The sequence below is a fragment of the Actinomycetospora sp. CA-053990 genome (assembly GCF_050948445.1).
GTDB classification, from domain to species: Bacteria; Actinomycetota; Actinomycetes; order Mycobacteriales; family Pseudonocardiaceae; genus Actinomycetospora; species Actinomycetospora callitridis.
The window spans coordinates 4,536,461-4,647,604 of the sequence record NZ_CP192043.1; the positions used below are offsets into that span (position 1 = coordinate 4,536,461).

The window sequence follows — 111,144 nt, forward strand, 5'->3', positions numbered from 1 at the left end:
AGATGACCGGACTCGACCTGCGGAACGACGCGCTGATCGAGATCGCGGCCCTGGTGACCGACGCGGACCTCGTCCCGTTCGGTGAGGGTGTCGACGTCGTCATCCACGCGTCCGACGAGTCCCTGGACAACATGCCGGACGTCGTCCGCGACATGCACGCCAAGTCGGGTCTGACCGACGAGGTGCGGCAGTCGACGGTGACGATGGCCGAGGCCGAGAAGCTCGTCCTCGACTACATCCGCGAGCACGTGCCCGAGGGCCGCTCGGCGCCTCTGTGCGGCAACTCGATCGCCACCGACCGCGGCTTCCTCGCCCGCGACATGCCCGAGCTCGACGGCTACCTGCACTACCGGATGGTCGACGTCAGCTCGATCAAGGAGCTGTGCCGGCGCTGGTACCCGCGCATCTACTACTCGCAGCCGGAGAAGGGGCTCGCCCACCGCGCGCTCGCCGACATCCGCGAGTCGATCCGCGAGCTCGAGTACTACCGCCGCACGGCCTTCGTGCCCCTGCCCGGCCCGACCACCGACGAGGCCCAGGCCGCGGCCGCGTCGGTGGTCGCCGAGGACCGCGCCGGCGTCGTCGCGGCAGAGTCGTCGCAGGCCGGCCCCGCCGGCGGCCAGGCACCCCCGCCGGGCGCCTAGCCACGGTTTCGGCGCCGGCCCCGACCGGACATCCCCGCGCCGTCCGCCTCGAGCCACGGGGGCGACCCACCCGTCGCCACTGCCTCGAGGAGGCTCGATGCCGCACGTCACCGCCGTCGCCGACCAGCGGTGGGAGACCTGGGACGACCCCGTCCGGGGACGCCTCGACTGGTGCCTGCTGGACGACGGCCGCAGCCCGTCCCCCGAGTCCGTGACGACGGGCGTCATGACGTTGGGCGAGGACGGCTGGCTGGGCCGGCACCGTCACGCCGCGCCCGAGGTCTACTACGTCCTCGAGGGCGACGCGGTGGTCGCGGTCGACGACGACGAGGTCCGCGTCGGCACCGGGAGCCTCGTGCGACTGCCCGGCGACGCCGAGCACGGCATCCGCGCCGTCGACGGCTCGGTGCGCGTGCTGTTCGTCTTCCCGACCGCGCCCTTCGACCACGTCGCCTACCGCTTCAGCGCGGACGCCGTCGCGTGAGGGCTCCCGGTCGCAAGCCGCTCGCGCCCGGCTTGTAGGCTCGTACGCGACTCACCGGGGCCTCCCCGGAGAGGCCAATGGTGGGTGTAGCTCAGTTGGCAGAGCACTGGGTTGTGATCCCAGGTGTCGCGGGTTCAAGTCCCGTCACTCACCCGGACGGCAGTGGTCCACCCGCTGTCGGATCGGAACGCTGGCTTTGCTAGGGTTTCGATCACGCGCCGTTAGCTCAATGGGCAGAGCAAGTGACTCTTAATCACTGGGTTCGGGGTTCGAGTCCCTGACGGCGCACCCTTTTCGCAGGTCACAGCTCTACGGAGCGATCTTCCAAGTGACTCCAGATCGTTCCGGGGCACGTTTACTCCGGGCGAGCAAGCTAGTTGAAGATCTTTAGTGTGTAGATTTTCTTGACCAGCCGACGTGACCTGAGCGCTCGAGCATGACCCACGGGATGTGCTCAAAGATCTCGGCGATGTGCGCGTACGCCAGATTCGTCAGCTCTGATCGGTACGCACCCGAGTGGAACGACTCCACAAGCCGGCGCGTCGCGCCTTGAGTTCGTCGACGACCGGTGGCGTGTCCCACGGACCGAGCTCCAGACGCTGCGCGGCGGAGGGTCGGCTCGACTGGGTGATCGTCTTCTCAGGGAGGGCCCGCGCCTCGCTCCGCAACGCCTCGGCTTTCGCGCCCAGTTCGAACTCCACCGCACGTCCTTCCCGCGACACCGGCGATCGGAGGGGCCGAGCCGACGCGTGCCGCGTCGGTACACCGCTGTCCGGGGGACCAGCGCAACCTGATCAGAACTGATTCATGGGTCGATCTTGCTGTCGCTGGGTTGCCCTTCGGCCCTCATCAGCCGCGCCTGCGCCTTCGACCGCGCCCTCGGGTTGGACGCCCTGTTTCGCGCGACCCGCTGGACAACGGCCAGCACCCGACGTCGCCGCCACGAAGACCCCCTTGTCCACTCCGGTTCCACGGCAATCTGGACGTTTCCGCCGACCCAAGGTGCTGGAACGGATGCCCACCTGACTGTCGCATCATCTTCGCGCCAGCACGCGAGCGGAATGACCTGGGGCGATGGGCGCCGCGCCGCCAGCGGTGCGGCAACAGTTGACTTGCATGTCAACTTGTGAGTACAGTCACCTCCAGCTCGAGAGGGAGCGCTTCCGGCGAGGCGGTGGCGCGACGGCCACCGGCGTGGATCCCGTGACGGGCCACCCGAGAACACGGTGGCCTGCAGGAGCAGACAGAGATTCCGATCAGCTGCCCGTCGGCGGGCTGCGTTCACGGCAGAACCAGTCGTAGGGCGAGGGAGACGAGCGCGGTGGCCAGCACTGAGTCGGCGACACAGAAGTCCCACTACCAGTCGATCACCGACAGGATGGCGGCCGATTCGGGAATGGGCCTGGCGGCCTTGCGCTCCATCTTCGAGGAGCTCGCGGACCTCGCGGCGGAGCCGGAGGACGTCACCTACGCCGAGGTCGACACGGCCGGAGCGCGGGGCATCTGGTGCAAGCCGCTGGCCGCCGCGCCCGATGCCGCCGTCCTCTACACCCACGGTGGCGGGTTCGTGGGGAACACCGCCAGCAGCCACCGCAAGATGGCGGGGCACCTCGCGAAGGCGGCCGGCGTGGCGACCTTCGTCCTCGACTACGCCCTCGCTCCCGAGCGACCGTTCCCGTCCCAGGTCGAGGAAACAGTGGCGGCGTACCGCTGGCTGAACGAGCAGGGCTTCCCGACCGACCGCATCGCGGCGGCCGGCGACTCAGCGGGTGGCAACCTCGCCATCGCGGCGACGCTCAAGCTCCGCGAGCTCGGGGAGCAGCTCCCCGCAGCGATCTGCGCGTTCTCGCCGTGGGTGGACATGGAACACCTGGGCAAGACACTCGAGACCAACGCCGACACGGACGCGCTTGTCTCCATGGGCGTGGTCACCCTGATGGGTCAGATGTACCTCGGCGAGTCCGGGTCGCCGACCGACCCCCTGGCCAACCCTCTGCACGCCGACCTCAGCGGGTTGCCTCCGCTGTTCATCGCCGCAGGTGAGCACGAGACGTTGCTCGACGACTCCGAACGCCTCGCCCAGCGCGCTCGCGACTCCGGCGTCTCGGTCGAGTTCACCACCTACCCCGAGCAGCAGCACGTCTTCACCTTCATGGCAGGACGGGCGCCCGAAGCAGATCAAGCAATCTCGGCGGCGGCCACCTGGCTGCGGCCTCACCTCGGGTTGTCCTGAACCCGACCCTGCCGCACCGCCTCGTTGACACTCGAGCGAAGGAGACCCTTCCGTGTCCGACCCAGAATCCACGTCCGTGGACACCGACGCCGTCGTGGTCGGCGCGGGGTTCGCCGGCATCCGCATGCTCATCGAACTCCAGAAGCTCGGCCTCACGGCCGTGGCCCTGGAGGCCGGCTCCGACCTGGGCGGGACCTGGTACTGGAACCGCTACCCGGGCGCCCGCACCGACAGCGAGAGCTGGTCGTACTGCTTCCCGTTCCCGGAGATCGAGCAGGCCTGGAACTGGGTCGAGCGCTACCCCGGTCAGGAAGAGGTCCAGCGCTACATCGGCTTCGTCGCCGACCGCTTCGACGTCCGCCGCAACGTCCGCTTCGGCCAGCGGGTGACCTCGGCGCACTACGACGACGCCAGCGCGCGGTGGGCCATCACCACCGAAGACGGCTCGAGCTTCACCTGCACGTACTTCTTCACCGCGCTCGGGCACCTCTCCGTGCCCCAAGAGCCCACCTTCCCCGGGCGTGGCTCCTTCCGGGGCGAGGTGTACCAGACCTCTCAGTGGCCGAAGGAGAAGGTCGACTTCACCGGCAAGCGCGTGGCCGTCATCGGCACGGGAGCGTCAGGGATCCAGGCGATCCCCCACATCGCCCAGGCGGCCGAACACCTGACGGTCTTCCAGCGCACCCCGAACTACGTCATGCCGGCCCAGAACCACGACCTCGACGACGACTTCCGGCGCACCATCAAGGACTCCTACCCCGAAGTCTGGTCGATGGCACGCAACCACGTGTTCGGCTTCCCGATGGGCCCGGCCGGACGCACGTACGACGACGTGGCCGACGACGCCGAGCGCGACCGCATCTTCGAGGAGGGTTGGCAAGCCGGCGGGTTCCACTTCGTCTTCGAGACCTTCGACGACCTGATCCTCGACCAGCGGTCGAACGACGCGGCCGCCGAATTCATCCGGAAGAAGATCCGCGACACCGTCCACGACCCCGCTACCGCTGAGCTGCTGAGCCCGCGCGGCTACCCCTACGTCTCGAAGCGCCCTCCGTCGGGCACGAACTACTACGAGACCTTCAACCGCGACAACGTCTCGCTGGTCGACATCAGCCAGAACGCGATCGAGACCCTCACCGAGACCGGATTGCGGACCGGCGGCCAGGACTACGAGTTCGACGTCATCGTGTTCGCGACGGGCTTCGACGCCGTCACCGGGGCGATCTCGAAGATCGACATCCGCGGCGAGCACGGCGTCGAGCTCAAGGAGCAGTGGAGCGGCGGTCCGGAGACGTTCCTGGGGATCGGCAGCGCCGGTTTCCCCAACATGTTCATGATCTGTGGGCCGCAGAGCGCCTACGCGAACATCCCGGTCATCATCGAGAAGGTCGTGGAATGGTTGTCGCGGGCCATCGAGCACATGCGTGAGCATGGCTACCAGTCCATGCAGCCGACCCCGCAGGCGGTCGAGGGGTGGACCAAGCTCGTCGCGGACATCTTCGGCATGACCTTGCTGCCCGCGGGCGAGTCGGCGCACTCCTGGTACCTCGGTGCCAACACCCCGGGGAAGCCTCGACGCGTCCTGTTCTACTTCGGTGGCGCCGCCGGCTACTTCCAGGAACTCGACAAGGTCGCCGACGCCGATTTCGAGGGGTTCGACTTCTCCCAGGCCCCCGCCGTCGCGGCCCGCTGACGCTCTCGACAGAAACGAGGTCCGATGTTCGTCGTCGTCAGTGCCTACAACCGGGCGTTCGGTCGCGGCGAGCCCGTGCGCAGTGAGCACCTCGAGTTCGTGAAGAGCTGTCACGACGACGGACTGTTCGTCGCGTCGGGTCCGCGGCGACCCGCCGTCGGCGGCCTCATCATCGCGCGCGGCGACGACGAGCAGGAACTACGGACTCTGATGCTGAAAGACCCCTTCGTCCGCGACGGGATCGCCTCCTACGAGTTCTTCGGGTTCCGTCCGTCGCGGGCTGTCGGACCCGAACTCGCCGAACAGGACACCGTCCTGCACGAGTGACCCTTCCGGACAGGACAACCGAGGGAACGACCACAATGACTGATCCAGCCGCGTCCCGCGGCTCCGCGATCCTCGCGTCGAGCACGCTGCCGGAGTTGCTGTCCCACGCAGCACGCGACGGCGAGGTTCCCTTCCTCCGTTGCCCGGAGCGGACCTTGACCTATGCCGAGTTCGCGCACGCCGTCGACCAGTTCGCGAGCGGCCTGCGCGAGCTCGGGATCACCCAGGGGGATCGCGTCGCCATCGCCGCCCCCAACTCGGCGGAGTGGCTGATCACCTGGTTCGCGACGGCCAAGGTCGGCGCGATCCTGGTGACGCTGAACGTGGCGTACCGGGAGCGCGAGTTCGACTTCATGCTCAACCAGTCCGGCTCGGTGATGCTGCTGACCAGCGCGCAGGACGGGGGCTTCGACTTCGTCTCCTTCCTCGACCGTCTCCGTCCGCAGATACCCTCCGTTCGACACTTCGTGTTCCTCGGCGGTGCGGGCTTCCCAGGCAGTCACCGGTGGGAGGATGTCCGTGTTCCCGACGACGGCCCCGCTGCCGATCCGGACACCGGTCTCGTGGCCCCCGAGGACCCTGCGGTCATCCTCTACACGTCGGGGACCACCGGCGAGCCCAAGGGCGCGACGCTCACCCACGCCGGCATCCTCGCGTCCGCCAGCGCGCAGGCCGAGCACCTCGCCCAGACATCCGGCGACGTCGCGATCGGTCACATGCCGCTCAACCACGTCGGTGGACTGACCTGCACGGTCACTGCCTCGATGGTGGTGCAGGGCAGCGTGGCCCTCCTGCCCCGGTACAGCCCGGCACAAGCGCTGAACAGCATCGGGCGACACGGCGTCACCATCTTCATCGGCGTCCCGACGATGTACACGAAGATGATGGAACTGCCCGAGTTCTCCGGCATGGACGTCTCGTCGGTCCGCACGTGCGTCATCGGTGGGTCGAACGTCGAGCCGGCCATGGGCCGGCGCATCATCGAGGCCTTCGACGGCGCACGCCTGGCCAACCTGTACGGGCTGTCGGAGACAGCGGGTGGCTGCATCATCTCCGCCGCGGACGACGACCTGGACACCCTGGTGGAGACCCTGGGCGTGCCCATCGGGGACTTCGAGGTCCGCATCGCCGACGACGACAACCACGCCCTTCCGCCCGACGCCGACGGCGAGCTCCAGATCCGGGGCGACTGCGTCTCCCCCGGCTACTGGGACCTGGAAGCACCGTCGACCTTCCTGCCGGACGGCTGGCTCGCCACCGGCGACATGGCGCTGCGACGCCCGGACGGACGCGTGACGCTGCGCGGCCGGAAGAAGGAGATGTACATCCGCGGCGGTTACAACGTCTACCCCGCCGAGGTCGAGAACGTCATCGCGGGCGAACCCTCGGTCGCCATGTGCGCGGTCATCGGCGTGCCCGACGAGGTGAACGGCGAGGTCGGGAACGCCTACGTCGTCCCGGCGGCGGGAGCCACCGCCGATCCGGAGGCGCTGCTCGACCTGTGTCGGATCAAGCTGGCCCGGTACAAGGTCCCCGCTCGGATCGTCGTCGTCGACTCGTTGCCGCTCACCCCTTCCGGAAAGATCAAGAAGGTGGCGCTACGGGACGCGATGGTCTCGCCGTAGCGCGATCGAGCGGCCCTCCGCCAGCTCCACAATCGTCGATCGTTCTCTCCCGACAATCACCAGGAGGAATCCGTGTCCACGGACAAGAACAAAGAAATTGTACGAAACGCCTGCCAGTACATCAGTGACCGCGACTTCCCCGCGTTGTTCGACCTCATCGACGAGGACGGCACCTGGACGCTGCCGAATCGACCGGACCGGTTCGCGTACGGAGGTCGCTACGACAAGCCGGGCTGGAGGAATCTCCTCGAGGGCTTCCTCAACCCGTTCGACGAGTTCCGCTTCGACGTGCACACCCTCACGGCGGAGGAGGATCGCGTCGTCGTTGAGGCGACCACTGCGGGAGTCGGACCGGGCGAGGCCAAATACAACAACAACTACCTGCTGATGTTCAAGCTGCGCGACGGGAAAATCTACGAAGTGACGGAGTCGCTCGACCCCTTCCAGGTTCTCGTCTATGTCGAGCAGATTCCGACCTCGTCGTAGTCCTTGGTCCAACTGCTGGCTCACCGGGCGGCACGGAGAGAGACCCGGCGGCGGCCGTGCCCGCGCCCCGGTGCGTGACCGATACCGCCGACGGAGAACGTGAGGATGTGGAGCAGTGATTGCAGGACGCGTCCCGCTCGGCCCGCGAGTCCGGCAGACGCCGCACGGAATCACGCGACCAACGAGGTGGCCGACGTGGCTGTCCTGACCTCGACGCTCGAACCAACCTCCGATCGCTTCCAGATCGACCGCAGCGCGATGCTGGCAGCACTGGCCGAACTCGAGGTACTGGCCGCCCGCGTCCTGACTGCCGGCGGCGAACGAGCGGTGGCGAAGCACTGGGCTCGAGGGAGCCTGCTGGCTCGTGAACGGATCGACCTGCTGCTCGACCAGGACGCCCCGTTTCTCGAGCTGTCGATGTTCGCTGGCGCCCACGAGCCGGACGAGCAACCCGGCGGACGACTGATCACCGGGATCGGGCCGGTGTCCGGCGTCGAGTGCGTGATCATCGCGAACGAGCCCACCGTGAAGGGCGGATCGCTCAACCCGTCCTCGGTGGCGCGCCAGCTGCGCGCGCTCGACATCGCCGGGCACAACCGCCTGCCCGTGATCAGCTTGGTGCAGTCGGGCGGAGCCGATCTCCCCCGCCAAGAGGAGATCTTCGTCAACGGTGGGCGCATCTTCCGCGAGCTCACCCGGCTCTCCGCGGCAGGTATCCCCACGATCGCGCTGGTGTTCGGCAGCTCGACAGCCGGCGGCGCCTACGTGCCGGGCATGAGCGAGTACACGGTCTTCGTCAAGGAGCAGGCGGCGGTCTACCTCGGTGGCCCGCCGCTGGTGAAGATGGCCACCGGCGAGGACGTCGACGACGAGACGCTGGGTGGGGCCGAGATGCACGCCCGCGCATCCGGGCTCGCCGACTACCTGGCCGTCGACGAGCGTGACGCCCTGCGGATCGGCCGGCAGATCATCGCCCACCTCGGATGGCGTAAGCAGGGCCCGGGCCCCTCGCTGCCCGCCGACGAGCCGCTCTTCCCGGCCGAGGAGCTCCTGTCCTGTGCCGCGGCCGAGGCGCGACGGTCGGTCGAGGTGCGCGACGTCCTCGCCCGCGTCCTCGATGGGTCCCGATTCGACGAGTTCAAGCCTCTCTACGGCACCCAGCTCGTCTGCGGGTGGGGCTCGCTGCACGGCTTCCCGGTCGGGGTCCTCGCGAACAACGGGATCCTGTTCTCGGAGGAGTCGCAGAAGGGCGCGCACTTCATCCAGCTCGCCAACGCGCGGGACACCCCGTTGCTCTTCGTCCAGAACATCACCGGGTTCATGGTGGGTTCCGCGGTCGAGCGGGGCGGCATCATCAAGGACGGCGCCAAGCTGATCAACGCTGTCTCCAACTCCGCCGTCCCGCACCTCACGTTGATGATCGGCGCGTCGTACGGCGCCGGCAACTACGGGATGTCGGGGCGCGCCTTCGATCCCCGGTTCGTGTTCACCTGGCCCAACCACCGCATCGCGGTCATGGGTGGGACCCAGCTCGCCGGCGTCATGTCGATCATCCGGAGAGCGGCCGCCGAGCGGTCCGCGAGCTCCTACGACGAGGCCACCGACGCCGCGGTCCGCGCCGAGACCGAGGCGATGATCGAGGCGCAGTCGAGCGCGTTGAACGCCACCGGTCACCTGTGGGACGACGGGGTCATCGACCCGCGCTACACCCGCACGGTCCTCGGGCTCGCGCTCTCCGCCGTGCATTCCGGCCCGGTCGAGGGCACCACCCGATTCGCGCCCTTCCGGATGTGAGGCACTGGTGACCACGATCCGCAGCCTGCTCGTCGCGAACCGGGGCGAGATCGCCCGGCGAGTGTTCCGCACCGCCGGTGCGCTCGGGATCCGGAAGATCGCGGTGTTCTCCGATCCCGACGCCGACGCCCCCCACGTGCGGGACGCCGACGTGGCCGTCCCGCTCGGTGGCTCGACAAGCACCGAGACGTACCTCGATCTGGAGAAGGTGCTCGACGCCGCGCGCCGGTCCGGGGCCGACGCGATCCACCCGGGCTACGGGTTCCTCTCGGAGAATGCCGAGTTCGCCATGGCGTGCTCCGAGGCCGGCGTCCTCTTCGTCGGGCCCGCCCCCGACTCCATGACGGAGATGGGGCTGAAGAACCGGGCCAAGGAGATCGCTCGCAAGGCCGGAGTCCCGGTCCTGCCCGACGCCGTCATCGAGGGCGACGACGAGACCTCGTGGCGCGAGGCCGGCGACCAGGTCGGTTACCCCCTGCTCGTCAAGGCGATCGCGGGTGGCGGGGGCAAGGGCATGCGCCGTGTCGATGGGCCGACCGACCTGGTCGAAGCGATCCGGGGCGCCCGCCGCGAAGCAGGTTCGTCGTTCGGCAACACCACGGTGTTCTGCGAGCGCTACCTGGCTGTCGCGCGACACGTCGAGATCCAGGTGTTCGGCGACGCCCACGGCAACGCGATCCACCTCGGGGAGCGCGAATGCTCCGTGCAGCGACGACACCAGAAGGTCCTGGAGGAGGCCCCGTCCCCCGCCGTCGACGCGGAGCTGCGCGAACGCATGGGAGCGACGGCGGTGTCGCTCGTCCGGGAGCTCGGCTACCTCGGCGCCGGCACCGTGGAGTACCTGCTCGACGACAGCACAGGACAGTTCTACTTCCTGGAGATGAACACCCGACTCCAGGTCGAGCACCCGGTCACCGAGGAGGTCACCGGCCTCGACCTGGTCCGTCTCCAACTCGACGTCGCGCAGGGCAAGCCTCTCGGCTTCACACAGCGGGAGGTGCACCAGCGGGGTCACGCTCTCGAGGTCCGGCTCTACGCCGAGGACACCACCCGCGACTTCCTCCCCACACCGGGGCCGCTGTACCGCTACTCGCACCCCGACCTACCGGGTATCCGCTTCGAGGACGGCGTCGCGGCTCCCGGTGAGGTGTCTGCGTATTACGACCCCATGCTCGCCAAGATCGTCGCGCACGGCGAGAGCCGGGTGGAAGCCGCCGCCCGGCTCGCGGCCGCGCTGGACGCGACGCAGGTCCACGGGACGATCACCAACCGCGAATCCCTGGTCGCGCTGCTGCGCGACCCGGACTTCCTCGCGGGCGAGACGCACACCGATTTCCTCGACCGGCACCCCGACCTGCTGTGTCCGCGGCGGACGACCCCCGATGTCGTGCACCTCGCCGCCGCCGTGGCGGTCGGCGCCGCTCTCCGACGCGCTGCCGCCCCCGTCGCCATCCGCGTCGAGCCCGGCTTCCGGCTGATCCCCGGCCGCCCGCTGACGTCGGCCACGTGGACAGCTGCGGACGACCACGAGATCGAGATCGGCTACTGGCTCGGCGCGGCGAGCGGTGACACCGCCCTCACGCTCGAGGTGGACGGTGAAGGCCACGAGCTCGGGTTGCGTGGCCTCGGTACCGACGAGGTCAGGGTGAGGTTCGCGGGCCTCGAGCACCACTGCACGGTCGTCGAGTACGCCGACGGGTCGGTCTGGGTGAACTCCCCCGGGGCCCAGACGTCGTGGCGGCAGGACCCGCGGCTACCGGACCCGGACGCCGTCGCCGCCGGCGGTGGTCCCGTCGCCCCGATGTCGGGGACCGTCGTGCACGTCGGGGTCGCGCCCGGTGACGTGGTGGAGACCGGCCAGACGCTGGTCGTCCTCGAGGCGATGAAGATGGAGCACCCGGCCCTGGCGGCCGGTCCGGGCGTGGTCGACGCCGTCCTCGTCGAGGTCGGACAGTACGTCGAGGCCAAGGCCGTACTGGTCGCCGTGACCCCGCAGGCGGACTCGTGACCACGCCACCGCTGCGAGTCGCGAACTGCTCTGGATTCTTCGGCGACCGTCTTTCCGCCGCGCGGGAGATGGTCGACGACGGACCGATCGACGTCCTCACCGGCGACTGGCTGGCCGAGCTCACCATGGGTGTCCTGCTCAAGCAGCGCGACCGCGACCCGGAGGCCGGGTACGCGCGGACCTTCCTCACGCAGCTCGAGGACGTGCTGGCGGACTGTCTCGAGCGCGGAATCCGCATCGTGTCCAACGCCGGCGGTCTCAACCCGCGCGCCTGCGCGGCGAAGGTCGAACAGATCGCCTCGAACCTCGGGCGTACCGTGCGGGTCGCGGTCGTGGACGGCGACGACGCCACAGAGGTCGTTCGTCGCGCACGCGACGACGGTTGGACCGCTGCCCACCTGGACACGGCGACACCGTTCGATGAGCTCGGCGTCGAGGTCGACGTCGCGTCGGCCTACCTCGGATGTTGGGGCATCGCCGAGGCGCTCCAGGAGGGGGCCGACATCGTCATCACCGGACGGGTGAGCGACGCGTCGGTCATCGTGGGTCCGGCCGCCTGGCACTTCGGGTGGGTGAGAGATGACTGGGACGCCCTCGCGGGAGCCGTCGCCGCAGGCCACGTCATCGAGTGCGGAGCCCAGGCCACCGGCGGGAACTTCTCCTTCTTCTCCGAGGTCCCGGCGCTCGAACGCCCCGGCTTCCCGCTGGCCGAGATCGCGGCCGACGGGTCTGCCGTGATCACCAAGCACCCGGGGACCGGCGGCGCCGTCACCGTGGAGACGGTCACGGCTCAGCTGCTCTACGAGATCGACGGGCCCCGCTACCTCAACCCCGATGTCGTCGCACGATTCGACACGCTCACCCTCGAGCAGGAGGGACCGGACCGGGTCCGGGTCTCGGGAACGCGGGGCGAGCCGGCCCCGGACGCGGTGAAGGTCGGTCTGATCACGACGCCGGGCCACCGCAACAGCGTCACATTCGTGATCACGGGCGACGAGGTGCCGGCGAAGGCGGACCTCGCCCAGCGTGCCCTCTGGACGGCGATCCCCGGCGGGGAGAAGGCCTTCGACGAGGTCGATGTCCGCCTCCTCCGCACCGACCGCCCCGACCCTGGGGCGCCCGACGAGGCCACGGCGTTGCTGACGGTCAGCGTCTCCAGCCGTGACCGTTCCTCCGTGGCGCAGCTGGCCCGCGCGGCCGTCGAGACTGGGCTGAGCAGCTATCCCGGCTTCTACCTCACCGCGCCACCGTCCGGCGGCTCGGCCTACACCGTGTTCTGGCCGACCCTGCTGCCCACCGCGGACTTCCCCCAGACCGTCTCGTTCGAGGGCCGCGAGTGGACGGCGGCACCCCCTCCCACCCAGCCCGTTCCACCCGCTCCACCCACCGCTGCGCCCTCGCCGGCCCGGTCCCTTGCGGGACCCACCGTCCGCTCACCCCTGGGGACCGTCCTGGGCTCCCGGTCGGGCGACAAGGGCGGCAACGCCACGCTCGGGGTGTGGACGCGCGACGACCGCACCTACGACTGGCTGACGGGCTGGCTCACCGAGGACCGCTGGCGCGAGCTGCTCCCCCAGGCTCGCGGGCTGGCCCTCCGTCCATGGTGGATGCCGAACCTCCGGGCCGCCGGCGTGACCGTCGTGGGCCTCCTCGGACGGGGTGTGGGCGCCAACCTGCACCTCGACTCGCAGGGCAAGGGGCTCGGCGAGTACCTGCGGGCACGGCACGTCGAGCTCCCCGCGGCGCTCCTTGAGGTGCCCGGGGCCGCGGGAGCGTCAGCTCCCAGACCCGACGGCGTCTGAGGACCGGGGCGCACCCCGCACCGCTGGTGTCGACGAACTCTGGACCAGCCGCCCCGACTCGTCGAGCCTCATCCCGATGGCCTGGGCCCAGAGCCTGGTCAGGGTCTCGACAGCCAGCTCCTCGTCATACGGGACGCCGTGGAAGAACCACAACAACGTGAAGTGCTCGATCATCCCGCCCAACATCGACGCCGCCATCGCGGCATCGAGGTTCGGGTCGGCGAGCCCCCGCTCCTGGAGCCGTCGGATGCCGGCCTCGTTGCGGAGGAGGAACGGCTCGCGGATGCGGAGCTTCAGTTCACGGAACTGGGGGTCGCGGTAGGCGAGCTCCTCGATCATCGCGATCAGCTGCGCATTGCGTGCTGCCACGACGAGGTACTGGCGGTTGCTCGCCCGAATCTTGTCGACCACGTCCCCGTCGGACTTCGAGCGCGCCTGGGACGCGTTGTACATGTCCCCGGTGACGGAGGTGAACAGCTCGTCGAGCACCGACTCCTTGGAGTCGAAGTAGTGATAGAAGACCCCGTAGGACGTGCCGGCCCGCTTCGCGATGTCCGAGATGCGCGCGTCGCGGAAACCCAGCTCCTCGAACACCTCGCGGGCAGCGTTGATCAAGGCTGCCCGAGTCCGCCGACCTCGCGTCGTCGTCGGGGTCGACGACGTGCCGGACAGGAACGCCCCGGCCTGACTCGACCCGGACCCACCGCGTGGCCGTCTCGGTGGGCTCGCCTCCGGTCGGGCCATCGGTTCCTCCCTCGCTCGCTGCGGTGATCCTACCGCGGTGTCGTCGGCGCGACCACGAAAGCCCGACACCTTTGTTGACAAGGGTGTCGACGCAGGGCGGGCCGAACGAGCAGGTCAACGCCGACCATACGAGGTCGCTCGCAACAGTAGTGACTATCGAGTCGACTCGTCGCCGCCGACCCGCTGTACGGCATCGACAGCCTGGGAGCTGAACTCTCTCTGCGAGACGCGGAGCTTGACGCGCTCGCACTCCGGCTCGAGGGCGGTCGTGGTGCGAATCGGCCGCATGGGTCGACACTGTGCCCGTCCGATCCACTCTGCTGGACGGTGACGAGCGATGCCGGAGCATCCAAATCGGTTGCTGGTCCTGGTAGCGGCCGTGGCCCTTGCGACTGTCGTGGTGGCGGGTTGCGCAGCCGGACCGCCCGCTGCGGGCTCGCCCGTCGGCGCCGTCGGTTTCCTCGACGCCGTGATCGCGCAGTCTCCCCTCGAGGACGGGCAGGCGCTCGTGACCCTCCCTGCGAGCATGAGCGGATCGAACCTGCTGGTCGCCGTCGCCATGGGTGACGGACCCGGCCCGGGCGAGGTCAATGCCGAGGCGCAGCACACCCACCTGATCGACAGCGCGGGACACCTCTGGAACCAGCGCGAGCACCACATCGTTTTCGGCTCGATCATCGACGTGTACACGGCCCCGGCCAATGGTCGAGAGCAGGGCTCCACCCTGAGCAGTGAGCTGATCATCAAGGGCGGCGACGAGGGCCACTGCCTGACAGTGCTCGCCTACCGCAACGGCCGCTTCCACTCCACCACCAGCCGCAACGGCAACTTCGGCATCCCGCAGCTTATGCAGGACGCTCCGGCCGGAGCGGATGTACTCACCGCGTTCGGAGACGGCCGCGAGAACACACCCGCCACCCCCGTCACCGGCTTCCGCCCACTCAACATCCTGCCCGTCGACGGCGGGCCGCGTGGCGACCGAGACCTCTACCAGCTCAACCGCCTCGACCCACCCGGCTCCTGGCCCGGCGGCGGGATGCTCACCGGCAACCTCGCCCCACAAGCCTCCGGCTACTGGGGCCTGGTCAACATCAACATCACTCCCGCCTCCTGAGCGAGCCAGCCCTACCGGTTGGGGTTCGACGTCACCGGATGTGCCCTGTGCGGAGCTGCTGGAGGTCGCCGCGACCGGGGTGATCCTGCGGGACGGGCCGGCCGGCTGAAGGTCGGCGCCGCCTCCTCCGAGCGCTCCCGGTTGCTGGAGATGTTCGCCGTGACGCACGAGGTCGCGTCGTCACCAGCAGTGATCTGGCGGCCGACCGGTTGCGGTCGGTGGGCTCGGGGTCCTGTCGGCCCAGGCTGGGCAGCACCCGGTGGTGGGCGGGAGCCACGGACCCGGGCCCGGGCAACCGTGGTCGGACCAGCGCGGCCCTCGCGACGGCGCGCTCGCACCGGTGTCGTTCTGGCACCGCCGCGGGAGGTGTAGGTCGGTCGACCGCGGCGATGGTCGACATCCTGGACGAGCGAGTCATCGCGCCTGGCGGCGTTGACAGCGATCGGCTCACGGGCCAATCGTGGGACCCGCTCAGGTGGGGCTGAAGGCTGGAGGGAAGAAGGCGACCTCGTATGCGGGGCAAACGTGGGAGACCGGATCATTCGACACAGTCGGCGAGTCGATCAGGCTGATCGGGTCGGCACGATCGTGGATCACGGTCAGGACGGCCCGTTCCTGGTGCGCTTCGAGAGGCGGGACCCGTGCCTGGTGTTTCCAGGACCGGACGCCGAGGTCGTCGTGGTGGACGATCCCTCATCATGAGCGTCAACGGTCAGGTGTCGTGTCGTTCCCCGGTCCCGAACCTCGGTGGTGGGCAGTCTGTCGCGCGGGCTCCGAGGCTCGGGCTGGGGGCTCTCGGGAGATGGCATGGGTCGGCGGCGTCGGGTTGCTGAGGTTCCTGACCTGAACGGCCTCTCAGTGCCCGATGCCGAGAACGCGGTGCTCGACGCCGGCCTGCTGCCCCGGCAAGTGTCGCAGGGCTCGGACCTTCCGTGCGCTGGCCGTCAGGACGGTGCGCTTGTTTGCGGGCAGGACCCGCGCCCGCACGCGCGCCTGGTCGCCGGTGGGCAGGTGTGCTTCTGGTGTGCGCCCACAGGAGACGACCCGCCCGGCGGCGGACGTGGGGGCTCCCGGCTGCCGCGAGGTCCCCGGCCCTTGTCGCCCACTGGCTCCAAGCCGTTCTGAACCGGCGACCCGGTTCGCGGGCCGCCTTGCGGCCACCGAGCTTCCCGCGTGCCAGCCCGGCGCATCGCCTCGAGGAGCCCGAAGACCGCCCTCCGCACGAGGGAGCGCCGGTGACCGGGTTCTATGTCGGCATCAGGCGCCTTTCGAGGCGCTGTCGACGATGGTCTCGTCGTGGCGCTGCTCGAAGTACTCAAGATCGCACCGGGGCCACGCTTACCCCGGACGATTTGACAGTCGGAGATCGTCTACGCAGTAGGTGCGAGATCTCTGTATGGCGCCCTTAATGGGAGGACGGCCTGCATCCGCTGACCCTGCGATACCTTGCTCTCAGCGGCTCCCAACCAGGTCGGTAGCCGCGCGGTGAGGGATGTGGCGAAATGATCGTTACCCTTGCGCTCTGCGCCGCCGTTCTCCTGGTGGCCGCGGTACTGGTCGGGACGAGCGTGCGGATCGTCCGCCAGTACGAGCGCGGAGTCGTGTTCCGTTTCGGCAGGGTGGAGCCCGGCACGACGAGAGCGCCCGGCATCGTCCTGCTCTGGCCGATCGCGGACCGGATGACGAAGGTCAACATGCAGATCGTGACCCTTCCCGTCCCGGCGCAGGACGGGATCACTCGCGACAATGTCACCGTTCGGGTCGACGCGGTCATCTACTTCCGGGTGGTCGATCCCGTCCGCGTCGCGGTGGACGTGCAGGACTACATGTCCGCAGTCGGGCAGCTCGCCCAGACGTCCCTGCGGTCGATCATCGGGAAGAGCGACCTCGACGACCTGCTCAGCAATCGCGAGAAGCTCAACCAGGGCCTCGAGCTGATGATCGACACTCCGGTGATGGACTGGGGTCTGCACATCGACCGGGTCGAGATCAAGGACGTATCGCTGCCCGAGTCGATGAAGCGTTCCATGTCGCGCCAGGCCGAGGCCGAGCGTGAACGTCGCGCCCGCGTCATCACCGCTGACGGCGAACGCCAGGCGGCGGCGACGCTCTCCGAGGCCGCGGAGACGATGTCGGACCACCCGGCCTCATTGCAGCTCCGTCTCCTGGAAACGGTCGTGGAGGTGGCGGCCGAGAAGAACTCGACACTCGTGCTGCCCTTCCCCGTCGAGCTGCTGCGGTTCCTCGAGCGCGTCACGCCCGAGGAGATCCAGGCCCCGACCGGGATGGACCGGGGCGCACGAGGGTCGGCGCCGTCCCTCCCCCTCCGGGACCTGACCGGGTCCACGGCACGAACCCGGTCGGCACTCCGCTCGACGGCCCGCGTGCGACCCCGGCCACGATCTCAGCCACGACCCCGGAGGAAGACGCCGGCACGCGCGACCTGGCGGTGACTCTGCTCCGGCGAACTCCGTGACGGCGCGGGTGCATGGCGGCCCGGCTGCCGGATGACCGCTGCCTGCACCACGACCGCCGCGGCGGTCCTCCTTGGGTTACCGCTCACGTCGGTTGCGGTGTTCGAAGGCGTCGACCTCGTCTTGGTAGGTGTTCGGCGCGGCCGTCGATGACACCGACCTCGCGACCGCGCGACCTCTCTCGAGTACCTCGACCAGGTCATCTGCCTCGACCCCCGGATCCCGGCCGGCTCTCGGATCGCCCCCGCCAGCCACATCACCGTGGTCAGCGACGACGGCCTCCTCGAGCGGCTCGCCCCGGCCCGACCGAGGTGGGGTCGGCGGGTTTCACCGAGTCGGGCCGGCCGTCAAGCGTCCATGGGTACGGCGACGGCGCCGTCCTGGGCGATGTCGTCCAGGGGCCGGCCACGGGTGTCCACCCCGAACGTCCAGAGCACGACGCCGGCCAGCAGGACGAGCACGGCGGTCGTGAAGAAGACGCCGGTGAAGCCCGCCACGCCCGCCACGGCCGCGATGAGGAACCCGTTGGCGACCCCCGAGCCGATCCCGCGCAACGCGGTGGGGAAGGGTCATCGCGTGGGCCCGGGCCTTGGCAGAGCCGCACTCACGAGCGGTCGAGTCCGCCGCGCCTGACCAGCTGTGAGGCGATCACGTTGCGCTGGATCTCGTTGGTGCCCTCCCCGACGATCATCAGCGGAGCGTCGCGGAAGTAGCGCTCGACGTCGTACTCGGTGGAGTAGCCGTAGCCACCGTGGATTCGCACCGCGTCGAGCGCGACCTCCATGGCGATCTCGGAGGCGAACAGCTTGGCCATGCCGGCCTCCATGTCGCAGCGCTGCCCTGCGTCGTAGCGCTCCGCGGCGTGCAGGATCAGCTGGCGGGCGGCGGTGATCTTGGTGCCCATGTCGGCGAGGTAGTGGCCGATCGCCTGGTGCTGCCAGATCGGTGTGCCGAACGCCTCGCGTTCCTGCGCGTAGCGCAGTGCGTCGTCGAACGCGGCGGTGGCGACGCCGAGGGCACGGGCGGCAACTTGGATGCGTCCCGTCTCCAGGCCCTTCATCATCTGCGCGAAGCCCTTGCCCTCGACGCCGCCGAGAAGCGCCTCGGCGGGCACGCGCATGTCGCTGAAGGCCAGTTCGCAGGTCTCGACACCCTTGTAGCCCAGCTTCGAGAGGTCCTTCGAGACCTCGAGGCCAGGACCGTGCTCGACGAGCAGGATCGACACGCCCCGGTGCTTGGGCTCGGCGGCCGGGTCGGTCTTGCACATCAGAGCGATCAGCCCCGAACGGCGGGCGTTGGAGATCCAGGTCTTGGACCCGTTGATGACGTAGCCCTCGGTGTCCGGGCGAGCGACCGTCGTCATGGCCTGCAGGTCGGAGCCTCCACCGGGCTCGGTGAGCGCCATCGTCGCGCGCAGCTCACCGGTCGCCATCCGCGGCAGGTAGCGGTCCTGCTGCTCGCGCGTGCCGAACTCGACGAGCAGCTTCGCGACGACCGTGTGTCCGCCCATCGCGCCGGCCAGGCTCATCCAGCCCCGCGCGAGCTCGGCGGTGACGAGCGCGTAGCAGGGCATCGACACCGGCGCCTCGCCCCACGGCTCGGGGACCGCCAGCCCGTAGATCCCCATCTCCTTCATCTGCTTGATGAACTTCTCGGGGTACGCGTTCGCGTGCTCCATCTCGCGGACCTGCGGCCGCACCTCGCGGTCGATGTACTCGCGGACGGTGTCGACGACGGCCTGTTCCTCGGTGTTCAGCGTGGCCACGGCAGGCCTCCTCGTTGGTGGTGATGGGTGTCGGGCTGCGAGATCCACCTCGCCGGCGCCGGACACGAGGTCCTTCTCCCTGCTCAACCGGCGATGGCGGGCAGCATCAGGACACGCCCGCCGCGGGCGGCGGTGATGACGAGTCGGTCCTGGTGCTCGCCCGCGAGGCAGACGTTGGTGGGAAAGGTGGGCTCGCCGAAGTCCAGCCGCTCGTGCAGCTCGCCGGTCGGCGCGTAGACGAGGACCGCGTCGGCGGCCGGCGACGCCGCGTAGAGAAGCCCGCGGCTGTCGAGCGCGAGGCCGTCCGGGCCGCCGCCAGGCAGGGTCAGGTCGTCGCCCGCCGGGTGCAGCCGGCCACCATCCCAGTGGTGCCTGCTGATGCGGCGGCGCTCCGTGTGCGCGAGCCACAGCGTGCCGGTGGCCGGTCCGAAGGCCAGACCGTTGGGGAAGTCCTGCTCGTCGAGCAGGACCTCGCACTCCCCGGTGGACGGGTCGAGGGCGAGCAGCCGTCCGCGGGCGGTGTCGCCGGGTGGGCCCGGGTCGGTGAACCAGACGCGCCCGTCGGGTCCGATCAGGAGGTCGTTGGGGGCCCGCGTCCCGGGAACGGGCAGGTCGAGGACGTCCTGCCGATCGTTCCCGGTCAGCCTCTGCAGGCCGGGCCGGGTGGGACGAGGCGAACGGCTGGCGCGCACGGCGCCGGCGTTCTGGGCGACCCAGACCGAGCCGTCGTCGGCCTCGGCCAGCCCGTTCGGTCCGCCACCGGTCTCGACGATGCCGCGGACGCCACCGCGCTCGAGGTCGACGTCCACGACCAGGCCGCGGGACATGGCCACGACGAGGAGCCGGCGATCGGAGGTGAACAGAGGTCCCTCGGTGAAGCCGATGCCCTCGGCAAGGACCTCCAGGGAGCGCAGGGAGGTCATCGGGTCCTCCTCACGAGGCCGTCCCGCAGCAGCTGCTTGCTGACCTTGCCGGTGCCGGTCAGCGGAATCTCCTCGGCCGCGAACAGCTCGATGCGCGCCGGGACCTTGTAGCTGGCGGCGCGCTCGCGGATCCAGGCGACGAGGGAACCGGGGAGATCGGGAGCGGGGCGTGACGCGACCACCGCGGCCACCATGATCTCGTCGCCGGCCTCGCCCGGGAGACCGACGACGTAGGCCTGGGCGACGTCCGGGTGCGAGTGCAACAGGTCCTCGACCTCGGCAGGTGCGATGTTGATCCCCTTGACCTTGAGCATCTCCTTGCGGCGACCGACGACGCTCAGGCGCCCGTGCTCATCGAGCACACCGAGGTCGCCGGTGCGCATCCAGCCACCGGGCCGGAACACGCCCTCGTCGAGGTCGGCGCGGTCGAGGTAGCTGTCGATGACGCACCCGCGGAGCTCGATCTCGCCGGTCCCGCCCGGCGGCAGGGCGGTGCCCTCCTCGTCGCAGACGCGGATCTCCTGCGTCGGGAGCACCGTCCCGCTCGTGTGGAGGCGGACGTCCCGGTCGTCGTCGGCGTCGGTCATGGCCGAGTGCCCGTACGCCTCGGAGAGGCCGTAGACGCTGCAGATTCCGTCCACCCCGAGCTCGTCGATCACCAGTCGCTTCTCCTCGGCGCTGAAACCGGTCGTCCCGGTGCGCAGCGAGGAGAGGTCGTGGGTCCCGAACGACGGCGCGGCCAGCAGCAACCGGGTGGTGGCGCCGAAGCCGTAGTACACGGTGCAGCGCTCGCGGGCGATGAAGGCCAGCGAGCGGTCGCCGTCGATCCGCGACTCGAGGCACAGGGTCGCGCCGACGCCGAGGGCCACGGGCAGGGCGTTGGAGCACCCGTACCCGAAGAACATCGGCGCACCGAGCCAGAGGCGGTCGTCCCGGCGCACGTGCTGGCGCCGGCCGATCTCGCGGGTGTTGGCCATCAGCTTTCCGTGCTCCAGGGGCACCGGCTTGGGCCGGGCGGTGCTGCCGCTCGTGAAGAGGATCAGCGCCACGTCGGTCGGCGCGGGGCGCGGCAGCTCCGCGACCGTGGACGAGTCGTACGCGGTTCCGCCGGGAGGGAGCTCGTCCTCCTCGGCCCAGACCAGCACGCCCTCGGACCGACGTCGGGGGAAGCCTGCGGCATCGAGCTCGGCGACGGTGTCGCGACCGAAGACCGTTCGGTCGGTGACCACGAGCCGCACGTCGGCCTCGTGGAGGACGTGCTCGAGCTCGGAGGCGCGGTACCAGGTGTTGAGCGGGACGACGGTCAGTCCGGCCCGGTGGGCGGCGAGGGCCATGACGACCCAGCGCACCCCGTTCGGGAGCAGGATCGCGACCCGATCGCCGCGGTGCAGTCCGCGACCGACGAGGTCGGCCGCGAGGCGGGTGCTGCGATCCTGCAGCTCGCCGTAGGTGAGTCGACCCTCGTCGCCCACGACCGCCTCCCCGTCGGGGGGTGCGAGATCCAGGGCGTCGACGAAGGTCTCCGGGTGGGCGACGGCCGACGGTGGTCCGTCGTCGTCGGTCACAGTTCTGATCATTGATCATCCTTGGTCGCCGGGCAGGTGCATCGAGCTCCTGCCCGATCAGTCGCTGAGGACCCCGGAGCGTTTGAGTGCCGCGACGACCTGGTCGCCCTCGTGCTGCATGTGCTCCCGGTTGGTCCGGTCGGCCTCGTGCGCGTCGCCGGCGCGCAGGGCGGCGACGATCGCCGCGTGCTCCTCGTTGGCCTGCGCGCTCGCAGCCGCGGGCAGGCTGTACACCTCCCGCGGGAGGTTGCGGGAGAGGTGGCGCAGCACCGAGAGCGTCCTACGACTGGCGCCGGTGCGGTTGATCAGGGAGTGGAACTCCCAGTTGAGGTCGTGCAGGAGCTCCGGGTCGTCGCTGACGCCCATCTGGGCGTGCAGGTCTTCGAGGCGCTCGAGCACGGGCTCGGTGATGCGCCGGGCCGCGCCCGCCGCGGCCAGCCCCTGGGCCATGCCGTAGATGCGGTAGTGGTCCTCGATGTCCTCGGCCCGTATCGGCACGACGTACGTGCCCCGGTGCGGCTCGGAGGCGACCAGGCCGTCGGCCTCGAGGGTGATCAGCGCTTCCCGAACGGGAAGACGGCTGACGCCGAGGTCGGCGGCGATCGTGTCCTGCGGTACGCGCTGTCCGGCGGCGAGGGTGCCGTCGAAGATCATGCTGCGGACGTACTCGGCGACCTCGATGCCGCTGCGCCGCCGCTGGATCGTCGGCCGGCCGGCCCGGCGTCCCGTCACGTCCGTCTCCCGCCCACGACGTTCCGGATAACGTATCAGCGTGGCGGGCTCGGCCCGGGGCGCGCTCACGACGCTGCCGCCGGTACCGCGAGCCCCCAACGCTCGAGCAGCGCCTCCGCGTCATCGGCCGGATCCGTGCGCAGCGGTGTCGCGGAGAGCCGGGGCGCCGGAGCCGGCTGGGGGTGGCCAGCGGTGTCGGCGACGAGCGTGGCGCGGGCGGTGAGGTGGGCGTCGGCGGCGGCCTCCTCCATGCTCAGCACGGGCGTGACGCAGGCGTCGGCGCCGTCGAAGCGCGTGGCCCACTCCGCGCGGCTGCGGGTGGCGAACGCGGCCGCGAGGCGGCCCTTGACCTCGGGCCACCGCTCGCGGTCCCACTGGTCCGCGACCGTGGCCGGGTCGATCCCGAGGACGTCGAGCAGCGCCCGCCAGAACTGTGGCTCGATGCTGCCGACGGCCATGTACTCGCCGTCGGCCGTGGCGTAGACGTCGTAGAACGGTGCGCCCGTGTCGATGTCGTTGGCCCCGGGCTCCCCCGGCCACCGTCCCTGCGCCGCGCGGCTCCAGATCCCCGTCATCAGGAGGCTGACGCCGTCGACCATGGCGGCGTCGACCACCTGACCGCGCCCGGTGCGGCGACGGTCGAGCAGCGCCGCGAGTACCCCGAAGGCGAGCAGCATCCCGCCACCTCCGTAGTCGCCGACGAGGTTGAGCGGTGGGACCGGGGCCTGGCCGCGGCGCGCGATCGAACGCAGGGCGCCGGTGAGGGCCAGGTAGTTGATGTCATGGCCGGGCTGGTGCGCGCGCGGGCCGTCCTGCCCCCAACCCGTCATACGGCCGTAGATCAGGCCCGGATCGGTGGTCCGGCACGGGTCGGGTCCGAGCCCCAGGCGCTCCATCACCCCGGGCCGGAAGCCTTCGAGGAGGACGTCGGCGTGGGCGACGACGTCGCGGGCCGACGTGAGGCCGGCGTCGCTCTTGAGGTCGAGCCCGATCCACGGGCGGCCGCGGAGCAGCGCGCCGCCGTCGGCCGGGCCCTCGGGGCGGTCGATGCGGATCACGTCGGCTCCCGCGTCGGCGAGGAGCATGGCGGCGAACGGTGCCGGGCCGAGGCCGCCGAACTCGACGACCCTGGTTCCTTCGAGTGGTCCAGTCACAGGTGGTCTCCTCATGATCGCGGGCGGGGTCGGGCGGCGTAGGGATCGGCCACGCTGCGCCCGCCGCAGACGGGGAGCACCTGACCGGTGACGTAGGTGGCGCCGGTGAGGAAGACGACGGCGTCGGCGACGTCCTCGGGGCGCCCGGCGCGGCCCACCGGGATCGCGCCGAGCGTGCGGCGTCGGATCTCCGGAGGCAGCCCGTCGGTCATCGCCGTGTCGACGAAGCCCGGGGCGAGCGCGTTCACGGTGATCCCGTGGGGTCCGAGCTCGAGGGCGAGGCTGCGCGTGGCGCCCACCAGCCCGCCCTTGGCCGTGGAGTAGGCCGTCGAGCCGAACGTTCCCAGCCACGCGCGGGAGGCGAGGTTGACGACGGCACCGCGGCCCCGCCGGGTCATCCCGACGGCAGCCAGCCGGGTCAGGGCGAGCGGCCCGAGGAGGTTGACGTCCTGGAGGCGGCGGAACGCCGCCGGGTCGAGCTTCGCGAGGCGTGCGTCGCGCAGCACCCCGGCGCAGTTGACCAGCGTGTCGATCCCGCCGAGGTCGTCGCAGGTGGCGATCACGGCGCGGCGCGAGTCGGCGTCGGCCACGTCGAGGATCACGCCGTGCGCCGGACCGGGCACCGCCGCGGCGGTCTCGCGCACGGCGTCCGCGTCGAGGTCGGCGACGACGACCGTGCGGCCGTCAGCCGCCATCCGGGAAGCGATGGCGCGGCCGATGCCGCCCGCACCACCGGTCACGAGGGCCACGGGTCCGTCGGTCGTCACGGCCGCAGCCTCCCCAGGTCGGTGCCCGCGGTCAGGTAGATCTCCTGGCCCGTGATGTCCTCGCCGGCGTCGCCGAGGAGCACCTCGAGCTCGGCGGCGATCGCCCGCACGGACGGTCCGGCCTCGTCGACGGCGATCACGTTGACGGTCACGCCGTCGCGAGCGAGCTCGATGGCGAGCGTGCGCGCCATCGAGAGCACCCCGTTCGTCACGGCCGAGGCTGCGGCGCCGTCGATGGTTCCCAGGAGCGGGGCGTGGGGCAGCACGAAGACCAGCCGTCCGCCGGCCGTGAAGGACGCCGCCGCCCGCTGGACGTGGTCGAGGACGGCGGCCAGGGCGTTCCCGACGTCGTGGTGGAGACGCTCGTCGTCGAGGGCGGCCAAGGGGGCCGGGCCCGGGACCCGCGGGACGACACAGCACGCCGTGGCGATCCCGGGAGCGACGCCGCCGAGCGCCTCGCGGACGGCCGGGGTGAGCGCGCCGTCGCCGAGCACGGTCGCGACCAGGTCGCGGCGGTCGTCGATCATCCCGGTCATCGGGCCATCACCACCGTGGTCACCGAGCCCCCGTCGGTGCCGTTCACGGTGCCGCCCTTGCAGTAGGCCAGCCCGGTGCGGGCGTCCTCGACCTGCCGGCCGCCGGCGTCCCCGCGCAGCTGCCAGGTCAGCTCGCACACCTGGGCGGCCCCGGTCGCGCCCACGGGATGGCCGCGCGAGAGCAGGCCGCCCGACGGGTTGACCGGGAGCCGGCCGCCGAGGGAGGTGTGTCCGGCGGTGCTCCAGGTGGCGCCCTCGCCGCGCGGGATCAGCCCGAGACCTTCCATCCGCACGATCTCGGCGATGGTGAAGCAGTCGTGCATCTCGACCAGGTCGACGTCGTCGGGGCCGACGCCCGAGAGCGCCCAGGCCTGCTCGCCGGCCCTCCGGGACACGTCCTCGGCGTTGAGGTCGCCGAGACCTGTCTGCACCGAGCCGCTGACCAGGCCGACGCCGAGCACCCGCGGTGTCGGCCCGTCGACCCCCAGTCGCCGAAGGCCCGCCGGGCTGCACAGCAGGACCGCCGCGGCGCCGTCGGAGATCGGGCTGCAGTCGAGGAGCCCCAGCGGCTCGGCGATCGGGCGGGCGTTCAGGACCGTCGGGAGGTCGATCGGCTTCTGGTACTGCGCGTACGGGTTGTGCACCGAGTGGGCGTGGTTCTTCACCGCCACCGCGGCGATCTGGTCGCGGCTGGCGCCGTGATCGGCCATGTACCGCCGGGCGCTCATCGCGTGACCTGCGGCCATCACGTAGCCGACGGCCGCATCGAGGTCACCCGGGTCCGGCCGGACGCCGCCCGCGACCCGGTCGGTCATCTTCTCGACGCCGATCACGAGGGCCACGTCGTGCAGCCCGGCGGCGAGGGCCACCCACGCCTCGCGGATCGCGGTGGCGCCACTCGCGCAGTAGTTCTCGTGGTTCGACACCGGCCGGCCGTCGAGGCCGAGCTGTGCGGCGACGCGCTGGCCGGCGACGGGGCCGCGGAAGACGTGGCCGACGTAGAGGCCGTCCACCGCGGCGAGGTCGGCACCGGCGTCGTCCAGCGCCGCGCGGGCCGCCCGGACCGCCATGTCCTCGAGAGTGACGTCCGCCGGGTAGCGGCCGAAACGGATCATGCCGACCCCGGCGGCGTGGGCGGGTGCGAGCGTCACGCCGCCACCTCCGCCCCGGTGGCGCGGAAGCGGTAGCCGAGCAGCACGGCTCCGTCGTCCGCGGTGCCGAACGGGCAGGTCTCGAGGTTGACCCGCATGTCCAGCACCACGTCCTCGGGCTCGGCACCGACCACCGTCGCCATCAGGCGCACCCCGTCGGCAGGGAGGTCGATCTGGGCCAGGACGTACGGCACGTCGATGGCGTCCGGGGCCTGGCGGACGACGGTGAAGGAACAGATGCGCCCCTCGTCGCTCAGCGCGACCCGCTGGAGCTCGCCACCGGAGCGACACCCGGGGCAGAAGTCGCGAGGCGGGAAGACGGTCGTGGCGCAGTGCGTGCAGTGCGATCCCTGCAGCCGCGGGGGGTCCAGCGTGAGCAGGTCGGCCCGGAACGGGCGGTCGACCGCGACAGGGGTGGACATCAGGTCCCTCCAGGTTCGAGTGCTCGCGGTGCACGGCGAGCTCTTCGCAAACTAAATCCTTGATACAAGTTTGTCACCATGCCATGGTGGCTGACATCACGGAGCCGCGACACTCTCCCAGCTCGACACACCTGCGCCGCGTTCCAGGTCGTTCGATCTGCCGACCGACGCCCTCTAGCTGACTCTCGTTTGTATCAAAGATACAAGCACGATGATCGAGGAGACCCCATGAAGACCCGGGCCGCCGTCCTGACCGGACCCCACACGCCCTTCGAGATCGTCGAGCTGGACCTCGACGAACCGGGCCCGCGCGAGGTGCTGCTGAAGATGTCCGCCTCGGGCCTGTGCCACTCCGACCTGCACATGATCGACGGCGACAACATCGTGCGCTTCCCGATCGTCGGGGGCCACGAGGCCGCCGGGATCGTCGAGCAGGTCGGGTCGGCCGTCACGAAGGTCGCCCCTGGCGACCACGTGGTCTGCAGCTTCACCCCGGCCTGCGGCATCTGCCGCTACTGCTCCACGGGCCGCCAGAACCTGTGCAACATGGGCGCCACGATCCTCGAGGGGAGCATGCCCGACGGCACCTTCCGCATGCGTCACGACGAGCTCGGCGAGGTCGGCGCGTTCTGCATGCTCGGGTCGTTCTCCGAGTACGCCACGGTCTCCGACGCCTCGTGCGTGAAGGTCGACCCGTGGCTGCCGCTCGACACGGCGGTCCTCGTCGGCTGCGGCGTCCCGACCGGCTGGGGCACCGCCGTCAACGCCGGCGAGGTGCGGCCCGGCGACACGACCGTCGTCTACGGACTCGGCGGCGTCGGGATGAACGCCGTCCAGGGCGCCGCCCAAGCCGGCGCGAAGTACGTCGTCGGCATCGACCCCGTCGAGTTCAAGCGCCGGACCGCCCTCGAGTTCGGCGCTACCCACGTCTTCGCCGACCCGGGCGAGGCTGCCGCCGCGGTGAAGCAACTGACCTGGGGCGAGGGCGCCGACCAGGCACTGTGCGTCGTCGGCGTGATGGACGAGCAGGTCGTCACCGACGCCTTCGACGTCGTCGGCAAGGGCGGCACCGTGGTGATCACCGGAGTGGCGAATCCCGAGAAGCTCACGGTGCACCTGTCCGGCTCGGCCATGGTCTACAACCAGAAGACCGTCAAGGGGACGCTGTTCGGTTCCTCGAACCCCCAGTACGACATCGTGCGGCTGCTGCGCCTCTACGACGCCGGTCAGCTCAAGCTCGACGAGCTCATCACCAGCCGCTACACCCTCGACCAGGTCAACGACGGCTACCAGGACCTCCGCGACGGCAAGATCATCCGCGGGATCCTCGACTTCACCAAGTGAGCCACGCGCCGCCGCCCGCTGCCGAGAGGACACCTCCTCGGCGCACGGTCCCGCCGCGCCCTCAGCACCCTCGGAGCAGACCCATGACATCGACGACGTCGGATACGCCATCGACCCTGCCGCGCTCGGTCATCACCGCGACGGTCATCGGCAACTTCACCGAGTGGTTCGACTTCGCCATCTACGGCGCGGTCGCGACCACCCTCGGACGCGTCTTCTTCCCGTCCACCGACCCCACGGCCTCCCTGCTGGCCTCCCTCGCGGTGTTCGGCGCCGCCTTCGTCTTCCGCCCCCTCGGCGGCGCCGTCCTCGGCTCCATCGGCGACCGGTACGGGCGGCGTGTCGCCCTGTCGGCCGCCGTCCTCGGCATCAGCGGGGCAACCACCCTCAGTGCCCTGCTCCCCTCCTACGCGTCGATCGGACTCGCCGCCCCGGTCCTGCTGGTCCTCCTGCGCTGCATCCAGGGCTTGTCGGCAGGCGGCGAGTGGACCAGCGCCTCGGCGTTCCTCGTCGAGTACGCGCCCGCAGCCCGGCGGGGAGCCCGGGCCAGCCTCATCTCGGCCTCCGGTGGCCTGGCCATCGTCGCCGGCACGGTCTCGGTGCTGGCGCTGGAGGCGCTGCTCGAGCCTGCCCAGATGCAGGCCTGGGGCTGGCGTCTGCCGTTCCTGCTCGCGGCGCCGCTCGGCCTGGTCGGGCTCTACCTGCGCCTGCGGCTCGACGAGACCCCGGTCTACCGCGAGCTGCGCCGCAACGACGACGTCCCCGCCACGCCCCTGCGCGAGGCCCTGCGCACCGACCGCCGTGCGATGTGGATCGCGTTCGCCTGCGCCTCGGTCACCGGCGTCGGCTTCTACTACCTCGCCACCTACTTCGCGAACGCGATGTCGGTCGGGGGCTCCCGCACCACCGCCCTCGGGGTCGCCTCGCTCGCCCTGCTCGTCTACGTGGCGCTGTGCCCGCTCGCCGGACGGCTCTCCGACCGGATCGGACGACGTCCCGTCTACGTCGGCGGCGCGCTCGCCCACGCGGTGCTCGCCGTTCCGATCCTCTACCTCGTCGGCTCGGGCTCGCCCTGGCTCGCACTCGCCGGCATGTGCCTGTTCGCCGTCCCGCAGGCCGGGCTGAACGTCATGTCCTCGATCGTCCTCGTCGAGCTGTTCCCGGCCCGGACCCGCTCGAGTGCCGCCGCGCTCGCCTACAGCCTCGGCGTCGGACCGATCGCGGGCACCGCACCCCTCGTCGCGGCGGCCCTCGCGGCGGCCACCGGGAGCCCAGCGGCGCCCGCGATCTACCTGGCTGTGATCGCGCTCGCCGTCGGGCTCGTCCTGATGAAGGTCCTACCCGAGACCGCACACCGCTCGCTGAGCGCAACGAGCGCCGACCTGGAGCCCGCGACGTGAGCGACACCGATGTCGCCGACGTCGGCAGCGGCCCGACCGTCGTCCTCAGCCACGGCACGCTGCTCGACCGCACCATGTTCGCGCCGCAGACCGCGGCGCTCGCGTCCCGCTACCGCACGCTCGCCTACACGAGCCGCCCGGGCACGTCCCGCTTCGCCACCGATCACTCCCTCGACGACCTCGTGGCTGACTGCGTCGACGTCGTCGACCGCGCCGGACCGGACCGCTTCGTGCTCGTCGGGATGTCCGTCGGCGGGTTCATGGCGATCGAGCTCGCCCTCCGGCACCCCGAGCGCGTCGCCGGGCTCGTACTCATGTCGACACAGGCGGCGGCGTACACCTCCGAGGAACGGCGCGCGTTCGGTCGGCTCCTCGAGCCGCTCGACACCGACGGACCGATCCCCGAACACGTCGTCGAAGCGTTCCGTCCAGTGATCTTCGGTGCGGAGGCGCTCGCCGTGCGGACCGACCTCGTGGACCGCTGGACCGCCTCGTGGCGGCGGCGACCGGCCCGATCGCTCCACCGTGAGTACCGATCCTGGATCGACAAGCCGGACCGGCTCGCCGATCTCTCCCGGATCACCGCTCCGGTCCTCGTGATGCACGGGGAGGAGGACGCCGGCATCAGCATCGACCACGCCCGGGCGATGCACGAACGCCTGCCGTATTCGCACTTCGCCCCCATCGCGGGCGCGGGACACCTCGTCACCGAGGAACGTCCCGCAGCCGTGTCCGAGGCACTCGCGGACTTCCTCGACACCCTCACCCCGTGGGGAGGCACGTCATGACCGGCCACCCGTCCACCTCGACGCCGTCGAGCGCGGCGACCCTGAGCGGGCAGACCGCGGTCGTCACCGGCGGGAGCCGCGGGATCGGCGCCGCCGTGGTCGAGACACTCGCCGCCGCAGGCGCTGACGTGGTCATCGCCGGTGGATCGGAGGAACACGGCCGCACCCTCGCCGCCGGGATCGGCGACCGCTGTCGCTACCTGCCCCACGACGTCAGCTCGGAGCAGTCGTGGGACTCCCTGGTCGCCCGCGTCCGCGAGGAGCTCGGCGACATCACCCTCCTGGTCAACAACGCCGGTGTCCTCGACCCGGGTCCGGACATCAGCGGGACCAGCGTCGAGAACTTCGAGCGGCACTACCGGGTCAACCAGCTCGGCGTGTTCCTCGGCATGCGCGCCGTGGCCGGCCCGATGAAGGAGGCCCGCTCCGGATCGATCATCAACCTCTCGTCCATCGGCGGGCACCGCGGCTACGCCAACCAGATCGGTTACTCCACCACGAAGTGGGCGGTCCGGGGAATGACGCAGTGCGCCGCCGTCGAGCTCGGACCGCACGGCGTCCGCGTCAACTCCGTCGCCCCCGGGTTCATCGACACCACCATGATCGACGTCATGCCCGGCGAGCAGATCGACGCGGTCACCGCCGCCACACCGCTCGGTCGGCGCGGTACCGCCGAGGAGATCGCGCGGGCCGTGCTGTTCCTCGCCTCCGCGGACTGCCCGTTCATGACCGGGGCCGAGCTCATCGTCGACGGCGGCCTGGCCCTGTGACCCGCGAGCCCGTGACGATCCGTTGACGCCTGTGGCGTCAGCGCCGGCTGGGCCCGGATCAGGTACCGCTCACGTCACACGATGGCCGCCCACGACCGATCGCGGCTGATGACCGAAGCCCGGCGACACGAAGCGACCACCACGTGACAGCAGATCGTTCCGGGGCACGCTCACTCGTGACGATCGCGCTTCCGAAGATCGCTGGAACCCCTCCTTGAGCGATCTTCGGGCGACTCCTCAGGGTCGCACCGCCGCCATCACGACCGGTGGCCCAAGGTCTCGTCGAGCCAGTCGAACACGCGCTGGTGGTAGAGCGAGCGGGCGCGCATCTCGCAGTGGTCGCCGGCGCCCTCGTCGGCGGTGAACGGGACCAGCTCGACCGGCACGCGCAGCGCGTCGCGCAGGCGGGGCGCGCCGTCGGCGATGCGATCGTCCAGCCCCTGGGTCAGCAGGGTGGGGCAGGCGATGTCGCCGGCGACCGACGAGACCTCGTAGCGCAGCTGGTCGACGAGGTAGTCGAAGAACGTGGCCGTGCCGGCGACCCACGGTCCGCGCTGGAGCATCCGCCACCGCGTCGAGGCGTCGGCCTGCTCGCGCAGCCACGTCTCCATGGGGTCGAGGGCGTGCGGGTCGATGTCGGGGAAGGCCGCCTTCTGCGCGTCGGTGAGGGGGAGCCGGGCGACGATCGCCTCCCGCATGTCCCACTGGCCGGGGTCGGCCACGAGCGCGGCGATCCGGTGTTCGACGCCGGCCGCGCGCGGCGCGAGGAACCCGCCGAAGCTCCAGCCCACGAGGGCGATCCGGTCGGGGTCGACGCCGGACAGGGTCTGCACGTGATCGACGACGGGAGTCACCACGGTCTCCCAGTCGGGCCGCATCGGTAGTCCGTCGCGGATGAGCACGCGCCCCTGGCCGGGACCGTCGAAGCCGATCCAGTTGTAGCCGCGACTCAGTGCCGCCGGCCCATGGCTGAGGAACATCTCGTGGATGGTCGAGTCGAGACCGTTGGTCTGGAGCACGGTCGGGCGCGGGGTGTCGGAGTCGTCAGGCCGCGCGAACCAGCCCGGGAACGTGCCGGCGTCGGTGACGATCTCGAGCGGCTCGATCGGCCAGGGCGCCAGTGGCGCGGCGGCGGTGAAGGCACTGGTCTCGTCGTCGAACGCCTCGGCGAGCCGCGGATCGGTCGGCGCGCCGTAGAGCGGGAAGTACGAGACGCGGTGGTAGGTACTCGCCCGCAGGAACGCTTCGTGGGCGCTGCGCCGGTGGCCCTTGGCCGCGCAGTCCTCGCCGATCCGCCGGACCCGCTCGGCGGTGGCCCGCCACTCGCGGTGCCAATCCTCCGCGGTCCCGTCGTCGCCCACCCGGTCGACCGTCACCTGACACTCCCCGAAGTCCCCGCCGCCGACGGGCGCGAAGAGCAGGGCGCGTTCGCCGAACTCCTCCCAGAGCGGGTTGCTGCTCAGCAGGGGCATGGTCTCCCTCGTTTCGAGCGCTCGTCCCGTGCGCGAGGACCATCGCAGCGGGCAGGGAGGCAGTCGTCAGGGCGTGCCCTGAGATCTTCAAGGACCCGGGGGAGGACGCACGGGCAGGCACGCCCGGACCGTCGTGCCGCCACCGAGCGGGCTGTGGACCTCGAGGCGACCTCCAAGGGCGGCGAGCCGGTCCGCGAGGCCCCGCAGACCGGGGCCCTCTGGTGCAGCTCCCCCGGCGCCGTCGTCGGCGACCTCGATCTCGAGCCGCGCGCCGCTCCCCCACAAGTGCACGGTCGCCCGCGACGCCTCGGCGTGCTTGACGCTGTTGGTCAACGCCTCGGCGACGACGTAGTAGGCCGTGGTCTCGACGGTCGGTGGGAGCCGCTGTCCCACCGCTCCCTCGACGGCCACGGGCAGCGGGAGCCGCTCGGCGAGGGCCTCGAGGGCGGGGCCGAGGCCGTCACCGGCCAGCAACGGCGGGTGCAGCCCCCGGGCCAGTTCGCGCAGCTCGGCGTGCGCGGTGCGCACGGCATCGGAGGCATCGTCGATGAGGGCCGTGAGGTCAGGGGCCGCGTTGCGGGAGCGGACGCGCCCCAGGGTGGCGGAGGCCAGCAGGAGGTGCTGCTGGGCGCCGTCGTGCAGGTTGCGCTCGACGCGCCGGCGCTCCGCGTCGGCGGCCTCGACGATCCGGGCTCGCGAGGCGCGGACCTCCTCCAGCTGGGCCAGGAGGTCGGCGCGCAGCGCCACGTTCTCCAGCGAGAGGCGAGCGGCGGCGGTCACGGCGTCCAGCAGCTCGGGGCGGTAGCGCAGGGCCGGGTCGTGCACGACGGCGCCCACGGTCCGGCCGTCGCGATCGATCAGTGCGGCGTCGGGGCCGGGCTCGGGCGCCGGGCGGCCCCCGTCGTCGACCCACCCCTCGGCGTCGACCCGTGGATAGCGGATCTCCAGCGTCGGGTCCTGCAGGGCCTCGGCCACCGCGTCCCGGACCTGCTGCCCGGTGCGGGCCTCCCGGAGCACCACGACGAGCGCCGCGACCCGGTCGAGCCTGCTGCGCAGCACCGTGGCGCACAGCGCGACCGGGACCACGGCGGCCAGGACGCTGATGACGGCGTCATAGCCGATGGCCGGGTCCAGCGAGCCGGTGAGGTCGCCGAGGACGATCGCGCCTCCACCGAGGACGAGCACGAGGCCGGCCAGCCACACACCGGCGAACGCCCAGCGGGCGGCCGGGGTCGCCCGCACGATCCGTCGCACCAGGACGGCCAGGACGCCCGCCACCAGCACGAGCCCGATCGCGGCGTCGACGATGTGCACCACCGGATCGGCGTTGGCGGCGCCGAGCAGCTCCTCCCGGGTCCCGGCACCGGGCGGGGCGAGCGCGACCAGCACGAGCAGGTTCCACATGGGTCCCGAGGCGTACCCGTACGCGATCACCGCGCGCTCGAGCCCGGGCGCGGTGCGGCCGTCCGGGAACGTGATCGTCGCGTGGACCAGGAACGTCAGCCACAGTCCGGCGAGCGCCGCCGAGAGCATGACGAGGGTGGGCGCCGTCGCCAGAGCGAGGAACTGGTCGAGGAACCACGTGACGCCGGCGCCGACGCACAGCAGGCCGCAGCGACTCCCGAACCGCGATGTGCCGGGCGCCCAGGCGAGCACCCCGCCGAGGAACATCGCGAGCCCGGCCGCGATCGTCACCTGCGTCTCGAGCGACGTGGGACGGGGCCGGAGCACGACCAGCTCGACCGCGGCGAGCAGCCCCACCACGACCACCAGCGTTCGCAGGGCACCGCCCGTCCACCGGGCGGTCACGACGCCCGCAGGCCGGTCAGGACCGCGAGGACCCGGCGCTCCTGGTCCGGGTCCGCGGGGAGGTCGAGCTTGGTGAAGATGTGACGCACGTGCGTCTCGACCGTCTTCGACGTCAGCGCCAGCTTGCGGGCGATGGCCGGGTTGCTGAGGCCCTGGGTCATCAGCTCGAGCACATCGTGCTCCCGCGTCGTGAGCCGGGCGAGCGCGTCGATGGCCCGGGGCGCGCCGAGCGCCGTGCGCACCAGGTCGGGGTCGACGACCGTGCCGCCCGCGCCCACCCGACGGATCGCGGCGGCGAGGTGCTCGGCGTCGCTGACGCGCTCCTTGAGCAGGTAGCCGACACCCGCACCGCTCCCCCGGAGCAACGAGATCGCGTGGCGCGTCTCGGCGTACTGCGACAGCACGAGGACGCCGACACCTGAGCGCGTCCTGCGCAGCTCCCGCCCGGCCTCCAGCCCCTCGGTGGTGAAGGTGGGCGGCATCCGGACGTCGAGCACGGCGACGTCCGCCGCGTACCGGTCGACCGCGTCCCGCAGCGCCGACGCGTCCCCGAGCTGGGCGACCACGGTGATGTCCTGTTCGGCCAGGAGCGCGGCCACCCCGGCGCGGAAGAGCGGCGCGTCGTCCACGAGGACCACGCGGGAGGATCCGTGCGCCTGGGTGGCGGTCACCCGCCGATGCTAGGCGAGATCTCGATCTCAGGGTGCGCCCTGATGACCGGCCCCCCGTCCGGTGGAACGGTCGTCGCAGGAGGCGCAGATGATCGACGGATGCGTCACACGGGTCGGGCGGCGAGGCTTCCTGGTGGGCGCTGGGTCGGTCCTCGCCGCGTGGGGGCTGGCCGGATGCGCGAGGGGCGCGGCCGGAGCGACGGGAGGAACGGTGCGCGGCGACATCGAGGTGGTGACCGACAGCGCAGGCGGCGTCGACCAGCCGACAGGAGTCATCGGCGCGTTCGGCGCGGTCTGGTTCACCAGTATCGCGAACGGGCGGATCGGGAGGGTCGAGGGCGCGACCCGACGGATCGAGACCTTCGCCGACCCCGCGGGCGGGATCGCTCTGCCGGCCAACCTCTTCCCGGGCGCAGACGGCCGGTTGTGGTTCACCTGCCTCGGCTCGAACCGTCTCGGCGCGCTCGACCCCCGGGCACCCGACATCGCGGCGTCCATCCGCACCTACACCGACCCGCGGCTGGACAAGCCGGTCGCCCTGAAGGCCGGACCGGACGGGCGGCTGTGGCTCACCCTGCGCGGATCGGCGTCGGTGGGCGCGCTCGACCCCACCGCCCCCGACCCGCTCGCCACCCTGCAGACGTTCACCGCGCCGAGCATCGCCGAACCCTCGGCCCTGTTCGTGCACCCCGACGGCGGTGTCTGGTGGGTCAACGCCGGCACCGGGACGCTCGGCACGCTCGACTCCCGGGCCTCGGACCCCACGACGACGATTCGCTCTCTCGGGCCGTGGCCGGACCGGGGAACGCCGCGAGCATGGGCGATGGACGCCGAGGAGAGGCTGTGGTTGACCACCCAGGACCGCCCCGGGCTCCTCGCCTTCGACCCGCGGCGACTCGACGAGGAGGAGGCGTTCTCGTGGTGGACCGACGACCGCCTCGGCACACCGGACGGCGTGTGGTTCGGCGGTGACGGGGCGGTCTGGGCGGTCGACACGGCGAAGAACGCGATCGTGCGCTTCGATCCCACGGGCCTCGATCCACAGCGCTGGTCCTTCTACGGAGCCCCACCCCAGGTGCAGGGCCCGTTCGACATCAAGAGCCCCGACCCCGCCGACGGCTGGCTGTGGTTCACCAACAAGGACGGCAACTCCCTCGCGCGCATCCGAACCGCCTGACCTCACCGAGATCGGGGAATCGGCCGTCCGCGGCGGCTGGTAGGTCGGCGGCCCGCCCGAACTCGACGCCGCGCGCACCGTCACCGCGTGCAGTTCTTCCCCGGTCCTTGGGTTTCGGGTCCCGTCGCCTTACTGGACGGGTCACCCCCAACCCGGGCCCCCGGAGGACCACCCATGAGCAGCGTGCATTTCGGCCGCTCCACCGAGGCGGCGCGCGCGTGAGCAGCGACTACGACGCGATCGTCCTGGGCGCGGGCTCCCCGGGCGAGCACTGCGCCGGGGAGCTCGCCGACGGCGGCCTCCGCGTCGCCCTGATCGAGCGGGAGCTGGTCGGGGGCGAGTGCTCCTACTGGGCCTGCATCCCCTCCAAGACCCTCCTGCGCCCCGGGGAGGCCGTGCACGGCGCCCGGGAGGCGGCCGCGTCGGCCGGGATCGACGTGCCGACCGCGCTGGCCTGGCGCGACTACATGGTCTCCGATCACACCGACACCGGCCAGGAGACCTACCTGGCCGGGAAGGGGATCGACCTGCTCCGCGTCACCGGACGGCTGGCGGGGCCGGGCGTGGTCGAGGTCGACGGGGTGCGGCACACGGCCGGGCACGTGGTCCTCGCGACGGGCTCGTCGCCGGTCGTCCCCTCCATCCCGGGCCTGGCGGAGCTCGAAGGGGTGTGGACCAACCGGGAGGTCACCGCCATGACGGCCGTCCCGGAGCGGCTGTTGGTGCTCGGCGGAGGGCCGGTCGGCGTGGAGATGGCTCAGGCCGTGGCGCGGCTCGGTGGCGAGGTGACGCTGGTCGAGGGCGGCGACCACCTGCTCTCCCGCGAGCCCGCGCCCTTGGGCGAGGCGCTTGCGCAGGTCCTCCGTCGCGACGACGTCGAGGTCCTCGTGGGCGCACGGGCCGTGCGCGTGGCACGGGACGGCGCGGACTACGTCCTGTCGCTCGCGGACGGTCGCGCACTGCACGGCGAGAAGCTGCTCCTCGGGACCGGGCGACGCCCCCGGGTGACCGATCTCGGTCTCGACACCGTCGGGGTGACGGCCGACGGGCGCGGGATACCGGTCGACGACCGCCTCCGGGTCGCCGACGGGCTGTGGGCGATCGGCGACTGCACCGGCCTCTACCTGCTCACGCACATGGGCAAGTACCAGGGCGAGGTCGTCGCGTCGAACATCCTCGGCGAGCCGCGCTCCGCCGACTATCGGGCCGTGCCGCGCGCGGTCTACACCGACCCGCAGGCCGCGTCCGTCGGCGCGGTGGACGCCCCGTTCCGCGCCACGGCGACCCTTTCCGGGGTCGCCAAGACGGCGACCTACACCCGGGCCTACGCCGACGACCCGGGGTTCCTCACGCTGCTCAGCGACGGGCGCTGCCTGACCGGGGCCTTCGCGGTCGGTCCGGAGGCCGGCGAGTGGCTCCAGCAAGCCACCCTCGCCATCCGCGCCCAGGTGACGCTGGACGTCCTGCGCGACACCGTCCAGCCCTTCCCCACGTTCTCCGAGATCTACGTGGCCGCCCTGAAGACCCTCCGTACCACCATCCTGAGCGAGGCATCGTGAGCACCACCGCGACCCGGCCGCCCACCCGCCCCGACGAGGCGCTGCTCGGCCAGACCGTCGTCCTGCTCGGAGGCAGCTCCGGGATCGGCCTCGAGACGGCCCGCCAGGTCCGGCGACTGGGCGGGGACGTGGTGCTCACCGGCCGCGACCCGGACCGACTGAAGCGCGCGGCCACCGAGGTGAGCGCCCGGTCCAGCGCGGCGTTCGACGCCACCGACACCGCGCAGCTCGACGGGTTCTTCGCGGAGCTTCCGGGTCCGATCGACCACATCCTGCTCACCGCCGGCAGCCCGTACTACGGGCCGCTCGCCGAGCTGGACCTCGACCGCGCCCGACGCGAGGTCGAGGAGCACCTCTGGCTCCCGATCCACGTCGCCCGCGCGGCCCTCGGGACGGTCAGGCCGGGCGGGAGCCTCCTGCTCGTCAGCGGGACCGCCGCGCGCCGGCCCGCCCTCGGTCTCACCCTGCCCGGCGCGCTGACCGCGGCGCTGTCCGCGCTCACCGCCAACCTCGCCCTCGAGCTGGCGCCGGTGCGCGTCAACCTCGTCGCGGCGGGTTTCGTCGACACCCCGCTCTCGGCGCGGCTGCTCGGCGAGGGCCTGGACGACCGGCGCGACCAGCTGCGTGCCTCCCTTCCCATCCACCGCGTGGTCGAGGCGGGCGACGTCGCAGCCCTGGCCGTCCATCTCATGACGAACACCGCGCTCACCGGGGCGATCTACGACGTCGACGGTGGCCAGCAGCTCCTGTCCGCATCCGGGATCTGACGCCGTGCCGGAAGGCGATCGCGCCGGGGCGCCCCTCGCGGAGTACCTGGTCGAGTTCGAGATCGACATCCCGCCCGGGGCCGCGCGTGCGGACGTCGAGCGTCGAACGGCCGCGGAGGCCGCCGCCACGGCCGACCTGGTGTCCGGCGGCCACCTCGTGCGGCTGTGGACCCGGACGGCCGGAACCACGACCAGGAGGACCCTCGGTCTCTACCGTGCCCACGACCGGATCGAGCTCGACACCCTGCTCGCGGCCCTACCGCTCTACGAGTGGATGCACGTCGAGGTCACTCCGCTGGAGGGCCATCCCCACGACCCGGCGCCACCCGGCGACGAACGGCCGGGCCCCCGGCGCCGGCGGGGCGATCTGCCGGAGCCGCGCCTCGTGCCGGTGTTCCGGCTGGACGCGGACCTCGCCGCTCCGCGAGACGTCGGGCCCCTTCCCGCCGGGAGGCGGCGGATCGTGGCCCTGACGACGGGGAGGTTCAGCGGCCCCGCTGCGACGGGGACGTTGGTGCCCGGCTCGAGCGCCGACCGCCAGACCGTGCTCGACGACGGCACCGCGCTCGGCGACATCAGCTACACCCTCGCGACCGACGACGGCGCCCTCCTCGACGTCCGGTCGCACTCGATCCGGCACGGCAGCCCCGCAGTCCTCGCGCGCCTCGCCGACGGGAAGGCCGTCGACCCGGACGAGTACGTCTTCCGGGCGGCCACGCGGATCGAGACCGGGTCCGAGGACCTCGCCTGGATGAACAAGGGCGTCTTCGTCACGGTCGGCGGCCGGCGCGCGGGCGGCGTCACCTACGAGACCTACCTCGTGGAGTGATCATCGATGCGACCCGACGTCCGGCCCGGCGCCGTGCTCACCGACCACGCCCTCCCGGACCACACCGGGACGTCCGCATGCAGCGGGAGCTGCAGGGACGCGACCAGAGCCGCGAGCGCCCCCCGGCGTGGTCGGGAAGGCCGCCCGACGTCCCCGTCCCGCGCGAACCGCCGACCGACGGACGGGTGCTGATCTGCTGCGCGCAGCCCACCTCGGACGTCGTCCTGGACCTGTGACCGCGCTCTGCGAGCACCGGTGCCAGGGCCGGCCGCGAGGACCTCGTCTTCGCCCGCCAGTTCCCGACCGGCCCCTCGCCTGTCCCGGAGCCCTTCTCGCAGAATTCGACCGCCGTTGTGACTTACTCCTCCGCGGAGTCGTGCACAAGTGCATCGTGCCGCAATTCGGTGGTATCAGACTTCATCGGGCGCCGTTCGTCACGTGATGTCACGCCCCATTACTCTGCGCCCCGCCGTTCGCGATGCCGATCACGCGACCGGTGCGTGCGGAGCCGCCTGCGACAGCGCGGCCCGCAGCTTGTGCAGCGCGCTCGATTCGATCTGCCGGGCGCGTTCCGCGGTCAGGCCGAGACCCTGGCCGATCTGCTGCAGGGTCTGTGCGGGGGTGCCCAGCCCGTAGTGCGCCCGCAGCACGGCCCGCTCGCGCTCGGCGAGCCCGGCGGTCAGGTCCGCCACCTCGCGGAACTCGATCGCGTCGAGCACCTGGTCGAAGGCCTGCTCGGCACCGCCGTCCCGGACGTGGTCGGCGACGGCGTCGTCGCGGTCGTCCCCGATGGGCTCGTCGAAGCTGGCCGGCGCGCGGGCCGCGGTCAGCAACCTCATGATCTGGTCCCGGCCGAACCCGGTGGCCGTGGCCAGCTGGTCCGTCGTCGGCTCGGTTCCGTACCGGCCGAGGTGGTCGCGCCGGGCCCTCCGGATCGTCGCCAGCCCTCGGACGGCCCGGTCGGACAGGGCCAAGGGCATCGTCAGCTCCGCGACGAGGTCCTGCATGGCCTTGCGCACCCAGAAGGTGGCGTAGGCCCAGAACGGCGTACCGAGGTCCGGGTCGTACCGCCGGGTGGCGAACAGCAGTCCCGCGACCCCCTCCTGGATGAGCTCCTGGCGCTCGATTCCGATCCCGGGGGGAAAGCGGAGCGCGAGCGCCGCGATCGGTGGGAGAAATGCCTCGACAAGTCGGTGGCACGCTTCGAGATCACCGGCCTCGGTGGCGATGACCAATTCGCGTTCTTGCCTCGTGGTGAGCCGCACGGCCCTCGTCATGGGTCCGAACGGGCGCGTCGACGGACGGATACTGTCATGGTGCCCCCCTTTGTTGAGGCTCTCCGAGTGTGGCACCCCGCGTCGCGGTGCCGGTAGACCTCGTTGCTGTGCGCAACGAACGCGATACGACTTCTTGGGTTCGAGGCTCCGGCGTCTTAGTGGTCGTATGACCGAGGCTCGACCCGGGGGCCGCCCGACGATTCGGTCAAATCGAAGGCTGCGCGGGAATGCGCGAGCGGACGCGATGGGGCCGCCGCGCGGCCCGGCCCCGGCACGACATCCAGGAGGACGCATGGGTACCACCGCCGGTTCGACTCCCCCGGTGCCACCGGGCGGCCGGGATCGCGCTCGTCGCCGCCGCCGATGACCGACGCGGTCGCTGACCCCCGGCACATGGTCGTGCTGGGCGCCGGGCCGGGGCTCGGCCTGGCCGTCGCCCGCCGCTTCGGGCGGGAGGGCTTCGCGGTGACCCTCGTCGCCCGCCGTGAACCGAACCTGGCCGCCCTCGCCGGCGAGCTGCGTGCTGCTCGAGTGCACGTCGACACGGTCGCGGCCGACGTCGCCGATCCCCACGGGTTCCGCACTGCCCTCGAAGCCCTGGCGCCCCGAGCGCCTGGCGTCGTGGTCTACAACGCCGCCGTCACCGCTCGGGACGACATCCTGACGAGCGACGTCGACCATCTGCTCACCACCCACGCCGTCGACGTCGTCGGGGCCGTCACCGCCGCGCAGGTGCTCACTCCGGCCATGCGCCGCGCGGGCCGAGGAACCTTCCTCGCCACCGGCGGACACCCGTCGGTGGCTCCGGAGCCCCGGTACGCCACGCTCTCGCTCGGCAAGGCCGGCCTGCGGGCGGCGGTGTTGCTGCTGCACGACGAGCTGCGGGCCGACGGCGTGCACGTCACCGGCATCACGATCGGCGGCGCGATCACCCCCGGCGGGGCGCTCGACCCCGACCGCATCGCCGAGACCTACTGGGCCCTGCACACACGGCCCGCCGGCGAGTGGACCGCCGAGGTCCACCTCGACGGCCCGGCGCAGCCCGGTGACGCCGCGCCCTTGGGTCGAGATCGCCGCGCCTTACTGGACGACTCATCCCGAGCGTGAGGACCTCCACCCGATGCCGTGGTTCCCCGACTTCCTCAATGCCGGCGAGCTCGCCCGCCGGCAGACCCGCGCGGACCACCGCGCCGACGCGCCCGGCGCGTACGTGACCGCGCTGCAGCGACGCGACGCCAGCGACCTCGAGACCACCTGGCCCGGCGAGGTGGTCATCCACGACCCGCGGGGGACGGTCCGCGGCCACCGGGAGGTCGAGCAGTTCGTCCGGAGGAACGGCGAGTGGTTGGCCGGGCTGCACGCCCGCACCGAGACCGTCGCCACCACCACGGCCGGTGGCCGGGCGGTCCTGGAGCTGTTGGCGCACCTCACCCAGGACGGACTCGAGGTCGCGTGGCCGGTCGCGGTGGTCGCCGAGGCCGTCGACGACCGCTCGATCGAGTTCCGCACCTACTGCAGCCAGCAGCCGATCACCGGGGCGCATCAGCTGCGTCCCCCGGTACTCGCGCCGGGGAACGGCGGCCCGGCGGGCGTGGTCGGCAGCTACCTCGCGGCCCTGACGGCCGGCGACGCCGACGCGGCCGTGGACGCGTTCGCGCCGTCGGGGTATCTCCGCGAGCCGGACGCGCCCGCGTACACCCATCGCGGCGCCGCCGAACTACGCCGGTACTTCGCCCGATGCTTCAGCCACGGCGGCAGCGTTCTGCTCGAGCACTGCGCGACGACCGACGACGGCCCGCGCTGTGCCCTCGAATACAACTGTGTTCGCTGGGGAGATCACGACCTGCCGCGCGAGGCGGGCCTGATGGTGTGCGAGCGCGACGTCGCCGGGCGGTTGGCCGCCGTTCGGCTCTACGACGACATCGACACCCCGGTCAGGGACGCGTGAGCAGGTGGGCCGCGATCGGTCGCGGCCTGCTCCTGCTCCCTGCCATCCCGCACCGGCCGGCACCAACGACCACACTCGGCTGAGGAGCCACCAGGTCCCACCACGACGGCGCAGCCCACCTGAGGTTGCGTCCCTACCGCCCCCCTGGTCCGGGATCCCCGCGGTCCGACGACGGATCGAGCGTCACCTCGGCCGCGACGAGCTCGAGGTACGGCTGCGTCGCCTCGAGGTCGATCTCCTCGCCGTCGTCGACCACATCCGATCGGTCGCACCGGAGGCTCGCGTCCTCCTCGTCGAGTACCTGACGGTCCTGCCGTCCGGGGACGAAGCGTCGCCGGCGCGCGATTCTCCCGCGACCACCACGCGTGGTCGGCGGAGCCCTGGACGCGGCGCTTCCACTACTCGCTGCGCGGCGGTGCCCCGTACCACCCGAACGTCCTCGGCATGCAGAACGTCGCGCGGCTGGTGGCCGACCGGGTCAGCGGCCCTCGGCGCCCGCCGCCGCCCGGCGACGGGCTCGGGAAGCTCGGAGGTTGACGGCGTTGCCGCAGACCCGCACGTCGTGCCATGCGCCGCTGTTGTTGCGGGACCGGTCGTAGAACGCCGTGCCGCAGCGGTCGTTGCGGCAGATCTTGAGGCGGCGCCAGGTATCGGCACGCTGCGCCTCGAGGATCTCGATGAGGACCAGGCCCACCAGCACCCGCCACCCCTGGCCCCGAGGCTCCAGCACGGCGGTGCCGTCGGCGCGGAGCGCGAGACCGATCGCCGCCGAACGCAGGCCGACGGCCGGGTCGTCGGTGCCGCGCTGCGGACCACCGCCGGCGACGGCGCGGAGATCGGTCCGCAGGGCCCGCAGCTCGTCCAGCCCTCGCTCGTCCAGCTCGACCTGGGGTGCCGGGCGCCCCGTGGTGCCTGCCCAGTCGGTGAGCGCGTGCTGCGACCACGCCTGCGCCGACTCGAGGTCGGCCAGGAGGTCGGGCCGGCGCGGGCGCCCCGCGGAGATCGTGTTGAGGAGGTCCTGCACGAGCGCCAGGCCGCCGTCGGCCACCGAGGTGCCGTAGCGCGTCGTCGCGTCCCAGGACATGGGTTGATGGTACGGCAACCGACTGAACCGTCGTCGTCACGACCATGTCGTGCGCGCCTTCCGCGACGAGGTCATCGCCGCGATCGGGACGGCATCGCTGGTCGACATCCGCTCGCCCGAGGAGTACGCCGGGCGGATGCTCGCGCCTGCGCACTGGACCGAGTACGGCTCGCTGGTCGGTGTGCCGGTCGTCCGGGGCGACGAGCGCGGATCGGTACGGGCGTGAGGACCCTCGTGGTCGGCGCCGGGGCGACCGGCGGGTACCTCGGCGCCCGCCTGCTCGACGCCGGCCGCGATGTCACCTTCCTGGTCCGCCCACGAACCGCGGAGCGACTCGCCCTCGAGGGCCTGCGGGTGCGCGGCAGCGACGGGACCACCACGACCCACGAGGTGTCCGCCCTCACCGCCGATCGGCTGCACACCGCTCGCGACCTCGTGGTCGTGGCGGTGCGCGGCGCCGCACTGGCGTCGGCCGTCGGGGACCTCGCGCCTGCCATGGGTCCGGGCAGCCAGGTCCTGCCCCTGCTCAACGGCGTCTCGCACCTCGGCGCCCTGAGCGGGGCCTTCGGCCCCGACGCGGTGCTCGGCGCCACCGCCCGCCTCGCGGCGACGCTGCTGCCCGACGGCACCATCATCGAGCAGGCTCCCGGGGCCGCCCTGGAGATCGGACGGCCGCGGGGGCCGCACCCGGGGACGACGTCCTCGACGCGGTCCGGCGCGAGCTCGCGGTCGACGGCGTGACGGTGAGCGTGGTCGACGACGTCGAGGCCGCGATGTGGGGCAAGTGGGCCTTCATCGCCGCGTCGACGGTGCTGACGACCCTGGCCGGCGACGTCGTCGGGCGGGTGGCGTCGGTGCCGGGCGGGCCGGAGCTCGCCGGCGCGGTCGTCGAGGAGATCGGCGCGATCGCCGCCACCGAGGGACGCCCGCTCGGAGCGGGTCTCGACGGCCTGCGGCGCACCCTGACCGACACCACCTCGGGCTTCGCGCCGTCGTTGACCCGCGAGCTGTGGGCCGGGCGTCCGGTGGAGATCGAGGTCCTCGACGACCTCGCCACCCGCGCCCGTCGCCACGGCCTCGCGTCGCCGCTGCTCGACGGCGCGCTCGTCCGCCTACACCTCGCGACCTGAGCCGGCGGAGGGATCGAGGAGCGCCCAGGACCCGAGCTCGCGCAGGACCGGGGCGAGGCCGTGGCCGCGCTCGGTGAGCTCGTAGACCCACGAGGCCGCCGGCGCGGGGAGCCGACCGCGCGCCACGACGCCGTCGGCGGCGAGCTCCCGCAGACGGTGGGACAGCACGTTCGGGCTGATCCCCCGGAGCTCGGTGCGCAGGTCGACGAAGCGCAGCGGCCCGCGCCGCAGCAGGGCCTCCACCACGAGCAGCGTCCAGCGACGCTGCACCACCGCCACCGCGGGCACCAGCGCCGGCGACCGGTCGCCGGGCACCGACGGCACGTCGTCGACGGTCGCGCCGCGGTCGACGGTCACGCCGCACCCGGTCGCTCGGCGGCCTCGTCCTGGTCAGCGTCGGTCTCCACTCGCGGGACGCCCTGGGCGTCGTCGGCGGGGTGAGCGGGCGGGGTGAGCACGTTCCGGGCCAGGTCCGGGATCAGCCCGTCACGGGCGAAGCGGTGGCCGAACTCGGCGTAGGCCGACAGCTCGCGGTGGATGAGGTCCCCGACCGGGCCGGGGTAGCGGCGCAGGGCGTACTCGGCCGCGGCGCGGTAGCGGGCGCGTTCGTGCAGCGGCAGGAGCGGCAGGGAGTCCTGCGGGCTCGTCGCCATGACGTCCTCCGTCCTCGTCCGGGGGTCGGGGTCCGGGCCACCACGGGACGTCAGTGCGGAGGGCGCGCCTGCCCCGTCGAGGCCCCTGTGCCGCCGTCGACCGCCAGCACCGTCCCCGTGACGTAGCGGGCGGCGTCGCTGGCGAGGAAGAGCACCGCGGGTGCGATGTCCTCGGGCTCACCGATCCGCCCGAGCGCCACGCGGTCCTCGAAGCGCGCGAGCAGATGGGGGTCCTCGGTCACCGGGGCGACCGCACCGGTACGGGTCAGGGCGGGCGCGACGGCGTTGAGGCGGACGCCCGCGGGACCCCAGTCGAGGGCGAGCGACCGCACGAAGTTCGACACCGCGGCCTTGGTGGCGTTGTAGCCGGCCTGGTCCCAGTCGCCGGCCTGGCCCGACACGCTGGAGACGGCGACGAGGTTGCCGCCGCTGCGCGCCAGCACCGGCAAGGTCTTCTTCGCGAGGTGGAAGAAGCCGTCGACGTTCGTCGCGCGCATCGCCTCCCAGTCCGCGTCGTCGAGGTCGGTGATCTCACCGGGGGCGTAGCCCGCCGCGTTGCTGACCACGACGTCGAGGCGACCGAAGCGGCGCAGCACCTCGTCCACGAGCTCCCCGATCTGCCCCTTGTCGGCGAGGTCGGTCGGGATCGCGACCGCGCGCTCGGACGGCGCGTCCCGCAGCGCCTCGTCCAGGGCCTCCTTGCGCCGTCCCGCGACGACCACGGTCGCGCCGGCCGCGAGGAAGGCCCGCGTGATCGCGAGCCCGATGCCGGTGCCGCCCCCGGTGACGAGGACGACCGAGTCGGTGAAGTCATAGCGGACGGTCCCGGTGCTCATACGAGAACGCTACGCCTGGGAACGAGCAAACAACGTATCTGTTCGGCTTTCGACTACGTCACACGTCGTGCCACGACGCGAGGTCGAGGTCGGGATCGGACACGGGATTCCGGCGTTGTACGACCGACGTGTCGGAGGAAAGGTGACGTCTAGGGGCGAGGCGCGGTGTCGGCCTCCCCCGGTGGCGCGACGCAGCGGTTGCGCTGGCGCCCGAGGCCGGTGATCTCGGCGTCGATGACGTCGCCGGGCGCCAGCCAGCGGTTGCCGTGGTGGCCGGCGTTGCCCGCGGGCGAGCCGGTGAGCAGGAGGTCGCCAGGACCCAGCACCGCGGCGTGGGAGGCGTAGCTGATCAGCTGCTCGATCCCGTAGATGATGTCGTCGACGGTGTCGTCCTGCATCACCTCGCCGTTGACCGACAGCGTCAGCCGGAGCTCCCGCGGGTCGGGGACACACCCGCGCGGGACCAGGTAGGGGCCGGTGGGGAAGAACGTCGGGCGGCTCTTGCTCATGATGAAGTCGGTCATCGGCAGGTCGGGGCGCGTCATGACGTCTCGAGTGGAGATGTCGTTGCCGATGACGTAGCCCGCCACGACGTCCATGGCCTCGTCGGGCCCGATGCAGTGGGCGGTTCGGCCGATCACCACGCCGAGCTCGAGCTCCCAGTCGTGCTGGACGCCCGGCCCCCGCAGGACGACGTCGTCGTACGGGCCGGTGACGGCGCTCGGCAGACCGGGGAAGAGGAACGGCGTGCCGGACGCGGCCCGGGCGTGGGCGATCCGGTCGGCCTCGGCCTGCAGGTCGTCCTCGCTCCGCTCGTCCCCGCCGTTCCGCAGGGTGCTCGCGACGATCTGGCGGACGTGGCGGAAGTAGTTCGCGCCGGCGCACAGCAGCTGCCGTGGTCGCAGCGGGGCGAGGACGCGGAGGTCGTCGAGGGCGACGGACGGCAGGTCACCGGCCTCGTCGGCGAGGTCGTGCAGGTCCGCGAGCGTGGCGTCCCAGTCCTGCAACATCCCCTCGACGGTGGCGCCCTCACCGAAGGACGGGCGCAGGTCGATGACGGCGTCCTGGACGACCAGCCCCGGGAACGCTGTGTCGTCGGCGTCGAAGGTGCCGAGGGCGAACCACATCACCGCACCGCCTCGCGCCCGACGGGGAGCGCCGCAGCGCCGGCGTAGTCGGCGCCCTCGCCGAGCTGGGACTCGAGCTGCAGGAGCCGGTTCCACTTGGCGGTGCGCTCGGAGCGGGTGGTGGACCCGACCTTGATCTGGCCGGTGCGCCACCCGACGGCGAGGTCGGCGAGCCAGTCGTCCTCGGTCTCCCCCGAGCGCGCCGACAGCACGGTGGTGTAGCCGGCCTCGTGCGCGCGGCGCACGACGGCGCGGGCGTCGGTCAGGGTGCCGATCTGGTTGGGCTTCACCAGGACGGCGTTGGCCACGCCCTCCTCGATGCCGCGCTCGAGGCGGGCGGGGTCGGAGACGAACAGGTCGTCACCGAGCAGTTGGCGGCCGCGGAGCACCTGGGTGGCGCGGGTCCAGCCGACCCAGTCGTCCTCGGCGAGCGCGTCCTCGATCGAGACGATGGGGTAGCGCTCGCACCACGACGCGAGCTCGTCGACGAGGCCGGCGGCGTCGAGGACGCGACCACCTTCGGCGGCGAGGGTGTACTGCCCCTCGCCCGTCGCGAACTGGGTGGCGGCGACGTCGACGGCGATCCCGACCTCGGTACCGGGCTGCAGACCGGCACGCTCGATGCCCGCGACGAGGACGTCGAGGGCGCTGCGGTTGTCGGGCAGCACCGGCCCGAGCCCGCCCTCGTCGGCGACCAGCGCCACCGGCAGCCCGCGGTCGGCGAGGACCTCCGCCGTGCCCGCGCGGACCCGGGCGCACCACTCGATCGCCTCGGCGAACGAGCCCGCGGCGAGCGGGACGGCGAGGAAGTCCTGGACGTCGAGGGTCCGGCCGGCGTGGGCGCCGCCGGAGATGATGTTGACCATCGGCAGGGGCAGCAGGGGGCGTGCGCCGGGTTCGGCGACGGCGGCGTGCAGCGCCAGGCCCTGCGCAGCCGCGACCGCGACGGCGCTGCCCACCGAGACGGCCAGGACCGCGTTCGCGCCGAGCCGTCCCAGGTCGTCGGTGCCGTCGGCCTCTCGGAGTCCGCGGTCGACGCCGAGCTGGTCGGTGGCGTCGAGCCCGCGGACGGCGTCGGCGAGCTCGCCGGTCACGTTCGCGACCGCGGCCCGCACCCCGTAGCCGCCGTACCGAGTTCCGCCGTCGCGCAGTTCGCGCGCCTCGTGGCGACCGGTGGACGCCCCGGAGGGCACGGTCGCTCGGCCCCGCGCGCCGCCGGCGAGCACCACCTCGGCGGCGACCGTGGGACGGCCGCGGGAGTCCAGCGCCTCCCACGCGTGCAGCTCGGCGATCGCGGTGCCGATCACGGCAGGTCCTCCCAGGCGTCGGTGACGGTGTCGGGGGCGTCGACGAGCAGTCGACGCCCCAGCTCGCGGGTGCGCGCGGCGGCGTGGTCGTCGAGGTAGCCCGCGGGGCTGGTGCCGTCCACGCGGGCGAGCAGCAGGCAGGCCGTCTGCCGGACCAGCTGCGCGGCGTCGAGGACGACGGCGCCGTCGAGGGCGGCCTGGAGTGCCGTGAGGAACCGCCGGGCGGCTATCGCGTACTCGGGCCCGACCGCCGGGCGATGCATCGTCTTGAGCAGCAGGTGGCCCACGGTCCAGGCCGGGTCGAAGGTCGGATCGCCGACGTGGGCGACCTCCCAGTCGATCACCCACAGCCGGCCGGGGTCCTCCTCTCCCGGTCCGACCATGACGTTCTTAGGCGTGTAGTCGCCGTGCACCAGGCAGACGTCGGCCGAGTCCATGACCTCGATGGTCGTCTCGATCTCCTCGCGGAGCTCGGGGTGTCGGCGGGCGATGGTGCGGTGGAACGGGTCGACGCGCAGCTGTGTGAAGGCGGTGCGGTCGCCGAACTGCAGACGGGTCCAGGCGTCGTGGGCGGTGGCGCGCTGCCAGGTGCCCAGGAGCCGGCCGAGACGCTCGGCGATCTCGACGCGGACCCGGCCGGCGAGCAGCTCCTCCTTCCACGTGTGCCAGGACCGGGGCGCGCGCTCGATGACGAGGTAGCCGTCGTGCAGGTCGTGCACCCGGGGCACCGCGCCGGGCGTGAGCCGGCCCGCGAGCTGCAGCGCGCGTCCCTCGGTGTCGATGCGGCCGGGGTCGGCGAGCCAGAGCTGCTCGACGCGCAGCTGCCCGAGGGCGCGTTTGACCACCGCGTCGACGCCCGGGGCGCTCACGGCGAGCACGTCGTTGGAGACGCCGCCCGGGAGCGCCTCGACCTGCACCTCCACGTCGGGAGCGACGAGGCGGCGCCGGCGCAGGAACGCGGTGATCGCCCTCGCGTCGGCGGGTGCCGGATCGGCGGTCATCGGGTCGCCGCCGGCGACATCCGCAGGGTGGGACTGCGGAGCACCTCGGGATTGACGATGCTCGCGGGCACGCGCCCGGCCAGGACCTCGACGACGTTCTCGGCAGCTCGCCGGGCCAGCTCGGCCAGCGACCCGTCGGAGGCGAACGCGGAGTGCGGGGTGAGGACGACGTCGGGCCGCGTCCGCAGCGGGTGGGCGGCCGGCAGGGGCTCGGGGTCGGTGACGTCCAGCGCCGCCCCGGCCAGCTCGCCGCGCTCGAGGGCGTCGAGGAGGGCGGCGGTGTCGACCAGCCCGCCGCGAGCGGTGTTGATCAACCAGGCGTCGGGGCGCATCGCCCGGAACGCCGCCGCGTCGACGAGCCCGGCGGTGTCGGCGGTGAGGGGGAGGTGCAGGGAAACGACGTCGGCCATCGCCAGCAGGTCCTCGAGGCGGTCGACGACCTCGATCCCCGGTGTCGCCGTGCCGGACCGGCGCAGCGCCACCACCCGCATCCCGATCGCGGCGGCACGCGTCGCGACGGCCCGGCCGATCGCGCCGACGCCGACCAGCCCGAGGGTGCGGCCGCGCAGCCGCCGGGATGTGCCCGGCACGCCCGCGCCCCACCCACCGGCGACGACGTCACGGTTCAGTGGCAGGAGCCGCCGGGCCAGGGCGAGGATCATCATCAGGGTGTGGTCGGCGACCTCGTCGGTGCAGTAGTCGACGACGTTGCTGACGATCATGCCGAGCTCGGTGGCGCGGGCGACGTCGATGTTGTCCAGGCCGACGCCGTACCGGGCGACGGTGCGGCACCGAGGTGCGGCGTCGAGGACCCCGGCGGGCACCTTCGCGAAGCAGGTCAGGATCGCGTCGACGTCCCGGGCGAGCGCGGTGAGCTCGTCGAGGTGGCCGGTCTCGGCCACCACGAGCTCGGCGTCGGCGGCGGCGAGCACCGACGTCTCGACGTCGAGGTGGGGCCAGGCGTGGTCGGTGACCAGGACCCGAACGGACACGACGCCACCTCCTCCCTGTCGTCGGCCACGCTAGGTCGACCACGCGGGGGCGCGGAAATGCCGCTCGTGGACAGCTGCCATCCGCCCCGCAGATGGCGCCCGCCCTTGCCGGGGCGACGCCGGCCCGGTGAGGTGGGCCGTCGACGTCGAGTGGGGACGGTGAGCGGTGAAGCTCGGGCAGATGGACCTCAACCTCCTGGTGGTCCTCGACGCCCTCCTGCGCGAGAAGAACGTGACCCGGGCCGCGGAACGCCTGCACATGTCCCAACCGGCCATCAGCACCGCGCTGGCCCGGCTGCGCAAGACCCTCGACGACCCCCTGCTGGTGAAGAACGGGCGCTACCTGCAGCTCTCACCGCGGGCCGAGACGCTCGTCGATCCGGTGCGCGACATCATCGCCCGCATCGAGCAGACGGTGATGCGGCCGACGGACTTCGACCCGGCCGCCGACACGCGGGCCTTCTCCGTCATCAGCAGCGACTACGTCGGGGTGGTCCTCCTCCGTCCCCTCCTGGGTGCCATCGGCGACCTCGCGCCCCGCCTCCGGCTGGACCTCACCCCGGTCGCCGAGGACTTCCGCACCGCGCTGCGCCGCGACGAGATCGACCTCGCCGTGCTCCCCGACCCGCTGCTGGACGAGCAGACCCGCGCCACCTGCTCGGCGATGCCGGTGATCTCCGACCGGTTCGTCGGTGCCGTGTGGACCGGTCATCCCGCCGCCGCGACCGGCACGTTGACCGCGGACGTGTTCTCGACCTCGCCCTACCTGATGTACAGCGCCAACGGGAACCGCGGCGTGTGGGAGGACGAGCTCGACGATCAGCGCATCGTCCGCAACGTCGAGGCCACGGCCGGCACGTTCACGACGATGCCGTTCATGCTGGCGGGCACCCGGCTCGTCACGGTGTTGCCCGAGCGTCTGGCGCGTCGCGTCGCCGGCGCCGCGGACATCACCGTGCTCGAGCCCGCGGTCGACCTGCCGCCGCTGGAGCAGTCCGCCGTGTGGCACTCCCGCCGTGACGACGACCCCGGCCACCGGTGGTTGCGCGACCAGCTCGCCGAGGTCGCCGCCTCGCTGCGCGGCACACCGGCCTGAGCCTGTGACCCCGCTCATGCACGGGGTGGATCGCAGGGATCGCGACGACGCATTTCCGGGCGGGACCGGGGCTCCCTAGCGTTGGTGCCGTCGCCGCACGAGGCCGGATCGCCGGGCCGGGCGCGCCCCCTTCCCCCGCGGAACAGAGGAGTCCCGCCATGCCTGCTGTCGGCACCGCGCTCGTCGTCGGTGGCGGTGCCGCCGGGGCCGCGACCGCCATCCTGCTGGCCGAGGCCGGAGTCGCGGTCGACCTCGTCGAGGCCCAGCCCGAGGTCTCCGCGCTCGGCTCCGGGATCACGCTGCAGGGCAACGCCCTGCGCGTCCTGCGTCGCCTCGGGGTCCTCGAGCAGTGCGCGGCGCTGGGGTACGAGTGCTCCGGGCTGCTGGTCCGCGCCGCCGACCCGGACGCCACGGTGCTCGCGCAGCTCCCGGATCTCCGCTTCGGCGGCCCGGATCTGCCCGGGGCGATGGGGATGCACCGACCCGACCTGGCGCGTCTGCTCATGGGCCGCGCCGACGAGGTCGGGGTGACCACCCGCTTCGCCACCACGGTGGACGCCCTCGAGCAGGACCTCGACGGGGTGGACGTCCGCTTCTCCGACGGCACGCAGCGCCGCTACGACCTCGTCGTCGGGGCCGACGGCGTGCGCTCGGCGACGCGGCGCCTGCTCGGGGTCCCTCTGGAGACACGCGCCGTCGGGATGGGCGCGTGGCGGGTGGTCGCTCCGCGCCCCGACGATGTCACCACGGCCCAGCTCTTCTTCGGCGGCCCGTGCTACATCGCCGGCATCACCCCGACCGGGCTGGACACCGCGTACTGGTTCCTCGTCGAGGACGCCCAGGACCGCACCTCCCAGACCGCCGCCGAGCAGCTCGACGCCTTCCGCGAGCTGTCCCGCGCCTACCACGGTCCGTGGGACGAGGTGCGCGATCGGTTCGACGACCCGGCCCGGCTGAACTACACCTGGTTCGAGACGCACCTGCTCGACGCGCCCTGGCACCGCGGCCGCGTCGTCCTCGTCGGCGACGCCGTGCACGTCTGCCCGCCCACCATCGCCCAGGGCGCCGCGGCCGCCCTCGAGGACGCCGAGGTCCTCGGCGACCTCGTCACCGCCCACGACTCGCTCGACGACGCCCTGGCGGCCTTCACCGCCCGCCGCTACGACCGCGTCCGGACCGTCGTCGAGGCCTCCCTGCAGATGGCCCAGTGGCACCTCGACCACGTCCAGGGCGACGTCCCCGGCCTCACGCGCCGCATCGCCGAGCTCGTCGCCGTCCCGGCGTGAGCGCTCCGAAGGAGACACCGATGTCCTCTCCCGACCCCGCACGCCGCGGCCGCGTGGCCGTCCTCGGCGGCGGCCCCGCAGGGATGGCCACCGCCCTGTCGGTCCACCAGGCCGGCCACGACGTGGTGATCTTCGAGCGCTACCGCGAGGCCCGCCCGGCGGGCAACGTGCTCAACCTCTGGCCACCCCCGCTCAAGGCCCTGCGCCTGCTCGGGGTCGACACCGACGACCTCGGCGCCCCGTGCCGGTCCCAGTTCCGCAACAGCCGGGGCCGCGTCCGCGCCGACATCAAGAGCGACCCCGAGATCGAGGCGCAGTACGGCATCGGCGGCGGCTTCATCGGGCTGCTGCGCCCCGAGCTCTACGAGCGGATGCTCGCCGCCCTGCCCCCCGGCGTGCTCCGCACCGACCAGGCCGTCGAGCGCATCGAGCAGGACGACCCGGCCAGGAACGACGGGGCGGTCACCCTGCACTTCGCCGACGGCACGACGCACGAGACGGACGTCCTCGTCGGCGCCGACGGCATCGACTCACTGGTCCGTCGCACCCTGTGGGGCGACACCCCCAAGCGCGAGCACCGGCTCCACGTCATCGCCGGCTTCACGTTCGCCGACGATGTGGCGACCGAGTCCAACACCTGCGTCATCGGCCACGGCCGCGAGGTCCAGGGCAGCTGGACCTCGATCCGCTACCGGGGCCGCGCCGGGCACCAGTGGTGGGTGCTCGAGGCCACCGACCCCGACGCACCGGCGCCGGCCGACCTCCTGGCCCGCGCCAGGGAGCTCGGCCGGGAGTTCGTCGACCCGCTGCCGTCGCTCATCGAGCACACCGAGCCCGCCGACGTGCAGCGCTGGGTGCTCCGGGACCGCGGCTACCTCGACCGCTGGTCGCAGGGACGCGCCACGCTGGTCGGGGACGCCGCCCACGCCACCTCGCCCTACGCCGCCTACGGCGCCGGCATGGCCATCGAGGACGGATTCTTCGTCGGCCGCGCCCTGCGCGGTGTCGACCTCACCGACGCGGCCGCGGTCGCGCGGGCCCTCGCGGCGTACGAGGAACCGCGCCGGGACCACACCGCGTTCCAGGTCCGCATGGCGTACATGAACGGCCAGATGTTCCACCACACCCCGCGCGTCCTGCAGCCGCTGCGCGACCTCGTGTTCGACCACACGCCCTTCCTGCAGAAGGTCGTCGGCGACACGAACCCCGCCGAGATCAACAAGCAGCTCGCCCTCATCACCGACTGACCCCTCCGACCCGAGGAGCACCCCCATGACCGAGGTCCTGGTCTCCCAGCTCGCCCACGTGCAGATCTTCAGCCCCCGCCCCGCCGAGACCGTCGAGTGGTTCCGCAACGTTCTCGGCCTCGAGCAGTCCGGGCAGGAGGGCCAGAGCGCCTACCTGCGCGGCTGGGCCGAGTGGTTCCAGCACTCCGTCGAGATCACCGAGGGCCCCGAACCCGGCCTCGGCCACATCGGCTGGCGCGCCCAGGGTCCCGGGGACCCCGACACCGTCGCCCGCAACCTCCCCGAGGGGCAGTGGTCCGACGGCGGGTTCGGCTACGGCAAGACCTACCGGTTCCGCGGACCCGGGGGTCACCTCAACGAGCTGTTCTGGGAGGTCGAGCGCTACCAGGCGCCCCCGGAGCTGGCCACCGACCAGCCCGACCGCCCGCAGGCCCTCAAGCCCCGCGGCATCGCCGCCCGCTACATCGACCACGTCACCATCGGCACCGACGACCTGGCGCGCGACGTGAACTTCTACAAGGACGCCCTCAAGCTGCGCCACACCGCGTCGATCGAGGCCGAGCCCGGCTTCAAGGTCTTCGCCACCCTGACCTCCCACGTCACCCACGAGATGGGCCTCGTCCCCGACTTCTCCGGCATCCGGGGGCGCGTCAACCACCTCGCCTTCGGCCTCGACCAGCGCGCCGACGTCCACACCGCCGCGCAGGTCCTGATGGGTCACGACACCCCGATCGAGTTCGGCCCGGGCATCCACGGCATCGACGAGATCACCTACCTCTACGCCCGCGAGCCCGGCGGCATGCGCATCGAGATCAACGCCGGCGGGTGGCGCAACTACATGCCCGACTGGGAGGCCCCGAACTGGACGCCCGCGCAGGGCGGCACCAACATCTACCGCACCCACGGCATGCCCGACTCGATGATGGAGAGCTTCCCCCGCACCCAGGAGGCCGCCGAGCAGATGCACGCCACGGGCATGTTCACGTGAGCTCCGGTGGGGCCGGCGTGCCCGCGGTCGACGTCCACGCCCACCTCGCGGTCCCCGCGGTGAACGCCCTGATCGCCGACCAGCCCGGCCTGCGCGAGCAGCAGCAGATCGACGCCGCCGCCCTGGGCCCGGCATCGGCCGCGCTGAACCAGGCGCAGATCGCCGAGATCGGACCGCTGCTCACCGACCTCGACCTGCGGCTGGCCGCGATGGACCGCGCCGGGGTGGACATCCAGGCCGTCTCCCCGATGCCGCTGCCCCACGCGTGGGCCGACCGGGCGCTCGCCGCGAAGATCGTGGCGGCGACCAACGAGGGCGTCGTGACCTTCTGCGACCGGGCCCCCTCGCGGCTGGTCCCGGTGGGGGCCGTCTCGCTGCAACACCCGGACCTGGCCATGGCCCAGCTCGTCACCGCGGTCCGCGAGCTGGGCATGCGCGGCGTGCAGATCTCCACCGCGGCGGGGCCGGACGTCGAGCTGGACCACCCGTCCCTGGCCGAGTTCTGGGCCACGGCCGAGGAGCTGGGAGCGGCGATCCTGATCCACCCGTGGGGCTGCTCGCTGGGCTCCCGCCTCGGCGACTACTACCTGTTCAACACCGTCGGAAACCCCACCGAGACCACGCTCGCGCTGTCCCGGCTGGTGTTCTCCGGGCTGCTCGAGCGGCACCCGCGGCTGCGGGTGTGGTCCGCCCACGGCGGGGGCTACCTGCCCAGCTACGTCGTGCGCGCCGACCACGCCTGGCACGCCCGCGGCGACGCCCGGACCACCGAGCTCCCGCCCAGCGCCCTGCTCCGGCGGACCTTCGTCGACTCGCTGGTCTACACCCCTGAGCAGCTCCGACACCTGATCTCGGTGATGGGCGCAGGCCAGGTCACCCTCGGCAGCGACTACCCCTTCGACATGGGCGTCGAGGACCCCGTCGACCGGCTGCTCGCCGCCGACCTCGACCCCGAGACCATCTCCGCCATCCGCGGCGGCAACGCCGGACGCCTGCTCGGCCCCCTGCCCGCCGTGCACACCTGAGGAGGACCCGTGCGACTCGCCACGGTCGAGCACGAGGGCGCTGTCCGCGCCGGCGTGGTCCGGGACGACCCCGCGGGCGCGCCCGCCGTGCACCTGCTGCCGCCCGGCACCACGGTCACCGGGCTGCTCGCCGCGGGACGAGCCGCGCAGGACCAGGCCGAGCGGGCCGCGGCCGCCGCGCGGGGCGTGCCACTCGCGCAGGTGCGGCTGCTGCCGCCGCTGGCCCCGCCGACGGTGCGGGACTTCGTGGCGTTCGAGGAGCACGTCGAAGGAGTGCGGAAGTCCGTCGACGGCGTCGGCGGGGTCCCGGAGGCCTGGTACGACGCGCCGACGTTCTACTTCACCAACCCCTATGCGGTGATCGGCGCCCACGACGACGTCCCGGTCCCGCCCGGCTCGCGCGCGCTCGACTTCGAGCTCGAGGTCGCCGCCGTCATCGGGCGCGAGGGCCGGGACCTGAGCCCCGATCAGGCCCGCGACCACATCGCCGGCTACACGATCTTCAACGACTGGTCCGCGCGCGACCTGCAGTCCCGGGAGATGCAGGTGGGTCTCGGTCCCGCCAAGGGCAAGGACACCGCGACGACGCTGGGGCCGTGGATCGTGACCGCCGACGAGCTCGAGCCCCACCGCGACGCCGAGGGGTTCCTCGCCCTCGCCCTGCGCGCCGAGGTCAACGGCCGCGTCGTCGGCGAGGACCTGCTGTCGAACATGGGCTGGCCCTTCGAGGACCTCGTCGCCTACGCCTCCCGCGGCACCGCGGTGCGCCCCGGCGACGTGCTGGGTTCGGGGACCTGCGGCAACGGCGGCTGCCTCGGCGAGCTGTGGGGCCGCGGCGTCTCCCGCGACGAGCTCCCGCCGCTGGCCGTCGGCGACGTCGTCACCCTGACCGTCGAGGGCATCGGCACGGTCGCCAACCGCGTCGTCGTCGGCGCCGACCCGATCCCGATCCCCCGCGCCCGGCCTCGTCCCCGGACCCGACCCGCCACCGCCGTCCCGTCCGCCCGGAGGAACCCGTGAGCAAGCCGCTGGTCGACCCCCATTCCGGCCGTGCCCCGGTGGAGGCCCACCTGCACGAGGTCGCCGACGGCGTCTTCGCCTACGTCCAGCCCGACGGCAGCTGGATGATCAACAACACCGGCTTCCTCGTCGCCCGCGACGGCGTCAGCGCCATCGACGCCTGCTCCACCGAACGACGCACCCGGGCGTTCCTCGACACCATCGCCGGCGTCACCACCGCCCCGGTCCGCACCCTCGTGAACACCCACCACCACCCCGACCACACCGCCGGCAACGGGCTCTTCTCCGGTGCGGCGATCGTCGCCCACGAGCAGGCGCGCCCCGAGATGCGCGCCCTCGGGCTGCCCCACAACTCCGGCATCTGGACCGACGTCGACTACGGCGACCTCGAGCTCGCCCTGCCCTTCCTCACCTTCGCCGAGCGCATGACGCTGTGGGCCGACGACCTGCGGTGCGAGCTCCTCTACGCCGGCGGGCCGGCCCACACCACCAACGACGTCGTCGTCTGGATCCCCGAACGGTCGGTGCTCTTCGCCGGCGACCTGCTCTTCCACGGCGGCACCCCGTTCCTGCTGTCCGGGTCCGTGCTCGGCGCGATCGACGTCCTCGAGGGGTTCGTCAAGCCGTTGGGCGCTCAGACGATCGTCCCCGGCCACGGACCGGTCGGGGGGCCGCAGATGATCGACGACGTCCTGGGCTACCTGTCCTTCCTCCGCGACCTCGCCCGCGAGGGGCACGCCGCCGGCGTCACGCCCCTCGAGCTCGCCCGCGGCACCGACCTCGGCGCCTACGCCGAGTGGACCGACGCCGAGCGCATCGTCGGGAACCTGCACCGCGCCTACGCCGACCTGACCACGCCGCCGGCCGAGCGCGGCGGGCCGATCGACTTCCCGGGCGCGCTGAGCGACATGGTCACCTACAACGGCGGCCAACCCCTGACCTGCCTGGCCTGAGGCAGGGAGATGCCCGTCCGCGGCCTGCCACGAGGTCGTCGCCCCGAGCCGCGGCCCGACAGCGGCGGGACCGACGATCCCGATCGGTCGTGAGGCACCGCCGATGCCGTCTGGCCTGCGACGATGCGGTCATGACCGTCGTGGACAACGCCCTCTACGTCGACGGCAGACGCATCGCGGGCCCGGACTCCCTCGACCGCACCTTCGGGATGCTGCGCGACTGCCCCGGCGAGGGCCGCAGCTTCGCCTGGATCGGCCTGCTGCGTCCGGATGAGGCCGAGGTCGACCAGGTCGCCGACGAGTTCGACCTGCCCAGGCTCGCGGTCGAGGACACCGTCACCGCCCACCAGCGCCCCAAGCTCGAGCGCTACGGCGACACCCTGTTCGTCGTCCTGCGCCCGGCCTGGTACGTCGACGAGACCGAGGACGTCCAGGTCGGCGAGGTGCACCTGTTCCTCGGCGAGGGCTTCGTGGTCACCGTCCGGCACGCCGAGACCCCTGACCTGTCCCAGGTCCGCCGTCGCCTCGAGGACGACCCCGACCTGCTCCGCCAAGGTCCGCACGCCGTGCTCTACGCCGTCATGGACCGCGTCGTCGACGACTACCGCCCGGTCGTCACCGGGCTTCGCGATGACATCGACCAGGTCGAGAACGAGGTCTTCGGCGGCGACCCGAACGTCTCCCAGCGCATCTATCACCTCTCCCGCGAAGTGATCGAGCTCCAGCGCGCGATCGACCCTCTGCGGGCAGTCCTCGAGGACCTGGTCGACGCGACCGAGGACGACCCCAACGCGGTCGACCTGCACCGGGGTCTGCGGGATGTCGGGGACCACGTCGAGCAGGTCATCGATCAGGCCGACGCGTTCCGCCAGCTGCTGGTCAACATCCTCAACGTCAACTCCGCTCTGGTCGGACAACGCCAGAACGAGGAGATCACCCGACTCACCGAGAGCAGCCTGAGGCAGGGCGAGCAGGTCAAACGCATCTCCTCCTGGGCGGCAATGCTCTTCGCGCCCTCGCTCGTCGGAGCGGTCTACGGCATGAACTTCGAGCACATGCCCGAATTGAGCTGGACCCTCGGCTACCCCTTCGCCCTGGCCCTCATGATTGTCGCGTCCCTGGTGCTCTACGTCGTGTTCAAGCGACGCAACTGGCTCTGACCCGAACCCGCGTCGGTCGCTTCGGCCGTTCTCCGCGAGCTCGACCCGGCGTCCCGCAGGCCGACGACCTCCATGACACCCCGCCGTAGCCACAATTGCTGGCAGGTCCTCGCCAGGAGATCGACGATCGCGAGGTCATCACCCGCCAGTCGGTCCAGGTGGACGACGAGGTGTGACGCCCCGGCGTGCAGGAGCCGACCCAGAGCGACCTCGAGTCGGACGGCCAGGTCCGGATCGGCATCGGCGTCCCCGTACAGGCTGACGCGCACCTTGTGATGACCTGTCCACATCGTGACGATTCGTGTGGCGCGACTCATTGTCCCCCCGGGCGCTCCGCATCGTTGCGAGCAGGCCGTCGGGGTCCGGGACAGCGCTGACATCTCCCGCCGTCGCCACGGTGGGCGGCCGACGTGATCCGCCACGATAATCCGCGAGAGCCACGCGACGGAACCGTCCGGGCACGTGGCATCCATTCACGTCCGGGTTCCGATGATGACCCACTCGAGTTCTCGTGGAATGTTCAAGAGATACGGACATCGGTGGTCGACTCGACGGCTTTCGATGTCGTCCTCGAGCGCCGCTCCCCACCCGCCGATGGCGCCACCGACGGGCGCGGAGCTCGTCTCTGCGCCCGCGCCTGCGAAGACTTACGGTTGCCCTCCCGAGTCGTCCTCGGACGACGCGGGAACACGACAGCCGACGCCGGCGTCACGTCGTCGTCGTGAGTCCCGATGTGGGTCCAGCAGGTGAGAGAGGCGGTTCGTCAGTGTCCGAGATGTCCGAGCGGTCCGGGCTGCAGGTCGACGAGCACCTGCGAGCGTTCGTCGAGGACGAGCTGCTCGCGCAGGTCGAGCTCACCGGCGAGCAGTTCTGGTCGATCCTGGCCCGCCTGCAGGAGCGGTTCACGCCGCGGATCGCGACGGCGCTGGCCGAGCGCGACGACCTCCAGGCCCGGATCGACGCCTGGCACGCCGAGCACGGCGCAGGCTCCCGGGACGACTACGAGAAGCTGCTGACCGACCTCGGCTACCTGGCCCCGGAGCCGTCGAGCGTCCCGACGATCGACGTCGACCGGGTCGACCCGGAGATCGCCGAGGTCCCGGGCCCGCAGCTGGTGGTGCCGTCGACGAACGCCCGCTTCTCGCTCAACGCCGCCAACGCACGGTGGGGCTCGCTGTTCGACGCGTTCTACGGCACCGACGCGCTCCCGCTGGACCACGAGCTCGCCAAGGGCTACGACGAGCGGCGCGGCGCCCAGGTCATCGAGGCCGCCGACGAGCTGCTCGACGAGCTCTTCCCGCTCGAGCGCGGGAGCCACGCCGACGTCACCGCCTACCGCCCGTCGACCGACGGGCTGGCCGCCGACACGGCCGACGGCACGGTGGGCCTCGCCGATGCGGCGGCGTTCGCCGGGTTCACCACGCCGGACGCCGACGGCAAGGGCCACGTGCTGCTCGTCCGCCACGGGCTGCACGTCGACCTGGTGCTCGATCCGTCGACCCAGGTGGGTCGTCAGCACCACGCCGACGTCAGCGACGTCGTGCTCGAGTCCGCGGTGACCACGATCGTCGACCTCGAGGACTCGGTCGCGACGGTCGACGGCGAGGACAAGGCCCTGGCCTACCGCACGTGGCTGGGCCTGATGACCGGCGACCTGACCTCGGAGTTCACGAAGGGCGGCGAGACCGTCACCCGGCGGGTGAACCCGGATCGCGAGTACACCGCCGCCGGGGCGAGCGCAGCGACGGGGGAAGATGTCGACGGCTCGGAGCTGACGCTGCCCGGTCGCTCGCTGATGCTCGTCCGCACCTGCGGACACCACATGACCACGAACGCGGTGCTCACCGCGGACGGTCAGGAGACCAACGAGGGCGTGCTCGACGCGCTCGTGTGCGCCGTCGCCGGCCTGTACGACCTGCGCGGGCTCGGACCGCACACCAACTCCCGCGCCGGGAGCCTCTACGTCGTCAAGCCCAAGCAGCACGGGCCCGACGAGGTCGCGCTGACCGTCGAGCTGTTCGCGGCGATCGAGGAGGCCCTCGGCCTCGAGGCCAACACGCTCAAGATCGGCATCATGGACGAGGAGAAGCGGACGACGGTCAACCTGTCGGCCTGCATCGGCGCGGCCTCGCACCGCGTCATCTTCGTCAACACGGGGTTCCTCGACCGGACCGGCGACGAGATCCACACCTGCTTCGCCGCCGGGCCGGTGCTGCGCAAGGGCGACATGAAGTCGACGGTCTGGCTGCAGACCTACGAGGACCGCAACGTCGACGTCGCCCTGGCGGCCGGCTTCGAGCACCACGCGCAGGTCGGCAAGGGGATGTGGGCCAAGCCCGCCGCGATGGCCGAGATGCTCGAGCAGAAGATCGGGCACCCGAAGGCGGGCGCGAACACGGCCTGGGTGCCCTCGCCGACCGCCGCGACGCTGCACGCGCTGCACTACCTGCGCGTCGATGTGCACGCCGTCCAGGAGGAGCTCTCGAAGCGGGAGACGGCCGACCGACGCCACCTGCTGGAGCTCCCGCTCGCCGACCCGGGCACCCTGTCGGACGACGACGTGCGCCGCGAGCTGGAGACCAACGCCCAGTCGATCCTCGGCTACGTCGTGCGCTGGGTGGGCATGGGCATCGGCTGCTCCACGGTGCCCGACCTCGACGGGGTCGGGCTGATGGAGGACCGCGCCACGCTGCGGATCTCCAGCCAGCTCATCGCCAACTGGCTGGAGCACGGCGTCGTCGACGCCGACACCGTGCGGGAGACGTTCGCGCGCATGGCCGCGCTGGTCGACGAGCAGAACGAGGGCCAGGACGGCTACCCGCCGATGGCGCCCGACCTCGACAACAGTGAGTCGTTCCAGGCCGCCCTCGAGCTGGTCTTCACCGGCGGGACGGAGCCCAACGGCTACACCGAGCGGCCCCTCACGCAGTGGCGGCGCAAGGCCAAGGCCCACGCCTGAGCGGTCGCCGGCCTACGACCTCGCGGTCCCGCCGCCCGAGCGCTCGGCGCGCAGTCGGGCCTCCTCGCGCTGCACCTCGGCGCGGAGGGTGCGCTCGCGCTGCAGCCACTCCGGCTGTTCTTCCTTGAGCGCCGTGATCTGGGCGGTGGTCAGCGGCTCGGTGATCTCGGCGCGGGCCAGACCGGAGATCGACACCCCGAGCCGGTCCGCGACGACGGGGCGCGGGTGCGGGCCGTCGCGACGCAGATCGCGCAGCCAGGCGGGCGGGTCGGTCTGGAGGGCGTCGAGCTCGTCGCGAGAGATCACGCCGTCGCGGAACTCGGCGGGCGTCGCGTCGAGGTGCACGCCCAGCTTCTTCGCCGCCGTCGCGGGCTTCATCGTCTGGGTCGCCCTCTGCCGCGTCATCGGCCCAGATTATCGGCCCCCACCGGCCGCTAGCCTGAGCCCGTGACCGAGCCGGGCGAGACCCCGTCCTTCCGGCTCGGCTACGTCCCGGGTGCGACGCCGGGCAAGTGGGCGCGGATCTGGGCCGAGCGTCGTCCCGACGTCCCCCTCGAGCTCCTGGGCGCGACCACGGACGAGCTGGTGGACCGGATCCGGGACGGCGCGGTCGACGCCGGCGTGGTCCGGCTGCCGATCGATCGAGCGGGGCTGCACGCGATCCCGCTCTACACCGAGACCACCGTGGCCGTGGCGCCGAAGGAGCACGTGCTCACAGCGGTCGACGAGGCAGCGCTCGTCGACCTGGCCGACGAGATCGTTCTCCGTCCTCAGGACGACACCCTCCCCTGGCCCGGCGATCTTCCGGGCCACGCCCCGGCGTTCGAGGTCGCGACGACCGCCGAGGCGATCGAGCTCGTCGCCGCAGGTGTCGGCCTGCTGGTCCTCCCCCTGTCGCTGGCGCGCCTGCACCACCGCCGGGACCTCGCCCACCGACCGGTGATCGACGCGCCGCGGTCCAGCGTCGTCCTCACCTGGCCGGATGCGGAGAACACCGAGCTGATGGAGGAGTTCATCGGGATCGTCCGCGGACGCACCGCGAACAGTTCCCGCACCCCCGGCCGTCGGGACGACCCGCCGTCGGGCGCCCCCACACCCGCGAAGAGGGGACCGACCCGGCGCCGAGCAGCCCGTCGTCGCTGACCACCGGCGGCTCTGGTGACCGATGTCGTCCGCGCACTACGGTCCGGCCATGTTCGACGGTGACGAGATCGTGCTGGGACCCCTGCCCAAGGGCATCGTGCGTGCCGGGGAGGGTCAGCACCAGCGGGTGTGGAACGTGCTCGGCCACACCTACTGGGCGCGGGCCATCAGCGAGTCCAGCTTCGCCTTCGAGACCCTCGACCCGCCCGGCACCGGCGTGCCACCCCACGTCCACCCCACCCAGGACGAGCACATCCACGTGCTCGACGGGGTCTTCACGCTCTACCTCGACGGAGGGTGGGAGAAGGCGGGCCCCGGAGACACGGTGCTCATGCCGCGCGGCCTCCCGCACGCCTACTACAACCGCAGCGAAGCCGACTCCCGAGCCCTGTTCTGGGTGAGCCCGACCGGCAAGCTGGCCCACCTGTTCGACCAGCTGCACGACCTCTCCGACCCCGCCGAGGTCGTCCGGCAGTCCGCGCTCCACGACGTCGAGTTCCTCCCGCCCGGCTCGGTACCCGGCGCCTGACCGGCGCGACCTCCTCGAGCGGTGCCAGCAGGCTCATCCAGGACCGCGCCTCCATCGGGCTGGTTGCGTAGGGTGACCAGGTGGCACTGGGGCCTGCGGAGTTCTTCTCGTTCCGCGAGCGTGACCTCGACGGCGCGAAGGCGGCGGTGGGGCAGGACTTCTTCACGACGTCGATGGACCTCGTGGACCGCACGGCGAGCTACGACTTCCGCTTCGACGGGGTCGTCCTCGGTGCCCTGGCGGTCGGGGTGTCCCAGATCAACTCCGGGCTCGAGATCGGGACAGCGGATCTGGAGGACTGCTACTACGTCAACTACTCCGCCTCCGGCTCCATGCACGCCCGCCACCGCCGGCGAGCGGTGGAGGTCACGCCGGGGTGGGGGGCGGTGTACCACCCGGTCGGTCCGGTGGCGATGACGACGAGCGACGAGTACGGCTCGTACGCCGTGCGCATCGACCGGGGCGCCGTCAACGCGGCGCTGGAGGAGCAGCTCGGTCACCCGGTGCCGCCGGATCCGGTGCTGGAACCCCACGTGGACCTCCGCACCGGCCCCGGGCGGCGCTGGGACCGGCTGGTCCGGCTCCTGTGCGACGAGGCCCGCACGACGCCGAGCGCGCTGTCGCACCCGATGATCGCCGCGCCCCTGCACGACGCCGTCGTCACCGGCTTCGTCCACGCCACCGAGCACCGGTGGCGGGAGACGCTGGGACGTCCGTCGCGGTGCTGGAGCCGGACGCCGGTGCGGCGTGCTGTCGAGGCCATGCGCAGCGATCCGGCGCAGCCGTTCACCCCGAACGGCCTCGCCCGGCTCGCAGGCGCGTCGACCCGCACCCTGCACGACGGCTTCCGCCGCCATCTCGACACGACGCCGATGGCCTACCTGCGGCTCGTCCGGCTCGAGCGCGCCCACGCCGAGCTCCGCGCCGCGGACCCGCGTGGGACGACCGTGGCGGCGGTCGCGCACCGCTGGGGGTTCACCCACGTCAGCAGGTTCGCCCAGGTCTATCGCCGGACCTACGGCCGCCCGCCGGGCGCGACGCTGCGGGGAGGCTGACCAGACCTGCGTCGCCGAACGGACGGGGATTGCCGCGGGCGGATCGACCACGGTCCGTCGCGCTCGGTATCTCTTGAACGTTCACCGAGCTTCCCGGTCGGGAGCCCGATCCCGACGGCGTGAGAGCGAGCCATGACCACCGACCCCGACGCGACCGTCCCCCACCGCGGGCCCTCGGTCTCGGTCGTCGACACCGTCTGGGGGACGGTGGTGCGCACGCGGGACGTGCTGGGCATCGCCGCCGCTGTGATGCTGCGTCGCGTCGTCCTCCGACGCCCCGTCGGGGTCGTGCTCCTCGACCTGAGGGCCACCCGTATCGCAGCGCCGGTGGTGGTGGCGGCGGTCGCCGACCTCGCAGCGGGCCTGGGCGCGCACGACACGGCGGTGCGGATCGTGCGGTCACCGCTCACGCCGCAGGCCCTCGTCGCCGCCGCGGACGCTCCGGAGTACGCCTCGCTGGCGGAAGCCTTCGGTTGCCGCCCGTCGGAGGCGCGTTCGGTGGACCTCCCGACCCGGCCGTCCGGTCGTCGCCCCCCGGCGAACGGCGGTCGTGGCGGGATGGGTCCGGGCCGGTCACCCCTGCCCCCGGATGACCAGGTCCGGACCCATCCCGGCCCCCTCCAGGTGCCCCACGCGCGTCGCCCGGAGAGCGGCTGACCCCTCGGCGGCCGCGGGACCCCCGCAGCCCGACGCGCGCCCGCCACCATCACCTCCGCGCCCCGGTGACGCATCGACATCCGAGCGGCAAGACCATCGGCGCGACTCACCCCGCGGTGACCAAGACGGCCCGGACGATGTGTGCCGTCCGGTCGACAGCGTCAACCCTCCTCCGGGCCACACCAGGAGAGTCCGCCGGTGGGCGGGTGAGGAGGACCGATGACAGACCTCGAACAGCGACAGGAGCCGAGATCGAGGGGCGCCGGACGGCGCACCCAGGTCGTCGGCCTGCTCGCCGACCCCGACACCCCCGCCGAGATCGCCGCGAAGCTGGTCGACACCCTGCCCGGCGTCCTCGCGACGCAGGTGGACGACGAGGTCACCTGGGACGTCCGCACGATGACCCACCCGGTCACCGCGTCGGTGCAGGACCCCGAAGAGGTGCTCGGCGCGGTCGCCGACCAGACCGCCCGCACCGAGTGGGACATCGGCATCTACCTCACCGACCTGCCGATGCAGCACGACGAGCAGCCGATCCTGGCCGACGTCGACCACGACCGGTGCGTCGCCGGCCTCTCCCTGCCCGGGTTCGGACCGTTCCTGCAGCACCACAAGGTGCGCAACGCCATCGTCCGCCTGGTCGCCGACCTCGCCGGCGTCAGCGACGCCGGCCTCGAGCACGGCCGGCACCACCCGATCCGGCTCGGGCGCGCCGCCGCGCGATTCCTGCAACCGGTCCGCGTCCTGCGCGCCGGGCGAGGCCGCCACACGCGGCGCTACGTCACGACCCCGCGGCGCGGTCGGGTCCGGCTGCTGGCCGGCATGGTGCGCACCAACGAGCCCTGGCGCCTCGTGCTGGGCATGCGCACCGCGCTGGCCGCCGTCCTGGGCACCAGCGCCTACCTGACCCTCACCTCCACCACGACCTGGCTGCTCGCCACCCGCCTCGCGGTCGGCAAGCTCATCCTGACCCTGCTGGTCGCGGTCGCGCTGATGGTCGCCTGGATCATCGGCGCCCACCACCTCTGGGAGCGCGCCCGTGATGAGGGTGAGCGCGAGGAGACAACGCTCTACAACGCCTCCACCGTGCTCACCCTGAGCATCGGCGTGGCGACCATGTCCGCGGCGGTGTACCTGCTCACCCTGCTCGGGTCGTTGTTCTTCCTCGAGCCATCGGTACTCGGCTCGACTCTGGGCCACCCGCCCACACTCGCCGACCACCTCGTCCTCGCGTGGCTGGCCACCGGCCTGGCCACCGTCGCCGGTGCGCTCGGCTCCGGGCTCGACAGCGAGGACGCCGTGCGGCGCGCCGCCTACGGCTACCGCGAACGCCAGCGCCGCGACGAGATCGGTCAGGACGACGAGGACGCGGAGGACGCGGAGGACTCCTCGTCCTGACCGACCTGGAGAGCGTGCCCGCGGCGAGCCTCCGCCGCGACCGCCCGAGCACGCTCGTCGTCGCGCTGCTCGTCCTGCAGCTTCACGTATCCGTCGTCGTCGCCGCCGACGGGCTTCGCGGCCCCCTCGAGGGCCTCGCCGAGGAAGCGGACCGGGGCCGGGAGCGATCGATGGGTCAGCATCACGAGGAAGGGGGCCGCGGCGATGAACGTCCCGAGCGGCGGATCGACCAGCCCGAGGACCACCGCCGCGCCGACGCCACCGAAGTAGCCGATCGAGCGTGGGACGTCGACGAGCACCGGCCCCACCTGGATCTCGTAGGTCCCGGGATTCGGCACTTCCGTCTCCCCAGAGCGTCGTGGACAGGGCGTACGGGGCCACGCCGTCACGGTGTGAGCACGACCTTCTCGCATCCGTCGGCCTTCTCCAGGAACGTCCGGTAGCCCCGGGGGGCATCGTCGAGCGACATCCGGTGGGTGATGACGAAGGAGGGGTCGATGTCGCCGTTGAGGATGTGCTGGAGCAGCTTCGGCATGTAGCGGTGGACGTGGCACTGACCGGCGCGCATCGTGAGGTACCGGTTCATGAACGACCCCATGGGGAACTTGTCGGTGAACCCGCCGTAGACACCGATGACCGACACGATGCCGCCGTTGGCGCAGCTCATGACGGCTTCGCGCAGCACGTGCGGCCGCTCGGTCTCCAGACCCACGGCCTGCTTGGTGCGGTCGTACGCGTGGAGCGCCCCGCTGGGGTGGTGGGCCTCCATCCCCACCGCGTCGATGCACTTGTCCGGCCCCCTCCCCCCGGTCATCTCCGTGAGCGCCTCGGGCACCGACACCTGTTCGTAGTCGAGCGCCTCGGCGCCGGCCTCCTGCGCCATCCGCAGGCGGTGGTCGACGCGGTCGATCGCGAAGACCCGATCGGCACCGCGCAGGAAGCAGCTGGCGATCGCGAACTGGCCCACGGGCCCGGCGCCCCACACCGCGACGACGTCCCCGGGACCGACCTCGGCCATGTCGGCGCCCATGTAACCGGTGGGGAAGATGTCGGAGAGGAAGAGGACCTTCTCGTCATCGAGGTCGGAGTCCACCTTGAGCGCCCCGAAGTCGGCGAACGGCACCCGTGCGTACTCGGCCTGACCACCGGGATAGCCGCCGAGCATGTGGGAGTAGCCGAACAGCGCGGCCGGCGAGTGGCCCATGAGCTTCTCGGCGATGCCGGCGTTGGGGTTGGAGTTCTCGCACAGCGACGTCCACCCGCGCTCGCAGGAGCCGCACACGCCGCAGGCGATGGGGAACGGGACCACGACGCGGTCCCCCACCGCCAGGTCGTCCACCCCCGGGCCGACCTCGACCACCTCGCCCATGAACTCGTGGCCGAGGACGTCGCCGTCGCGCATCGTCGGGATGAGCCCGTTGTAGAGGTGCAGGTCGGACCCGCAGATGGCGGTCGAGGTGATCTCCACGATGGCGTCGCGGCGGTTGAGGATCGCCGGGTCGGGAACGTCCCGGACCTCCACCGATCGCTTGCCCGTCCAACAGTTGGCCCGCATGGATCTCTCCCCTCCTCGTCGTCAGGCGACCGGCTCGGCCGGGCGCTGAGCGAGCTGCCGGCGGGTGGACCGGCCTGACGGGCTGCCCTCCGAGCGGACCACCTCGCCGACCTCCACGACCTGCTTGAAGCGCCGCAGGTCGTCGCGCAGCTGCTGGTTCGGCTCCTCGCCGAGCATCGTCGCGACGACGGCGCCGGCACGCCCGCCCGGAGGGCGGTAGCGCAGGTCGACCACGACCTCCGTGCCCCGTCCGCCCGCGGCGTCGCTGAAGACCACCGAGCCGGTGTTCTCGACGTCGGCGCCCTCGAGGGACCTCCAGGAGATCTCCTCTCCCTCGCGGTCCTCCACGATCTCGGCGTCCCAACGGACGGTCGACCCGGCCGGACCCGCGGCCTCCCAGTGCGAGCGCCCCGACTCCTCGATGGTCACCGAGCGGAGGTGCGCCATGAACTCCGGGAGGCGTTCGAGGTCGCGCCACCGGCGGTACGTCTCCGACCGGGACCGGTTGACGGTGACCGCCGCGGAGGCCCGACACTCGCCGGCACCGCTCCGACGGGAGAGCGCGCGGGCGGTCGCGACGTCCGCGACGGTCACCCCCGCGAGCACCGCGAGGGCCGGCCCGAGCCGTGTGGGCACGGCTCCCCTCCGCCGGGCACCGGCGATCACCGTGGCGATGTCGAGCACGTCGCCGGCGACCCGGCTCCACACCCACCGGGCCGTGCTGCGCCCGCTGAGGATGCCCGTGCCGTGCGCCAGCTCCCGGGCGCCGTACAGACACCCGACCGTGCGGACGGCCGGGCCGTCCCCCCGGATCCCCACCAGCCGTGCGACCGCGCCCGGCGCGGCGAGCTCCGCCGACCCCAGCGCCAGACTCAGCACCCCCAGGCCCCTCGCGAGGACCGTGGTCGCGTCCCGGCCCGATCCTCCGTCGCCCGACAGCCGCGCCCTCATCGAACGTCTCCCCTCGTGCTCCGTGCCATGAGGGTGCAACCGGCTCGGCGACGTCGGGACCAGGGACGGACGAATCTCGTGCTCGCAGGTGGACGTCGCACCGACGAGTCCGGTCCGCCGGGCCGAGGTGGTGGCCGGCGCTCGTCCCCGGCCGGCGCTCGTCCCCCCAGGGGAGCCGGGACCCGGAGGTTGTGACCGGCGGGGCCGATGCCCCGGCGGTCGCCCCGAGTGCATGGTGCCGGACGGACGGTGACCGACGGGCGGAGGTGGCACGTGACGAGACACAGGGAGAACCCGGTGGTGGCGGTGTGGTCGTCCGGGGCTGAGGACGAGGAGGAGGACGACGAGCTCCTGACCGGGTTGCTGGCGGCGGCTCGCGACATCGCCGCGGCCGAGAGGGTCGCGGACGCGCTTCCCCGGATCGCGCACGGCGCCGTGGCGACGGTGCCGGATGTGCGCGACGCCGGTGTCGCGGTGCGGGCCCGGGGTGGGGTGCTGGCCTGTGGTGGGCACACCACGGACACGGCGGCACGGGTCGACCAGGCCCAGATCGGGATGGGCGAGGGCCCGTGCATCGACGCGGTCGCCGGCGCCGACACCGTGATCCTCCCCAACGCGGCCACCGAGACGCGGTGGCCCCGGTTCGTCCCGGAGGCGGTCCGTCACGGCGTGCGCGCCAGCCTGTCGGTGCGTCTCACGACCCGATGTCCGGTCGGCGCGGTGAACCTGCACATGACACGACACGCCCTCGACGACCGCTCGGCGCGGGTGCGGACCCAACGGTGCGCCCGGATGTTCGTCGCCTACGCCTCGCTCGCCCTCGCCGGCACCGACCGGGTGGAGAACCTGGAGAAGGCTCTCGTGCGCCGCGACGTGATCGGGCAGGCCAAGGGCATCCTCATGAACCAGTACGACGTGGACGACGGCGAGGCCTTCGCACGCCTGCGTCGCGCCTCCCAGACCACCAACACGAAGCTCCACGACGTCGCCGCCTGGCTCGTCGCCTGCCGGGCCCTCTGACCCGCCGTCGGCCGCATTCGGAGCACGGTGGTCACTATCCGAATCGCGAAAGGCGGTAGCTGCGTACCAGGGCTTGACCAGGCGAGATCACGTGCGGTCCCGTGTGCGGGGTGAGGGGCAGCGATCGCTCTGCGGACAGCCCGGGAGACACGGACGCCCGCCGCGACCGCGAGGCCCGGACCGAGGTCGAGGCCGCCCTGGCCCGTGAGTACCGGTTCCAGGCGCAGCTCAGCCAGGCCCTCGTCACGGACCTCCCGGAGCAGGGGATCGCCGACGTGCTCCACGACCACCTGGGTCTCGGCGTGACCGTGGAGGACCCGTTCGGCCGCGTCCTCGCCCGGGCCGGGGAATACGGCCAGGAGCCGTTCCCTCGCTTGACCCGCGCCCAACGGGACCGTGTGATCGAGGCGGCGCGGAGGGTGTCGGGCCCCCTGCGGGCCCGGGATCAGCTGGCGAGTGTGGCCGCGTCCCACGGCACCGTGCTCGGTCTGCTGGTCGTCGTCGATCCGGACGCCTCGCTCGAACCCTCCGACGACAAGACACCGGAGTCCGACACGCGCCCCGGGAGTCCCCGGGCCGGGGCCCTGCACGCGATCGGTCTGGCGACGAGCGCGCTCACCCTGCACCTGCTGCACCGCCGCCACCTGGCGAGGACCGAACTGCGGCTGCGCCACGATCTCGTGGAGATGGTGCTCCTCGAGCCCGCGGAGGACGACCTCGCGGCCGAGATCGACCGACGGGTGGGCCGCGCGTCGGCGCTGAGCCACGACCTCACCGGTCCCCACCGCGTGATGGCGCTCCAGCCCCGCAACGGGCGCTGGCCCGACGGCGAAGCCGTGGGCGACCTGGTCGAACGGGTCGCGCGCGACCTCGACATGCCCTACCTGGGCACCCTGCGGGGGCAGATCGCGATCCTCGTGTGCGGGACCCCCAGCGCGTGGCTCGACGGTGGCGGCAACGCGATGACCCCGTGGTCGGACCGCGCCGATTCCGGGAGCAGGCGCGGGGACGATCGGGGCGTGCGACGCGACGCGCGCCCTGTAGCGGCGTGGCAGGTCGTCCACGACGCCTTCACCCGGGTGCTGCGCCACGCCCCCGCCCTCGGGGTCGGCGGCTTCGTCGATCGCCCCGAGCACCTCCCCCGTTCGTCCGCGAAGCGATGCAGGCACTCACGGTCCGACTGCGCCAGAACGAGCCACGGGGGCTCGTCACGTTCGAGGACCTCGGGCTCTACCGACTGCTGGCCACTCCCCAGGGCCGCCGCGAGGCGCGTGCCTTCGTGGAGGACTGGCTCGGCGCCCTCCTCGCCTACGACGCGGACCGGCAGGCCGACCTCGTGCACACGCTGGGGACCTATCTCGACCACAGCGGCAACTACGACGACACCGCCGCCGCGCTGCACATCCACCGTTCCACGCTGCGGTACCGCCTCCAGCGCATCCGGGAGCTCTCGGGGCACGACCTCGCGCACGCCGACACCCGACTGAACCTGCACGTCGCCGTGCGCGCCGCCGTCGTGGCCGACCCACCCGGCGCGGGCTCGTAGGAGCACCTGACGCCGCGGTGAGCCGGCCGTCCCGGCGAACGATCACCCGGGCCGGAAGACCGCCCGGACGCAGCCGTCCTCCTTGTTCTTGAACATGTCGTAGCCGCGCGGGCCCTCGTCCAGCGACATGACGTGGGTGGCGAGGTGGCTGGTGCTGATCTCGCCGCGGGCGATGCGGTCGAGCAGCTCGGGGACGTAGCGCTGGCCGTGCTGCTGGGCGCCCCGCAGGGTCAGGCCCTTGTTCATCAGCGCCCCGAGCGGGAACTTGTCGACCAGCCCGGCGAACACCCCGAGGGAGAACACCGACCCGCCCTTGCGGCAGGCCATGATCGCCTCGCGGATCGCGGGGGGCCGGTCGTTCTCCAGGCGCAGCTGCTGCTTGACCTTGTCGTAGAGGTACTCCGGGCCGTAGGTGTGCGCCTCCTGGCCGACGGCCTCGATGCACACGTCGGGCCCGCGGCCGCCGGTGCGCTCGCGCAGCTCCGCACCGACGTCGGTGCTGCTGTAGTCGAGGGTCTCGGCGCCGATGTGGGTCGCGGTCATGGCCAGACGCTCGGGGATGCGGTCGATCACGATCACCTGCTCGGCGCCGAGCAGCATCGCCCCTCGAGCAGCCATCTGACCGACCCCTCCGGCGCCCCACACCGCGACGGTGTCGCCCGGTCCGACCCCGCCGAGGTGCGCGCCCATCCAGCCGGTCGGGACGCCGTCGGAGGCGAACAGGGCCGAGAGGTCGTCGACCGCCTCGGGAACGGCGAAGGCGCCGTGGTCGGCGAACGGGACCCGGACGTACTCGGCGTGGCTGCCCATGAACCCGCCCATGGCGTGGGAGTAGCCGAAGATGCCCCCCGGATCGGAACCCCACAGGGCCTGGGTGATGCCGGGATTGGTGTTGGTGTTGTCGCACAGCGACCACAGGTCGTTGTCGCAGTACCAGCAGCTCCCGCAGCCGATGAACGAGACCACGACCACCCGGTCCCCGACCTGGTGCTTCGTCACCTCGGGTCCGACCTCGACGATCTCGCCCATGAACTCGTGCCCGATGACGTCGCCGGACTCCATGGCCGGGATGTAGCCACCGAGCAGGTGCAGGTCCGACCCGCACGTGACGGTGTAGCGGACCTTGACGATGGCGTCGTGGGCGTTCTGGATGCGTGGGTCCGGGACCTGCTCGATCGCGAGGTCGTTCACGCCCTCCCAGCACAAGGCCTTCACAGTCGCCCCTCCCCCCACGCCCGGCGGGTGACCGCGCGCAGCACCTGCCCGGCCGGACCGGGATGGCTCGATCCCGGGCGGGACGGTTCGACGACCTCCCCGCATTCGAGGATCGACTTGGTCTCGCGCAGCGCCGCACGCAACGACCGGCGCAGGTCGGCCGAGCCCCCGTCGGGCGCGGTCGGACGCACCGCCAGCTCCGTGCCCTTGTCGCCCGGTGCCGGGCGCACGGTCAGCTCGATCTCGCCGCGCATCCTGCTCAGTGGGCCGGACCCGTCCACCTGGGTCTGGACGTCGTCGATCTGCCGGTAGATCGTGACCGCCAGCCACCGGCCCGGAGGGGCAGCCTGCTCCCGGGGAGTCTGGCCGGCGGAACCGACCAGGCCCCGCACGGCGCCGACGGCCCGGTCGGCCCAGTTCGTCGGATCGACCACCACTCTGCTCATCCGTTCTCCCTCCCCGACCCGTTGCTCGTCTGGCCGGGGTGCAGGACGACCTTGGTCCAGCCGTCCTCGCGGGCGTCGAAGTGCTTGTAGGCCTCCGGCGCCTGCTCCAGCGACAGGTCGTGGGAGACGATCCACGAGGGCTTGACCTTGTCCGCGGCGATCAGGCTGCGCAGGTGGCGGTTGTAGCGCTTGACCGGGGCCTGCCCGCAGCCCATCTGCTGGCCCTTGAACCAGAAGTTCCCGAAGTCGAAGCGGGCCTTGCCCTGCTGGGCGAGCTCGTCGGGGGCACCCGGGTCCTGCGGGACGAACACCCCGACGGTGCCGATCCCCCCGGTGAACCGCACCGAGGACACCAGCTTGTTGAGGGTGTCAGCGTTGTCCTCGTTCCCCTGCGGATCGTGCGCCTGGTACCCGACGCACTCACATCCGCGGTCCGCGCCCCGGCCCTGGGTCTGTTCCATGACCTGGTCGACCGGCGAGCCCTGCGAGTCGTCGATCGGGATCGCCCCGATCTGCTCGGCCAGCCGCAGCCGGTCGGGGTGGCGGTCGACGACCATCACCTTCGAGGCGCCCTTCGTGACGGCCGAGAGCGCGGCCATCTGTCCGACGGGGCCGCCGCCGTAGATGACGATGCTCTCCCCCGGCTTCAGCCCGGACATCTCCGTGGCGTGCCAGCCGGTGGGGAAGATGTCCGAGAGCATGACGTAGTCGTCCTGCTTGTCCCGGGCGTCCTCGGGCAGGCGCAGGCACTGGAAGTCGCCCCACGGGACGCGCAGGTACTCGGCCTGCCCGCCGGGCCAGGGGCCCATGTCGGCGAACCCGTAAGCGGCGCCCGCCAGGCCGGGTTCGTTGGCGCGCAGGCAGTAGTTGGTCAGACCGTGCTCGCAGTTCTCGCAATGCCCGCAGCTGACGTTGAACGGCGCGGAGACCATGTCCCCGACCGCGACCTTGTCGACGGCGTCGCCGACCTCCACGACCTCGCCGAGGTTCTCGTGACCGAAGATCCGGCCCTCCTCGAAGTCCGTACGCCCCTCGTACATGTGCAGGTCCGAGCCGCAGATGTTCGTGGACGTGATGCGGACCAGGACATCGGTGGGCTTCTCGATGCGGGCGTCGGGGACGTCGTCGACGCTCACCTGGCGCGGTCCGTGGTAGACGAGTGCTTTCATGATCGTTTCCTTTCGAGGCGCGTAGGCGGGACGGGGTCGTCAGCTCCGGCCGGCGGGGACGGCGGCGAACTGCTCGACGATCGCGGCGCAGAACGCGGGCATGTCCTGCGGGCTGCGGCTGGTCGTGAGCTGGCCGTCCACGCAGACCTCCTCGTCGACGACCTCGGCCCCGGCGTTGCGCAGGTCGGTGCGGATGCTCGGCCACGAGGTCAGCCGCTTCCCGCGGACGCAGTCGGCCTCGGCCAACGTCCACGGGCCGTGGCAGATCGACGCGACCGGCTTCCCGGTCTCCATGAACGAGCGCACGAACGCGACCGCGTCGGGGTCGGTGCGCAGCTGGTCGGGGTTCATCGTGCCCCCGGGCAGGAGCAGGGCGTCGTAGTCGTCCACCGAGGCGTCGCTGACCTGACGGTCGACCGGGAACGTGCCGGCCGGGTCGAGGTCGAACTGCCGGGCGGCGATCTCGCCGTCGTGGATCGACAACAGCTCGGTGCGGGCGCCCGCCCCGTAGAGGGCGCCGCGTGGTGCTTCGAGCTCCACCCGCTCGACGCCGTCGGTGGCCAGGATCGCGACGCGCAGGCCGCGTAGCTCGTCTGCCATGGAGATCTCCTCCGGGAGGACAGCAGGAATGTCGTTCGGGGCGAGGGTGGGTCCCGGCGGCGGCACCGCAGACGGGGTGCGGGCGATCTCCTACGACGGGGTGGACACCGCGGCGGCGATTCCGTCCCGCCGGGTCGAGATGTGGTCCGTCCCGTGTAGGGCGCCCGCCGATCGGGTGTCGAGCCTCGACCCGGAGAGATCGGGGCCGTGCCGCCCCGGCGCCCGGAGGGCGGCTCGACCCGACGGGCGGGGCCGCGCCGCTCGGATGTGACCTGCCGAGGCGATGCCCCCGCCGTCGACGTACCTGCACCGTGTCGGAGCGGTGACCGAGAGCGGTCGAGGCCGGAGGAGGCGTGCGGTGACGGGGTGGGCGGAGACGGCGGCGATGGGCGCGATCGACCCGGCACCCGCACGAACAGGCAACGGGGCCGCACGTCGACCCTCGACCATCGAGCCGGTCGGGACCACCGACGGCGACCTCGGCACACCGCTGCGCGTCGCGGTCGTCGCGCCGCCGTGGCTGGAGCTCCCCCCCGACGCCTACGGCGGCGTGGAGTCGGTGTGCAGCGACCTCGTGGACGCCCTCGTCGCCCGCGGCGTCGACGTCACCCTGCTGGGCCCGGGAGAGCACGGGACCACGGCGGCGTTCCGCCGGACCGGTCCCGTCGCCGACCCTCGTCTGATGGGCCGGGCGCTGCCCGAAGTGGTCCAGGCGGCACGGCTACCCGAACTGCTGGACGACCTCGCCGTCGACGTGGTCCACGACAACACCCTGGCCGGCCCCCTGGTCGGCGCGGCGCACGGGATCCCCACGGTGGTCACCGCGCACGGGCCGGTCCGCGGCGACATGGGCGAGTACTACCGGACGCTCTCTGCTCGCGCCGCGCTCGTCGCGCTGTCGGACGCCCAGCGCGAGCTCCTGTCGACGGCGCGATGGGCCGCGACCGTGCCCAACGGCCTGCGACCCGACCGCTTCCCGTTCCGCGTCGCGAAGGACGAGTACGCCGTCTTCCTCGGACGGATGAGCCCCGACAAGGGTCCGGTGTGGGCCATCGATGCCGCCCGCGCGGCCGGGATCCCGCTGGTGATGGCGGCCAAGTGTCGTGAGGACACCGAGGTGCAGTACTTCGAGCACGCCGTGGCGCCCCGGCTGGGTGGCGACGTGGAGTGGCTGGGCGAGGTCGGCGGTCGGCGCAAGGTCGAGCTGCTGGCCGGAGCGCGCTGCCTGCTGTTCCCCATCGACTGGGAGGAGCCCTTCGGCATGGTGATGATCGAGGCGATGGCCTGCGGCACCCCCGTGGTGGCGCTGCGTCGTGGCGCGGTGCCCGAGGTGGTCGACGACGCCCGGACGGGCTGGGTGTGCGACCGACCCACCGAGCTGGCGGCGGCGCTGCGGCGGGTGCACGAGCTCGATCCGCGGGACTGCCGCGCCGCCGTCGAGGAGCGGTTCTCCGACGGTCGGCTCGCCGCCGGCTACGAGCGCGTGTACCGGCGCGTCGCCGCGCGCGGTCGGCGATCGGTCGCCTCCCGTCCGGCCTCCTGACCTCGGAGGTCAGGAGCGGCCGGGAGGCGTCGGAGTGGGAGCCACGTGCGGTGGCAGACCGTGGACGTCCCAGCCGTCCCGGTCGACCTCGAGCTCGAGCCGTGCTCCCGCCAGCGACAGGTTGCCCACCCGGAACGGCAGCATCGCCGGAGGTAGGGCGGGCTCGAAGCCCAGCCGCCCACACCGCAGGTCGGGGTGGAAGCGCAGCAGGGTCTGGAGCAGCGAGACCGGGGTCGCCGCCGCCCACGCCTGCGGCGAGCACGACGTGGGATAGGGCACCGGGGCCGGGAACTCGTCACGGTCGAATCCGCAGAAGAGCTCGGGCAGGCGTCCGCCGAACGCGCGGGCGGCATCGAGGATCCCCAGCGCCACCTTCTGCGCCTCGGGAACGTGCCCGTAGCGCATGAGTCCGGCCGCGAGCAGCGCGTTGTCGTGCGGCCACACCGACCCTGTGTGGTACCCCATGGGGTTGTAGGCGCCCATGTCCGAGGCGAGCGTCCGGACCCCGAATCCGGTCCACATCGTCTCCCCCACCAGGTGGCCGGCCACGCGGCTCGCCCGCTCCGGAGGCACGATCCCCGACCAGAGGCAGTGCCCGATGTTGCTCGTCAGTGCGTCCACCGGGCGCTTCTCACCGTCGAGCGCCATCGCGTACCACCCGCGATCGGGCAACCAGAAGCGTTCGTCGAAGCGTTCGCGCAGGACCTCGGCACGTCCCCGGTGGTCGGCCGCGGTGCCGGGGTCGTCCATGGCTTCCGCGAGCTCGGCACGGGCGAGGTGCGCCGCGTACACGTAGCCCTGCACCTCCGCCAGAGCGATCGGCGGCTCGGCGATGCGCCCGGAGGCCGTGGTCACCCCGTCGAACGAGTCCTTCCAGCCCTGGTTGACCAGCCCGCGGTCGGAGGCCCGCCGGTACTCCACGAAGCCGTCGCCGTCGCGGTCCCCGTAGCGCTGCACCCACGCCATCGCCCGGTCCGCCGCGGGCAGCAGCTCGCGCAGCTCCGCACCCGCCAGGCCCCAGCGGTGCAGTTCACCCAGCAGCACCACGAACAACGGAGTGGCGTCCACCGTGCCGTAGTAGGCCGAGGACCCGACCCGGCTGACGCTTCCCTCACGGCCGCAGCGCACCTCGTGGACGATCCGCCCGGGCTCCTCCTCGGTGAGCGGTTCGACCCTGTCGCCCTGCAGGTCGGCGAGCATCCGCAACGTCCCCAGGGCGAGCTCCTGGTCCAGGGGCAGCGCCATGAAGCTGGTGATCAGTGAGTCACGGCCGAACAGCGCCATGAACCACGGAGCCCCGGCTGCGACGACCCGGCGGTCGGGGTGGGCGGGATCGCCGATCTGCAGCGCGCCGAGGTCCTCGGAGCTGGTGCGCAGGGTGGTCTCCAGGCCCGGCCTCGGCGTCTCGGCCACCGGCGCCGACAGCCGCCACCGGGCCATCCGTCGGGCCGCCTCACCCTCCGGGAACCCCTCGTCGGCCGCGGGCAACGTGTCCTGCGGGCCCAACGCGACACCCACGGACCACCGGGTCGTCCAGGTCGCCCGCCCGGGAACGAGGACCGTGTGCCGGAACGTCGCGCCCGTGGTGGCCGGTTCCCCGGCGCCGATCACACGCATCCGCGATCGGTGCGGCGAGGACGCCAGCACGAAGGTCACCGCGTGCTCCTCGTCCTCGAGCGCGATCCGCGGACGTGTGTCCACGCGGCTCTCCTTGACCTCGAAGAGGTCGGCGAAGTCGGCCTCCACCTCGAGCTCGACGGTCAACCCGGCCGCCTCGGCGGCGAGGTTGCGGATGCACAGTTCCTCGACCATGCCGTCCCCGACCGTGCGGCTGCGTTGGATGAGCAGGGTGGCGTCGGCCCGGCCTCTCCGCGGCGGCGCACGCCCGACGAACGTGGCGCGGTACCGCTCGGCCTCGAGGACGCCGAGGGGCTCGACCGGGGCTCCGTCGATCCACAGCCTCCAGCCGGACACCACGCGGGTGTCGTCGACGAAGAGCCCCTGCACCCCACCCGGGACGACGTCACCGCCGGCGGCGGAGAGGCAGAACGTCGTTCCCGCGACCAGGCTCGTGGTGCCCCCGTCGCCGCTGACCCGCGGAGGAGCCTCGCCGGAGACCCCTCCGCCCGCCGAGCCCGACGTCACCGACCGGGTGTCGTCCACGGACTCGGACCGGCCGGCCCCCGTCACGTCCGAGCGCGCCGTCGCGCGACGAGACGGTAGATGCCCAGCACGATCAACGAACCGACCAGGGCGAGCACCCACGTCCGGAGGTCGAAGAAATCGCCGAGACCGGTCCCGAACAGCGCACGGCCGACGAATCCGCCGAGGATGGCGCCGACGACCCCCAGCAGACCGGTCACGATGACGCCACCCGGGTCGTCACCGGGCATGATCAGCTTGGCCAGCGCGCCGATCACGAGTCCCAGCACGATCCATCCGAGAATGCCCATGTCCGTTCCCCTCGCCCGCGAACTCGATCCGTCCCGCCGCGCCCGCGTGACGCAGCCGGGTGGGCCCGCGGAGCCGTCCCGCGAGGCGCACCCACGATGCGCCGCCGCACGGTCGGCCGTCGCGGTCACGTCGGGTCGAGGTCGAGGGGCGGTTCTCGACCTCACGTGCGAGGCCGGGTCCGCGCGGGTCCGTCCTGGCGGGTCGAGGGCTGCGCGCGCTCGGCCCGACGGGACGAGACGCCCGGCGACGCTGCATCGGCCAGGGCGATGACCTCCCGCCGCCGGCGCCGCACGGTCGGGCGATGAGCAGCGCCGCACCCGCCCCGATCGTCACCCCACCTCACCCCCCGCGGCGCGCGCGGCCGGGCGCGGGCCTGGTCCGGGCGCTGTCGACGACCGACCCGAAGGACATCGCGATCCTGTACCTGGTCACGTCGTTCGGGTTCTTCCTGGTCGGCGGGCTCATGGCGCTGCTGATGCGCGCCGAGCTGGCCCAGCCCGGTCTGCAGTTCCTCTCGGTGGACCAGTACAACCAGCTGTTCACCATGCACGGCACGATCATGCTGCTGCTCTACGCGACGCCGATCGTCTTCGGGTTCGGGAACTACATCATGCCGCTGCAGATCGGCGCGCCGGACGTCGCGTTCCCGCGGCTGAACGCGTTCTCGTACTGGCTGTTCCTCTTCGGCGGGATCATCGTCGTCTCCGGGTTCTTCACCCCGGACGGCGCCGCGTCCGCAGGGTGGTACGCGTACACCCCGCTCTCGGACATCGCCTACACGCCCCGGCTCGGGCAGGACCTGTGGGCACTCGGACTCGTCGTGGCCGGGCTGGGCACCATCCTCGGTGCCGTCAACTTCGTGACGACGATCGTGTGCATGCGCGGCCCGGGCATGACGATGTTCCGGATGCCGATCTTCACCTGGAACATCCTCGTGACGATGTTCCTCATCCTGACGGCGTTCCCGATCCTCACCGCGGCGCTGCTGGCGCTAGAGGCCGACCGGCATCTCGGCGCGCGCATCTACGACCCCGCGGCCGGCGGCGCGATCCTCTGGCAGCACCTGTTCTGGTTCTTCGGTCACCCCGAGGTCTACATCGTCGCCCTGCCCTTCTTCGGCATCGTCACCGAGATCTTCCCGGTGTTCAGCCGCAAACCGGTGTTCGGCTACAAGACGCTGGTCTTCGCGACGATCTCGATCGGCGCGCTGTCGATCGCGGTGTGGGCACACCACATGTTCGCCACCGGCGCGGTACTGCTGGGTTTCTTCTCGTTCACCACGTTCCTCATCGCCGTGCCGACCGGCATCAAGTTCTTCAACTGGATCGGCACGATGTGGCGTGGCCAGCTGACCTTCGAGTCGCCGATGCTGTTCTCGGTCGGCTTCCTCGTGACGTTCCTCTTCGGCGGTCTCACCGGCGTCCTGCTGGCCAGCCCGCCGCTGGACTTCCACCTCAACGACAGCTATTTCGTGGTGGCGCACTTCCACTACGTGCTCTTCGGCACGATCGTGTTCGCCACCTACGCCGGCATCTACTTCTGGTTCCCGAAGATGACCGGCCGGATGATGGACGAGCGCATCGGCAAGGTGCACTTCTGGCTGACGTTCATCGGGTTCCACATGACGTTCCTGGTGCAGCACTGGCTGGGCAACGAGGGCATGCCGCGCCGCTACGCCGACTACCTGGCCACCGACGACTTCACCATGCTCAACACCGTCTCCACGATCGGGGCGTTCATCCTCGGGGCCTCGACGCTGCCGTTCCTGTGGAACGTCTTCCACAGCTACCGCTACGGGCGTCCGGTGGAGGTCGACGACCCCTGGGGCCACGGCAACTCGCTGGAGTGGGCGACGTCCTGCCCGCCGCCGCGGCACAACTTCACCGAGCTGCCCCGTATCCGCTCCGAGCGCCCGGCGTTCGAGCTGCACTACCCGCACATGGCCGCCCGGCTCCGGCTCGAGGCCCACGCGGGCTCGCCCCGACCGTCGCCCGGCGAGCTCGCCGCCGGCGCCACCGGGCAGGAGCACCTGTCGGGCAGCGACCCGCGCAACCGGTAGTCCCCCGACCTGCCCGCCACGCCGGTGGCGAGCTCAGTCGCTGGTGTCCTTGTTCTGGTCGATGATCGTCTGGCGTTGCGGGGTGATCCAGAGGATGACGCGCTCGGACTTGATGCCCTCGGGTGGGTAGTCGGTGCCGAGGTAGCGGTGGGCCAGCTCGTCGATGTGTTCGCGGGCCTGGTCCCCGGTGGTGGTGCGGGTGACCGTCCCGCGGACCTCGGCGTAGCGGTAAGGGTCGTTCTCGTCGCGGATCAACACCGTGATCCGCGGGTCGGCCTCGATGTTCTCGTAGCGCTTGCGGTGGGTCTCGGTGTTGAGGACCAGAGAGCCGTCCTTGATCCCGACCCAGAGCATCTGGTTCTGCAGCAGGCCGCTGGGCAGCACCGTGGCGACGGCCGCGAAGTTCTTTCCGGTCGCGAGCTCCTCGGTCACCGGGTGCAGCTCCGGTCCGTTCTTCGTGTCCGCCATGGGAGAGCCTTCCTGGGTCGCACGGTGATCTCCATCGACAGCCTCGGTCCACGGTGTGGGGCCGGGGTCTGGTCCGAAGTCTGCTGAGAGCCGAGGAGCACGAACTCAGGGGGTCTCCCACAGCTGGTCGCGGGCGGTGAGCAGGGCGAAGTAGGCGTCGGTGAGGTCGCCGGCGGCGAGATGGGCGCAGGCGACCCGAGCGGCGGCGCGCCCGTGCTCGTCGGGGCGACTCGCGCTCAGCGCGGTGCGCAGGCGATGCTCGACGTCGCCGGCGCCGATGACGCCTTGGACGAGCGCGAGGTTGTGCAGGCACTGCAGTCCGTCATCGACGGCGCCGGGCAGCGGGTCGGTCGCAGCGGGACCTCGTCGGGCACGGGTCGGGGTGCGCGGTGCGGCGGTGGACACCGTCGTCACGTGGGGGTGTTCGGGCATCGGGGTTCCTTCCTGGGCCGGCGTCTCGTGAGCCCGGAGAGGACCGGGCCGGACGCGCCGAGGGGAGACGGGGAGGCAGCTCGCGGGGTGAGGCCGAGCCGTCAGCGGCTACGGAGGCGGTGCGGAATCGGGCCGGCGCGGTCGACCCCCAGGTCGTCGAGCGGCCGCGAGCCGTGCTCCGCGAGAATCCGGTGAGCGCGGCGCTACGAGCTGCGGTGGATGCCCACCTGCTCGTAGATCAGCGCGAATCGCGGCCGAGCAGGCGCTGCAGGAGGCCCGGCTTGCCGTTCTCGCTGCTGCTCTCCTCCGATGTCTGCCGGTCCGGATAGGTCTGCCCGTAGTGCTCGTACAGCTGGCGCTCCTGCTCGCCCGAGAGGTCGTCGTCGTGCTGGGTGCTGGGCGCGTCGCGGACCGTTTCGCCGCTGACGGAAGCCTGCAGGCCCTGGCCGTCCTCGCTGCGGCGGGCGCCACGCATCGGGACGTACGAGCGCCTCGCGGGGGCCGCCTCGTTCACGACGACGGCCCAGATCGGCGGGCCGTCGTCGGTCTCGATGAGGAGTTCCTCGATGTTGCCGATGACGTTCCCGTCCTCGTCGTACAGGGGCGCACCCCGGTAGGCGACCCACTCCGTTGCCTGTGTCATGTCGGCTCTCCACCTGATCGACTTCCGCCGGCCCTGCGCTCGGCGGCCCGGGGGCGAAGCGGCAGCAGCAGCCCTTCGGGCTTCGCCTCGAGCAGGTCGCCGGCGCCACGGTGGCGTCGAGCGGTCCGGGACCGGACGCACCGGCAACTGCGTGTTGCCGATCATCCTTCTTCGCCTCCGACGACCCTCGCAGCCGCCGGGCCCGGCGGCGTCGATCCGGGAGGCCGAAAACGTGGCCCGGCCCTCGTGCCGCAGGGGCGATCCACGATCCCTGGTGATCGCCCCGCCGGGTCGACGACCGCCCGCCGGGGGCGACGCTGCACGGCCGTTGACCGGACCGGCCCGTCGGCGAACGGCCGGGGACTGCCGTGAGCGGATCGACCCACGGCACATCGCGCTGTCAGGCTCGTGCCTCCACCTGAACTTCCAGATCGCGTGCCAGTGACGCCGGCGGCGCCCTCGAGGACGAGGGGACCCTCGCCGGCCCGTCCGGCGGAGGCCAGCTCGATGGACACCGACGATGAGCGGGTGGACCCTCGTCCCGCCGGCGAGGGCGTCGACCCCGGCCCCCACCGACCGCGGTGGTCGATCTCTGACTCGCCGACCGACGCCCGCATGATCAGGGTCGGCACCACCCTGGACGCGACGGGCGCGCCTGAGCTGCGCCGCCGGGCCCGGGCCCTCCTCGCGCGTTCGGCCCACCCGATCGTGATCGACCTGACGGCCGTCCGGGTCGTCGAGCCCACCGCCGCCTCCGCCGTGCTCCGTGACCTCGCCTACGAGGCGGGCGACGCGGACGTCGACCTCCGCGTCGTCACCGACCCCGACGCACCCGGCGTGACGCGGGCGGTCCTCGGCGACGAGACCTTGTTCGAGGTCTACCCCACCCTCGGCGCAGCGCTGCACGGTGCGCCCCGGCCGGGCCTCTCCAGGGTCACGCTCCCGCTTCCGGGCGGAGATGACCTGCCCGAGGACGCGGCACCGTGGTGACCGCAGCCCGGTGCACGGCGTCGAAGATCGTGAAGACCTCGGTCAGGGTGGCCCGATCGAGCTCGTCGGCGAGGAGCGGGGGTGGTCCCCACAGTTCCACGCGGCACCCGTCACGGACGCGATCCCGGCGGAGCTGGTCGAGGACCGTGGTCAGGCCTCGCGCGGAGTCCCGGACCTGGGAGAGATCCAGGACCAGGACGTCGCGTGACAGGCTCGCAAGGTGGGGATCGTCGTGCAACGCCCGGATCCGGTCGAGCATCGGGGGATCGACGGCGCCACCGACCGCGACCGCGAGGCACCTGCCGGCGTAGGTCCGCATCGCGATGATCGACCGGCCGTGGTGTCCCGCGCCGACCACCTCGGCAAGGGTCTTGAGGGTGGCTTCGCACTGCAGTCGCGCCTCGGGCGGGGCACCGGCGCTCACCGGCTCCGGCCCTCCGCCGGCCACGTTCGAGAAGGATCGTTCGATGAGGTTCTCCGACACGGCGCCAACGTGCCGCAGGACCGTGCCGGCCTCTTCGACCCACGGGGACGAAGCTGGTCGGCGACGGCTGACCTTCGCCGGCGGACCTCCCGAACGGTCGTGGGCGGTCAGGGGTCGTCGCGCCCACGGTCAGTGCTGACGAGAGGCGTGTCGACGAGATGCTCGGCGAGGAACCACGCCTGCAGCTCTCCGGTGCGGATCACCCCGGAGACGAGCAGATCGTTGCTGCCCTCGTCGCCCTGGTCGGCGACCCGGCCGGCGGCGTCGCGCGCGTCGATGAGGATGGTCTCGTGCGCGTCCAACAGACGCGAGAGCATGCCCGGCACCGGCTCCACACCGTTCGGTGGGCGCGGGATCTGCGTGATCTCGGCGGTGTGCCTCGGATCGCCCACGGCGACACCACCGAGGGTCTGGACACGTTCGGCCACCGAGTCGATGAGCTGACGCTGTTCGTCGGCGTGCTTGTCGAGCAACAGGTGCAGGGGATAGAACGTGTGGCCGCGCACGAGCCAGTGGTGCTTCTTGTAGAGCGCATGGAGGACCTGGGAATCGGCCAGCACCCGGTTGAGCCGCTGGCACGAGTAGAGCCGCGTGTCGTGCGACAGCCCGAGCGGGAAGTGCCGAACGGTGCCGAAGGCCTGCACCTCCCCCCCGTGCTGGTGCAGCCGGGGTTGTGAACCGGCCTGGCGACTCGAGGTGGCGGTCATGGAGCCTCCCGACATCGTGGAACCGACAGTCTGATCCGCGTTCGTGCCGCGCAGCCGCGTTCCGGGAGGCCGAAATCGGGAGCCGGCGCTCGACCCGCGGGATCAGGTCGCCGTGCGGCTGCTGAGGTGCTCGTGCGCCAGCCGGACCGCCATGGCGCCCTCGCCGACGGCCGAGGCGACCCGCGCGACCGACCCGCTGCGCACGTCCCCGGCGGCGAAGACCCCGGGCGCGCTGGTCTCCAGCGGCAGCGGCGCGCGGCCGATCTCGGAGAACGCCCCGCCACCGCGGTCGGCCGCCGAGGGACCGGTGCGCACGTATCCGCCGGAGTCGAGGTCGACGGCTCCGGTCAGCCACCCGGTGCACGGTTCGGCGCCGATGAACACCATGAGCTCCCGGGCCTCGACCCGCTGCCGTTCGCCGTTGACGGTGTCCTCGACGACGACGGCCTCCAACACACCCCGCTCGCCGACGAGCTCCCGCACCTCGGTGTGCACCAGCACCTCGATGCGCCCGTCCGACAGGATCCGGTCGGCGAGGTAACTGGACATGAACTCGTCGAGGGTGTGCTCCCGAACCACCATCCGGACGGTGCGGGCGTGGTCGGCGAGGAACAGGGCGGCCTGCCCGGCCGAGTTCCCGCCACCGACGACCACGACGGGGTCGTCGGCGCACACCTGCGCCTCGATCGGGGTCGCCGCGTAGAAGACGCTGCTCTCCTCGAACTCCTCGAGACGCGGGACCGGGAGCTTCCGGTACCGGGCGCCGGTGGCCACGATGACGGTGCGGGCGGTGGTGCAGGCACCGCTGTCCAGCCGGACGGTGTACTGGCCGTCGTCGCGCTCCAGTCCGATCGCGCTCGCCGGGATGCGCGTGTGCGCGCCGAACTTGTCGGCCTGGATCACCGCCCGTTCGGCCAGCTCCCCGCCGGAGATGCCGGCGGGGAAGCCGAGGTAGTTCTCGATCCGGGACGAGGTCGCCGCCTGCCCCCCGGCCGCGACCGCGTCCAGCACCACGGTGCGCAGGCCCTCGGAGGCGCCGTAGACGCCCGCCGCGAGACCGGCCGGCCCGGCCCCGACGACGAGCAGGTCGCAGGTGGAGGGCGCGTCGTCGGTCGGTGCGGGGAGCCCGATCATCGCGGCCAGTTCGGCATTGCTCGGATTGCGCAGCAGGTGATGTCGCCAGACGACCAGCGGCGTGTCGCGCGGACCGATGCGCAGCTGTCGCAGCGTGCGCTCGGCCTCGACGTCCGTCTCCAGGTCGATGCACCGGTGCGGGAGCCGGTTGCGGCTGGCGAAGTCGCGCAGTCGCGCCGTGTCCGCCGAGAACCGGGAGCCGATGATCCGGAAGCCGACCCCGAGCCCGATCGCCAGGCTCCGCCGCACCAGGTAGGCCCGCAGGATCTCGTCGCCGAGGCCGGAGTCCTCGTCCACCAACCGGCGCACCTGCTCCACCGGCACGGCCAGCACCTCACCGGCGACCGAGACGACGGTCGTGAAGAACGAGACCTGGCCGGTCAGCAGGCCCAGCTCGCCGAGGAAGCGACCGGGGCCGTGGACCCGCACCAACCTCTCGTCCGGGGTCTGGTAGCCCTGGACCACGGCGACCTTGCCCCGGAGGACGACGAAGAACGCCGGGTCCGGCTCGCCCTCGACGACCAGGACCTCGCCCTGGCGGACGGGGCGGCGCTCGCCGTGCTCCGCGAGCGTGTCGATCTGGGCCTGCTCCAGCCGCGGGAAGGCGGCCGAGAGGTCCTGGGTCCTGGTCGACGAGGTCCCGGTGTCGTGCGACCCGGCCGTGTGTGACGGGCTCATGTCATCCTCTCGTCGACGAAGCACCAGCGCCACGACTCGCCGGGCTCGAAGGACTCGACGATCGGGTGGGCCTGCGCACCAGCGTGCGCGCGGGCGTGCCGGTGCGGCGAGGAGTCGCAGCACCCCACGTGACCGCAGGTGAGGCAGAGCCGCAGGTGCACCCACGCCGAGCCGATCCGGAGGCAGTCCTCGCACCCCGCGCGGGTGTGCGGCGCCACCGGGCGGACGAGGGCCAGGTGCGGGTCGGGTGGCAGGGTCACGTCTGCTCCTCGGGTCGATCGGGCGGCAGCGCTCCCTGCACCCATTCGCGCAGGGCGGCGAGCGGCATCGCGCCGGGTTGGCGGGCCAGCACGTCGCCGCCACGCTGGACGATCAGGGTGGGCACCGCCTGGACGGCGAACCGCGCAGCGATCCTGGGCGACTGATCGACGTCGACCTTGACCAGCTTCATCCGGCCGGCGAGCTCGACGGCGAGCTGCTCGAGGGCCGGGCTGACCATCCGGCACGGCCCGCACCACGGCGCCCAGAGGTCCACCAGGACCGGGAGGGACGTGTGGTCGGCGACCTGGGCGAAGTCGTCGTCCCCGGCGTCGGTGACCCAGGGCAGCGGGCGGTGGCAGTGGCCGCAGCTCGGGGTGCCCTCCGCGGCCGCCGGCACGCGGTTGGCGCGCCCGCAGTGCGGGCAGCGGACCGTCGAGGCGCGCTGCTCGGCCGGGGCGCTCATGCCCGGCTCCCCGCCGGCTGCTCCTCGTGCGTGACCACGAGCTGGCCCTCGCGCGCCTCGACGCGGACCACCGCACCGTCCGGCACGGCGTCGCGCAGGAGCGCCCTGGCGATCCGGGTCTCCACCTCGCGGGCGATGAACCGGCGCAACGGGCGGGCGCCGTAGACCGGGTCGTAGCCCTCGCGGGCGATGAGGTGCCGCGCCTCCTCGTCGATCTCGAGCACGATGTCGCGGTCGGCGAGGCGGCGGCCCAGGTCCCGCACCATCAGCTCCACGATCCGCTCGATCTCGTCGAGGGCGAGCGGGGTGAAGAGCACGGTCTCGTCCACGCGGTTGAGGAACTCGGGTCGGAAGTGCGCGCGCAGCTCACCCATGACCAGCTCGCGGGCCTCGGGTTTGAGCTGGCCGTCCGGGGTGACGCCGTCGAGGAGGTACTGCGACCCGATGTTCGAGGTCATGATGATCACGGTGTTGCGGAAGTTCACCGTGCGGCCCTGCGCGTCGGTGAGCCGGCCGTCGTCGAGGACCTGGAGCAGCGTGTTGAACACATCGGGGTGCGCCTTCTCGATCTCGTCGAAGAGCACCACGGCGTAGGGCCGCCTGCGCACCGCCTCGGTGAGCTGCCCACCCTCGTCGTATCCGACGTAGCCGGGAGGCGCACCGACCAGCCGGGACACCGTGTGCCGCTCCTGGTACTCGCTCATGTCGATGCGGACGACGTTGTCCTCGGAGTCGAACAGCGCCTCGGCGAGGGTCCTCGCCAGCTCCGTCTTCCCGACGCCGGTGGGGCCCAGGAAGATGAACGATCCGGTGGGCCGCCGTGGGTCCTTCACCCCGGACCGTGCGCGGATGATCGCGTCCGCGACCACCTGGACGGCCTCGTCCTGGCCGACGACCCGCTCGTGCAGCACCTCGTCGAGACGCAGGAGCTTGTCCCGCTCGCCCTCGGTCAGCCGCGTCACCGGGATGCCGGTCCAGAGTGAGACGATCTCCGCGATCTCGTCGGCGGTGACCTCCTCGCGCAGCAGACGACTCCCCGACTGCTTGCCGGCCAGATGCTGTTGCTCGGCCTCGAGCTTGCGTTCCAGCTCGGTCAGCCGGCCGTAGCGCAGCTCGGCCGCGCGGTTGAGGTCGTAGCGGCGCTCGGCGTCGGCGATGTCGTGCCGGACCTGCTCCAGCTCGGCGCGGAGGTCCTGGACCCGGCGGATGGCCTGCCGTTCGGCCTCCCACTGGGCGCGCATCGCGTCGGCCTCCGCCCGCAGGTCGACGAGCTCGCGGCGCAGCTGGTCGAGACGGGCCACGCTCGGCGGGTCGTCCTCCTTCGCCAGGGCCGCTTCCTCGATCTCCAGACGCATCACCCTGCGTGTGATCTCGTCCAGCTCGGCGGGCATCGAGTCGATCTCGGTCCGTAGCCGGGCGCACGCCTCGTCGACCAGGTCGATCGCCTTGTCCGGCAGGAACCGCTCGGTGAGGTACCGGTGGCTCAGGGTGGCGGCGGCGATGAGCGCGTTGTCCTGGATGCGGACGCCGTGGAACACCTCGAGCCGCTCGCGGAGCCCGCGCAGGATCGAGATCGTGTCCTCGAGGGTCGGCTCGTCGATGTACACGGGCTGGAAGCGACGCTCGAGCGCGGCGTCCTTCTCCACGTGCTTGCGGTACTCGTCGAGCGTGGTCGCACCGATCATGTGCAACTCACCGCGGGCGAGCATCGGCTTGAGCATGTTGCTGGCGTCCATCGAGCCCTCGGCCGCTCCGGCCCCGACCACGGTGTGCATCTCGTCGACGAACAGCAGGATCCGGCCCTCGGCGGCCTTGATCTCGGACAGCACCGCCTGGAGCCGCTCCTCGAACTCGCCCCGGTACTTCGCGCCCGCCACCAGCAGCCCCATGTCGAGGGCGAAGATGGTGCGGTCGCGCTGGCCCTCGGGCACGTCGCCGTTGACGATGCGCTGCGCCAGCCCCTCCACGATCGCGGTCTTGCCGACCCCGGGATCGCCGATCAGCACCGGGTTGTTCTTGGACTTGCGCGACAGGATCTGCACGACGCGACGGATCTCGGCGTCGCGGCCGATGACCGGGTCCATCCGACCTGCCCGCGCCGCGGCGACCAGGTCCTGGCCGTACTTCGTCAAGGCCTCGTAGGCGCCCTCCGGGCTGGCGGAGGTGACGCGCTGGTTGCCGCGCACGCCGGTGAGCTCGGCCAGCAGCCGGTCCCGGCTCACGCCGAAGCGGTCCAGGACCCGCCCGGCCGGCGTGCTCTGTCCCTCGTCGGTCAGCGCGACGAGGAGGTGCTCCACCGAGACGTACTCGTCGGAGAGACGTTTCGCCTCCCGCTCGGCGGCCTGCAGCAGCCGGGCGAGCCGCTGGGTCACCGACACCTGGCCGGGTTGGGTGGCCGGTCGGGTCGTGCGCGGCTTGTTCTGCAGCTCGACCTCGAGGGCTCCCCGCAGCCCGTCGAGGTCGACCTCGAGGCCGGTCAGCAGGCGGGGCACCAAGCCGTCCGGCTGATCGACGAGCGCGAGCAGCAGGTGCTCACCGTCGACCTCGGTGTGCCCGGACCGGGTCGCCAGGTCCTGGGCGTCCGACAGGGCTTGCTGGGACTTCTGGGTCAGTCGGTTGAGGTCCATTCACGCACTCCGTCCAGCGTCGCTCCGCTCCGGGCCGGTGGAGGGTCGCCTGCGCAGCTCGTCCTCGAGGGCACGGATCTGGTCCAGCAGCTCGATCACCACACCGAGCGCCGCGTAGTTCAGGGACAGGCCGCAGCGGAGCCGCTCGATACGAGCGACGGCGGCGAGCTCGCTGGGCGGGAACCACAGCCGGCCGCCGGTGTCCCGGTCCGCCCGCAGGAGCCCGAGCGCGACGAACCGACGCAACATGTCGGGGTGCACCCCGCTCCCGCGGGCGAGCGCATCGATGCCGAGCCGGCGGTGTGGCCGGTGGACCGGCAGGTAGCGGAGCATCATCTCGTCGCCCTCCGTGTCGCGTCGCCTCCCGTGTCGTCGACGCCGCGGGTGGTCGCCGGGTCGCGGCGCGCGTCGAACGTCGACGTCTCGGCCAGTTCGGCGAACAGCTCCCGCTCCCGCGGGGTCGGCCTCGGCGGCACCGCGATCCTCACTTCGGCGTAGAGATCGCCGGGCACGCCTCGGGGGCTGGGCATGCCCTCGCCGCGCAGCCGCAGGCGACGCCCGGTCGAGGAGCCGGCCGGGACGGTCACCTTCGTCTCGCCCCCCGGGGTGGTCACCGGCACCGTGGCGCCTAGCGCGGCCTCCCACGGCGCCAGGGGCAGGGACACCGTGATGTCGCGACCGTCCACCCGGTACCGCGGGTGCGGCAGGATGCGCACCACCAGATAGAGGTCGCCGGCCGCGCCGGAGCCCCGTCCCTGCCCGCCCTCACCGGCGAGCCGGATGCGCTGCCCGTCGGTCACCCCCGGCGGAATGGTCACGGTGTAGGTGCGGGGCCCCGCGGTCCCGTCGAGGGTGATCGGCCGCCGGCCGCCGCGGTAGGCCTCCTCGACGGTCAGCGGCAGCTCCGCCTCCTGGTCCGCGCCCGAGATCGGTCCGGCCCGACCGCCGAACATGCCGCCGAGCAGGTCCTCGAGGTCGATGCCGCCACCGGCACCACCGAAACCGCCGAAGTCGGCGAAGTCGCCGAAGTCGCCGTCGGTCGAGTAGACCGTGCGGCCGCCGCCGCCCGGTCGACCCGCGCCGGCCCCCGCCCGGGCACCGCCGGCCCGGACACGCTGCTCCCAGTCCTCCGGGACCTGACGGAAGTCCTCGCCGAACCGGTCGTACCGTGCGCGGAGCTGTGGATCGGAGAGCACGTGGTACGCCTCGTTGACCTCCTTGAACCGCTCCTCGGCCGCGGGATCCCGGTTGATGTCGGGATGGTTGTCCCGAGCCAGCTTGCGGTAGGCCTGCTGGAGCTCGTCGGCGTCCGCGTTCCGCGGGACGCCGAGGACCTCGTAGTAGTCGCGGGCCACCGGTCAGCTCTCCGGGTCACGGGCGACGGTCACCGTGGCGGGCCGCAACGCCCGCTCCGATCCCCCGTAGCCGGGGCGCACCACCTCCACGACCACCCCGGGCTCGGAGCCCTCCTCCGTCGGGACGACGGCCACCACCTCGTGGCGAGCCGGGTCGAACGGCCTGCCGACCTCGTCCTGACGGGGAAAGCCGAGCTGGGCGAGCACCGCGAGCGCCTGCTCCCGGATGGCCCGCATGCCCTCGACGATCGCCCCGGGCTCCGCGTCGGTGTGCCGCAGCGCCAGGTCGATGTTGTCGATCACGGGGAGGAAGGCTGCAGCCACCCGTTCCCGTTCGGCGGCCCGCTCCCGGGGCAGCTCGCGGCTGTACCGCTTGCGGAGGTTGTCGAGATCGGCGAGCGCCCGCCGCCACCGGTCCTCGAGCTCGGCGACGTCGGAGCGCTCGCGCTCCGCGTTCCCGTCGGCCGGCGCTGCGTCCCCGCCGTCCTGGCGGCCCTCCTGGCCCGGATCGCTCCGCTGCCCGTCGCCCTCGGCCTCGGCCTCGGCCTCGGCCTCGACATCGCGCTGTGTCATCGTGGGTGCCTCAGCCGCGATGGAACTCGGCGTCGATCACGTCATCGTCGGCGCCGGCATCCGACGACCCGGCGTCGCCCCGCGTCCCTGCGGTGGGACCACCGTCGGTGCCCGACCCCGTGGTGGAGACCGCCTGCAACCCGCTGAGGACCCCCTGCAGCTCGGCGGTGAGCTCACGGGTCCGCTCGAGCGGCGCCTGGTCGGCCACGGCCTGACGCGCGTCGGCCACGAGCATCTCGGCGCGGGCCCTCTCGTGGGAGGGAGCCGCGTCCCCGAGCTCGTCCAGGCGACGCTGGACCCGGTAGGCCGTCGCGTCGAGTTCGTTGCGGGCGTCGATCTCCTCGCGGAGCGCGACGTCGGCCGCCCGGTTGCTCTCGGCCTCCTGGACCATCCGCTCCACCTCGGACTGATCCAGGGTGGACGTCTCGGAGATGGTGATGCTCTGTTCGGCGCCGGTGTCCTTGTCCCGAGCGGTGACGTTGAGGATCCCGTTGGCGTCGATGTCGAAGGTCACCTCGATCTGCGGCTCACCTCGCGGCGCCGGCCGGATGTCGGTGAGCTGGAAGCGGGCCAGGACCCGGTTGTCGGCCGCGCGTTCCCGCTCGCCCTGCAGCACCACGACGTCGACCGCCGGTTGGTTGTCCGCCGCGGTGGAGAAGGTCTCGCTGCGGCGGACCGGGATGGTCGTGTTGCGCTCGACGACGCGCGTCATCACCCCGCCCTGCGTCTCCACGCCGAGGGACAAGGGCGTGACGTCCAGGAGCAGGACGTCCGAGACCTCACCCGTGAGCACGCCCGCCTGGATGCCGGCGCCGACCGCGACGACCTCGTCCGGATTGACGGTCATGTTGGGTTCGGTCCCGCCGGTGAGGCCGCGGACCAGCTGCTGCACCGCGGGGATGCGGGTGGAACCGCCGACCAGGATGACCTCGTCGACGTCGTTCTCTCCGACCTTGGCGTCCGCCATCGCCTGTTCGACCGGACCCCGGGTGCGCTCGACCAGGTCCGCGGTGATCTGCTCGAAGGTCGAGCGCATGATCGTCGTGGTGAGGTGCTTCGGCCCGTTGGCGTCCGCCGTGATGAACGGCAGGTTGACCTGTGTCTGGCTGACCGAGCTGAGCTCGACCTTCGCCTTCTCCGCGGCCTCGAACAGTCGCTGCAGCGCCTGGGCGTCGGCCCGCAGGTCGATCCCGTTCTCCTTCTGGAACGCGTCGGCGAGGTGGTCGACGATGCGACGGTCGAAGTCGTCGCCGCCGAGGTGGGTGTCGCCCGCCGTGGCCCGCACCTCCACGACACCGTCGCCGACGTCCAGGATGCTGACGTCGAAGGTGCCACCGCCGAGGTCGAAGACCAGGACGGTCTCGTGCTCGCGCTTGTCCATCCCGTAGGCGAGAGCGGCCGCCGTCGGCTCGTTGATGATGCGCAGCACCTCCAGTCCGGCGATCTTGCCGGCGTCCCTGGTGGCGGTGCGCTGCGCGTCGTTGAAGTACGCGGGCACGGTGATCACGGCCTGGGTGACCTTCTCGCCGAGGCCACGACCGGCGTCGTCGGCGAGCTTGCGCAGGATCATCGCGCTGATCTCCTCGGGCGCGTGCAACCTGCCGCGGACCTCGATCCGCGCATTGCCGTCCTCGTCGGGCACGACGTCGTAGGTGACCTGGCCGGCCTCCTCCTCGACCTCCTCGAACTTGCGCCCGACGAACCGCTTGACGGAGTAGACGGTCCCCTTGGGATTGAGGATGGCCTGGCGGCGCGCGAGCTGGCCGACGAGCCGCTCGCCGCTGTCGGTGAACGCGACGAACGACGGGGTCGTGCGCCCGCCCTCCGCGTTCGTGAGCACGGACGGCTCACCGGCCTCGTAGACCGCGATCGCCGAGTTCGTGGTGCCGAGGTCGATACCCACTGCCCTGGCCATCAGTGGTCCCACCCCAGGGTCCGGACGGCGTCGGCGGCCACGTCCTCGTCGACCATCAGCTCGTACGTCCGGGGGCGCATGACCGTGGCGGAGGCGAAGTCGCGCCGCCCGCGCTGCAAGGCGTGGACCAGCACCCCGAACAGGGCACCGACGATCGCCCCGAAGATGAGGCCGTACACCATCAGCAGGAGCCAGCCGATCACCGGGATGATCCAGCTGAGCAGCCCGAAGAGCCACCCGATCAGTGCGCCGGTGACGGCGCCGCCGGCCGCGCCGCGCAGCGCGGCCCGGGGGTAGTCCAGGCGACCGGTGACCTGCTCGACGACTTCGAGGTCGCGCCCGACGATGGCGACCCGATGGACGGGGAAACCGCGATCGGAGAGGGCGTCGACGGCCTGCTCGGCGTCGGCGTAGTTCCGGAAGCTGGCGATGGACCGGCGTGACGGTGCGCTCGGCACCGCGGGACGCGTCGGCGGCGCCGTGACACGGGAAGCGTTCTCGCTCATCGTCCTCTGTCCTCGATTCGTCGTGCTGGGCCTGGGATCGGTCTCCCGATGGAGTCGGACGAGGAGCGAGGACCACCCGCGCGGCCCGCCGGGACCGATGTGCGCCAGAAACCGTCACACCTCACGCCGCGGTGACGCATCGACATCCGAGCGGCAAGACGGCCGTCCACGCTCACCCCGTCGGGTCCAACAGCCCGTCGATCCGTTCACCCACGCGGCCTGCCCCGCCGGATTGGCCCCGGCGGCGCGAGACATCCGGCCGGTGCTCCGCCCCGCGGGCCGGTACGCCCGACGGGACGGGGATGCGAAGGTGCGGCTCGCTCACAGACCGCGGCGTCGGGAGAGGTGATCTGAGGTGACGCATCCCACCGGGATCCGGACCTTCCAGCGGATGTTCCGAGCGGCGGCAGGTGTCGACATCGACAAGCAGGACGTCCGGCGTTATCGCGAATTCGTCGACGCCATGATCGATGACATCGCGATCACGGGTCGCAACTCGGCCTCGTGGAACGGGCGGGACGTCATCGCCCCGGCCGACCTCCCGATCACCAAGGGGCTCCACGAGCGGATGCGCGAGTTCGACGAGCTCGACGTGGCTGACGAGGTTCGTGCACTGCTCCGGCAGGACCTGCGGCGACCGCCGGGCGACATCACGTTCTCCGAGGAGACCGAGGACCTGTTGCCCGAGGTGTTCGGCGGACTGAGCGTCGTCCTGGCGCGGTCCTTCAAGGTGATCGACCCGGCCCTGACCAACCCGAGAACGGAGCACTGGGAGCGTGCCTTCACGCTCTTCCGCCTGATCATGTGACGCGGGGGTCAACCGTAGGGCTCGTGCCTGCTCCAGCCGTCCTCACGGGACCAGAGGAACACCACGTGCCCCAGGACCGGGGCCAACCACAGGTGCGACAGCCAGTCGTGCTCCGGTGGAGGGGATGGTGGGACCCCTGCGGCCCGCACCAGCGAGGCGAACGCGTCCGCCGAGAGTCCCGCACAGCCCACCGTCAGGAAGAGATGACGTTCGACCGCCCGACGCCGCTGCAGAGCGCGGAGGGCCCGCGCCGCCGGCCCGCCCGCCAGCGCCTCTCGCAGTGCGGGCACCACACTGCTCATCGCCTGGTCCGCGGCGATTCCCGGGCACAGGGTCACCGTGGCGGGGAGACCCAGCGAGTCGGCGTGACCGAGCAGCTGCGCGGGCCCGGTGTGCACCAGCCAGTGCAGGTCGGGCACCGCCGAGATCAGGGGCGCGGGGAGGTGGCAGGGGCCGGGGACGCCATGGGCCTCGCACATGCGGGCCACCACCGGGAAGACCTCCCGTACCCGGGGCAACCGGCGCACGTCGTGGATCGTCACCTGCCACCACCAGCGAGCCGGCGCGGTCCACTGCAGGTCCGAGTCGCGGCGCAGGTGCGCCAGGAGAAGATCGTCCCGCTCGCCGAGGACGGCCGCCTCGAGTGCGGCCCGTCGGCCGTCCGGGTGGACCAGGCTCATCTCGTGGGCGTCGGTCGAGCGCTCGACGCTCGCACCGAGGACCCGGGCCGCCACCTCGCCCGCCGCCACCTCGCCCGCGGTCGGGGCCATCGACGTCCGGGATCGCAGCTCCCGCTCGTCAGGCACCGGTGTCGATGATCGCGCGGTGCCGGGCCGCCGTGTGGGGCTCGGCCACCTCGTCGAGCCCACCCGGGCAGCGGACGGTGGCCCAGGACAGCTCCGGCGGCCGGGCGCGCTCGAACGCGGCCCGGTACAGCGCGAACACGCGTTCGAGCGGATCGTCGTCCATGTCGTGCAGGACCCTGGGGGTGAGCCCGGTCAGCTCGAGTACGCCGCCCCTCGCCGCCATCCTCGCCTCCACCCTGCGCAGCAGCGCGATGAGGCGGGCGTCCGACCGTCCGACACGGGAGAGGTCGATGACGAGGTGGCGACACCCGGCGTCGAGCTGGCCGCGCAGGTGCGCGCCGACCGCTCCGATCGCCGAGGACTCGACGGGGCCGCCGAGCACCGTGGCGGAGTACTGATCACCACGTTGCGCCGAGGCGATCGTGATCGGGCCGGCGGCCTCGGCGAGCGTGCTGACGATGGCCGCCCGGAGGGTGCGCTCCAGCTCGGCGAGCTCCACCTCACGCCCCGGCCGAGGACGCGCCTCGACCGCGGAGAAGATGCCACTGTCCGCCGCGTTCGGCGTGCTCGTCCTCAGGGTCGACATGGGACATCACGGTGCACCGTGTCCGGGCCGAGGGCTTCGCCCTGCCGTTCGCAACGTGGCCCCTCCACACCGACATGCCGGGACATGGTCGGACCGGCCGACCCGGTCACGTCCGAGCGCGCCGTCGCGCGACGAGACGGTAGATGCCCAGCACGATCAACGAACCGACCAGGGCCAGCACCCACGTCCGCAGATCGAAGTCACCCAGGCCCGCCCCGAACAACGCGCGACCGACGAACCCGCCGAGCAGGGCACCCACCACCCCCAGCAGACCGGTCACGATGACACCACCGGGGTCGTCACCAGGCATGATCAGCTTGGCCAACGCACCCACCACGAGCCCCAGCACGATCCACCCGAGAATCCCCATCGTCCGCTCCCCTCGCCCGCGATCTCCATCCGTCCCGCCGGCGCCCACGTCACCCGGCCGGAAAAGCCCGCGGAGCCCTTCCGCGAGGCGCACCCACGATGCGCCCGCGCACCGGCGGTCGTCCCGGTCACGTCGGGTCGAGGCAGAGGGCCCGGCTCGACCTGACCTGCGAGGCCGAGCGCCGTCAGACCAGATGAACGACCGCGGAGATCACGAGATAGGTGCCGAACACGGCCGCGGCGACGCAGAGCAGGGCGGCGCCGTGCCGGGACAGCCAGTCATTGATCGCACTCACCGTCCGGAGGGTCGCCTCGGGCCGGAGGGCGTGGGCGATGACCGGGATCTCGGCCATCAACATGTAGATCACGGCGACCAGGACGACGCTCAACGCCGTGGCCGCGGCGCCGGCGTGGCCCTCGGCGATCGCGTGCAGCGAGGCGAGGTACAGCGGCGACGGCGAGTACATCACCAGGCCGATCGCGAACAGGCTCACCAGGCCGAGCTCGCGGCGCTCCCGGGGCTTCTTCGGCCCACGTGGTGGCCGGAGAGCGACCACCACGGCGAAGAGGATCAGCAGGACGCCGAGGCCGAGATCGATCCACGGCGAGACCGAGCGATGCCAGGATCTCTCCACCACCAGTCGCCGCAGCAGCACCACGACCACGAAGCCGACCCCCAGGGTGACGGCCATGGCGCCGCTGAGGAACACGAGGGCGCGCTTGCGGGGTTGTGGGCGAGCCAGCAGGAAGGCGACGAACAGCAGGGCCGGCGGATAGATCGCCGCGCCCAGCGCCGACGGGATCGCCTCGTGCCACATCGCTCGCCGTCCCCTCGTCGCTTCGGCGGCCCGACGCCGCCGGCGCTACCGGTGCCTGCCGGGGTCACTCTCGTCGGCCCGTCGGTCGGTGGGTCGTCGCCGCCGCCGCCATCGAGCTCATCGGGACGTTCGTAGGCTGCGGTGCATGCGCATGCTCCATCTCGGACTCCGCGTCACCGATCTGGAACGCTCGCTGATCTTCTACACCGCCGTCGGCTACCGCGAGCTCGGCCGCGTCCCCGACACCCCGTTCGGCAGCCTCACCATGCTCGCGCTGCCCGACGACCCGTTCGTCAGCCTCGAGCTCGTCCACGACCCCACACGGCCCGTGACCAGCACCGAGGCCGTCAACCACCTCGTCGTCCAGACCGCCGACCTCGACGCACGATCACCGATCTCGCCGCGCGGGGCGTCCCGGCCGAACCACCGGCCGAGCCCGCACCGGGGCTGCGGACGTCCTGGCTGACCGACCCGGACGGCTACCGGATCGAGCTCGTGCAGTGGCCGGCCGGACACCCCGTCGGCATGACCGCAGCCGACATGGGCGGTAACTGAGCGGGACCGGGACACGCCCCTACCCGTCAACCGTTCGCTGCGTCAACCGTTCGCGGCGTCAACGGCCTCGATCACGCCGAGGTCGTCGCGGACCGCCCAGTGCTCGGTGAGGTGCTCGCCGTCGGTGGCGAAGACGTGGAGCTGCTTCCAGGCGACCCGCGCGCCGCTCGGCGCCCGGTCCCCCAGCCAGGGCATCCCGCGGCCGACATGCCGACCGTGCAGGGTCACCCACACCGCGATCCGCCCGTCGTCGAGCCTGCCCCAGCCGTGCAGCTCGGCACTGCGCTCCTCGAAGCTGGCTTCGATCCAGCCCCAGACCATGTCCCAGGTCTCCGGCCCGCGGCGCCCGCTGACGTGGTCGTGCAGATCGCGCCGCATCATCGCCTGGAACTCGGGCGCGCCGTGCGCGATCCACCCGGCGTAGGCCTGCGCGACCTGCTCTGCGTCGAGCACGGGTCCACCCTGGCACGGGGTCGGCTCCCTGGTCACCTCTGCCGTGGCCGGTCACGGATCCGGCCGCTCGAGGGGTCAGCCCCGCAACGGTCACGTCGGGGCGGGCTCACCGCGAGCGTCGTCGGCAGCGGCGTGGGCGAGGTCCGGACCGAGGCCCACCGGCGGCGCGGCACCGGCCGCGACGACGCGCCCACGGCCGCTGACCTTCGCGACCCGGAGGGCGTCGTCGGCGGCGCGGTAGAGCTCCTCGAAGGTCGTGCCGTCGGGGCCCTGCTCGGCCACGCCGGCGCTGGCGCCCACGCTCAGGCGTTTCCCGTCCACCTCCTGCGGTGTGTCGGCGAAGGCCCGGAGCACACCCGACAGGCGTGCGACCGCGTCCTCCCGGCCGGTGCCCAGCATCGACACCACGAACTCCTCACCGCCGATCCGCGCGACCACGTCTTCGCCACGGAAGGCCTCCTGGAGGTGGGCGGCCACCCGGCGGAGGACCTCGTCGCCGACCCCGTGGCCGTGGCGATCGTTGATCCGCTTGAAGTGGTCGAGATCCACCACCGAGAGCGACAGCGTCAGGCGGTGGCGCACCGCGAGCAGCTGCAGGCGGTCGAGATCCCGGGCCAGACGCCGGCGATTCGGCAGGCCCGTCAGGGGATCGGTCTCGGCGAGGTGCGCGAGATCCCGCCGCAGCGCGAGGTTGTCCCCCGAGAGCACGCCCTGGCGCACGCCGAAGATCGCCAGCAGGGCCACACCGAGCACGATGTCGAGCCAGTGCTGGATCCCCATCCAGACGCCGGTGACCACCGCCAGGCCCACGACGAGGTTGACCAGCACGTCGCCGAGACGGCTGTCGGCGGCCGGGCGCAGGGCGCCGGTACCCGGCGCCCGGGCCGAGAACGTGAGGGCGGCGAGCGCGATCAGGAGGTAGCCCCCGATCCACCCCAGGTCGAACGGTGTCCCCGTGTGGAACTCGCCGCGGGCCTGCAGCAGGGCGTAGGCCGTGTCCTCGACCGCGTAGACCAGGAGCCCGCACGCCAGGAGCACCAGGTCCGCCCGCCGGCCACCGGGGGTCCGGGTCAGGAGCAGGAGGGCAAGGCTGGCCAGCAGGACGTCGCCCAGGGGGTAGACGGCGAGCACGAGGGCGCCGAGCCCCGGACCCAGGCGGGCGAACATCTCCTCGAGGACCAGGACACTGCTCAGGAACAGCATCGAGCACCCGATCAGGACGCCGTCCAGGAGCAGCCGCACGCGGTCGTTCTTGACCCGTCTCCCCGCCGGGAACCGCAGCAGGCCCGCAGCCGCCAGGACGAGCGCGGCCACGAAGAACAGGTCGCTGACGGTCGGGAACGGTTTCACGGGCTGGAGGCTCTGGACGAACCAGACGACGTTGCCGATCGTCCACGCCGCACCCATGGCGGCGAAGAGCGCCCACGCCCGCCGCAGGGCTCCCGTGGTCCTCCACGCGGTGTACAGGCAGCACAAGGCCGCGGCCGACCCGCTCACCAGGAACAACCAGTTGCTGACCAGCAACTTCTCCCGGAGGCCGGTCCAGCTCACCGTGAGCAGGATCGCCCCGGTCGCGAACAGGACGAGCGCGACGACGACGGCGGCGCCGAAGGCGTGCCGCCGGCCCGCCCTCATGGCCACCGTGACCCCGGTGGCCCCGGTGGCCCCGGTGGGCCCGGTGGGCCCGGGCTGGAGGGGGATCCCGTTCTCCTTCGACGTCGCGCTCATCAACCCCTCCGAAGCGCCCGTCCTGGGAGACAAGGGGTGACCCGGAGCGCATGATAATAATGCGGTATTGCGCTCCTGGTGTCACCGTCATACGGGTGGGACCTCGAATCCCCTGGAGAGGACCCCTCGTGACCCAGGCCCCGAACCGACCCGCGGACCCGTCGCTCGTCGAGGGCGATGTCCGGCTCCTCCCGTCCCACCTGACGGTGGTGCTCGACGGCGTGGTGCGCCGCTTCCACTACGTGTGGCTGCGCGACAACAGCTGGGCCTCCGAGGACAGGGTGGCCCAGAGCAGCGAGCGCAAGCTGTTCACCGCCGACATCCCCGAGGCCGTCGCACCGGTCTCGGCCGGCTACGACCCGGAGCTGGGGCTGGACGTCCTCTGGAACGACGGGCGTGCGTGCACCTACGCACCGGCCTGGTTGCGCCGTCACGACTACTCCGACGAGCCCACCCGACAGGACCGCCGGTTCACGCCGACGCCGTGGGACGAGAAGGCCTCGGGACCACCGCGCGTCGCCCACACCGACGTGGTCGGCACGACGACCGGGCAACTGGCCTACCTCGACGCCCTCCGCGAGTTCGGCGCCGTGATCGTCACCGGGGTCCCGTCCCTCGACCGCGAGGTCGAGCGGTTCGCGGAGATCTTCGGACCTGTCCGCGAGCTCGCGTTCGAGCGGGTGCACAACGTGCGACTCGATCCTGCCGGTTACAACGTCGCGCACACCTCGGGCGAGCTGAAGCCCCACACCGACTTCCCCAGCTACGCGTGGCCGCCGTCGGTCCAGCTGCTGCACTTCCGGGCCAACCGGACCACCGGCGGGGAGTCGACCCTCGTCGACGGGTGGGCCGCGATCGCCGAACTGCGCCGCGCCCACCCCGAGCACTTCACCGTCCTGACCCGTGTCCCGGTGCCCTATCAGCTGTTCAGCGAGCACGAGGACACGGCCGCCGAGGCCCCGATGATCGAGCTCGACACGTCCGGTGACGTGCGACTGTGCCGATTCTCCAACCAGCTCGCCCAACCGCTCCGCGCCCCGTTCGACCAGGTCGAGGCCTTCTACGCCGCCTATCGGACCCTCGGCCGCATCATCGACTCCGGCCGCTACCGCGCCACCTTCAAGTCCGCTGACGGTGACCTCCTCACCGTGCACGCCCACCGCGTGCTGCACGGCCGGCTGGCCTACGACCCCGCCAGCGGCGACCGTCATCTCCAGAACGTCTACATGGAGTTCGACGATCTGACGGCGCGGCGCCGCGTGCTGCGCGGCGAGCACAAGCCCCTCCCCGCGCAGCCCCTCAGGTAGGTCGCCTGCCGCCGGTCCTGGCGGCTGTCGAGGCACTGCTCGTGCGCCGCGCTGGCACGCACAGTAGTCACATTCTCCGCAATATTGCGCCGAACGGGTGACAGATCCGACTTCGGCCCGGGGCTACCGGCAAGTGTGGTTACTATCTGCACACAGTCCTCGTCGAGGACATCACCAGCTGCCAGGGACCACATCATGGTCCCGGAGCCGGCACACCGGGGCCTCTGCCGCCCCCGAGGACTCCTGCTCCGCGTTCGGTCGACGACAGACCGGAGCGCGCAGCCATCGGTTGCTCTGCTGCCCGAGGAGTCCCGACGTGCCGGCATCACCGGCCGGCTCGCGGAGCGTCGATCGACAGGACCACCTCGCGCAGCGCGGCCCCGCGGCACCACGCGACCCCGATGACGGGAGTCATGTCATGCACGACCATCCCGAGCACCTCGCGAGCCGGCTGATCGAGCGGCTCGCCGAGCTCGACGCCTGTGACGGCTACGTCGTCCTGGTCCGCGACGCGCAGACCGGCGAGACCGACGCCCACGGCCCGTTCGACGGGCTGGACGCCCTGTGCGCGGCGGACCGGACACGACTCCGCTTCGACCTCGACGAGCTCGACGACATCGAGGTCACCATCGCCCGCCTGCACCACCAGGTCGCTCCGTGACGGGGACCGATCGACGGAGCAGGAGGACGTCACGGGCCGCCTCGAGCCGGGTCTCCGGCCCCGACGGGGACGACAGCCCCGCGCCCGGCCTGGACGACCTCATCCGAGCCGGCATGCACGAGCGCGGATGGTCCTACAGCGACCTGGAGCGGGCCTCCGACCGCGCCCTGACCCGCGGACGCTGGCAGCAGTTGGGCTCCGGCGTCCCGCAGCGCAAGTTCCCGGACCCCGCGTCGCTCACGGTCATCGCCCGGGTCCTGGAGGTCGACACGACGACCGTCGTGCTCGCCGCCGCCCGATCCCTCGGTCTCGACGTCGGGCGTCGAAGGGCGCAGCTGGCACATCTGCTGCCCGTGCACACCGACCGGATCTCGGAGCGCATGCGCGACGCGATCCTGACCCTCATCCGCTCCGCGGTCGCCGAAGCGCCCGACGACCGCGGTCTCGAGGTCTCGCGGTCGGGCGCTCTGCGAGCGGGGTGAGGCCGGCTCCGCCGCCGCAGCCACTCCCGTAGAGCAGGTGGGTCCGGGCGAGATCGGTCCGGACGGGCGTGCCCTCGAGCTCCGGTCATCGAGGTGGCGCACCACGACATCCAGCAAGCGGGCCTCCCCGTCGCGCACCGTTCATCACCGGTGAGCCGTGCGCAGCCAGGAGAAGGTCTACTCCTGCGTAGTCACTCGAACAGCGCGGCCTTCTCCCACCGTTCTCCTTACTGTGCGCATTGCCGAGAGGTAGCTTCACAGTTCAGCCGTGGATTCCGGAGTGGCTCTCGCACGGTTCGTTGTCCCCTTGCGAGGAGGACCGCATGGGCAGCACCCGGCGCGATCCGACCGTCGACTCCGATGTCCGCAGCGAAGCCCGACGTGGGCTGGCGATGTACTTCTCCTTCATCGTCGCCTTCGAGATCGTGGTCTGCACCTGGGCGATCGCACGACCTCAGAGCTCCCAACTGGCGATCGCGGTGCTGATGTTCACCCCGGCGGTGTCGTCGATCGCCACCCGGCTCATCCGGCGGGAGGGCTTCGGCGACGTCTCCTTCCGGCTCGGTGGTCGCCGCAGCCTGCCGTGGTACGGCCTCGCGCTCGTCCTGCCGATCGTCGTCGGCGCGGTCGCCTACGGGATCGGGTGGGCCACCGGCCTGGTCGGCTTCGTGGGCACCGTCGGGAGCCTGACCGCGGGCATCGGCCTGATCCTGGTCACGGCCGTTCCGCTCACGTGCATCACGACAGCCGGGGAGGAGATCGGCTGGCGCGGGTACATGCTCACGCGGCTGATCGACAGCGGAGTGCCCCGCCCGGTGCTCGCGAGCGGCCTCATCTGGGGGGTGTGGCACCTTCCGATGGTGTTCGCCGGCTTCTACGCCGGCGGTGAGTCGCTGCTGCTGTCCGCGGCCCTGCTTCTCGTGTCGATCACAGCGACCAGCGTCGTCTATGCCCGTATGCGACTCGAGACCGGCAGCGTCTGGCCCGTCGTCCTCGCCCACAGCGCCTGGAACATGATCATCCAGAATCCGTTCGACCACGCGGCGTCCGGCCCGGGAGCGACGCTGTGGGTCGGCGAGGCCGGCATCGTCACCGCGGCCGTTCTCGTCGTCGTCGCCGTGCTCGTCTCGCGGGGCCCGTGGGCCGATCTGCGTCGCCCGCCGCGGACCGACGACCGGGACACGACGAGCCTGCCTCGCCCGACGGTGTCCTGACCGCCGGAGGTGGTCGACACAGGTCGCCCGTGGCGGCAACCTGGGCGATGCCGGCCCGGTCCCCGCCGACCGAATCCTCCGCGCTCCGCGGGGGGACGAGCTGCCGGGGGGACCGTGGCGCGCACCAGACGAGACCGGGAACGGCTCCGCGACGAGCGTGAGCTGCGGGAGGCCACGAGGGTCCTGGCCCACCTGCGCGGCCTGAGCCCCGAGGACGCGGCGAAGGCCCTGGAGGACCACGCCGTCCTCGTGGGCACCACGGCGCTCGAGGTGGCCCGCGAGGTGCTCGCCCACCGTCCCGTCATCCGTGACCGAGTCCTGACCCGCGTGACCGACCTCGAGCTGTGGGCCGCGACGGGTCGGGGAAGCCCCGGTCCGCCGGCCTCGCGCGACCACATCCCCGCCCAGAGGACGGACCCACCGCGAACCGACTGAGCGCCGACCCGGCGTGTCCGGAGGCACCGGGAACCGGCTCGACGAGGCCCTCGGCGGAGACCCGTGAGGCGAAGCACCGCACCTCGCCCGCTGACCCCGGCATGACGCACGGAGGTCGGTGGGGCAGCATGCCGATCGGTTGACTCAAGCAGCCGCAGCACGACGGCCCCGCGACGGCAGGTGGCTCTTCCCGAGCGGGGCCGTCCGCTGCGGTGCGCCCGTCAGCGCACTCCGAGCAGGTGCTCGACGGCGAGCCGTTGCACGCGGGCGAAGCCGTAGCCCTGGGTGCGGGCCCGGTCGATGTCGAAGTCCTCGTACGCGCTCCGATCCGCCAGCAGGTCGGCGTAGCTCTCCCCCTCGCCGAGGGTGGGCCGGGCGAGCTCGGGAACCCCCGCGGCCGCGAGTGCCTCCTGCACCTCCGGGTCCGCGCGGAACGCCCGCGCCTTCGCCCGCAGGGCGAGGTAGGTCTCCATGTTCGCCAGCGCCGACTCCCAGACACCCTCCATGCTCTCGGTGCGCAGCGGCTTGTAGTCGAAGTGTCGGGGGCCGTCGTATCCCGGCCCGCCGCCCGGGGAGCCGTGGTCGAGCAGGTCGACGGTGGAGAACGCCTGCAGCAGGTCGCCGTAGCCGAAGACGAGGTCCTGGTCGTAGCGCGGACCCTTCTGCCCGTTCAGGTCGATGTGGAACAGCTTGCCGGCCCACAGCGCCTGCGCGATGCCGTGCGTGTAGTTGAGGGTCGCCATCTGCTCGTGCCCGGTCTCGGGATTGATCCCGACCATGTCGGCGTGCTCGAGCTCGTGGATGAAAGCCAGCGCATGGCCGATCGTGGGGAGCAGGATGTCGCCGCGCGGCTCGTTGGGCTTGGGCTCGAGCGCGAACCGCATCCCGTAGTCGTTGTCGATCACGTACTGCGCGAGGGTGTCGATCGCCTCGCGGTAGCGGTCCAGTGCGGCGCGGACGTCCTTGCCGAAGTCGACCTCCGAGCCCTCGCGCCCACCCCAGAACACGTAGGTGTGGGCCCCGAACTCGGCGGCCAGGTCGAGATTGCGCATGACCTTGCGGATCGCGTACCGGCGCACGCTGCGGTCGTTGCTGGTGAACCCGCCGTCCTTGAACACCGGGTCGCCGAACAGGTTCGTGGTGGCCATCGGCACCACGAGCCCGGTCTCGTCGAGCGCGCCCCGGAACTCCCGGACGACCTTCGCGCGCTCGTCGGGGCTGCTGCCCGGCGGGATCAGGTCGTCGTCGTGGAAGGTGATGCCGTAGGCGCCGAGCTCGCTGAGGCGGTGCACCGCCTCCACGGCGGCGAGCACCGGACGGGTGGCCTCACCGAACAGGTCGCGAGCCTGCCAGCCCACCGTCCACAGGCCGAAGCTGAACTTGTCCTCGCGGGTCGGCGTGGCCATGGGCCATCCCCTCTCTCGACGTCGAGGGCAGGATCTCGTCGCGACGCCGCCCCGGCAACCGGCAGACCTCGCACCACGTCCCGCACACCACCCCTCACGTCACCGAGGAGCAGCCCTGATGAGCACCGGATATCTCTGGCACGAGGTCTTCGGCTGGCACGACACGGGGACGGGAACGCTGTTCCCCGCCGACCCGGCCGCCGGCCACCAGCCGATCAGCCACCACGTCGCCCACCCCGACACCAAGCGACGGATGCACGAGCTGATCTGCGTCTCGGGTCTCATCGACCACCTGACCCGCATCACCGGTCGGGAGGCGACGCGCGAGGAGATCACCCGCGTCCACACCCCCGCCCACGTCGACCGGATCGCGGCCGAGAGCGAGCAGCCCAAGGGCGGGGACGCCGGCGACGGCATCTCCCCCTTCGGCAAGGGTGCGTACCGCATCGCCGCCCTCGGCGCCGGCAGCGCCATCGCCATGACCGAGGCCGTCGTGCGCGGTGAGGTCGACAACGGCTACGCCCTGGTCAACCCCGCGGGCCACCACGCCCTGCCCGAGACCGGTCTCGGGTTCTGCATCTTCAACAACGTCGCCATCGCCGCGAAGCACGCGCAGGCGGTGCTCGGGATCGAGCGGCTCGCGATCGTCGACTGGGACGTCCACCACGGCAACGGCGCGCAAGCGATCTTCGCCGACGACCCGTCGGTCCTGACCGTCTCACTGCACCAGGACCGCTGCTTCCCGCCGAACTCCGGGCTCGTCGAGGAGCGCGGCACCGGCGCCGGCGAGGGCTACAACGTCAACATCCCGATGCCCGTCGGCTGCGGCGACGGCGCCTACCAGTACGCCGCCGAGACCGTCATCGGTCCGGCACTCGATGCGTTCCGCCCCGAGCTGGTCCTCGTCGCGTCCGGCTTCGACCCCAACGCCATGGATCCGCTGGCCCGCCAGCTCGTGACCACCCGCGGCTTCACCACCCTGACCCGCACGGTCATGGACGCCGCCGAGCGGCACTCCCAGGGGCGCCTGGTCCTCGTCCAGGAGGGTGGCTACAGCCCGGTCTACGTGCCCTTCTGCGGTCTGGCGACCATCGAGACACTCGCCGGGGTCCACGTCCTCGACGACGCCATCCTGCCCGTCGTCGGCGGCATGGGCGGCCACGACCTCGAGCCCCACCAGCGCGCCCTGGTCGATCGCGTGGCCACCCACCTCGGCGACATCGCGTCCCCCTCGTCGGCCTGATCTCCTGGCCCGGCGGAGCGCGTCAGCCTCCGGCGTCCGGCGCGCCGAGTTCGGTGGGGTCCCGGTCGGGCCGCAGACCTCGCCAGCTCGGATGCCGCAGGTGCCCGTCGTCGGTCCAGCTGCGGAAGCGGGCCTCGCCGACGTGCTGAGGCACGCACCACCGCGCGGCGCGCTCCTCGGGGACGACGCCGGTGAACGGGCTGTCGGCGACGGCGTCAGCGGCGAGCAGGTCGCGGAGGCGGTCGCGGGCCGCGTCGGTGAAGCCGGTGCCGACGTGGCCGATGTAGCGCAGGCGCCCGCCCGGCTCGGGACGCCCGAGCAGCACCGCGCCGAGGCTGTCCTCGTACCGGCCGCGGCCCTGGGCCCAGCCGCCGATGACGGCCTCGACCGTGCGCCAGAGCGGCGTCTTGACCCACAGGTGGGAGCGACCCGGGCGGTAGGGCGCGTCGCGGCGCTTGGCCACCACACCTTCCATGCCGTGGGCCTCGGCCAGGGCGAGGGCGTCGTCCGGCTCGACGCCGTGGAGACAGGGCGAGGTCGTCAGGCGTGGATGTCCGTCGAGCCCGAGCCCCTCGAGCAGGCGCCGACGCTCCTGCCAGGGCAGGTCGGTCACCGATCGGTCGTCGAGCGCGAGCAGGTCGAAGGCCACGAACGTCACCGGCACCTCCGCCCGCAGCGCCGCCGACGGTCCCGCCACGCCCATCCGCCGCTGCAGCCGGTCGAAGCTCGGCCGCGCCGGCGCGCCGGGCGAGGCCACCGACAGGGCCACGACCTCGCCGTCGAGGACGACCTGCCGGGTACCGACGGTCTCGGCCAGCGCCCGCGCGATCTCCGGGAACGACCCGGTGACCTGCCGTTGGTTCCGGCTCACCACCGTCACGCGCTCGGGTTCAGGGCCCTCGACGTAGACCAGGGCGCGCATCCCGTCCCACTTGAGCTCGAGCGCCCACTCGGGACCGGTCGGCACGGGGCCCGCGGTCGCGAGCATCGGCGTCACGCGCGCGAGCCCCGGCCCGGCCGGGGGGCCGGTGGCGCGGGGACGGGGCACCACCCGGGTCTACCACCGCTCGGGGAGGCCTGCCCTGCCACGAAGGGGCGACTCCACCCTCACGCGTGGTGCCGGTTCACCGCGAGGTCGCGGAGGCGGCTCAGGCACTCGGTGTTGCGCGAGTGGACGGCGGGCGCCTGGAGGGCCGTGGGCACGAACCATCCGGGGCCGCTGTCCGCGTACTCGTACATGGTCACCTCGCACCGGTCGTCGCCGAGCGGTTCCAGGGTGATCTCCACCCGGGCCGACCCGGCCACGAAGGCGCGGGCTTGGAGGACGAGCCGGCTCCCCGGGTCGACCTCGAGCACCTCGGTGTCGTCACTGATCTGCAGGGGCCAGATGCCGGCGCTGTGGTGCAGCTTCGTCCCGACTCCCGGCCACCCCTCGTCCACCGCCCGCATGTGGGTCGCTCCGACCACCCACAGCGGATAGAGCCAGCCGTCGGCCAGGACCGCCCACACCTGGTCGCAGGCGCAGGGCATCACCATGCTGGCTTCCGGTCGGAACACGAGGACCTCCCCCGGCGCCGCTCGGCACCGTGACGCGGATGTGGACCCGACAGGTACCTGAACATCGCGCGGGAGAAACGTCCGAGCTGGCCACAGGACGAACGAACCGCGAAGCACCTGGCCGAATCCTGAAGTCCTGTCACGGACGAAACTTGACCCGAGACCAGTTAGTGGAGAACCGTCACGGGGCCTGGCTCGTCGAGAGCACCGACCGTCGCCCCCAGCTCCGGCCGGTGCAGGAGCCGAGTGGGGGCGGCCCAGACCTCGTCATCCCCCCGACGTCGGTCTGGGTTGCCTTCCCGTACCGTCCCGCTGAACCGGACGATCGTCAGCTCAGCGACGCGGCCGCTGCTCGGAGGTCGTCCAGGGCCGCCAGCGCGTGGCGGGTGAACTCCTCGACGTCGTCGCGGTCGCCGGCGCCCCATCGGGCGTAGCCCTGCTTGACCGCGAGCACGCCCAGCTCGGCCGCCAGCCGCGCGGTCGGTTCGGCCACACCACGGGCGAGGAGCGCGTCGGTCATGGCCGCCGCGAGGCCGACGCTCTTGAGGGCGTCCCGCTCCTGGAGCTCGGTGCTGGTCGCCAGCGCCCGGTCGATGCGGGGCCCGAACGCGCGCTGCTCCGCCGTGAACGACGCCGTGAGCGTGTGCAGGCCCGTGGCCACCGCCTCGAGCGGGGACGCGTCGACGGGTGCGGAGCCGATGCCCGCGGCGAGCAGCGCGCTGTGCTCCTCCTGCCCGGCAAAGAGGACCTCGCGCTTGTCGGGGAAGTGGCGGAAGAAGGTGGCCTTCGTGAGCCCCGCCCGCTCCGCGATCTGGGCGACGGTCGTGACGTCGTAGCCCTGCTCGGAGCACAGGTCGATCGCGGCGCGCACGAGACGCATCCGCGCGTTCGGCTCCCATCGACCCACACCCCGATCCTAGTGATGAGACAGCGTCTCGTCACGGTGCTACGTTGATGAGACAACGTCTCATCACTTGGGGAGTCCCGATGCGCGTCTTCGTCACCGGCGGTACCGGCACCATCGGCTCGGCGGTCGTCGCCGAACTGCTCGGGAACGGCCACAGCGTCCTCGCACTCGCCCGCTCGCAGGACTCCGCGCGCGCTGTCGAGGCCGCCGGCGCCGAGGTGCTGCGAGGAGGACTGGCGGACCTCGACGTCCTGCGGACCGGTGCGGCGACGTCCGACGGCGTGATCCAGCTGGCGTTCGGGCGCGAGCACTCCGGCAGCGCGGACGCGCTCGCGCGGGCCGTCACCGAGGAGACGGCCGCGCTCGCGGCGCTGGGCGAGGAACTGGTCGGGAGCGGCCGGTCGATCGTGACGGCCTCGGGCACGCCGTGGGTCACGGGCCGCACCGCCACCGAGGCCGACCCGGTGGCCACCGACGGGCCGGTCGGCGGCCGCGGCCGGGCGGCGAACGCCCTGCTGGACCTGGCGACGCGCGGCGTGCGCAGCACGGTCGTCCGCATCCCGCGCACCTGCCACCACCAGGGACGGGGCGGGTTCGCCGGCCTCCTGACCGACGAGGCGCGCCGCTCCGGAGTGGCCGGCTATCCCGGCGACGGCACCCAGCGCTGGCCCGCGGTGCACGCGCTCGACGCCGCGGTGCTGTTCCGGCTGGCGCTCGAATCGGCACCGGCCGGGACGACCTGGCACGCCGTGGCCGAGGAGGGCGACGCGGTGCGCGACATCGCGACGGTCGTCGGCCGGCGACTGGGCCTGCCGGTCGAGGCGGTGCCCGCGGAACGGTTCGGCCCCTTCGGCGCGATCTTCGCCATGGACCAGCCGGCATCCGGCGCCCACACCCACGAGGCGCTCGGCTGGCAGCCGACACACCCCGGCCTCCTCCAGGACCTCGAGAACATCGAGCCCTGAGCGCAGAGGCGGGACGGCGGCGCGAGACTCAGCGGGCGTCGATCGTCGGTACCGGGCCGAGCATCTCGATCCCGTGCCGCTCCGCGAGCACGAGCACGTCCTCCATCGCCGGCGGACCATCGGCCGCGAGTGCCGCCGCCGCCCGCGTGA

General features: G+C 72.2%; 116 protein-coding genes, 2 tRNA genes and 2 pseudogenes (2 of these 120 only partly in view). 59 read left to right on the plus strand and 61 right to left on the minus strand.

Annotated features, from left to right (window positions below; genetic code table 11):
* From orn to ACQPYN_RS23250, 4 genes are all read left to right on the plus strand, one after another.
* Positions 1 to 644, plus strand: the 3' portion of a protein-coding gene (orn, locus tag ACQPYN_RS23235; RefSeq protein WP_433028233.1) for an oligoribonuclease. It extends 31 nt beyond the left edge of the window; only the last 644 of its 675 coding nucleotides appear in the window; the start codon falls outside the window, past its left edge; the stop codon is at positions 642 to 644.
* A gap of 97 nt (positions 645 to 741) precedes the next feature.
* Positions 742 to 1,128 carry a cupin domain-containing protein gene (locus ACQPYN_RS23240; RefSeq protein ID WP_433028235.1) on the plus strand — a complete coding sequence of 129 codons (387 nt, stop codon included), beginning with the start codon at positions 742 to 744 and terminating at the stop codon, positions 1,126 to 1,128.
* Positions 1,129 to 1,208: 80 nt separating this feature from the next.
* A tRNA-His gene (locus tag ACQPYN_RS23245) sits at positions 1,209 to 1,281 on the plus strand.
* 62 nt (positions 1,282 to 1,343) lie between these two features.
* A tRNA-Lys gene (locus ACQPYN_RS23250) sits at positions 1,344 to 1,416 on the plus strand.
* A 203-nt stretch (positions 1,417 to 1,619) separates the two neighbouring features.
* Here ACQPYN_RS23250 and ACQPYN_RS23255 read toward each other — a convergent pair.
* Entirely contained in the window at positions 1,620 to 1,829 is a 210-nt protein-coding gene (locus ACQPYN_RS23255) for a hypothetical protein (RefSeq protein ID WP_433028237.1), read from the minus strand.
* A gap of 620 nt (positions 1,830 to 2,449) precedes the next feature.
* On the opposite strand from ACQPYN_RS23255, the gene ACQPYN_RS23260 reads away from it, so the two are divergent.
* The 8 genes from ACQPYN_RS23260 (at position 2,450) to ACQPYN_RS23295 (ending at position 13,096) form a co-directional block, all read left to right on the plus strand.
* The gene (locus tag ACQPYN_RS23260; RefSeq protein WP_433028239.1) at positions 2,450 to 3,361 is read left to right on the plus strand and encodes an alpha/beta hydrolase; all 912 of its coding nucleotides are present in this window, start codon (positions 2,450 to 2,452) and stop codon (positions 3,359 to 3,361) included.
* 76 nt (positions 3,362 to 3,437) lie between these two features.
* Positions 3,438 to 5,054, plus strand: coding sequence for a flavin-containing monooxygenase (locus tag ACQPYN_RS23265; RefSeq protein WP_433028241.1), 1,617 nt, complete (start codon positions 3,438 to 3,440; stop codon positions 5,052 to 5,054).
* Between the two features lie 24 nt (positions 5,055 to 5,078).
* Positions 5,079 to 5,381: a YciI family protein gene (locus tag ACQPYN_RS23270; protein WP_433028243.1), complete on the plus strand. Its 303-nt coding sequence runs from the start codon at positions 5,079 to 5,081 to the stop codon at positions 5,379 to 5,381.
* A 35-nt stretch (positions 5,382 to 5,416) separates the two neighbouring features.
* Positions 5,417 to 7,006, plus strand: a complete 1,590-nt coding sequence (locus tag ACQPYN_RS23275) for a class I adenylate-forming enzyme family protein (protein WP_433028245.1) — start codon at positions 5,417 to 5,419, stop codon at positions 7,004 to 7,006.
* Positions 7,007 to 7,078: 72 nt separating this feature from the next.
* On the plus strand, positions 7,079 to 7,492 hold the full coding sequence (locus ACQPYN_RS23280; RefSeq protein WP_433028247.1) for a nuclear transport factor 2 family protein: 414 nt from the start codon (positions 7,079 to 7,081) through the stop codon (positions 7,490 to 7,492).
* Positions 7,493 to 7,687: 195 nt separating this feature from the next.
* Positions 7,688 to 9,286, plus strand: a complete 1,599-nt coding sequence (locus ACQPYN_RS23285; protein ID WP_433028249.1) for an acyl-CoA carboxylase subunit beta — start codon at positions 7,688 to 7,690, stop codon at positions 9,284 to 9,286.
* 7 nt (positions 9,287 to 9,293) lie between these two features.
* Positions 9,294 to 11,294, plus strand: coding sequence for a biotin carboxylase N-terminal domain-containing protein (locus ACQPYN_RS23290; protein ID WP_433028251.1), 2,001 nt, complete (start codon positions 9,294 to 9,296; stop codon positions 11,292 to 11,294).
* Positions 11,291 to 13,096, plus strand: coding sequence for an acyclic terpene utilization AtuA family protein (locus tag ACQPYN_RS23295; protein ID WP_433028253.1), 1,806 nt, complete (start codon positions 11,291 to 11,293; stop codon positions 13,094 to 13,096). The genes ACQPYN_RS23290 and ACQPYN_RS23295 overlap by 4 nt, the downstream gene beginning before the upstream one ends.
* Here the strand turns inward: ACQPYN_RS23295 and ACQPYN_RS23300 are convergent.
* On the minus strand, positions 13,070 to 13,711 hold the full coding sequence (locus tag ACQPYN_RS23300; RefSeq protein WP_433028256.1) for a TetR/AcrR family transcriptional regulator: 642 nt from the start codon (positions 13,709 to 13,711) through the stop codon (positions 13,070 to 13,072). The genes ACQPYN_RS23295 and ACQPYN_RS23300 overlap by 27 nt on opposite strands.
* Before the next feature lie 466 nt (positions 13,712 to 14,177).
* On the opposite strand from ACQPYN_RS23300, the gene ACQPYN_RS23305 reads away from it, so the two are divergent.
* The 4 genes from ACQPYN_RS23305 to ACQPYN_RS23320 all read left to right on the plus strand — a co-directional run bounded on the left by ACQPYN_RS23305 (position 14,178) and on the right by ACQPYN_RS23320 (position 17,407).
* Positions 14,178 to 14,954, plus strand: a complete 777-nt coding sequence (locus ACQPYN_RS23305) for a hypothetical protein (RefSeq protein ID WP_433028259.1) — start codon at positions 14,178 to 14,180, stop codon at positions 14,952 to 14,954.
* Positions 14,955 to 15,479: 525 nt separating this feature from the next.
* Positions 15,480 to 15,656 (plus strand): DUF1918 domain-containing protein, encoded by a 177-nt coding sequence (locus tag ACQPYN_RS23310; protein ID WP_433028262.1) that lies wholly within the window; start codon positions 15,480 to 15,482, stop codon positions 15,654 to 15,656.
* Positions 15,657 to 15,761: 105 nt separating this feature from the next.
* Entirely contained in the window at positions 15,762 to 16,079 is a 318-nt protein-coding gene (locus tag ACQPYN_RS23315) for a PASTA domain-containing protein (protein ID WP_433028265.1), read from the plus strand.
* Between the two features lie 377 nt (positions 16,080 to 16,456).
* Positions 16,457 to 17,407 (plus strand): slipin family protein, encoded by a 951-nt coding sequence (locus tag ACQPYN_RS23320; protein ID WP_433028268.1) that lies wholly within the window; start codon positions 16,457 to 16,459, stop codon positions 17,405 to 17,407.
* A 368-nt stretch (positions 17,408 to 17,775) separates the two neighbouring features.
* On the opposite strand, the gene ACQPYN_RS23325 is transcribed toward ACQPYN_RS23320, so the two are convergent.
* The 10 genes from ACQPYN_RS23325 to ACQPYN_RS23370 all read right to left on the minus strand — a co-directional run bounded on the left by ACQPYN_RS23325 (position 17,776) and on the right by ACQPYN_RS23370 (position 26,443).
* Positions 17,776 to 17,982, minus strand: coding sequence for a hypothetical protein (locus ACQPYN_RS23325; RefSeq protein ID WP_433028271.1), 207 nt, complete (start codon positions 17,980 to 17,982; stop codon positions 17,776 to 17,778).
* Positions 17,983 to 18,032: 50 nt separating this feature from the next.
* A complete protein-coding gene (locus tag ACQPYN_RS23330) occupies positions 18,033 to 19,193 on the minus strand; it encodes an acyl-CoA dehydrogenase family protein (RefSeq protein WP_433028274.1) in 1,161 nt (386 codons plus the stop codon).
* 83 nt (positions 19,194 to 19,276) lie between these two features.
* Positions 19,277 to 20,116: an SMP-30/gluconolactonase/LRE family protein gene (locus tag ACQPYN_RS23335; protein WP_433028277.1), complete on the minus strand. Its 840-nt coding sequence runs from the start codon at positions 20,114 to 20,116 to the stop codon at positions 19,277 to 19,279.
* Positions 20,113 to 21,693, minus strand: a complete 1,581-nt coding sequence (locus ACQPYN_RS23340; protein ID WP_433028280.1) for a class I adenylate-forming enzyme family protein — start codon at positions 21,691 to 21,693, stop codon at positions 20,113 to 20,115. Before ACQPYN_RS23340 ends, ACQPYN_RS23335 begins: the two co-directional genes overlap by 4 nt.
* 45 nt (positions 21,694 to 21,738) lie before the next feature.
* On the minus strand, positions 21,739 to 22,413 hold the full coding sequence (locus ACQPYN_RS23345; RefSeq protein WP_433028283.1) for a GntR family transcriptional regulator: 675 nt from the start codon (positions 22,411 to 22,413) through the stop codon (positions 21,739 to 21,741).
* Between the two features lie 65 nt (positions 22,414 to 22,478).
* Positions 22,479 to 23,567, minus strand: coding sequence for a CaiB/BaiF CoA transferase family protein (locus ACQPYN_RS23350; protein ID WP_433028286.1), 1,089 nt, complete (start codon positions 23,565 to 23,567; stop codon positions 22,479 to 22,481).
* Between the two features lie 11 nt (positions 23,568 to 23,578).
* Positions 23,579 to 24,334 (minus strand): SDR family NAD(P)-dependent oxidoreductase, encoded by a 756-nt coding sequence (locus ACQPYN_RS23355; protein ID WP_433028289.1) that lies wholly within the window; start codon positions 24,332 to 24,334, stop codon positions 23,579 to 23,581.
* Positions 24,331 to 24,870 (minus strand): hypothetical protein, encoded by a 540-nt coding sequence (locus tag ACQPYN_RS23360; RefSeq protein WP_433028292.1) that lies wholly within the window; start codon positions 24,868 to 24,870, stop codon positions 24,331 to 24,333. Before ACQPYN_RS23360 ends, ACQPYN_RS23355 begins: the two co-directional genes overlap by 4 nt.
* A complete protein-coding gene (locus ACQPYN_RS23365) occupies positions 24,867 to 26,021 on the minus strand; it encodes a thiolase family protein (protein WP_433028295.1) in 1,155 nt (384 codons plus the stop codon). The genes ACQPYN_RS23360 and ACQPYN_RS23365 overlap by 4 nt, the downstream gene beginning before the upstream one ends.
* Entirely contained in the window at positions 26,018 to 26,443 is a 426-nt protein-coding gene (locus tag ACQPYN_RS23370) for a Zn-ribbon domain-containing OB-fold protein (protein ID WP_433028298.1), read from the minus strand. The genes ACQPYN_RS23365 and ACQPYN_RS23370 overlap by 4 nt, the downstream gene beginning before the upstream one ends.
* A gap of 228 nt (positions 26,444 to 26,671) precedes the next feature.
* Between ACQPYN_RS23370 and ACQPYN_RS23375 the strand changes: the two genes are divergently transcribed.
* The 4 genes from ACQPYN_RS23375 to ACQPYN_RS23390 all read left to right on the plus strand — a co-directional run bounded on the left by ACQPYN_RS23375 (position 26,672) and on the right by ACQPYN_RS23390 (position 30,745).
* The gene (locus ACQPYN_RS23375) at positions 26,672 to 27,787 is read left to right on the plus strand and encodes an NDMA-dependent alcohol dehydrogenase (RefSeq protein WP_433028301.1); all 1,116 of its coding nucleotides are present in this window, start codon (positions 26,672 to 26,674) and stop codon (positions 27,785 to 27,787) included.
* 83 nt (positions 27,788 to 27,870) lie between these two features.
* Positions 27,871 to 29,187 carry an MFS transporter gene (locus ACQPYN_RS23380; RefSeq protein WP_433028304.1) on the plus strand — a complete coding sequence of 439 codons (1,317 nt, stop codon included), beginning with the start codon at positions 27,871 to 27,873 and terminating at the stop codon, positions 29,185 to 29,187.
* On the plus strand, positions 29,184 to 29,975 hold the full coding sequence (locus tag ACQPYN_RS23385; protein WP_433028307.1) for an alpha/beta fold hydrolase: 792 nt from the start codon (positions 29,184 to 29,186) through the stop codon (positions 29,973 to 29,975). The genes ACQPYN_RS23380 and ACQPYN_RS23385 overlap by 4 nt, the downstream gene beginning before the upstream one ends.
* A complete protein-coding gene (locus ACQPYN_RS23390; protein ID WP_433028310.1) occupies positions 29,972 to 30,745 on the plus strand; it encodes an SDR family NAD(P)-dependent oxidoreductase in 774 nt (257 codons plus the stop codon). Before ACQPYN_RS23385 ends, ACQPYN_RS23390 begins: the two co-directional genes overlap by 4 nt.
* 257 nt (positions 30,746 to 31,002) lie before the next feature.
* On the opposite strand, the gene ACQPYN_RS23395 is transcribed toward ACQPYN_RS23390, so the two are convergent.
* The 3 genes from ACQPYN_RS23395 to ACQPYN_RS23405 form a co-directional block, all read right to left on the minus strand.
* Positions 31,003 to 32,217, minus strand: coding sequence for an alpha/beta hydrolase family protein (locus ACQPYN_RS23395; RefSeq protein WP_433028313.1), 1,215 nt, complete (start codon positions 32,215 to 32,217; stop codon positions 31,003 to 31,005).
* An 87-nt stretch (positions 32,218 to 32,304) separates the two neighbouring features.
* Positions 32,305 to 34,026 carry an ATP-binding protein gene (locus ACQPYN_RS23400; protein WP_433028316.1) on the minus strand — a complete coding sequence of 574 codons (1,722 nt, stop codon included), beginning with the start codon at positions 34,024 to 34,026 and terminating at the stop codon, positions 32,305 to 32,307.
* The gene (locus ACQPYN_RS23405; RefSeq protein WP_433028319.1) at positions 34,023 to 34,697 is read right to left on the minus strand and encodes a response regulator; all 675 of its coding nucleotides are present in this window, start codon (positions 34,695 to 34,697) and stop codon (positions 34,023 to 34,025) included. The genes ACQPYN_RS23400 and ACQPYN_RS23405 overlap by 4 nt, the downstream gene beginning before the upstream one ends.
* A 211-nt stretch (positions 34,698 to 34,908) precedes the next feature.
* Between ACQPYN_RS23405 and ACQPYN_RS23410 the strand changes: the two genes are divergently transcribed.
* From ACQPYN_RS23410 to ACQPYN_RS23430, 5 genes are all read left to right on the plus strand, one after another.
* Complete coding sequence (locus tag ACQPYN_RS23410) at positions 34,909 to 35,874, plus strand: Vgb family protein (protein WP_433028322.1); 966 nt, start codon at positions 34,909 to 34,911, stop codon at positions 35,872 to 35,874.
* A gap of 218 nt (positions 35,875 to 36,092) precedes the next feature.
* The gene (locus ACQPYN_RS23415) at positions 36,093 to 37,433 is read left to right on the plus strand and encodes a dihydrolipoyl dehydrogenase family protein (protein WP_433028325.1); all 1,341 of its coding nucleotides are present in this window, start codon (positions 36,093 to 36,095) and stop codon (positions 37,431 to 37,433) included.
* On the plus strand, positions 37,430 to 38,200 hold the full coding sequence (locus tag ACQPYN_RS23420; protein ID WP_433028328.1) for an SDR family oxidoreductase: 771 nt from the start codon (positions 37,430 to 37,432) through the stop codon (positions 38,198 to 38,200). Before ACQPYN_RS23415 ends, ACQPYN_RS23420 begins: the two co-directional genes overlap by 4 nt.
* A 4-nt stretch (positions 38,201 to 38,204) precedes the next feature.
* Positions 38,205 to 39,029, plus strand: a complete 825-nt coding sequence (locus tag ACQPYN_RS23425; RefSeq protein ID WP_433028331.1) for a muconolactone Delta-isomerase family protein — start codon at positions 38,205 to 38,207, stop codon at positions 39,027 to 39,029.
* Positions 39,030 to 39,106: 77 nt separating this feature from the next.
* On the plus strand, positions 39,107 to 39,265 hold the full coding sequence (locus ACQPYN_RS23430) for a hypothetical protein (RefSeq protein ID WP_433028334.1): 159 nt from the start codon (positions 39,107 to 39,109) through the stop codon (positions 39,263 to 39,265).
* A gap of 249 nt (positions 39,266 to 39,514) precedes the next feature.
* Here the strand turns inward: ACQPYN_RS23430 and ACQPYN_RS23435 are convergent, their stop codons facing one another.
* Positions 39,515 to 40,306: a sigma-70 family RNA polymerase sigma factor gene (locus ACQPYN_RS23435; protein ID WP_433028337.1), complete on the minus strand. Its 792-nt coding sequence runs from the start codon at positions 40,304 to 40,306 to the stop codon at positions 39,515 to 39,517.
* Between the two features lie 363 nt (positions 40,307 to 40,669).
* Between ACQPYN_RS23435 and ACQPYN_RS23440 the strand changes: the two genes are divergently transcribed.
* Complete coding sequence (locus ACQPYN_RS23440; RefSeq protein WP_433028340.1) at positions 40,670 to 41,413, plus strand: SDR family NAD(P)-dependent oxidoreductase; 744 nt, start codon at positions 40,670 to 40,672, stop codon at positions 41,411 to 41,413.
* Positions 41,414 to 41,426: 13 nt separating this feature from the next.
* Positions 41,427 to 42,254, plus strand: a complete 828-nt coding sequence (locus ACQPYN_RS23445) for a nuclear transport factor 2 family protein (RefSeq protein WP_433028343.1) — start codon at positions 41,427 to 41,429, stop codon at positions 42,252 to 42,254.
* 133 nt (positions 42,255 to 42,387) lie between these two features.
* Here ACQPYN_RS23445 and ACQPYN_RS23450 read toward each other — a convergent pair whose 3' ends face one another.
* Positions 42,388 to 42,510 carry a hypothetical protein gene (locus tag ACQPYN_RS23450; RefSeq protein ID WP_433028346.1) on the minus strand — a complete coding sequence of 41 codons (123 nt, stop codon included), beginning with the start codon at positions 42,508 to 42,510 and terminating at the stop codon, positions 42,388 to 42,390.
* Positions 42,511 to 42,732: 222 nt separating this feature from the next.
* Positions 42,733 to 43,338: a CGNR zinc finger domain-containing protein gene (locus tag ACQPYN_RS23455; RefSeq protein WP_433028349.1), complete on the minus strand. Its 606-nt coding sequence runs from the start codon at positions 43,336 to 43,338 to the stop codon at positions 42,733 to 42,735.
* Positions 43,339 to 43,378: 40 nt separating this feature from the next.
* Here ACQPYN_RS23455 and ACQPYN_RS23460 point away from each other — a divergent pair.
* From ACQPYN_RS23460 to ACQPYN_RS23470, 3 genes and pseudogenes are all read left to right on the plus strand, one after another.
* A pseudogene (locus tag ACQPYN_RS23460) lies at positions 43,379 to 43,564 on the plus strand (hypothetical protein); the annotation flags it as partial.
* Positions 43,561 to 44,079, plus strand: a complete 519-nt coding sequence (locus tag ACQPYN_RS23465) for a ketopantoate reductase family protein (RefSeq protein ID WP_433028352.1) — start codon at positions 43,561 to 43,563, stop codon at positions 44,077 to 44,079. The pseudogene ACQPYN_RS23460 and the gene ACQPYN_RS23465, both read left to right, overlap by 4 nt.
* A complete protein-coding gene (locus tag ACQPYN_RS23470) occupies positions 44,076 to 44,468 on the plus strand; it encodes a ketopantoate reductase family protein (RefSeq protein ID WP_433028355.1) in 393 nt (130 codons plus the stop codon). Before ACQPYN_RS23465 ends, ACQPYN_RS23470 begins: the two co-directional genes overlap by 4 nt.
* Here the strand turns inward: ACQPYN_RS23470 and ACQPYN_RS23475 are convergent.
* From ACQPYN_RS23475 to ACQPYN_RS23505, 7 genes are all read right to left on the minus strand, one after another.
* Positions 44,451 to 44,825 carry a winged helix-turn-helix transcriptional regulator gene (locus tag ACQPYN_RS23475; RefSeq protein WP_433028358.1) on the minus strand — a complete coding sequence of 125 codons (375 nt, stop codon included), beginning with the start codon at positions 44,823 to 44,825 and terminating at the stop codon, positions 44,451 to 44,453. The two genes, ACQPYN_RS23470 and ACQPYN_RS23475, sit on opposite strands and share 18 nt — an antisense overlap.
* Positions 44,822 to 45,121, minus strand: a complete 300-nt coding sequence (locus ACQPYN_RS23480) for a hypothetical protein (RefSeq protein WP_433028361.1) — start codon at positions 45,119 to 45,121, stop codon at positions 44,822 to 44,824. The genes ACQPYN_RS23475 and ACQPYN_RS23480 overlap by 4 nt, the downstream gene beginning before the upstream one ends.
* 50 nt (positions 45,122 to 45,171) lie before the next feature.
* Entirely contained in the window at positions 45,172 to 45,957 is a 786-nt protein-coding gene (locus ACQPYN_RS23485) for an SDR family NAD(P)-dependent oxidoreductase (RefSeq protein ID WP_433028364.1), read from the minus strand.
* A gap of 149 nt (positions 45,958 to 46,106) precedes the next feature.
* Positions 46,107 to 47,084, minus strand: a complete 978-nt coding sequence (locus ACQPYN_RS23490) for a fumarylacetoacetate hydrolase family protein (protein ID WP_433039012.1) — start codon at positions 47,082 to 47,084, stop codon at positions 46,107 to 46,109.
* Positions 47,084 to 48,391 carry a phosphopyruvate hydratase gene (gene eno, locus ACQPYN_RS23495; RefSeq protein ID WP_433028367.1) on the minus strand — a complete coding sequence of 436 codons (1,308 nt, stop codon included), beginning with the start codon at positions 48,389 to 48,391 and terminating at the stop codon, positions 47,084 to 47,086. Before eno ends, ACQPYN_RS23490 begins: the two co-directional genes overlap by 1 nt.
* Complete coding sequence (locus tag ACQPYN_RS23500) at positions 48,388 to 49,392, minus strand: phosphotransferase family protein (RefSeq protein WP_433028370.1); 1,005 nt, start codon at positions 49,390 to 49,392, stop codon at positions 48,388 to 48,390. Before ACQPYN_RS23500 ends, eno begins: the two co-directional genes overlap by 4 nt.
* Positions 49,389 to 50,384: a C-terminal binding protein gene (locus ACQPYN_RS23505; RefSeq protein ID WP_433028373.1), complete on the minus strand. Its 996-nt coding sequence runs from the start codon at positions 50,382 to 50,384 to the stop codon at positions 49,389 to 49,391. Before ACQPYN_RS23505 ends, ACQPYN_RS23500 begins: the two co-directional genes overlap by 4 nt.
* 166 nt (positions 50,385 to 50,550) lie before the next feature.
* Here ACQPYN_RS23505 and ACQPYN_RS23510 point away from each other — a divergent pair, with 166 nt between their 5' ends.
* The 8 genes from ACQPYN_RS23510 (at position 50,551) to ACQPYN_RS23545 (ending at position 59,159) form a co-directional block, all read left to right on the plus strand.
* Positions 50,551 to 51,480 (plus strand): LysR family transcriptional regulator, encoded by a 930-nt coding sequence (locus ACQPYN_RS23510; protein ID WP_433028376.1) that lies wholly within the window; start codon positions 50,551 to 50,553, stop codon positions 51,478 to 51,480.
* A 158-nt stretch (positions 51,481 to 51,638) separates the two neighbouring features.
* The gene (locus ACQPYN_RS23515; protein WP_433028379.1) at positions 51,639 to 52,766 is read left to right on the plus strand and encodes an FAD-dependent monooxygenase; all 1,128 of its coding nucleotides are present in this window, start codon (positions 51,639 to 51,641) and stop codon (positions 52,764 to 52,766) included.
* A 20-nt stretch (positions 52,767 to 52,786) separates the two neighbouring features.
* Positions 52,787 to 54,013: an FAD-dependent oxidoreductase gene (locus ACQPYN_RS23520; protein ID WP_433028382.1), complete on the plus strand. Its 1,227-nt coding sequence runs from the start codon at positions 52,787 to 52,789 to the stop codon at positions 54,011 to 54,013.
* A 25-nt stretch (positions 54,014 to 54,038) separates the two neighbouring features.
* Complete coding sequence (locus ACQPYN_RS23525; RefSeq protein ID WP_433028385.1) at positions 54,039 to 55,001, plus strand: VOC family protein; 963 nt, start codon at positions 54,039 to 54,041, stop codon at positions 54,999 to 55,001.
* On the plus strand, positions 54,998 to 56,026 hold the full coding sequence (locus ACQPYN_RS23530; RefSeq protein WP_433028388.1) for an amidohydrolase family protein: 1,029 nt from the start codon (positions 54,998 to 55,000) through the stop codon (positions 56,024 to 56,026). Before ACQPYN_RS23525 ends, ACQPYN_RS23530 begins: the two co-directional genes overlap by 4 nt.
* A gap of 9 nt (positions 56,027 to 56,035) precedes the next feature.
* Positions 56,036 to 57,046, plus strand: coding sequence for a fumarylacetoacetate hydrolase family protein (locus ACQPYN_RS23535; RefSeq protein WP_433028391.1), 1,011 nt, complete (start codon positions 56,036 to 56,038; stop codon positions 57,044 to 57,046).
* The gene (locus ACQPYN_RS23540; RefSeq protein ID WP_433028395.1) at positions 57,043 to 57,999 is read left to right on the plus strand and encodes an MBL fold metallo-hydrolase; all 957 of its coding nucleotides are present in this window, start codon (positions 57,043 to 57,045) and stop codon (positions 57,997 to 57,999) included. Before ACQPYN_RS23535 ends, ACQPYN_RS23540 begins: the two co-directional genes overlap by 4 nt.
* A gap of 131 nt (positions 58,000 to 58,130) precedes the next feature.
* Positions 58,131 to 59,159 carry a magnesium and cobalt transport protein CorA gene (locus ACQPYN_RS23545; RefSeq protein WP_433028398.1) on the plus strand — a complete coding sequence of 343 codons (1,029 nt, stop codon included), beginning with the start codon at positions 58,131 to 58,133 and terminating at the stop codon, positions 59,157 to 59,159.
* On the opposite strand, the gene ACQPYN_RS23550 is transcribed toward ACQPYN_RS23545, so the two are convergent.
* The gene (locus ACQPYN_RS23550) at positions 59,126 to 59,428 is read right to left on the minus strand and encodes a hypothetical protein (protein ID WP_433028401.1); all 303 of its coding nucleotides are present in this window, start codon (positions 59,426 to 59,428) and stop codon (positions 59,126 to 59,128) included. The two genes, ACQPYN_RS23545 and ACQPYN_RS23550, sit on opposite strands and share 34 nt — an antisense overlap.
* Before the next feature lie 506 nt (positions 59,429 to 59,934).
* On the opposite strand from ACQPYN_RS23550, the gene ACQPYN_RS23555 reads away from it, so the two are divergent.
* Complete coding sequence (locus tag ACQPYN_RS23555; RefSeq protein ID WP_433028404.1) at positions 59,935 to 62,118, plus strand: malate synthase G; 2,184 nt, start codon at positions 59,935 to 59,937, stop codon at positions 62,116 to 62,118.
* 12 nt (positions 62,119 to 62,130) lie between these two features.
* On the opposite strand, the gene ACQPYN_RS23560 is transcribed toward ACQPYN_RS23555, so the two are convergent.
* The gene (locus ACQPYN_RS23560) at positions 62,131 to 62,523 is read right to left on the minus strand and encodes a DUF5997 family protein (RefSeq protein ID WP_433028407.1); all 393 of its coding nucleotides are present in this window, start codon (positions 62,521 to 62,523) and stop codon (positions 62,131 to 62,133) included.
* Positions 62,524 to 62,565: 42 nt separating this feature from the next.
* Here ACQPYN_RS23560 and ACQPYN_RS23565 point away from each other — a divergent pair, with 42 nt between their 5' ends.
* From ACQPYN_RS23565 to ACQPYN_RS23585, 5 genes are all read left to right on the plus strand, one after another.
* Entirely contained in the window at positions 62,566 to 63,261 is a 696-nt protein-coding gene (locus ACQPYN_RS23565) for a LysR family substrate-binding domain-containing protein (RefSeq protein WP_433028410.1), read from the plus strand.
* 49 nt (positions 63,262 to 63,310) lie between these two features.
* A complete protein-coding gene (locus ACQPYN_RS23570) occupies positions 63,311 to 63,790 on the plus strand; it encodes a cupin domain-containing protein (protein WP_433028413.1) in 480 nt (159 codons plus the stop codon).
* Between the two features lie 80 nt (positions 63,791 to 63,870).
* A complete protein-coding gene (locus ACQPYN_RS23575) occupies positions 63,871 to 64,845 on the plus strand; it encodes an AraC family transcriptional regulator (protein WP_433028417.1) in 975 nt (324 codons plus the stop codon).
* Between the two features lie 132 nt (positions 64,846 to 64,977).
* Complete coding sequence (locus ACQPYN_RS23580; RefSeq protein WP_433028420.1) at positions 64,978 to 65,502, plus strand: hypothetical protein; 525 nt, start codon at positions 64,978 to 64,980, stop codon at positions 65,500 to 65,502.
* A gap of 219 nt (positions 65,503 to 65,721) precedes the next feature.
* Positions 65,722 to 66,900 (plus strand): hypothetical protein, encoded by a 1,179-nt coding sequence (locus ACQPYN_RS23585; protein ID WP_433028423.1) that lies wholly within the window; start codon positions 65,722 to 65,724, stop codon positions 66,898 to 66,900.
* Here ACQPYN_RS23585 and ACQPYN_RS23590 read toward each other — a convergent pair.
* The 3 genes from ACQPYN_RS23590 to ACQPYN_RS23600 are packed head-to-tail and all read right to left on the minus strand — an operon-like array spanning position 66,855 to position 69,334.
* Positions 66,855 to 67,238, minus strand: a complete 384-nt coding sequence (locus tag ACQPYN_RS23590) for a hypothetical protein (RefSeq protein ID WP_433028426.1) — start codon at positions 67,236 to 67,238, stop codon at positions 66,855 to 66,857. The genes ACQPYN_RS23585 and ACQPYN_RS23590 overlap by 46 nt on opposite strands.
* A 47-nt stretch (positions 67,239 to 67,285) precedes the next feature.
* On the minus strand, positions 67,286 to 68,455 hold the full coding sequence (locus tag ACQPYN_RS23595) for a zinc-dependent alcohol dehydrogenase (RefSeq protein WP_433028429.1): 1,170 nt from the start codon (positions 68,453 to 68,455) through the stop codon (positions 67,286 to 67,288).
* Between the two features lie 21 nt (positions 68,456 to 68,476).
* The gene (locus tag ACQPYN_RS23600) at positions 68,477 to 69,334 is read right to left on the minus strand and encodes an SRPBCC family protein (RefSeq protein WP_433028432.1); all 858 of its coding nucleotides are present in this window, start codon (positions 69,332 to 69,334) and stop codon (positions 68,477 to 68,479) included.
* Positions 69,335 to 69,679: 345 nt separating this feature from the next.
* Between ACQPYN_RS23600 and ACQPYN_RS23605 the strand changes: the two genes are divergently transcribed.
* The 3 genes and pseudogenes from ACQPYN_RS23605 (at position 69,680) to ACQPYN_RS23615 (ending at position 71,972) form a co-directional block, all read left to right on the plus strand.
* Entirely contained in the window at positions 69,680 to 70,426 is a 747-nt protein-coding gene (locus ACQPYN_RS23605) for an ANTAR domain-containing protein (protein WP_433028435.1), read from the plus strand.
* Positions 70,427 to 71,217: 791 nt separating this feature from the next.
* Positions 71,218 to 71,514: pseudogene (locus tag ACQPYN_RS23610) on the plus strand (PucR family transcriptional regulator); the annotation flags it as partial.
* A gap of 71 nt (positions 71,515 to 71,585) precedes the next feature.
* Positions 71,586 to 71,972 carry a PucR family transcriptional regulator gene (locus ACQPYN_RS23615; RefSeq protein ID WP_433028438.1) on the plus strand — a complete coding sequence of 129 codons (387 nt, stop codon included), beginning with the start codon at positions 71,586 to 71,588 and terminating at the stop codon, positions 71,970 to 71,972.
* A 42-nt stretch (positions 71,973 to 72,014) separates the two neighbouring features.
* Here ACQPYN_RS23615 and ACQPYN_RS23620 read toward each other — a convergent pair whose 3' ends face one another.
* Genes ACQPYN_RS23620 through ACQPYN_RS23635 form a run of 4 tightly spaced genes read right to left on the minus strand, consistent with a single transcriptional unit; the run spans position 72,015 to position 75,402 of the window.
* Positions 72,015 to 73,163: a zinc-dependent alcohol dehydrogenase gene (locus tag ACQPYN_RS23620; RefSeq protein ID WP_433028441.1), complete on the minus strand. Its 1,149-nt coding sequence runs from the start codon at positions 73,161 to 73,163 to the stop codon at positions 72,015 to 72,017.
* A 20-nt stretch (positions 73,164 to 73,183) separates the two neighbouring features.
* On the minus strand, positions 73,184 to 73,633 hold the full coding sequence (locus ACQPYN_RS23625) for a hypothetical protein (RefSeq protein ID WP_433028444.1): 450 nt from the start codon (positions 73,631 to 73,633) through the stop codon (positions 73,184 to 73,186).
* Positions 73,630 to 74,802, minus strand: coding sequence for a glutathione-independent formaldehyde dehydrogenase (locus ACQPYN_RS23630; protein WP_433028447.1), 1,173 nt, complete (start codon positions 74,800 to 74,802; stop codon positions 73,630 to 73,632). Before ACQPYN_RS23630 ends, ACQPYN_RS23625 begins: the two co-directional genes overlap by 4 nt.
* A gap of 39 nt (positions 74,803 to 74,841) precedes the next feature.
* Positions 74,842 to 75,402: a type 1 glutamine amidotransferase domain-containing protein gene (locus ACQPYN_RS23635; RefSeq protein ID WP_433028450.1), complete on the minus strand. Its 561-nt coding sequence runs from the start codon at positions 75,400 to 75,402 to the stop codon at positions 74,842 to 74,844.
* Positions 75,403 to 75,760: 358 nt separating this feature from the next.
* Between ACQPYN_RS23635 and ACQPYN_RS23640 the strand changes: the two genes are divergently transcribed.
* Positions 75,761 to 76,945, plus strand: coding sequence for a glycosyltransferase family 4 protein (locus ACQPYN_RS23640; protein WP_433028453.1), 1,185 nt, complete (start codon positions 75,761 to 75,763; stop codon positions 76,943 to 76,945).
* Positions 76,946 to 76,954: 9 nt separating this feature from the next.
* Here ACQPYN_RS23640 and ACQPYN_RS23645 read toward each other — a convergent pair whose 3' ends face one another.
* Entirely contained in the window at positions 76,955 to 79,108 is a 2,154-nt protein-coding gene (locus ACQPYN_RS23645) for an amylo-alpha-1,6-glucosidase (RefSeq protein WP_433028456.1), read from the minus strand.
* Between the two features lie 23 nt (positions 79,109 to 79,131).
* Positions 79,132 to 79,398, minus strand: coding sequence for a GlsB/YeaQ/YmgE family stress response membrane protein (locus ACQPYN_RS23650; protein WP_433028459.1), 267 nt, complete (start codon positions 79,396 to 79,398; stop codon positions 79,132 to 79,134).
* A 302-nt stretch (positions 79,399 to 79,700) separates the two neighbouring features.
* On the opposite strand from ACQPYN_RS23650, the gene ctaD reads away from it, so the two are divergent.
* Positions 79,701 to 81,458, plus strand: a complete 1,758-nt coding sequence (gene ctaD / locus ACQPYN_RS23655) for an aa3-type cytochrome oxidase subunit I (protein ID WP_433028462.1) — start codon at positions 79,701 to 79,703, stop codon at positions 81,456 to 81,458.
* Between the two features lie 33 nt (positions 81,459 to 81,491).
* Here ctaD and ACQPYN_RS23660 read toward each other — a convergent pair whose 3' ends face one another.
* The 3 genes from ACQPYN_RS23660 to ACQPYN_RS23670 form a co-directional block, all read right to left on the minus strand.
* On the minus strand, positions 81,492 to 81,926 hold the full coding sequence (locus ACQPYN_RS23660; protein ID WP_433028465.1) for a TIGR03618 family F420-dependent PPOX class oxidoreductase: 435 nt from the start codon (positions 81,924 to 81,926) through the stop codon (positions 81,492 to 81,494).
* A gap of 105 nt (positions 81,927 to 82,031) precedes the next feature.
* The gene (locus tag ACQPYN_RS23665) at positions 82,032 to 82,358 is read right to left on the minus strand and encodes a hypothetical protein (RefSeq protein ID WP_433028468.1); all 327 of its coding nucleotides are present in this window, start codon (positions 82,356 to 82,358) and stop codon (positions 82,032 to 82,034) included.
* A gap of 238 nt (positions 82,359 to 82,596) precedes the next feature.
* Positions 82,597 to 83,001: a PRC-barrel domain-containing protein gene (locus tag ACQPYN_RS23670; RefSeq protein ID WP_433028470.1), complete on the minus strand. Its 405-nt coding sequence runs from the start codon at positions 82,999 to 83,001 to the stop codon at positions 82,597 to 82,599.
* 507 nt (positions 83,002 to 83,508) lie between these two features.
* Between ACQPYN_RS23670 and ACQPYN_RS23675 the strand changes: the two genes are divergently transcribed.
* Complete coding sequence (locus ACQPYN_RS23675; protein ID WP_433028472.1) at positions 83,509 to 83,991, plus strand: STAS domain-containing protein; 483 nt, start codon at positions 83,509 to 83,511, stop codon at positions 83,989 to 83,991.
* Here the strand turns inward: ACQPYN_RS23675 and ACQPYN_RS23680 are convergent.
* From ACQPYN_RS23680 to ACQPYN_RS23730, 11 genes are all read right to left on the minus strand, one after another.
* The gene (locus ACQPYN_RS23680; RefSeq protein WP_433028474.1) at positions 83,936 to 84,475 is read right to left on the minus strand and encodes a hypothetical protein; all 540 of its coding nucleotides are present in this window, start codon (positions 84,473 to 84,475) and stop codon (positions 83,936 to 83,938) included. The two genes, ACQPYN_RS23675 and ACQPYN_RS23680, sit on opposite strands and share 56 nt — an antisense overlap.
* Positions 84,476 to 84,582: 107 nt before the next feature.
* Positions 84,583 to 85,182: a Dps family protein gene (locus ACQPYN_RS23685; protein ID WP_433028476.1), complete on the minus strand. Its 600-nt coding sequence runs from the start codon at positions 85,180 to 85,182 to the stop codon at positions 84,583 to 84,585.
* 102 nt (positions 85,183 to 85,284) lie between these two features.
* Positions 85,285 to 86,994 carry an FAD-dependent oxidoreductase gene (locus ACQPYN_RS23690; RefSeq protein ID WP_433028478.1) on the minus strand — a complete coding sequence of 570 codons (1,710 nt, stop codon included), beginning with the start codon at positions 86,992 to 86,994 and terminating at the stop codon, positions 85,285 to 85,287.
* Entirely contained in the window at positions 86,991 to 87,254 is a 264-nt protein-coding gene (locus ACQPYN_RS23695) for a UBP-type zinc finger domain-containing protein (RefSeq protein WP_433028480.1), read from the minus strand. The genes ACQPYN_RS23690 and ACQPYN_RS23695 overlap by 4 nt, the downstream gene beginning before the upstream one ends.
* Positions 87,251 to 87,718, minus strand: coding sequence for a thioredoxin (trxA, locus tag ACQPYN_RS23700; RefSeq protein WP_433028482.1), 468 nt, complete (start codon positions 87,716 to 87,718; stop codon positions 87,251 to 87,253). Before trxA ends, ACQPYN_RS23695 begins: the two co-directional genes overlap by 4 nt.
* On the minus strand, positions 87,715 to 90,345 hold the full coding sequence (clpB, locus tag ACQPYN_RS23705) for an ATP-dependent chaperone ClpB (protein ID WP_433028484.1): 2,631 nt from the start codon (positions 90,343 to 90,345) through the stop codon (positions 87,715 to 87,717). The genes trxA and clpB overlap by 4 nt, the downstream gene beginning before the upstream one ends.
* Complete coding sequence (locus ACQPYN_RS23710) at positions 90,346 to 90,681, minus strand: chaperone modulator CbpM (RefSeq protein ID WP_433028486.1); 336 nt, start codon at positions 90,679 to 90,681, stop codon at positions 90,346 to 90,348.
* Complete coding sequence (locus ACQPYN_RS23715; protein WP_433028488.1) at positions 90,678 to 91,700, minus strand: DnaJ C-terminal domain-containing protein; 1,023 nt, start codon at positions 91,698 to 91,700, stop codon at positions 90,678 to 90,680. Before ACQPYN_RS23715 ends, ACQPYN_RS23710 begins: the two co-directional genes overlap by 4 nt.
* A gap of 3 nt (positions 91,701 to 91,703) precedes the next feature.
* Positions 91,704 to 92,273, minus strand: a complete 570-nt coding sequence (locus ACQPYN_RS23720) for a nucleotide exchange factor GrpE (protein ID WP_433028490.1) — start codon at positions 92,271 to 92,273, stop codon at positions 91,704 to 91,706.
* Positions 92,274 to 92,283: 10 nt separating this feature from the next.
* Entirely contained in the window at positions 92,284 to 94,188 is a 1,905-nt protein-coding gene (gene dnaK / locus ACQPYN_RS23725; protein WP_433028492.1) for a molecular chaperone DnaK, read from the minus strand.
* Positions 94,188 to 94,694, minus strand: coding sequence for a general stress protein (locus ACQPYN_RS23730; RefSeq protein WP_433028493.1), 507 nt, complete (start codon positions 94,692 to 94,694; stop codon positions 94,188 to 94,190). The genes dnaK and ACQPYN_RS23730 overlap by 1 nt, the downstream gene beginning before the upstream one ends.
* A gap of 355 nt (positions 94,695 to 95,049) precedes the next feature.
* Between ACQPYN_RS23730 and ACQPYN_RS23735 the strand changes: the two genes are divergently transcribed.
* Complete coding sequence (locus tag ACQPYN_RS23735; protein WP_433028495.1) at positions 95,050 to 95,502, plus strand: DUF1931 family protein; 453 nt, start codon at positions 95,050 to 95,052, stop codon at positions 95,500 to 95,502.
* An 8-nt stretch (positions 95,503 to 95,510) separates the two neighbouring features.
* Here ACQPYN_RS23735 and ACQPYN_RS23740 read toward each other — a convergent pair whose 3' ends face one another.
* From ACQPYN_RS23740 to ACQPYN_RS23755, 4 genes are all read right to left on the minus strand, one after another.
* Entirely contained in the window at positions 95,511 to 96,308 is a 798-nt protein-coding gene (locus tag ACQPYN_RS23740; RefSeq protein ID WP_433028497.1) for a hypothetical protein, read from the minus strand.
* The gene (locus ACQPYN_RS23745; RefSeq protein ID WP_433028499.1) at positions 96,301 to 96,894 is read right to left on the minus strand and encodes an STAS domain-containing protein; all 594 of its coding nucleotides are present in this window, start codon (positions 96,892 to 96,894) and stop codon (positions 96,301 to 96,303) included. The genes ACQPYN_RS23740 and ACQPYN_RS23745 overlap by 8 nt, the downstream gene beginning before the upstream one ends.
* A gap of 106 nt (positions 96,895 to 97,000) precedes the next feature.
* A complete protein-coding gene (locus tag ACQPYN_RS23750) occupies positions 97,001 to 97,264 on the minus strand; it encodes a GlsB/YeaQ/YmgE family stress response membrane protein (protein WP_433028501.1) in 264 nt (87 codons plus the stop codon).
* A gap of 184 nt (positions 97,265 to 97,448) precedes the next feature.
* Complete coding sequence (locus ACQPYN_RS23755; protein ID WP_433028503.1) at positions 97,449 to 98,081, minus strand: GAP family protein; 633 nt, start codon at positions 98,079 to 98,081, stop codon at positions 97,449 to 97,451.
* Between the two features lie 145 nt (positions 98,082 to 98,226).
* Between ACQPYN_RS23755 and ACQPYN_RS23760 the strand changes: the two genes are divergently transcribed.
* Complete coding sequence (locus tag ACQPYN_RS23760) at positions 98,227 to 98,547, plus strand: VOC family protein (protein WP_433028505.1); 321 nt, start codon at positions 98,227 to 98,229, stop codon at positions 98,545 to 98,547.
* Positions 98,548 to 98,678: 131 nt separating this feature from the next.
* Here ACQPYN_RS23760 and ACQPYN_RS23765 read toward each other — a convergent pair whose 3' ends face one another.
* Both ACQPYN_RS23765 and ACQPYN_RS23770 read right to left on the minus strand, forming a co-directional pair.
* On the minus strand, positions 98,679 to 99,089 hold the full coding sequence (locus ACQPYN_RS23765) for a hypothetical protein (RefSeq protein WP_433028507.1): 411 nt from the start codon (positions 99,087 to 99,089) through the stop codon (positions 98,679 to 98,681).
* Between the two features lie 90 nt (positions 99,090 to 99,179).
* A complete protein-coding gene (locus tag ACQPYN_RS23770; RefSeq protein WP_433028509.1) occupies positions 99,180 to 100,817 on the minus strand; it encodes a GGDEF domain-containing protein in 1,638 nt (545 codons plus the stop codon).
* Positions 100,818 to 100,945: 128 nt separating this feature from the next.
* Here ACQPYN_RS23770 and ACQPYN_RS23775 point away from each other — a divergent pair, with 128 nt between their 5' ends.
* From ACQPYN_RS23775 to ACQPYN_RS23795, 5 genes are all read left to right on the plus strand, one after another.
* Positions 100,946 to 102,124 carry a TauD/TfdA family dioxygenase gene (locus tag ACQPYN_RS23775; RefSeq protein WP_433028511.1) on the plus strand — a complete coding sequence of 393 codons (1,179 nt, stop codon included), beginning with the start codon at positions 100,946 to 100,948 and terminating at the stop codon, positions 102,122 to 102,124.
* A 418-nt stretch (positions 102,125 to 102,542) separates the two neighbouring features.
* Positions 102,543 to 102,785: a hypothetical protein gene (locus ACQPYN_RS23780; protein ID WP_433028513.1), complete on the plus strand. Its 243-nt coding sequence runs from the start codon at positions 102,543 to 102,545 to the stop codon at positions 102,783 to 102,785.
* On the plus strand, positions 102,782 to 103,267 hold the full coding sequence (locus ACQPYN_RS23785) for a hypothetical protein (RefSeq protein ID WP_433028515.1): 486 nt from the start codon (positions 102,782 to 102,784) through the stop codon (positions 103,265 to 103,267). The genes ACQPYN_RS23780 and ACQPYN_RS23785 overlap by 4 nt, the downstream gene beginning before the upstream one ends.
* Before the next feature lie 323 nt (positions 103,268 to 103,590).
* Entirely contained in the window at positions 103,591 to 104,481 is an 891-nt protein-coding gene (locus ACQPYN_RS23790; RefSeq protein ID WP_433028517.1) for a CPBP family glutamic-type intramembrane protease, read from the plus strand.
* Positions 104,482 to 104,595: 114 nt separating this feature from the next.
* Positions 104,596 to 104,916 (plus strand): hypothetical protein, encoded by a 321-nt coding sequence (locus ACQPYN_RS23795; protein ID WP_433028519.1) that lies wholly within the window; start codon positions 104,596 to 104,598, stop codon positions 104,914 to 104,916.
* Between the two features lie 221 nt (positions 104,917 to 105,137).
* Here ACQPYN_RS23795 and xylA read toward each other — a convergent pair whose 3' ends face one another.
* Positions 105,138 to 106,322 (minus strand): xylose isomerase, encoded by a 1,185-nt coding sequence (xylA, locus tag ACQPYN_RS23800; RefSeq protein ID WP_433028521.1) that lies wholly within the window; start codon positions 106,320 to 106,322, stop codon positions 105,138 to 105,140.
* A 118-nt stretch (positions 106,323 to 106,440) separates the two neighbouring features.
* Here xylA and ACQPYN_RS23805 point away from each other — a divergent pair, with 118 nt between their 5' ends.
* Positions 106,441 to 107,565, plus strand: a complete 1,125-nt coding sequence (locus ACQPYN_RS23805; RefSeq protein ID WP_433028523.1) for a class II histone deacetylase — start codon at positions 106,441 to 106,443, stop codon at positions 107,563 to 107,565.
* Positions 107,566 to 107,587: 22 nt separating this feature from the next.
* On the opposite strand, the gene ligD is transcribed toward ACQPYN_RS23805, so the two are convergent.
* The 3 genes from ligD to ACQPYN_RS23820 form a co-directional block, all read right to left on the minus strand.
* Positions 107,588 to 108,613 (minus strand): non-homologous end-joining DNA ligase, encoded by a 1,026-nt coding sequence (ligD, locus tag ACQPYN_RS23810; RefSeq protein WP_433028525.1) that lies wholly within the window; start codon positions 108,611 to 108,613, stop codon positions 107,588 to 107,590.
* Between the two features lie 59 nt (positions 108,614 to 108,672).
* Positions 108,673 to 109,122, minus strand: a complete 450-nt coding sequence (locus ACQPYN_RS23815; RefSeq protein WP_433028527.1) for an SRPBCC family protein — start codon at positions 109,120 to 109,122, stop codon at positions 108,673 to 108,675.
* A 328-nt stretch (positions 109,123 to 109,450) separates the two neighbouring features.
* Positions 109,451 to 110,029, minus strand: coding sequence for a TetR/AcrR family transcriptional regulator (locus ACQPYN_RS23820; RefSeq protein ID WP_433028529.1), 579 nt, complete (start codon positions 110,027 to 110,029; stop codon positions 109,451 to 109,453).
* 80 nt (positions 110,030 to 110,109) lie between these two features.
* Between ACQPYN_RS23820 and ACQPYN_RS23825 the strand changes: the two genes are divergently transcribed.
* Positions 110,110 to 110,994: an SDR family oxidoreductase gene (locus tag ACQPYN_RS23825; protein ID WP_433028531.1), complete on the plus strand. Its 885-nt coding sequence runs from the start codon at positions 110,110 to 110,112 to the stop codon at positions 110,992 to 110,994.
* A gap of 28 nt (positions 110,995 to 111,022) precedes the next feature.
* On the opposite strand, the gene ACQPYN_RS23830 is transcribed toward ACQPYN_RS23825, so the two are convergent.
* Positions 111,023 to 111,144, minus strand: the 3' portion of a protein-coding gene (locus ACQPYN_RS23830; protein ID WP_433028533.1) for a cupin domain-containing protein. The gene runs 316 nt beyond the window's last position; the window shows 122 of its 438 coding nt (coding positions 317-438); its start codon lies beyond the right edge, outside the window; its stop codon occupies positions 111,023 to 111,025.

Bases quoted from the DNA above. Each gene is read 5' to 3' on its own strand.
- ACQPYN_RS23430 (WP_433028334.1), top strand. From the start codon at position 39,107: ATGCAGCGGGAGCTGCAGGGACGCGACCAGAGCCGCGAGCGCCCCCCG.
- ACQPYN_RS23315 (WP_433028265.1), top strand. From the start codon at position 15,762: ATGGGTCGGCGGCGTCGGGTTGCTGAGGTTCCTGACCTGAACGGCCTC.
- ACQPYN_RS23570 (WP_433028413.1), top strand. From the start codon at position 63,311: ATGTTCGACGGTGACGAGATCGTGCTGGGACCCCTGCCCAAGGGCATC.
- ACQPYN_RS23750 (WP_433028501.1), bottom strand. From the start codon at position 97,264: ATGGGGATTCTCGGGTGGATCGTGCTGGGGCTCGTGGTGGGTGCGTTG.
- trxA (WP_433028482.1), bottom strand. From the start codon at position 87,718: ATGAGCGCCCCGGCCGAGCAGCGCGCCTCGACGGTCCGCTGCCCGCAC.
- ACQPYN_RS23585 (WP_433028423.1), top strand. From the start codon at position 65,722: ATGACAGACCTCGAACAGCGACAGGAGCCGAGATCGAGGGGCGCCGGA.
- ACQPYN_RS23240 (WP_433028235.1), top strand. From the start codon at position 742: ATGCCGCACGTCACCGCCGTCGCCGACCAGCGGTGGGAGACCTGGGAC.
- ACQPYN_RS23580 (WP_433028420.1), top strand. From the start codon at position 64,978: ATGACCACCGACCCCGACGCGACCGTCCCCCACCGCGGGCCCTCGGTC.
- ACQPYN_RS23370 (WP_433028298.1), bottom strand. From the start codon at position 26,443: ATGTCCACCCCTGTCGCGGTCGACCGCCCGTTCCGGGCCGACCTGCTC.
- ACQPYN_RS23525 (WP_433028385.1), top strand. From the start codon at position 54,039: ATGACCGAGGTCCTGGTCTCCCAGCTCGCCCACGTGCAGATCTTCAGC.
- ACQPYN_RS23690 (WP_433028478.1), bottom strand. From the start codon at position 86,994: ATGAGCCCGTCACACACGGCCGGGTCGCACGACACCGGGACCTCGTCG.
- ACQPYN_RS23805 (WP_433028523.1), top strand. From the start codon at position 106,441: ATGAGCACCGGATATCTCTGGCACGAGGTCTTCGGCTGGCACGACACG.
- xylA (WP_433028521.1), bottom strand. From the start codon at position 106,322: ATGGCCACGCCGACCCGCGAGGACAAGTTCAGCTTCGGCCTGTGGACG.
- ACQPYN_RS23675 (WP_433028472.1), top strand. From the start codon at position 83,509: ATGGACACCGACGATGAGCGGGTGGACCCTCGTCCCGCCGGCGAGGGC.
- ACQPYN_RS23755 (WP_433028503.1), bottom strand. From the start codon at position 98,081: ATGTGGCACGAGGCGATCCCGTCGGCGCTGGGCGCGGCGATCTATCCG.
- ACQPYN_RS23650 (WP_433028459.1), bottom strand. From the start codon at position 79,398: ATGGGCATTCTCGGATGGATCGTGCTGGGACTCGTGATCGGCGCGCTG.
- ACQPYN_RS23630 (WP_433028447.1), bottom strand. From the start codon at position 74,802: ATGAAAGCACTCGTCTACCACGGACCGCGCCAGGTGAGCGTCGACGAC.
- ACQPYN_RS23440 (WP_433028340.1), top strand. From the start codon at position 40,670: ATGACCGACGCGGTCGCTGACCCCCGGCACATGGTCGTGCTGGGCGCC.
- ACQPYN_RS23770 (WP_433028509.1), bottom strand. From the start codon at position 100,817: ATGAGCGCGACGTCGAAGGAGAACGGGATCCCCCTCCAGCCCGGGCCC.
- ACQPYN_RS23340 (WP_433028280.1), bottom strand. From the start codon at position 21,693: ATGATCAGAACTGTGACCGACGACGACGGACCACCGTCGGCCGTCGCC.
- ACQPYN_RS23670 (WP_433028470.1), bottom strand. From the start codon at position 83,001: ATGACACAGGCAACGGAGTGGGTCGCCTACCGGGGTGCGCCCCTGTAC.
- ACQPYN_RS23595 (WP_433028429.1), bottom strand. From the start codon at position 68,455: ATGCGGGCCAACTGTTGGACGGGCAAGCGATCGGTGGAGGTCCGGGAC.
- ACQPYN_RS23790 (WP_433028517.1), top strand. From the start codon at position 103,591: ATGGGCAGCACCCGGCGCGATCCGACCGTCGACTCCGATGTCCGCAGC.
- ACQPYN_RS23515 (WP_433028379.1), top strand. From the start codon at position 51,639: ATGCCTGCTGTCGGCACCGCGCTCGTCGTCGGTGGCGGTGCCGCCGGG.
- ACQPYN_RS23745 (WP_433028499.1), bottom strand. From the start codon at position 96,894: ATGTCGACCCTGAGGACGAGCACGCCGAACGCGGCGGACAGTGGCATC.
- ACQPYN_RS23635 (WP_433028450.1), bottom strand. From the start codon at position 75,402: ATGGCAGACGAGCTACGCGGCCTGCGCGTCGCGATCCTGGCCACCGAC.
- clpB (WP_433028484.1), bottom strand. From the start codon at position 90,345: ATGGACCTCAACCGACTGACCCAGAAGTCCCAGCAAGCCCTGTCGGAC.
- ACQPYN_RS23335 (WP_433028277.1), bottom strand. From the start codon at position 20,116: ATGACCTCCCTGCGCTCCCTGGAGGTCCTTGCCGAGGGCATCGGCTTC.
- ACQPYN_RS23615 (WP_433028438.1), top strand. From the start codon at position 71,586: ATGCAGGCACTCACGGTCCGACTGCGCCAGAACGAGCCACGGGGGCTC.
- ACQPYN_RS23685 (WP_433028476.1), bottom strand. From the start codon at position 85,182: ATGACCGCCACCTCGAGTCGCCAGGCCGGTTCACAACCCCGGCTGCAC.
- ACQPYN_RS23660 (WP_433028465.1), bottom strand. From the start codon at position 81,926: ATGGCGGACACGAAGAACGGACCGGAGCTGCACCCGGTGACCGAGGAG.
- ACQPYN_RS23320 (WP_433028268.1), top strand. From the start codon at position 16,457: ATGATCGTTACCCTTGCGCTCTGCGCCGCCGTTCTCCTGGTGGCCGCG.
- ACQPYN_RS23455 (WP_433028349.1), bottom strand. From the start codon at position 43,338: ATGTCCTGGGACGCGACGACGCGCTACGGCACCTCGGTGGCCGACGGC.
- ACQPYN_RS23445 (WP_433028343.1), top strand. From the start codon at position 41,427: ATGCCGTGGTTCCCCGACTTCCTCAATGCCGGCGAGCTCGCCCGCCGG.
- ACQPYN_RS23275 (WP_433028245.1), top strand. From the start codon at position 5,417: ATGACTGATCCAGCCGCGTCCCGCGGCTCCGCGATCCTCGCGTCGAGC.
- ACQPYN_RS23625 (WP_433028444.1), bottom strand. From the start codon at position 73,633: ATGAGCAGAGTGGTGGTCGATCCGACGAACTGGGCCGACCGGGCCGTC.
- ACQPYN_RS23560 (WP_433028407.1), bottom strand. From the start codon at position 62,523: ATGACGCGGCAGAGGGCGACCCAGACGATGAAGCCCGCGACGGCGGCG.
- ACQPYN_RS23520 (WP_433028382.1), top strand. From the start codon at position 52,787: ATGTCCTCTCCCGACCCCGCACGCCGCGGCCGCGTGGCCGTCCTCGGC.
- ACQPYN_RS23500 (WP_433028370.1), bottom strand. From the start codon at position 49,392: ATGACCGCCGATCCGGCACCCGCCGACGCGAGGGCGATCACCGCGTTC.
- ACQPYN_RS23435 (WP_433028337.1), bottom strand. From the start codon at position 40,306: ATGACGAGGGCCGTGCGGCTCACCACGAGGCAAGAACGCGAATTGGTC.
- ACQPYN_RS23480 (WP_433028361.1), bottom strand. From the start codon at position 45,121: ATGGCGACGAGCCCGCAGGACTCCCTGCCGCTCCTGCCGCTGCACGAA.
- ACQPYN_RS23710 (WP_433028486.1), bottom strand. From the start codon at position 90,681: ATGATGCTCCGCTACCTGCCGGTCCACCGGCCACACCGCCGGCTCGGC.
- ACQPYN_RS23270 (WP_433028243.1), top strand. From the start codon at position 5,079: ATGTTCGTCGTCGTCAGTGCCTACAACCGGGCGTTCGGTCGCGGCGAG.
- ACQPYN_RS23780 (WP_433028513.1), top strand. From the start codon at position 102,543: ATGCACGACCATCCCGAGCACCTCGCGAGCCGGCTGATCGAGCGGCTC.
- ACQPYN_RS23760 (WP_433028505.1), top strand. From the start codon at position 98,227: ATGCGCATGCTCCATCTCGGACTCCGCGTCACCGATCTGGAACGCTCG.
- ACQPYN_RS23665 (WP_433028468.1), bottom strand. From the start codon at position 82,358: ATGCCCGAACACCCCCACGTGACGACGGTGTCCACCGCCGCACCGCGC.
- ACQPYN_RS23375 (WP_433028301.1), top strand. From the start codon at position 26,672: ATGAAGACCCGGGCCGCCGTCCTGACCGGACCCCACACGCCCTTCGAG.
- ACQPYN_RS23555 (WP_433028404.1), top strand. From the start codon at position 59,935: ATGTCCGAGCGGTCCGGGCTGCAGGTCGACGAGCACCTGCGAGCGTTC.
- ACQPYN_RS23545 (WP_433028398.1), top strand. From the start codon at position 58,131: ATGACCGTCGTGGACAACGCCCTCTACGTCGACGGCAGACGCATCGCG.
- ACQPYN_RS23390 (WP_433028310.1), top strand. From the start codon at position 29,972: ATGACCGGCCACCCGTCCACCTCGACGCCGTCGAGCGCGGCGACCCTG.
- ACQPYN_RS23380 (WP_433028304.1), top strand. From the start codon at position 27,871: ATGACATCGACGACGTCGGATACGCCATCGACCCTGCCGCGCTCGGTC.
- ctaD (WP_433028462.1), top strand. From the start codon at position 79,701: ATGAGCAGCGCCGCACCCGCCCCGATCGTCACCCCACCTCACCCCCCG.
- ACQPYN_RS23730 (WP_433028493.1), bottom strand. From the start codon at position 94,694: ATGAGCGAGAACGCTTCCCGTGTCACGGCGCCGCCGACGCGTCCCGCG.
- ACQPYN_RS23360 (WP_433028292.1), bottom strand. From the start codon at position 24,870: ATGACCGGGATGATCGACGACCGCCGCGACCTGGTCGCGACCGTGCTC.
- ACQPYN_RS23825 (WP_433028531.1), top strand. From the start codon at position 110,110: ATGCGCGTCTTCGTCACCGGCGGTACCGGCACCATCGGCTCGGCGGTC.
- dnaK (WP_433028492.1), bottom strand. From the start codon at position 94,188: ATGGCCAGGGCAGTGGGTATCGACCTCGGCACCACGAACTCGGCGATC.
- ACQPYN_RS23395 (WP_433028313.1), bottom strand. From the start codon at position 32,217: ATGCCCCTGCTGAGCAGCAACCCGCTCTGGGAGGAGTTCGGCGAACGC.
- ACQPYN_RS23720 (WP_433028490.1), bottom strand. From the start codon at position 92,273: ATGACACAGCGCGATGTCGAGGCCGAGGCCGAGGCCGAGGCCGAGGGC.
- ACQPYN_RS23305 (WP_433028259.1), top strand. From the start codon at position 14,178: ATGCCGGAGCATCCAAATCGGTTGCTGGTCCTGGTAGCGGCCGTGGCC.
- ACQPYN_RS23490 (WP_433039012.1), bottom strand. From the start codon at position 47,084: ATGTGGTTCGCCCTCGGCACCTTCGACGCCGACGACACAGCGTTCCCG.
- ACQPYN_RS23485 (WP_433028364.1), bottom strand. From the start codon at position 45,957: ATGAGCACCGGGACCGTCCGCTATGACTTCACCGACTCGGTCGTCCTC.